Source organism: Ruegeria sp. CDSA033, from assembly GCF_059612305.1.
Genome location: NZ_JBXWQI010000002.1, coordinates 57,273 through 168,334, shown reverse-complemented (window position 1 = coordinate 168,334; position 111,062 = coordinate 57,273). Strand labels below are relative to the sequence as shown.

Sequence of the window (111,062 nt, the reverse complement as noted above, 5' to 3'; positions counted from 1 at the left end):
GCGATACAGACACGCTGTTTCTGACCACCTGACAGTTCCGCCGGATAGCGGTCCATGTACTTTTCGCCCAGTTCGATCTCATCCAACAGCTCGACGATCCGCTTGCGTTTTTCGGCACCGCGCATGTTGAAGTAGAACTCCAGCGGGCGTCCGATGATCGTACCAACCGTCTGGCGTGGGTTCATTGCCACGTCGGCCATCTGGTAGATCATCTGCAGCTCGCGCAGGTCTTCACGGCTGCGGCCTTTCAGATCGCCACTAAGCTTGCGGCCAGCAAAGGTGATCTCACCATCGCGCGGCGGCAGCAAGCCTGTGATCACCCGTGCCAGTGTCGACTTGCCCGAGCCGGATTCGCCGACAACCGCCAGTGTCTGCCCCGGGTGAAGATCGACATTGACGTTGTGTAGCACGTCGAAATTCAAACCCTTGTAGCGCGCGGTGATACCTTCGACGCTCAAAACCGCATCCGGTGTAGGCTTTTTCTCTTCGTGCTCGATCGAGCGGACCGAGACCAGCGCCTTGGTATACTCTTCCTGCGGGTTGTTGATGATCTGGTCGGTATTGCCATACTCGACCGTGTTGCCCATCCGCAGAACCATGATGTCATCACTGACCTGAGCGACAACGGCGAGGTCATGCGTGATATAGAGCGCAGCAACGCCAGTATCGCGAATGGCCTCTTTGATCGCCATCAGAACGTCGATCTGAGTGGTCACATCCAGTGCTGTGGTCGGTTCATCAAACACCACAAGATCAGGCTCGGGGCACAGCGCCAGCGCCGTCATGCAACGCTGTAGCTGACCACCCGAGACCTGGTGCGGGTAACGATCACCGATATTGTCCGGATCGGGCAGCCCTAGCTTGGCGAAAAGTTCCCGCGCACGGCCTTCGGCCTCTTTACGCGAAAACTTCTTATGTTCGACCGCAGCTTCGACCACCTGATCCATGATCTTCTTCGCCGGGTTAAACGACGCGGCCGCGGATTGCGAGACATAGGCAACTTCGCCCCCACGCAGATTGCGGATATCGCTATGCGGGGTTTTTAGAATGTCGCGCCCGTTGACCCAGACTTCGCCACCGGTTAGTTCGACACCACCGCGGCCATAAGCCATGGACGCCAAACCGATGGTCGATTTACCGGCGCCCGATTCACCGATCAGCCCCAACACTTTACCGCGTTCGAGGTCAAAGCTGACCCCGTGTACGATTTCGATGTCATGGGGCTTTTCGCCGGGCGGATAGACGGTCGCGCCGATCTTGAGGTTGCGGACCTTGAGAAGGGTATCACTCATCCCCGGCCTCCTTTCAGCGATGTGGTGCGGTTCAGAACCCAGTCAGCCACAAGGTTGACCGAGATGGCGAGCGTCGCGATGGCCACAGCGGGGTACAATGCCGCGCCGATGCCATAGACGATCCCGTCCTTGTTTTCCTTCACGATGCCGCCCCAGTCCGCCAGCGGCGGCTGGACGCCCAGACCCAGGAACGAAAGGGTCGAGATGAACAGGACCATAAAGATGAACCGCAGCCCGAATTCAGCCACCAGAGGCGACAGAGCGTTTGGCAGGATTTCCCGGAAGATGATCCAGCGACGACCTTCACCGCGCAGCTTTGCGGCTTCGACATAGTCCATCACGTTGATGTCCACGGCGACCGATCGAGACAGTCGGTAAGGACGTGTGGCGTCCAACAGCCCCATCACAAGGATCAGGATCGGAACGGTCACCGGAACAATCGCCAGGATAACCAGTGCCAGGATCAGCGTCGGGATCGACATTATCAGGTCAACCGTCCGGCTAAGCGCCTGGTCAGCCCAACCACCCAGAACCGCAGCCAAAAGGCCCAGCGAGGTGCCAGTGATGAAGCTGAGGATTGTAGCCATCGCAGCGATAAAGATGGTCGTGCGACCACCATAGATCATACGTGTCAGCAGATCGCGCCCGATATTGTCCGTGCCCAGCAGATGCTCGGCGCTTGACGGTTCCCACACATCACCGACCACTTCGGCCATTCCGTAGGGGGCGATCAGTGGGGCAGCTAGGGCCATGAAAAAGTACAGTCCGGTGAAAAACAGACCGATGGCGGCCGAAATAGGAATGTTCTTCATCATTTCGGATGCCTCAGTCTTGGGTTGGCAAGGATAGACACAATATCGGCAACCATGTTGAGCCCGATATAGACCGCGGCAAAGACGACGCCGCAGGCCAGAACGACTGGCACGTCACGCTTGGTCACCGAATCCACCAGATATTGCCCCATGCCGGGATATACGAACACCACTTCAACAACGACGACGCCCACAACCAGATAGGCCAGGTTCAGCATCACAACGTTGACAATGGGGGAAATCGCGTTGGGAAACGCGTGGCGCGCAATGACCTGAAAATTCGAGAGGCCTTTCAGCTCGGCCGTTTCGATGTAGGCCGATTGCATCAGGTTCAGGATCGCAGCGCGGGTCATTCGCATCATCTGCGCCAGAACAACCAGTGTCAGAACGAAGGCAGGCAAGGCGATGGCATTGAGCTTTTGCCCGAAGGACATTGTGTCGTTGATCATTGCGAGTGAGGAGAACCAGCCCAGTTTCACTGAGACGAAGTAGATCACCACGTAACCGATCAGGAATTCCGGGATCGAAACCGTTGTCAGGGTGATGGCAGAAATCAGTTTGTCAGGCCAGCGGTTGCGGTACCGAACGGCCAGAAGGCCCAGAAAGATAGCTAGCGGCACGGAAACCACGGCTGCAGCACATGCAAGGAACAGGGTGTTCCCTAAGCGCTTTCCGATGCTTTCTGCGATGTCGAGTTTGTTGGTCAAAGACTGACCCAGATCGCCCTGCAGGATGCCGCCCAACCATTCGAAATATCGGGTTAGAGCGGGACGGTTGAGGCCCATTTCCTCGCGCAGGTTTGCCAGCGCCTCGGGGGTTGCGGATTGGCCAAGGACCGCTTGCGCAGCGTCCCCAGGCAGGGCTTCGGTGAGGCCGAAAATCAGAGCCGATGCACCGAAGAGAAGCAGGAGTCCCAGAGCAAGGCGCTGGGAAACCAGTTTGATGATAGGATGCATTATCCGTGGGCCCTATCAGGCGAACCACATCTTGCGTGACATGTTGCCATTCATCATCTCTTGGGTTGGGTCGCTTTCCCAACCTTCGAGCTGATTGGTGACGCCTTCGACAAAATCGTTGAACATCGGGCAGATCAGACCGCCCTGGTCGCGGACCATCATGCCCATTTTGCTGTAGATGTCCTTGCGTTTGTCGTTGTCCAGTTCGGCCCGTGCTGCAAACAGCATTTCGTCGAACTCCGGCACCTTGAAGCGGGTGTCGTTCCAGTCGGCGGTTGACAGATACGCTGTCGCGTACATCTGATCCTGCACCGGACGGCCACCCCAATAGGATGCGCAGAACGGCTGAACGTTCCAGACCTCGGACCAGTAGCCATCGTTGGGCTCGCGCTTGATTTCCAGCGGGATACCGGCCTGAGCCGCGCTTTGCTGGAACAGGGCCGCTGCGTCAACGGCACCCGGGAAGGCGCCATCTGCGACACGCAGGATGATCGGCGAACCGTCATGGCCCGACTTCGCATAGTGTTCTGCCGCCTTTTCAAGGCTGAAGTCGCGTTGCGGGATTGAGCCGTCAAACAGCGGGTATGCCGCATTGATCGGCATGTCGTTGCCAATTGTGCCGTAGCCGCGCAGAACCTTGTCGACCAAGTCCTGGCGGTTGATTGCGTGTTTCAGCGCCAGCCGCAGTTCGTTGTTGTCGAACGGCGCGGTGTCGCAATGCATGATGAACACATAATGTCCACGGCCGGCGGTCGAGTGCACTGTCAAGTTTGGGGCGCGGCCCAGCAGATCGGCAACCTTAGGTTCTACGCGGTTTATCGCGTGAACCTGACCAGACTGCAGAGCAGCCGTACGGGCAGTCGCATCGTTGATGACAATTACTTCGACGCTGTCGAAATTGCCGAAATCGGGGTTCCAGTGGTTGGCAAATTTCTTGAACACGTGGCGTACGCCCGGCTCGTCGACTTCCAACTGGTATGGTCCGGTGCCAATGCCCGCACCTGGGTTTTCCATTCCGCCATCAGGCTGAATGATCAGGTGATAGTCGGCCATCAGATAGGGCAAGTCGGCATTTGGCTCGGTCAGTGTGACCTGGAAATTGTCGCCATCGGCCTTCATTGACTCGATGCCCTTCATGATACCCAGGGCACCGGACTTGGAGTCTTCGTTCGAGTGGCGCTCCATGGTTTTCAGCACGTCTTCGCTGGTCATGGTCTTGCCGTTGTGGAATTCGACACCCTGACGCAGTTTGAATGTCCAAACTTTGGCGTCCGCGCTGCCTTCGACGGCTTCAGCCAGGCGCGGCTCGATCGACCCGTCGGGCGCAACTTCCACAAGCTGGTCACCGAATTGTTTGCCGTTCTGGAACGGCACCGAGCTGGCATAGGTCGCCGGATCCAGCGAGTTGGTGGATTCGCCGCCTTGCAAGCCAAATTTCAGGTCGCCGCCCTTCTTCGGTCCTGCCGCGCGCGCAGCGTCAGCGAACATGGTGCTGGCCATCGCCGCTGACACACCCAGAGCCGCCGCTTTCCCCATGAATTCGCGACGGGTCAGTTTGCCCGCAGTGACCTGACCGGCCATGTGAGTGAGTTGTTCGTTCATTTAGTGATCTCCCAGTTGATTGGATTTCAGCCCTTCTCGGGCATTTTTATTGACGCATGAGTCAAGTTAGGCGCATTTCGGTCTACCGAGCAAGGACAAATGTCTGACCTTTGGTCACCAAAATATCACATCTGGTTTCGTGGAACGGCGTCCTCCGTTTGTTTAGAGAATACCAAAGTTTCGTTTTCAAAAGCACTTATCTGTGCCTTAAGAAAAAAGCTCTCTCGATCCGACCACATTTCGCAGGATGTTTCCGTGCGCAGGTCTATCCCGTCCCGACTGATCTCCTGTGTCCAGCGGCACTGCCCGTGGGCAGATAGCGGGTCGTCGGGGTGGATGGTCCAGCGTTCATATGCAGTGCCACCATGCGTAAGCCCGTGGTGATTGTCCGTTACGCGACCGAAATCGTCTTCGATGATCAGGCTGGTTTCACCTGAATTCATGTCTGTTTCCACCCGGCGAGAATTGCTGCTGTCCCGCAGGGTCGTCACATCAATCGGGGTTTCAGAATCGGGCGGCTGAAACACATGCTCATCATCACCCGCTGTCGGCCGGTTCGGGATCGTGATCGTACCACCTGTCAGGTGCAGTTCGACGGGTTCGGGTGAGGGCCAGATCAGCGGCCAATACGCGCTGGACACAGCCACCCGCACGCGATGCCCTTTGGGAACGCGATAGGCGATGTGATCTAGGTCCAGTGAGATTTCGTAGGGCGCTCCGGGCATCAACGGAGTTGGTTGCGCGTGGCAATCTCGGTGCGACAGGTTCAGAACGCCATAGGTGATCCGGGTTGAGGCCCCGTCCGGATGGACATGATTTAACCGCACCGCAATCTGTGCCTGCGGACGGTCGGCCCTGACATTCAGGCAAATGCGCGGAGCGCCGACAATATCCAGATCTTCCGACAAAGGCGGGCCATCGAAACAGGCGGACAACGCATCATCGGCGCGCTGATCTCCCGGCATGTCCGGGCCCAGCCAAATTGCGCAATACTCGCCGCCATCCATGCCGCAGGTTTGGGGCGACTGGATCCGCGTGTCCAGCGGCTCATCTTGCCCGAGCCCATCGTTCGACAGGTTCAAAGTTAGGTTGGACAAATGCGAGGTCGCGCCGGCTTGCTCGCTGATCCAGCGCCCGGGTCTGTTGTTGTACCACCGCTTTGGGCGGACGCCGTCCATCAGATACGCTCGATAGTCTGGGTCGGTTTCAACGCCGCTTTCCAGACCCTTCAGCCAATGATCCCACCAACGCAGCGCCTCTTGCAGAAAACCGATCCTCGGTTCGGGCACTGCGAAATGCGGGTATTTGTGCACCCATGGCCCCACGATTCCCTTGACCGGAGCGCTAAGCTGTTCGACCAGCAGCGGCACGGTGTTCTTGTACGCGTCACCCCAGCCGCCTATGGCCAAAGTCGCCGCGCGGATCGCGCTGAAGTCTTCGCAGACAGAGCCATGCTGCCAATAGGCGTCGCGCGTCTGGTGGCGCAGCCAGGTCAAGGGCAGGAACGTTTGGTTTTCCAAACGCTTAAGCCACAACTCGCGCCAGTTGGGGCGCAACGCTGGGTCGGGTGCGCGGGATGAGTAGGACCACATAGTCGCGCCCCATCCCAGGTTTTCATTCAGCAGGCATCCGCCCTTGTAATGGATGTCGTCTGCGTAACGATCTGCGGTTGAACACAGGGTGATAATTGCCTTCAGCGGCGCGGGTTGAAGGGCGGCAGCCTGCAGCGCGTTGAACCCGCCCCAGCTGATTCCCATCATCCCAACGGTGCCTGAACACCATGGCTGATCCGCCAGCCATTGGATTGTGGAAACGGCATCATCCAGTTCTTGCTGGGTGTACTCGTCTTCCATCAACCCTTCGCTGTCCCCATTGCCGCGCATGTCCACACGAATGCAGGCATAGCCGCGTTTGGCAAACCAGGGATGGGTCAGGGCATCCCGCGTCGCCGTGCCGTCGCGTTTGCGATAGGGCAGGAATTCCAAAATGGCCGGAACGGGACTGCTGTCTGCATCCACCGGGCGCCAGACACGCGCTGAAAGACGACATCCATCCGGCATCACTATGCCGACATCCGGTAGATCTTCGATATCGCATAGCGAATTGGGCGAGCGAGTCATTTTGGAAGTCTTTCGGTCTTTGTCTTTTCGCAATGTACTAAAATCGTCAAATCACTGTTTGATTGCGACAACAAGGTCCATCACGTTCGTTCCGGTTGGGCCTGTCACCAGCAAAGCCCCGGACTTGTCCAGAAAACTGCCACTGTCTGCCTGCTGCAAGGCGGTATCGGCCCCGTTGCCCCAAGTTTTGCCGTCGACTACGGCTCCGGCCGCATTGGTTGGGCCATCGGTGCCATCGGTACCACCGACAACAACAGTCAAGCCTGATGTTCCAGCTATTTCCCGGGCGAGTGCCAGCGCCAGAGCCTGATTGCGCCCGCCATGGCCCGGCTTGTCCGGTAAAACCACCGTTGGTTCGCCGCCGAATACCATGACGCCGGTCGGCATATCCCTCAGGCGTTTCCCCAGATTGGATGCGATTTGCAAGAAATCGTCATGCAGGCATTCTTCGTCAGCCAGCACTTGCAAACCGTCTCGGCGCGCCATTTCTGCGGCCGCCGAGCGTGCATGGGCGTTCGAAGCAACGATCGTGGTCGAGGCGTCAAATTTGTAAGTGTCAGGCAATGCGCCAATTCCCGATCCGATGACGTTCAGGTCGTCCCCGGGCACATCCGAGATTGCCAGAACGGTCGCTTTGGCCCCGTTGAAATGGGACAACAGCCCGCCGCCCTTGATCCGCGACAGCTTTCGACGCTCGGCATTCATTGCGGTGATATCCAAACCTTCGGCCAGCAGCCTTGAGTTCAGTTGCGCCAGATCTGCCAATGAGTTCCCCGGCAGCAAATCCTCTGCCAAGGATGATGCCCCGCCCGAAACAAGCAATAGCACATGGGAATCTGGTGCCATCGTCTCGATCGCTTCGCGCAGGGCGCGGCCACCGTCCAGGCTGCGTGCGTCCGGAACCGGATGAGAGGCTTCGATCAACTGAACATGTTCTGGCAAGTCGCGCCCGTGATCGTCCTTGGTGACAACCAGCGTCGGACGCGGACCGAAATGGTCCAATGCCGCGCTGGCCATCGCTGCGGCTGCCTTGCCGACGGCCAGAATCCGGTCGGGCGTTTGGACCTCATCCAGAGCAGCTTTGGTGGCTCGTTTTCCGTCAACCGCATCAACACCGGCCTGCCAAATACGAATTGCCTGTTGCCTTTGGTCCATCAGCTTTCCATCCAAATTGTGACCGGTCCATCATTGACCAGCTCTACCGCCATGTCGGCCCCGAACTGCCCGGTTTCGACGGGCACGCCATGGGCCTGCAACCGCCGCGCAAACTCTTCATAGAGGCGCTGCCCCACATCAGGGGGGGCGGCCTCGGAAAACCCCGGTCGGTTCCCGCGCGAGGTATCGGCGGCCAGTGTGAACTGGCTGATCACCAGCGCCGAGCCACCCACATCTACGACAGAGCGGTTCATCTTACCGGTGTCATCCTTGAAGATACGCAGCTTTGAGACCTTGGCTGCCAGTTGTTCGGCCTTTTGTTCATCGTCACCTTTCATCGCACAAACCAGGATCATCAGCCCCGGACCGGACTGTCCAACCGTTTGTCCGTCAACCGAGACTTTTGCCCGGGAAACCCTTTGTAGAAGTGCGCGCAAATCTGTTCTCCGTTTGGTGTCGTGGTTATCCGACCCAACGAGCGATCTCGTCCAGATCGGCCCGGTCGGTTCGAAACCCGTTCGCAGGGTGGTCTGCATCCGAGTATCCGAATGAGATTGCGCACAAGATCAACCGATCATCGGGAATGTCGAAGTACCGGTGCAGAAACTTGCCATAGCTGGCCACAGCAGCCTGAGGGATTGTGGCAACCCCCAATGCTTGGGCGGCGAGGGTGAAGGCCATGACAAAACCTCCGCAGTCCATTGCCCCGTAAGCGCCAAGGTCCGCAGGGCTTGAGATTATCGCACAATGCGGCGCACCGAAAAGGGCAAAGTTTTCCATCATTTGCTTGGTCGAACCGGCGCGATCCCCGCGCTGCACGCCCACGGCTTCGTATAATGCCCAACCGCATTCGCGACGTCGTTCCTGATAGATACCGGTATACGCCGTCGGGAACGGCTGGTCGGGTTCCGGTGCGCCGGTTGTGACTTCGTTTTGCAGCGCTTTTCGAAAAGCGTCAGTCTCGGCTCCACTGGTGATCACGATGTTCCAGGGCTGCGCGTTGCACCAGCTGGGGGCACGTGATGCACAGGTCAGAATCTGTTCGATCTGGTCCTTGGGAACGGGTTCAGGTCGGAACGCTCGGCAAGAATGCCGCTCAGCCAGTAATCGATCCAGATCGGATAGCGTCACACTGCTCCCCCTTCGTGTAGCCGAGGCGCAGGATGGCGGCAGGATCAGCGATGTTCAAGCGGTTAAACCGCCAAAATAGCACGCGAACGCGACGCGGTTCTATTGCTGACCGGTTGCCATCATGTATCCGACACCCGCCGCAACCAGCAGACCCAACACGACAGCGATCGTGATTTTGATGGCTGACCAAGGGCGTTCGCCCTGAACACGCCCCGTTCTGCCGTTGACAACGAAACGAAAAGTCTGGCCCCGATATTTGTATGCGGCCAGCCAGACAGGCAGCAGAATATGTTTGAAGGTTACATTTTGCACATTCGTGTCGATTGCGTGAATGCGCTGCCGGTCACCGCCGATATCGAACCGAACATCCCGTTCGATCACCCGGGCCATATGCCCGCGCGCCTCGGTATACCCGTCCTGCAATTCGACTGTATAAGCCTCGGCCCGGAATCCCGCCAGATACTCGGGCTGGTAAGGTTCAAGCGCCGGCAGGTCCCAGGGTTCCAACGCGTCAGTATAGCGTTTCGGCAATGACTGGGACGCCAAAACAAGAACATCGTCAAAGAACCGGGCAACCCGGCCGGATTTTGGGGACCACCGCACCTTTGCCACCTGCTGTTGCACGCGCTTGCCGTCACGCATGACGGTCCGGGTCTCGTAATACACCGTGCCCCGCTCGCCGCGATAAGCTGACTTGGTATCCGCGTCGAAGGTCCAGTAGGGGACGTAAATCCCCTGCATCTTGCGACCTTTGCGGGCATAATCCTTCAACCCGTTGGGCGCGAACCACAACTTGCCAAGCCAGCTCGACATCGCCTTATGAGCCGAGCGTTCATCCAGAGCAAAGGGCAACACGCCTTTTGGCTTGATATGCCGGTTAACTCCCGTCTCTGTGACTACCGGAGTGGCACAGAACGGGCATTCGGCCGCATGGGTGTTCGGGTCAAACTCGACCTCAGCTGCGCAGTTCGGGCAGGACAGAACCCGCGTTTCCTCGATCTCTGCTTCTGGCAGCTTGTTCGCCAGCGCCGCGTTGAAATCCAGTTCTTTCAGGCTGGTACCTCCCCACGGTCCGGCACCTATGGATTCCGAATGCCCGCAATGATCGCAGGTCAGGGTCCCGTCGCCCGGATTGAACCGATAGTCCGAGCCGCATTGCTCGCAGGGAAAGCGGTGTTCGTCTGTCATGGGTGAACCTTGCTCAATCCATTCACACTTGTCGCGGGGTTACGCGCCCGGCGGTGGTGGCGGCAATATCGTGAACAGCTGCGCCAGTTCCTGCACGTCACCGGCCTTTTTCCATCCGTCCTGACCGGCGGTCCAAACATGGGTGTCACGGGTGATCTCACCGTCGGTCGCCATGCGGCCCATCTTGGCCTTGGAAAACGGCCCGCTGGTCTGCCCGTCCACCGCGATATGCCAGACATGCTCGACCGGCGGAGGAGGGGGCGGTGCCGCATGCGCCGCTGGTTGCGGCGCAGCGGGGGCGGAACCGCCCCAAGGCCCGCCCGGTTGACCCGCTGCCATGTTCGACATCTGCTGTGCCATCGCCATGCCCATTCCCATGCCAAGACCGGCACCCATGCCGCCGCCCTGACCGGGGTTGGTCGCTGCTGCGGTCATTGCTTCGGCGGCCGAATACTGGGTGAACTTGCCCAGATCGCCCGCCAGCCCCATCGAGGTCCGCTTGTCCAGGGCCGCTTCAACTGCGGGCGGTAGCGAGATGTTTTCGATGTAGAACTCCGGCATTTCCAGGCCATAACCTTCCAGCACGGGCGAGACCTCGGCCGCGATCAGCTTGCCCAGATCGGCGGTGTTGGCGGCCATGTCCAGAACCGGAATGCCGGACCCGGCGATCACGCGGCTGAATTCCTGCACGATGATGTTGCGGATCTGAAAGCTGATCTCGTCCATTGTGAATTCACCATCGGTGCCGACGATCTCAATCAGGAACTTCGCAGGATCTTTTACCCGGATCGTGTAGGTGCCAAAGGCGCGAATGCGTGTCGGGCCAAATTCCGGATCGCGCAGCATGATCGGGTTTTTGGTGCCCCATTTCAGGTCATTGAACCGGGTCGTGTTGACGAAATAAATCTCGGATTTGAAGGGCGATTGAAACCCGTGATCCCAATGCTGCAGCGTCGTCAGGATCGGCATGTTGTTGGTCTCAAGCATGTAGAGGCCGGGCGTGAATACATCCGCCAATTGCCCTTCGTGCACGAATACCGCCGCCTGTCCTTCGCGCACCGTCAGTTTGGCGCCGTACTTGATGGCATGTCCTTCACGCTCAAACCGCCAAACCATGGTGTCACGGGTGTCGTCGACCCAGTGAATGACGTCGATAAATTCTCCGGTCAGAAAATCGAAAATACCCATTGGGGTCTCCTTTTCTTGGGCTCAGAGCTGCTGGCCCATCAATTCGCGTGCAATGATCCGTACCACGGGGCGGGCGTCCTCGGCTGTCACACCGGGTTCAAGGCGCGGGTCATAAAGCATTGTCAGAAGTTTCTCGTCATGGCTGGTCAACAGCGCAAACTCGTCATTGTCGTTGAATATCGACGGTCGTGCCGCCGGGCTGTCATTGGATAATCCAAGCCCCTGCGCAATTTCTTCGTGGATGCAGCTGCGCCGGGTCAGGTCCGGCAGTTCAGCGCGGATGAGCGTGACAGCCCGCACAAATTTATACGGTGAGGTATTGGTAGGAGACGCAAAAACAAGACAGTCAATATTGGCGCGCGGGTTTGCAACCAAATCCAGTGAAGGCGTGCTGATGCCCGGAATCAGCTGTTTCAGGCGTTTCACCACATAGGCGCTGTCATCCTTGCCTGCAAAGAAGACATGGAAATTGGCCTTGCGATTGACGACCGAGATTGGATGATCCGTCAATTTGCTCAGCCGATCCGCAAACGCTTCGACGTCGGCGGAGTCTTTTGCGCGTATCTCGGGTGCCACGGACGGGGCGAATTCGGTCTGAATCCGCACAGGTCCTGCCCACCGGCTAAGCTGCCCGTCCGTTCGCCGAATGCGCGTGGTTACAGCGTGATCGGGGTATTCGCTGTAAAAGGCTATAGCCTCAAAATTACGGGCAAGATCATCGGCATCATAGGGTGTATCGGGACCGCCTCCGTCCACGCGCAACATATCGCGGGTCAGCAGGTCACGTTCGACCCGCTGATAGAACCGGGCCAGATCCTGACTTGCCGCAGACGGGGGAACATAAGCATTGGGTGCCGGTGCAGGTGCCACCGGGCGCGGTTGCGGCACGACAGACGACGTCAATGCTTCATCGCAATTGGCCAGCGCCAACAGCGCCACCATACCCAACAGGGGTTTCAGATATCCCGGCACTCGCACGTCCAGCCTGCCTTTAGCTCGAAACCGCAGTTCCAGCGTTGTCGCCGACGCCGTCTTTGCGCGCCTTGGCAGAGGCAAGGGTGTCGCGCAGCTCGGTCTCCATTTTCTGCAGTTCCTGCTCGGCTGCGGCGCGCTTGGCCTTGCCTTCGTCAGCAATTGCAAGACTTTCGTTGATCGTGCCGATCAGGTCAGCATTGGCTTGCTTGACCGCCTCGATATCAAACACGCCGCGTTCCATTTCCTCGCGGATCATCTTGTTCGACTCACGCAGGTTCGCCGCGTTCGAGGTCAGCAGCTCATTCGTCAGGTCATTCGCATCGCGCACGGCCGCGGCTGCCTCGGCGCTACGCTGGATGGTGACGGCCTGAGCCAGTTGCGTTTCCCACAGCGGAACGGTGTTGACGAGGGTCGAGTTGATCTTGGTCACCAGCGACTTGTCATTTTCCTGCACCAACCGGATCGAGGGCAGCGATTGCATCGTCACCTGTCGCGTCAGCTTCAGGTCGTGAACACGCCGTTCCAGATCATCCCGCGCTGCGCGCAGGTCACGCAGCTCTTGCGCCTTCATGACTTGTTGGTCTTCTGGCGCGGCCTGAACTTCGGCTTCTTTTTCGGGGATGTTCTGGCTGTCCAGCTCGGTCAGTTTTTCTTCGCCAGCTGCGATATACAGCGCAAGCTCGTCATAAAAACCCAGCGTCTTTTCATACAACAGGTCCAGCGACTTGATGTCTTTCAGCAGCGTATGTTCGTGGCCCAGCAAGTCGTCGGTGATCCTGTCGATCTGCCCCTGAACATCTTCAAACTTGGCGGTAAACTGGGCGAAAGGTGCAGCCTTGCCCAACAGCTTTTCCCACCAGCTGCGTTCGCGCCGGACGTCCAGCTCACTGACTGAAAACCCGCGGATCGTCGTGACGATATTGCGCAGGCTATCCCCGGCGGGCCCGACATCTTTGTTGCGGACATCCGCCAGCATGGCCTGGCTGATTTCCTGCAATTCCGCCTGGGCAGACGACCCGAACGCGACGATGGAATTGGTGTTATCCATGTCGATCTCATTCATCCGCTTGCGGATTTCGGCGCTGACAGGTTCGTCGGCCTCCTCAAGCAAGACGATTTCGGCGGTCGGGTCGGGCAGGGTGACAGCGGTCACTTCCTGCACCAGCGTTTCAGCCTCGACCGCCTTATTCTTGATGTCATCGGACATGGGGATAATCCTCTCTCAAATTGTGGCCGGTCAGTCCAACCGGACGCCTTCGCGTTGCAGTCTTTCGCGCAACACATCAATTTCAACCGTCAGATCACTGCGGTCGTCCAAAAGCAACTTGCGGGTACGCGCCGCGAAATTTTGTTCAAGATCATCCAGGAGGGACGAATAATCCTCCAGCGCCTGCGCATCGCGGGTGCGGGCATAAACGTCAGCAAATTTGACCGTCGCGTCACGCGCGCCCTTTAAGTAAACGGTCAGGTATTTTCGCGCACCGGCCAGATCGCGGGGGTCTTCCTCGACCGTGCGGAACAGGTCGCGGGCGGTATCCTGAAAACGTTCAACCCGGGCTTCGATCCTGCGGTCGCCAGCACGTTTGATGGCGTCGGTCATCTCGGAAAGATGTGTTTCAGCACCTTCCACGACGCGGGCAACGCGGTCTTGCTGGAAAGTGTCGATGCCTTCCATGCCTTTGTCAGTCATCGGATCAATTCCGAAAGAGACAGAGTGCAGGACGCTGGCCATCAAGCCGAACAGAATCGGGGCGATCAGGCTGGCCTCAGACGCTGCGGCTGCATCGAGATATTCGGTGCGATAAGCGGCCAATCCGACGCCAAGTCCGGTCAACAGGCTGGAGAATATCTTTCTGGGAAACGCCGGGCGACGGGCTGTGCGGCGAGCGTTGTAGGCGGATTCGGCCCGCAGCCCTTCGCGCAGCAGAAATGCTGCAGCTGTCAAAAGACCCGCTGCGATCAGACCGATCGTCAATCCGACGGCCCCGTCGTTCAGCGATAGAAAAACCAAGGGAACAGCCGGAAGAAACAACAGGTTAGCGCGGGCTCCGGCCGGTTCGACCCGAGCGACGTCAAACTGTCCGCGCGGAGGTTGATTCGGAGACGAGGAGTTGTCTTGTGGGCTGAATTTCCCGCCATACCGTTTGGCCATGTGCTTACAAGCCTCCCAATACGCCGGTGCAGACGCCGAACATCAGCATCAACAACACGACATAGGCCAGTTTTTGCACTCCGGTCCCGGACATGGCGCCCCCCAAAAATGTCCCTTGGGGAAATCTAGGCTATGAGAGGCCGTGGCGCTAGGGGGAAGGTTGCCTAACCTGCGTCACTTGCGAGGTTTCTTGCCGATTGGGGGGCGATTTCGCTGTGGACGCGCGGGTCGTTTGGCCGGTGCTTCGGGCTCGGCTTCCAGACCCAGTTGATCGCGCATGACCCGTCGGCGGATCTCTTCGACTTCACCGGGTTTCAGGCTTCCCAACTGGAAGGGGCCGTAGGACACACGCAGCAGCCGGTTCACCGCAAAACCGATATCTTCGATCGCACGACGAATTTCGCGGTTCTTGCCTTCGCGAAGACCGATAGTCAGCCAGGCATTTGCGCCTTGTTGACGGTCCAGCGTGACGTCCATCGGCAAAAAGCGTTCCCCGTCGATCACAAGCCCCTTACGAAGCGGTGCAAAATCTTCGTCCTTGGGGCGGCCATTCACCCGCACGCGGTATTTGCGTAGCCATCCGGTCGAGGGCAGTTCCAGCTTGCGCTTGATGCCGCCATCATTGGTTAACAGCAGCAACCCTTCCGAGTTCAGGTCCAACCGACCGACACTCATGACCCGGGGCATATCCTCGGGCAGTTTGTCAAAAATGGTCGCGCGTCCTTTTTCGTCACGTGTCGTTGTCACCAGACCCGAAGGCTTGTGATACAGCCACAGGCGCGAAGGTTCCGGTTCCGACACCGGTTTGCCGTCGACGTTGATCTTGTCTTTGGCTGTGACGTTCAGCGCAGGGCTGTCGATTGTCTTGCCGTTTACACTCACACGACCTGCTTCGATCATGCGTTCGGCTTCACGGCGCGAGGCAACGCCTGCGCGGGCAAGGACTTTGGCGATCCGGTCGCCGGGAGGAGGGGTTTTGGTCATCCGCAGCCCATAGCGCATCCCGGCCGCTTGCGAAAGACAGGTTTCTGTTGCAGTCAGAGGCATGGTGTTCAGATCGCACATGGATAAGGCGCTAGTTGAAGCGCGCGCTGCGGCAGATCGCGGCGAAGTACCTGTAGGTGCTGTTATTGCTGGCCCCGATGGCGTGATCGTGGCCTCTGCGGGTAACCGAACACGAGAACTGAACGATCCCACCGCCCATGCCGAGATACTGGCCCTGCGTGCTGCATGCGCCGCAGCCGGATCCGAACGTTTGCCCGATCACGACCTCTATGTGACGTTAGAGCCTTGCGCGATGTGTGCGGCGGCTCTGGCAGCGGCGCGTATCCGGCGCATCTATTACGGGGCCGCCGATCCGAAATCCGGCGGCGTGGCTCATGGCGCGCGGGTTTTCACCCATACACAAGCACACCACGTGCCAGAGGTTTACGACGGCATCCGAGGGCAGGAGGCCGCCGACCTTTTGAAAGAGTTCTTCGCCGCGCGGCGTTAACCTCAAAGGGTAATGGCCTTCATCACCTCGGGTTCGATGACATCGACCCCCGGCAACCTGTCGACCAGCGCCTGAGCTGATTGTTCGAGGATCGGGAAGGTCTTGTAATGGCAGGGAATCACGGTCTTGAAGTTGAAGTACCGCTTGGATGCATATGCGGCGCCCTTCATGTCCATCGTGAAATGACCGCCTGCCGACAGGATCCCGATATCGGGTTTGTAGTAATCCCCCATCCAATCCATATCGGCCATGATGTCGGTATCGCCCGAGACATACAGCATGTGCCCGTCCGAGGCGATCATGAACCCGACCTCGCTGCCGCCGGTACGCAGCCCGTCAGGTGTAGAAAAGGTCGAGCTGTGCGAGGCTGGCACCATCGACACTTTGACTCCGTTCAGGTTCACGGTGCCACCCTTGTTGTAGCCAATAGTTTCCAGCCCCTCGGACTCGCTCCAATACCCCATCAGGTCGTATTGTCCGACCACGGGGACGTTCAGGTGCTTGGCCAGCGATACGACATCGGCGACGTGATCGAAGTGTGTATGAGTCAGAAGGATATGAGTCGCACCGTTTAGAGCGTCATCATGTTGTTCCTCGGACAAGACCGGGTTGCCGGTCAGCCAAGGGTCGATTAGCAGAACCTGCCCGCCGGTTTCGATGCGGAAACTGCCGTGTCCTAGCCAAATGATGTTCATGAATTCATCCTCCCAAAACAAACTGTTGGCATTAACTTAGCATCGGCTATGTAAAAGTTCATGGACTGGTTTCAGGAAATTGATGGCTATTGCGAGCGCTTGTCGCCCGCCTATTGGGCCGAACCGATAAACGCGGTGACAAACGCGGCGTTTCTGATTGCAGCATTTGTCATGTGGCGGCGCGTGCGCGGGCAGGGGATGCCGCTGGCGATGCTGTTGGTGGCCATTCTGACTGCCATTGGGCTTGGCAGCTACCTGTTCCATACCCACGCGCAGGTCTGGGCCGCCATGGCGGATGTTCTGCCGATTCTGCTGTACATCCTGGTCTACATTTTCGCGATCAACCGGGACGTCTGGCACATGCGGCCGCTTGTGGCTGGGATCGCGACGGCGCTGTTCATTCCCTATGCCGCAGCGACGGTGCCGTTGTTCCAGCTTGTGCCGGGATTGGGTGGATCAGCGGCCTATGCTCCGGTGCCGCTGCTGATACTGATCTATGCGTTTCTTTTGCGCCACCGGGTGCCGGACACCGCCCGTGGTCTGGCCATCGGGGCGATGATCCTGATCGCCTCGATCACCTTTCGTGCGCTGGACGAACCCATATGTGGGCAGATCCCGTTTGGCACGCATTTCATGTGGCACATCCTGAATGCCCTCATGCTGGGCTGGATGATCGAGGTGTATCGTAGGCACCTGACCCGCGCGGCTCAGGCCTGAAACGCTGCGGCCAGTTCTGAGGGCAGGTCAAATTCGGACAGCACGCGTGCACGGCCTTGATCCGACATCTTGCGCGCGGTTTTCTCGACAATGCTTTGGATTTTCTCGGCTGAGTGCTTTTCGGCGAACGGCGCGAAATACCATTTGAGGAAAACGAAACAGATCACATCCTCCAGCGCCTGCACCTCGTCATCACGCTTGATGCCCTGTTTGCGCAGCATCCGACTGGCGGATTCGATATCCTCGGCAGAGTAGCCGTTCTGCTCCATAAGCCCCATCACGACCTCGGCGTGGTGGACGCCCTGCGCCTTGCGCCAGGCCAGATATCCAGCGCGACCTTCGGGGTATTCGCCGCGCGCCAGTTTCCACCGCTCTACATGCTGACCACGCGCTGCAATCTGCAACGGGTCAGAGGCGTCGGGGATCAACCTGTCCAACTCGGCGCTCATGCGCTCACCATAGAGCAGTTCAGCGGGCTGGCCGTCTTCGAGGTTGGGGTCGTATGAATTGGCCGCATCAATTGCGTTCAGAACAGCTTGCTTGCGCGCGTTCATCTTCCGCTCCGTTGGCTTGCCGGATCTGCAGGGCAGGCCGGCGGGTTACTTGTGGACCACCGTAGCGATACGCCGCGCGGAACGCAGCAGGCAATTGCCGGGCCGGGGCATTTGGACCCGACCCGCTTTTTTTGGGGGGGCTAAATTACTTGCCCGGTTTGTTCTGATCCTGAGTGACAGGTTCCGAGACCTGATCGGGGAAAATCAGGCTGCGGGTCAGGGTGTCCATGCTTGGGCCAAAAGCGCCCGCCTGAGCTTGCGCAGCAAGAACCGTAGTGGCCAGTATAAAGGCAGTCATGAACGTTTTCATCGTTTTTCTCCATATAAGGCTGTGCCGTGCCATATGAAATGAACAGTTCAGTTCATTATTTCAAGATGCGAAGTGAACTAATCGGTTCATTTTTTTGCATGGGGGTAATTAGAAATGAATGATCGGACAGGATTTATGGACCTTTGCCATGCGCTCAAGGGTGGATCAGCGCCTTGGCGGTCTTGCGACCCGGCGACCAGACAGGTAAATGCCCCCTAACGCATATGAGGATATCCGATGTCGATTGACCAAAGCAACGCCGCCAAGGTGGCCAAACTGGCCCGGATCAAGGTCGAGGATGACGCGCTGCCTGCGCTGGCATCCGAATTCAACACGATCCTTGGCTTCATCGAGCAACTCAACGAGGTTGATGTCGAAGGTGTCGAGCCGATGGTCTCGGTCGAGCCAATGCGCCTGAAACGTCGCGAGGATGTGGTCACTGACGGCAACCAGCAAGACAAGGTTCTGGCCAATGCCCCCGATGCGCGCGAAGGGTTCTTCGCTGTTCCCAAAGTTGTGGAGTAAGACATGAGCGATCTGAACAAACTGGGCCTAGCCGAAGCGCGCGACGCTCTGCGCGCGGGCGACGTAACCTCTGTCGAGCTGACCGAATCCTGCCTGAAGGCAATCGATGACGCCGACGCGCTGAACGCTTTTGTCCACAAGACGCCCGAGATCGCGCTGGAGCGCGCCAAGGCGGCGGATGAGCGGATCAAAGCAGGCGACGCGCCGTCGATGTGCGGCCTGCCGATCGGCATCAAGGATTTGTTCTGCACCAAAGGCGTGCCCTCGCAGGCGGCTTCCAAAATTCTCGAAGGTTTCAAGCCCGAATACGAATCTACTGTGTCTCAGCAACTGGCAGACGCAGGTGCGGTTATGCTGGGCAAGCTGAACATGGACGAATTTGCCATGGGCTCGTCCAACGAAACATCCGTGTATGGCAATGCGGTCAGCCCATGGCGCCGCGGCAATGACGATGCGCAACTGACACCCGGTGGCTCGTCCGGTGGGTCGGCCTCAGCCGTCGCGGCTGACCTTTGTCTTGCCGCCACCGGCACCGATACCGGTGGTTCGATCCGCCAGCCCGCAGCATTTGTTGGTATCACCGGCATCAAGCCGACCTATGGTCGGTGCTCGCGCTGGGGCATCGTTGCGTTTGCTTCGTCGTTGGATCAGGCCGGGCCGATGACCAAGAACGTGCGTGACGCTGCGATTATGCTCGAGACCATGTGTGGTCATGACCCCAAGGATTCGACCAGCACCGAACTGGCCGTGCCGAATTTTGAGGCGATGCTGACCGGCGATATCAAAGGCAAGAAGATTGGTATCCCCAAGGAATACCGCATGGACGGTATGCCCGCCGAGATCGAAAAGCTGTGGGCCGATGGCGCTGAGATGCTGAAAGCAGCAGGCGCCGAGATCGTCGACATTTCGCTGCCGCACACCAAATACGCGCTACCTGCGTATTACGTAATTGCACCGGCCGAGGCGTCCTCGAACCTCGCGCGTTATGACGGTGTCCGTTATGGCCGCCGCGCCCAGCTGGCGCAGGGTGATGGCATCACCGAGATGTACGAAAAAACCCGCGCTGAAGGCTTTGGTCACGAAGTGCAGCGCCGCGTTATGATCGGCACCTATGTGCTGTCGGCAGGGTTCTACGACGCTTATTACAACCGCGCCCGTAAGGTGCGTACCCTGATCAAGAAAGACTTCGAAGATGTTTTTGCCGCAGGGATCGACGCGATCCTGACCCCGGCAACCCCTTCGGCGTCCTTCGGTCTGGGCGAGATGACCGAGGCGGATCCGGTGCAGATGTACCTCAACGACGTCTTTACCGTGACAGTGAACCTTGCCGGTTTGCCCGGTATCTCGGTTCCCGCAGGTCTGGACCAGCAGGGCTTGCCGCTGGGTCTTCAACTGATCGGCCGCCCATGGGAAGAAGGCGATTTGCTGAACACAGCCTATGCGTTGGAAAGCTCCGCCGGGTTTGTGGCCAAGCCAGGCAAATGGTGGTAATCCTCGGATCAGGCAAGACCAGCTAAAACGGAGCAGCTGAATGCGCTTTACGCTTCTGATCCCCGCAATCGGACTTGTGGCCGCCTGCAACACTGTGGCCCCGGTCCAGGGTACTGGATTTAACACGCCTCAATATCAGGCACAGCGCGAGGCTGAGCTGGCCGGGCCGGGCTATACCGGAAATCCTTTGGTCGGCCCTGCTGACGTGTCAGAACAACAACTCGGCGCGCCCGGCAGCACACCGACCGGGGACAACGCTGATATCGCGTCTGCAACGGCAGCTGCCCTGGCAAATACATCGGGACAAAGCACGTTGACGCAAGTCCCTCTGTCCGCCGCTAGTAGCAACGCGATCTCCGACGAACAGGATTTCGCGGCTGTATCAGGCCGTCGCACGATCGAAAACGACGCGGCCCTGATTCAACAAAACCGCCAGACCTACGAAGTTGTCACCCCGACTGCTGTTCCGCAGCGTGGATCGGACGGCCAGCCCAATATCGTACAATACGCTCTAAGCACCTCGAATCCCGTCGGCACGCAGCTATACAGTCGCGCAGGCTTTAACCTCGAGGCTAAAGCCCAGCGGAATTGCGCCAAGTTCCCGTCGCCGGATCAGGCTCAGATTGAGTTCCTGGCCAATGGTGGCCCACAGCGTGATCGCAACGGGCTGGACCCGGATGGCGACGGATACGCTTGTGGCTGGGATCCCAGTGCCTTCCGTAGCGCCGTCAATAACTGACGCATTGGAGCCGATCTGGCGCCCATCGCCCAATTTCGGGCCGCGTAGGGACGGGCTGAAGCCGTCCCTGATCGTTTTGCACTATACGGCTATGAACAACGCGCAAGAGGCGCTGGACAGGTTATGCGACCACATCCACGAAGTGTCCGCGCATTACCTGATCGGTGGTGATGGAACGCTCTGGCAGTTGGTGCGGGAAGAGGACCGAGCCTGGCACGCAGGCGCCGGAGAGTGGCATGGTCAGAGCGACATCAACTCTCGTTCGATCGGTGTCGAACTGGACAACACCGGGAAACACCCGTTCTCAGAACCGCAAATGCTACGGTTGGAGAATTTGTTGCACAAGATCATGCACCGTTGGACCATCCAGCCAAACGGCGTTATCGGCCATTCCGACATGGCACCCGGGCGAAAATTTGATCCCGGCCCGCGATTTGACTGGTTGCGACTGGAGCGCAACGCGCTGGCCGCACCACGCGAACAAGGCGATGGTCGACAAGATACCCCACAGGACCGATTTCGAATCCTGGCTCAAGCGGCCGGTTTCAGTTCTGAAGTAGACGACGAAACCCTGCTGAGTGCCGTTCGTCTGCGATATCGCCCCTGGGGCAAAGGTCCATTGCAGCCAGCCGATTTCGCGCCCCTGACCCCACAGTCCTGATCCGCTCTTCATCTGGCCAAAAATATCCCGGGGTTGAATTGGCCGTAGGCCAAGAAGGGGCTGGCCCCCTCATGCGTTCTCCACTCTTGACGCTGCCCGGCACAAGGCATACCCACCGCTTGCGCGGAGGGCCGGATGGCCGCTGGGGCCGCAAGGCCCGAGAGGAAAGTCCGGACTCCACAAGACAACGGTGCCGGGTAACGCCCGGGCGGGGAAACCCGACGGAAAGCGCCACAGAAATCAAACCGCCCCGGACTTAGGTCCGAGGTAAGGGTGAAACGGTGGGGTAAGAGCCCACCGCGCCGCTGGCAACAGGGGCGGCACGGCAAGCCCCACCGGGAGCAATGCCAAATAGGGTCCCCGCGCGGGCAGGTCGGCGTCAGCCGAAACCGCCGCTAGGCACGTCCTGGCCAAGAGGGACCGGGTTGGCAGCTTGAGCCGCGCAGCAATGCACGGCCTAGAGGAATGGTCATCGAAGGGGGCAACCCCGGAACAAGATCCGGCTTACAGGCCCTCCGCGCATACCTCTGTTCATTTTCCGGGCGGCGTATAAGCCCCGGTCAGCTTGGCGGCCTTTTTGGCAATGGCGGAAAAGTCCTTTGCTGTCCAGGCGCGCACAGTTTCAACCTTTGTGGCCGCACCCGAGGCCGCGACAGCCATGCCAATAGCAACCGCATCGGTGCCGTCCGGTACCTCGGTGATGGCGACAACGTCATTCTCGCCGGTCGTCATGTAAAACGCCAGCAGCTTGCCCCCCACCTGTTTCAGCAGCTTCTTCACGGCCGTTGAGCGGTCCGTCGGCTTCTTCAGCATTCCTTTGACGCCATCCTGCGAGTAAGTCGCATAAGTAATGAAAATCGGCATATGTCTTCTCCTTGTTTCAATGGTTGGAACGCTGAAATTGGCCGGTTCCGCGGCCTGGAATCGGGATCTAAAAAATGCTCACAACGGCGTCCAGAACGACCCAGAAACCCACTGCAATCAAGGCCAAGCCAGTCAAAGTGGGCAACCAGCGTGCGCCCGGCAGCAACTTTTCTAAAGCCACGTAAATGGCGATTCCGGCAATCCAGTACAGATTCATGATCCCGCCAACGAACAGCAGGGCCATCAAGGCCCAGCAACAACCCAGACAGTACAGCCCATGCAAAGCACCAATTCGGAGCGCACCATACGCGCCGGGTTTGTGATGATCGGCGAGGAACCGGGCAGGGCTTTGACAATGCCGCAGACAGGCGGACTTGAGGTCCGACAACTGATACGCACCTGCCGCAATCAGGACGCAGCCAGCAAATGTTTTGGACCGGATTGTCATCATCGGCCCATCGGACAGCCCGATGCTTTCCAGACCCCATTGCAACCCCGTCGCGGCAAGGCTGAATAAAGCCCAGGCGATCAGGTATCCTGCGAGAAAGCAAAAGCTGAACTGTGCGGCCTTGTCACGTTCGGGTCCCGCACGCTTTATCGCCGAATACAGTAAGACCGCAGGTGCGGCGCTGGGGGTCATCATCGCGATCATCATGACCCACCACATCAGAAAGATCAGGATTACGTATTGCACGCCCCAACCGGGCGCTTCACCCATGTGCATGGGTTCTCCGATCGGACCCGCCATATTGGTCATTTCGCTGGCCGTCATGTTCATGCCGATCCCGGCGATGGTGTACCAGGTTGCAGCCAGAACAATCAGCGATACGCCGGACAATACGATGACCCGTTCACGCCGCATAAGCCGCTCGACCGCCCCGGTGCGGGGCGGTGTGGGGTGGGATGTCATGATGACCCCCGGATCAGGCGCCCAGGACACCGTGGCCCGAAATGTTCAGGTGGGCCAAATGAGCGTGTGTCGCGTCAAAGGTCAGGCTAATTTTGCCGCCATGTGTCTTGGCCGAGCCCGAGGCAGCTTCGGCGTGTCGGTATTCAAACCCGTTTGGCAGCTGAATTGACGCCCGGTGCGCCGCACCCGAAACGATATGCGGAATCGGGCTGACCTCGACCTCGAAAACGCCGTTCACCTTTGCAAACCCGGTGCGCTCGTTGCGGTCCCAGTTCAGCTCGATCGGAACGAAAAGCGTTTCATGTTTGGTCGGGGCCATCGCGCTGTAGACATACCAGAAGGTTGCCATTTCATCAGTATCTTCCCCGGTCATGATGGCTTGCAGGGCAGCGCGCTGATCGGCGCCGGCGCTGGCATCTATGATCAGTTGCATCTGACCGTTGCCCTCATGGATTGGGCCGGGCCAATAGTACACCCCAGCCGCCCTTACGCCCGCCAGATCTGTGTCTCCATAGTGACCGCTTTCGATGTCGAATACGACGACGGCCTCGCAATTGCCACGTGTCGGAAGTACGCTGAACTGGCAAGGACAACCGAAGTTGCAGTTACAATTAGCCAGCTCTTCGCCCTTAATAGTCCATTCAGTCATGATGCCCCCTAAACAAAATCAATCGTGCAAACCCTGCTTGCACGGTTGCTTGCCTGTTCATGGTGCCTCGAAGATCGAGCCGGAAATTGGCTTCTTTGGATTGTTGATGGCGCGGTAACTATCACACATTCGAATTTCTGACAAATTAGACATGCACTTGTGCGGGAATACGCCTGTTACATGTTCACTTGGTGAAGCGAAACCACCATTGGCGAGCTTTGCGCTAGCGTTAGAGCATCTGCCTAATCTGTGGATTTTTGAGTCGCAGATATCTGCTATATTGCAAAAACGCATTTTGAATATTGGGAGGATTGTTATGAGTTTCATGAAGGCACTGGCTTCGGTCGCAGTTGGATTTGCCGCCGCAAAAGGCATGGAAAAATACAAGCAGATGGGCGGAATGGCCGGCCTGCAAGACATGATGCAAGGCGCCGGGGGCGGCTTTGGCATGGATCAACTGGGCAAGATGGCAGAACAGTTCGGGTTGCCGGGGGGTGCCGGTGGGCTGCAAGAGATGATTGGAAAGCTTGGCATGGCCAATCCGGCAGGGGCCGCTGGTCTTGGTGGGTTGATGAATGCCATGCAGGGCGCCGCAAAGACAGGCAATCAGCAGACCGTCGACATGATGGATACGGTGTTCAAAGGCACACCCGGGGGCGCGGCGATGGAGGCGCAAGCCAAGCTGATGCTGCGCGCGATGATCCAGGCAGCCAAGGCGGACGGAGAGCTAGATGAGCAAGAGAAGGAAACCATTCTGGGCGAATTGGGTGATGACATCAGCGACGAAGAACGCGCCTTTGTCCAGGATCAGTTGAATGGCCCGATTGATGTGATCGGCCTGGCTGCTGATTCCGGTGCACCATTGAAAGCACAGGTCTATGCCACGTCTCTGGCGGCGATTCGTCTGGATAACCAGCGCGAGGCCTCTTACCTTGTTCAACTAGCAACTGCGCTGGGTTTATCTGATGCCGAACGCGACCAGATTCACACGTATATGGGCGCGCCGACCCTTTCGACCTAGGCCTGATCCCTGATCAGCCGATCATGTGCCCAATTGCCCTTGACACGAGCCGTGCAAGGCGTAAAAGCGCACGCTCATAGGAATTCAACCGAAAGGCCCCTGCCTTTTCGGACGCAGGAGATAACCATGGCGAAGCCGACGACAATCAAGATCCGTCTGAACTCGACCGCGGGCACGGGCCACTTCTACGTGACCAAAAAGAACGCTCGCACCATGACCGAGAAAATGACCGTTCGTAAATACGATCCGGTTGTTCGGAAACATGTCGAGTACAAGGAAGGCAAGATTAAGTAATCTGCCGTCCAACTTGGACAGAATGGAAAAGGGTTTCGCTGATGCGGAACCCTTTTTCTTTGTGCATGCGGCTGGGTGAAATGCCCGGGATCGGGAATTGGCCGTTGCAGTGACGCATCAGCGTAACGGCCATTCGGTTGGGCGCCGGGTTGCTTTTTGGAACCTCTTGGCAATACGCTTCAGCAAATCGTTCCAAAATGTTGGTCGCCATGAAAAAAATCTTGTTATCCACAATTGCCGTATTTGCCCTTGCGGCTTGTGAAGACCCTTATAACCGCTCGGGTGTTGGCTTCACGGGCATCGATGGTGAGCCGCGGACCCTCTCGGATGTTCCGGGTGCGGTCTCGTTCCTTCCCGACGCCACGAATATTCCGGCGGAATTGGCTTTGTTGCCATCCATCCCGGTCGTAACGGATCAGACCGAAGCGGAAAAAGTAGCCCGCGTCGCGATCGACAATGGCGGACGCAGCGACACAAACTCAGTCGTTCTGACCGGTTCGGACATGAACCTGTTCTTAAGCACAGTCAGCGTGAACGGCACTTTGTTCGGAGTTCTTCGAACCGCAAACAACAGCACCCGCGTGGACAACGACATCGGCGCAGCCTTTGGCCAAAATGCCGAACAGTTTACCGGATGCCTGCCTGCGGGTGACGTGTTCCGCAAGGGATCGTCGACGCGCAGCTCTGGATTTGCGGTTGCTCTGAACTGCAGCTGATCGAACCATTCGGTTGCGAAATAAAAAGCCTCCACTGTCTCGGTGGAGGCTTTTTTTGTTTTTAGCGTTACTAGTCTGCGCCGCCTGTTTGCTGGCCCGGACAGGACGCCTTTCAGCGGTGCAAACAAAAAAGGCGGGCCTATCTGGCCCGCCTTTGAAATCGAATTTCGGCCGTCTTATTCGCGATTGCCGAACAGCTGCAGCAGGAACATGAACATGTTGATAAAGTCCAGGTACAGGCTGAGCGCGCCCATGATTGCGGCTTTACCCAACCATTCCTGATCGCCCGAATGGGCCATCTGCAGGTATGTAGTTTTGATCTTCTGGGTGTCATAGGCGGTCAAACCAGCAAAGATCAGAACGCCGATCACCGAGATCGCGTACATGATCGCGGGTGACTGCAGGAAGATGTTTACCACCATAGCCACGATCAGGCCGATCAGACCCATCATCAGGAAGGTACCCATTCCGGACAGGTCTTTTTTGGTCACGTAGCCATAAAGGGACAGGCCAGCGAAAGCGATCGAAGTGATCAGGAACACCTGAATGATCGACATCCCGGTAAAGGCAATGAAAATCCAGCTGATCGACAGGCCCATCACCGCCGCGAAAGCATAAAACACCAATTGTGCTGCCGACGCGGACAGGCGGTTGATCCCGGCACTAAAGCCAAAGATGAACGCCAGCGGTGCAAACATGATCACCCAGCGCAGGGGCGAGGTATAGATCGCGGCACCCAGCGACGTCAGATAGGTGCCCGAGTTGATTTGCCCGACCGCAGCCGACGGGTCGGTTGTGGTTGCAAGGCCGGAAATGGCCCAGGCCGCCATGAATGTAATCAGCATGCCCACAGACATCGTGCCGTAGACTTTGTTCATATGGGCGCGCAGGCCCTCGTCAATCTGGGCAGCGCGCGCACCGGTCGCCGTCCGGATCGTGTCAAATTGTGCCATTAAGGGTCTCCCTTTGCATATTTCTTGTCGGACCAATGAAATTGGCACCGTTCCCCGCAAATATCGGCAAGTGCGGGCTGTGTTTCAAGGGTTTAACGCCCGAAACTGGCTAAAACACGCAACAAAAATGGCAGCCCGACGGTTCGCGCTGCCATTCACCGAGAAAAGGTGCAGTGTCGAATCACTTTTGCCAGAACTCCGGCGCATCCCAAATGGATCGTGACGCCTCGACTTCGGCCTGTTGGCGGGTGATGCCGATGTCTTCCAGAGCGCGATCATCAAGTCTGGCAAGCGTTTGGCGCTGGCGCAGAAGAGACAGCGAGTCCAGAAGCGAGGACAACAAAGAGCGACGCTGCGGTTTGCAGTGCTGTTTGATTGCTATTTGGGTCATATTTATTGTCCTTTCTCTGTTTCATGATGGTTTGCCGTCTTTCCATCAACTTCCTTGATTTATATGGCGCAACATGTCACATTTTGAAAATGAATATTTATGAAGAGATACATAAGGATTTGTGAACATGCGAAATCTGGATATCACCACGCTTCGTTCCTTCGTTGCCGTTGCAGACCAGGGTGGCGTCACACGGGCCGCCGGATTTCTGCATCTGACGCAATCCGCTGTGTCGATGCAGTTGAAGCGGTTGGAAGAGCTGCTGGGCCTTGAATTGTTGGACCGTAGTGGGCGCACAATTGCGTTGACTGCATCCGGTGAACAGCTGCTGGCCTATGCCCGGCGCATGATCGCGCTGAATGATGAAGTGATCTCAAAGCTCACGGATCAGGCCTATGAAGGCGAGGTTGTTCTGGGCGTTCCACATGACATCGTTTACCCGGCTATCCCGCGGGTCTTGCAGCGTTTCAATGCTGACTTCCCGCGGGTTCGGGTGCAGCTGATTTCGTCATATTCCCTTCAGCTGAAAGAAATGTTCAAACGCGGCGAGTGCGATTTGATCCTGACAACCGAAGCATCAGCCAGTGATGGATCGGAGACCGTCGCTGAGTTGCCCTTGCGGTGGATTGGGGCGCCGGGCGGGTCAGCATGGCGTAAGAATCCGATTCCATTGGCCGTTGGGCGGCGGTGCGCGTTCCGGCCCCAGATGATCTCGGCCCTCGATGCGGAAGGTATCCCGTGGGAACTGTCAGTCGAAACAGAAAACGACCGCACGATCGAGGCGACTGTCAGCGCGGATCTGGCTGTTCACGCGATGCTGGACGGGACTGAACCCGCACATCTTGAACAGATCGATACCGGAGGGGCATTGCCGGAACTGCCGGCCCACATGATCAATCTGTATGGGGGCGAGACCGGGCGCGGCGCCGTCGTCGAAGCGCTGGCCGCGCTGGTGCGTCAGAATTTTCGTATTCTGGGCAGTGTACCGCTCAAGGCTGTCGTGGGGTAAGCGCCCGTCAGGGAGTAATAACCACTTTGCCGGTGGCCACGCGGTCGCGCAGCAACTGCATGCCTTTGTCGGCCTCGGCCAGCGGAAGAACGTGGCTGATATGCGGCTTGATCCGCCCCTCGGCGAGCCAGCCGAACAACGTGTCAAAGCTGTCCTGAACGACCTGAGGTCGGAATCTCAGGTAGCCGCCGATGTAAAACCCAATAACGGTCAGGTTTTTCACCAACAGATGGTTGGCCGGAATTTGGGGGACGTCGCCGCCCGCAAACCCGATGGGCAACAGACGGCCTTCGGGGTTGGTTGCCCGGAACGCGGCCTTGAAGACATCCCCTCCGACAGCGTCATAGACGACATCCGCGCCGCCCAGTTCCTTGACGCGTGCGCGCAAGTCTTCTGAGGCGTCGATTAGGTGATCCGCACCAGCCGCGCGGGCCACATCCAGTTTTTCCTGCCCGCGCGCATGGGCAATTACCGTCGCGCCCATCAGCTTGCCGATTTCGACGGCGGTAAGTCCAACCCCACCTGCGGCACCGGTCACCAAAAGGGTCTCGCCCGGTCGCAGATGCGCCCGGTGATCCAGGGCGATGTGGCTGGTGCCATAAGCGATCTGAATGGCCGCGGCATTTTCAAAGCTAATTGCGTCGGGCAGGGGTATCGCACGGACCGCATCAAAAACGCCATATTCCGCCAGCCCGCCCTGACCGGAATATACGGCTACACGGTCCCCGACATTCAAGCGCGTAACGTCGCCACCTAACTTGTCGACAACGCCCGCGACTTCCATACCCAGTGTGAACGGTGCCTCGGGCGTGTCCTGATACGTACCCTTCTGCATTAGCAGGTCCGCAAAATTCAATCCGCAGGCCTTGATCGCGATGCGCACTTGCCCTGTGCCGGGCTCGGGAAGGTCAATATCAGCCAATTGGGCCGCGCTTCCCTGGGATTGAATCGTGAATGCCTGCATGATCGCGCTCCGTAATTTTGGGGCATAGATTCTTTTCAACTAGGGTTTGTCAATCTTTTCCCCAGCCAATTCAGCTGGTTTCAGATGTATGGTGGTGGGTGTGGGGACTTTCCCAGCATTAAAAACACACAACCCTAAATCTTTGTGACCCGAAACAGATTCAACCTTCTTGAAAAATTACCCAAATGCGGCAATATTGCGCTATGGTACTGTTTTGGGGGTATGTTCCAAATTAGGGAGTGGTTAAGTGCGACTCGCTAGTGTTGCGATAAAAAGCAACGCGCGCCCCAGGTAGTTGTGTGTAAAAGAGGAGAATACCAATGACCCATCACGTCGATGTCCATGTGGGCAAGCGCGTCCGGCATCGCCGCTGGCTGATTGGCATGACCCAGCAGCAGCTGGCGGAGCAAGTTGGTATTAAGTTTCAACAAATTCAAAAGTATGAAACTGGGGCCAACCGGATCAGCGCGTCTCGCCTGTGGGACATTGCCGAGGCATTGGACGTTCCCGTCAGCTTTTTCTTTGAAGGTCTGGAAGAGGCCGAAAAAGAGACCTCTGGCAAAAAGTCGGTTCCTGCCGATCTGATGGGGGACAAGGAAGCGCTGGACCTCGTCCGGTCCTATTACGCGATTCCCGAAAACCAGCGCCGCCGCCTGTTCGAGCTTGCTCGGGTTCTCAGCGACGTCGCATAATTTAGCGGGTTGACTCCAAACCGTGCGCGCCTCACGGGTTACGCATGCAAAAGACCTCTCTAAGCGATCTGGAAGTTGCCGAAGAAATGGCCGACGCGGCGCGTGCGGCCATTCTTCCGTATTTTCGGCAAACCAATCTGGACACCACGAACAAACTGGAAGATGGGTTTGACCCCGTCACTATCGCCGACCGCAACGCCGAAACGGCGATGCGCGCGGTTCTGGCGCGCTATCGGCCCGAAGATGGCATTTTCGGCGAAGAGTTTGGTCGCGAAGAAGGCTCCAGCGGACGGACCTGGGTTCTGGACCCCATCGACGGTACCCGCGGGTTTATCAGTGGTACTCCGACTTGGGGGGTTCTGATTGCGCTCAGCACATCTGACGGCCCGATCATGGGGGTGATTGACCAGCCCTATATCGGCGAACGGTTTGTGGGTTCGGCGGATATTGCGGAGGTCACCGGCCCATCCGGAACGGCGACGCTGAAAACGCGCGCGACATCCGTTTTGGATCAGGCGGTTGTTTTCACGACCTTCCCAGAGGTTGGGACGCCCGAGGACCGCGCAGGGTTCGAAGCGGTGGCCCGGCAAGCAAAGCTGACCCGTTATGGCATGGATTGCTATGCCTATGCGCTGGTGGCGGCCGGGCAGGTTGATCTGGTGATCGAATCCAGCCTGAACGCCTATGACATTCAGGCCCCTATCGCAGTAATCGAGGCTGCGGGGGGGGTTGTGACCGACTGGCAGGGCGGTCCGGCCCATAATGGCGGGCGGGCTCTGGCGGCGGCGAATCCCGAACTGCACGCGGTCGCACTGGAAATCCTGCGCAACTATTGAAACTGGTTGCCGCAATTTGGCCGGTCGGGTAGGTTCTACGCGGCTGGTTCTTATGCCCGTTTTCCGCCAGCCTTTGCACTTCTTGCATGAGACGGGCTGTTGCAGGAGGGCGAATTGACCGAAATCCTTATCAAAAATGCAGATACCATTCTGACGATGGATGACGCGCGGCAAGAGTTGTCGGGCGCAGACATTCTGATCGTGGGGGGGCAGATCGCGCAGATCGGCCACAACTTGCAAACCGACGGTGAGATCCACGATGCTGCGGGTTGTGTTGTGACGCCCGGGCTGGTGAATACCCATCACCATCTGTACCAAACCCTGACGCGGGCTGTGCCGGGCGGGCAGGATGCACTGCTGTTCGGATGGTTGCAGACACTCTATCCGATCTGGTCCCGGTTCGGCCCTGAAGAGATGTTTGTGTCGGCTCAGATTGGTCTGGCGGAATTGGCTTTGTCGGGCTGCACGCTCAGCTCTGACCACCTTTACCTGTATCCCAACGGCGCGCGCCTGGACGACACGATCGCTGCCGCCGCCGAAATTGGTCTGCGATTCCATCCGACCCGCGGCGCGATGAGTATCGGTGAGAGCGACGGAGGATTGCCCCCAGATGCGTTGGTCGAGGTCGAATCCGAAATCCTCGACGACATGATCCGCGTGGTTGACGCGTTTCATGATCCATCCGACGGGGCGATGTGCCGGGTAGGGTTGGCGCCATGTTCCCCGTTTTCCGTCAGCAGGCACCTGATGCGCGACACGGCAATCCTTGCGCGCGACAAAAGTGTGATGCTGCACACTCATCTGGCGGAAAATGATGAGGACATTGCGTATTCGCAGGCGCAGTTCGGGTGTCGCCCCGGTCAATATGCCGAAGATCTGGGTTGGACCGGATCAGACGTCTGGCACGCACATTGCGTGAAACTGGACGGGGCAGAGATTGATCTGTTTGCCAGAACCCAAACGGGGGTGGCTCATTGCCCGTGTTCCAATTGCCGCTTGGGATCGGGAATTGCTCCGGTGCGGACCATGCGTGACCAGGGTGTTCCCGTCGGGCTGGGTGTCGATGGTTCGGCCAGCAATGATTCCGGGAACCTAATCCTCGAAGCGCGTCAGGCTATGTTGTTGCAGCGCGTTGCCAGAGGTGCGGATGCCATGTCCTCGCGTGAAGCGCTGGAAATCGCGACGCGCGGCGGGGCGGACGTGCTGAACCGCCCTGATTGTGGTCGGCTAGAGCCCGGCAAGCGCGCTGATATCGCCATATGGGACACGCGCGGTATCGAAAGTGCAGGCAGCTGGGACCCGGCCGCATTGCTGTTGGCCGGACCGATGAAGGTGAAACACCTGTTTGTCGAAGGCCGCCAGATCGTGCGCGACGGGCATGTCACGACGTTGGACCTGCCGCGCGTGATCGAACGGCAGACCCAATTGGCCCGTACTTTGCAGGCTTAGGAAGACACGCGGCGACCGGCGATCCAAACCTCGGCAATCGCCCGGTCGTCGCCCATCATGATCGTAGGAAAGATCGCCTCCCACAGATCAAGGGCGCAGGCTTCACGCTGGGCAATTGCGGGGGTTGAGGCGAGGTCAAGAACGACCAGATCAGCCTCCATCCCCGGTGCGACATTGCCAATGCAATCATCCATCCGCAGCGTACGGGCCGAGCCAACCGTGCCCAGCCACAGCAGTTGTGCCGCGTGCAGCGGCGAGCCGCGCAGCTGCCCGATTTCATAGGCCGAGGCCATCGTGTGCAGCATTGAAAAGCTCGACCCGCCACCAGTATCTGTTGCCAGACCAACCCGGTGCCCTTCGCCCATCAGCCCGTCCATGTCGAACAAGCCGGATCCGATAAAGGTGTTCGAGGTCGGGCAATGGATCAACGAGGCGTCAACCTCGCGCAGCCGGTCACGTTCGCGCGATTCCAGGTGGATGACATGGCCGTAAACGCCATGTGAGCCCAGCAGTCCGAACTTTTCATAAGTATCCAAATAGTCTCGCGCATCAGGGAAAAGCTCATGAACCCATGAGATTTCGTCTGTCTGCTCGCTCAGGTGTGTTTGCATCAGGCAATGCGGGTGTTCGGCCCACAGTGCGCCCATCGCCTCAAGCTGTTCGGGCGTGGATGTGGGCGAGAACCGTGGTGTGATGGCGTAGGATATCCGGTCGACACCGTGCCATTTCTCAAGCAGCGCCTGCGATTGATCATAGGCCGTCTGCGGGGTATCCCGCAGCCCTTCGGGCGCGTTGCGATCCATGCAGGTTTTGCCTGCCACCACACGCTGCCGGCGTTGCTGGGCGGCTGTGAAGAATGCGTCGACGCTTTCGGGGTGGATGGTGCAGAAACTGCACATTGTCGTGGTACCGTGCGACGCCGTCAGATCCAAATAACGGTTGGCAATCTCGGCTGCATAGTCGGGATTCCCGAACTTCATTTCCTCGGGGAAGGTATATGTGTTCAGCCAGTCGATCAGGCGCTTGCCCCAGCTGGCGATCATGGCGGTCTGTGGGTAATGGACATGCGCATCCACAAAGCCAGCCATGATCACGTGTTGACCGTGGTTTACAACTTCGGCATTGGGATTCGCAGAGATCAGATTGTCAGCATCACCGACTGCAGATATGCGGCCGTCTTCGATCAAGACCGCTTCGCTGATTGTCACAGCCTCTGTCGGCTCACCTTCGAATGGTGATCCGTTGAAGCTCAGGACACGCCCTTTCAGCAGCGTTTTTTGCGCCATTTCCGTTCATCTCCGCCTGTATGGGACTGCGAAACAGCATAGTGGGGCGAAACTTGTCGGTAAATCGGCGCATTGTCATTGTTTTCCGGTAGCTGCTTCTTCTAATTAGGGGTCAATGCGCGAACCAACCGGGGGCAGACATGACGACAGGCTATGATGAACCCGTAATCGATTCCGCAGGCGACGATGACGCCTATGCGCTGGATCGTCGGATGGTTGCCGCGATCCTGTATGCGGTTGATGTGGAAGATCGCGACAAGCTGATCGAGCTGATGGAGCCGCTGCACCCGGCGGACATTGCTGACCTTCTTGAACAGATTAATCCCTATGACCGTGGCCGTTTGATCCGTCTTTACGACAAGGAATTCGATGGCGATATCTTATCCGAACTGGATGAGTCCGTCCGCGAAGAGGTTATCAGTGTCCTGCGCCCCGACGTTCTGGCCGACGCCGTGCGGGACATGGAAAGCGATGACGTTGTCGACCTGCTGGAAGACCTTGAAGAGCCCCAGCAAGAAGCAATCCTGGGCGCATTGGAAGATTCCGAGCGGATCGCCGCGGAACAGGCGCTGTCCTATCCGGAAAACTCAGCCGGTCGCCTCATGCAGCGCGAGGTGGTCATGTCGCCCGAGCATTGGACCGTGGGGCAGACCATCGATTTCATGCGCGCCAATGATGACTTGCCGGAACAGTTCTATCACGTTGTTCTGGTTGATCCGCGGCTCAAACCGGTGGCACAGGTCACGCTGGGCAAGCTGATGGCAACCCGGCGCGAAGTGCCGTTGCACGACATCGCCGAAGAGGAATTTCACACCATCCCCGTCGATCAGGACGAAGAGGATGTGGCCTACGCCTTTAACCAGTACCACCTGATTTCCGCCCCGGTGGTCGATGCCGATGGGCGTTTGGTCGGCGTGATTACCATTGATGACGCCATGGTTGTTCTGGACGAAGAATACGAAGAGGACATGTTACGCCTTGCCGGTGTCAGCGACGAAAGCTCGCTGTCCGACAGTGTCGCCGCAACCAGTAGGCGGCGCTTACCGTGGCTGGCTGTCAACCTGTGTACCGCAATATGCGCGTCACTGGTCATCTCGCAGTTCGAGGCGGCGATTAATCAGTTGGTGGCACTGGCAATCCTGATGCCGATCGTTGCCTCGATGGGGGGGAATGCCGGGACGCAGTCACTGACGGTTGCGGTGCGGGCGCTTGCAACGCGCGACCTGACCGGATCAAACGTGGCGCGCGTTATCCGGCGAGAATTGCTTGTGGGTGTGCTCAATGGTCTTTGTTTCGCGACCATTTTGGGGACTGTCGGTATGATGTGGTTCGATTCACCCTTGCTGGGTGTCGTGATCGGTTCGGCCTTGGTCGTGAATATGGCGATCGCAGGCTTTGCAGGTACGGTAGTACCGGTTGTGCTGGATCGTCTGGGCGTTGACCCGGCGTTGGCATCGGGAACCTTTGTAACGACCACAACAGACGTCATGGGGTTCTTCATCTTTCTTGGACTTGCCAGCGTGGTGCTTCTGTGACCGATCTGACTGAAATCAAAGCCGCCGCGCGCAAGACAGCTTTTGCACGCCGCAAGGTCGCGTTTGATGCGCGTCTGCCAGGGGCGGCCGGGCGGTTGTCCGAAGTGCTTGCGGGGCATCGCGGCGTCCCGATGTCGGGGTACATGCCGATCCGCACCGAAATTGATCCTTTGCCCGCCATGGCCGAGGCTGCGGCTTATGGTCCGGTCGGTGTGCCGGTCATTCAGGCCGCCGGGCAGGCGTTGCGGTTTTCGCGCTGGACGCCCGAGGTCGTGTTGAAAGACGGCCCGTTCGGCGCCAAGGTTCCCGAGATTGACGATTATTTTGACCCCGAAATTCTCGTTGTGCCGCTGGTTGCTTTTGACGCGCAAGGCGGAAGACTGGGATATGGTGGCGGCTTTTATGACCGCACGCTGGAGGGATTGCGTGCCAAGCGCCCCACATTGGCCATTGGCTTTGCCTTTGATGCGCAAGAGGCCGAAGGGCTGCCGCTGGAACCCACGGATCAGCCGTTGGATATGGTCATCACTGAAAGCCGGGTACTGACGTTTCTGGCCTGACCGCCTCAGGTTGGGCTGTTTTCGCGAAAGTACTCCCACGCGTCCACTTCTGTGCCATCGGGCAGGATACAGATGCCGATCTGGCCGCCTTCGCCATCTCGGATCTCGTAACGATTGCCGCTTTCAACGCAAAAGGTTGCTGCCGGGTTCGCCAGCTGGGTGGACGAGTCGTTTGAAGCAGGCTGGTCGCAAGCTGAAAGCGCGGTCAAACTGGCGGCGGTCAGAAGTGCAAGGCGCATGGGAAATCTCCTGCATTATGTTCTTTGGCGGTTTATTCTGCCAGCTTAACCACTTGTGCTTGAGAGATACCACACTTAGGACAGTTCGAATGAGGATACTTTTTCTGGGTGACGTGATGGGCCGCGCCGGACGCGCGGCCATTCAGCAACATTTGCCGCGTCTGCGCGACGAATGGCGGTTGGATTTTGTCGTGGTCAATGGCGAGAACGCATCAAACGGGATGGGTCTGACCGGGGATCACGCCAAGCTGCTGCTGGATGCCGGGGCCGATTGCCTGACACTGGGCGATCACGCGTTCGACCAGAAGGACATGTTGCAATTCATCGAAAGCGAACCCCGTATCGTGCGCCCGGTAAACTTTGCCAAAGGAGCGCCGGGCCGGGGGCACCGGTTGTACACTGCGCCCGGTGGGCGCAAGGTTCTGGTGGTTCAGGTGTTGGGGCAGGTCTTCATGAAACGCCCCTTCGACGATCCGTTTTCGGCGATTGAACCGATCCTGAAATCGCACCCGCGTGGCGGACAGGCGCAGGCTGTGATCGTTGATATGCATTGCGAGGCCACATCCGAAAAGATGGCCATGGGCCACTATTGCGACAAACGCGCCAGCCTTGTTGTGGGCACGCATACGCATGTGCCGACTGCTGACGCGCAAATCCTGCCGGGTGGCACGGCCTATCTGACGGATGCGGGCATGTGTGGCGATTATGACTCGGTCATCGGCATGGACAAGCTGGAACCGATGCGCCGGTTTATCACCGGTATGCCCAAAGCCCGGTTCACTCCGGCTAATGGCGAGGCCACGCTAAGCGGAGTGTTCGTTGAAACCGATGACCGTGACGGTCAGGCGAAATCTGTTCAAATGGTGCGCATTGGTGGGCGGCTACAGCAAGCTGGCCCACAGTAAGGGCACGTCAGGCTTGCTCTGTCGCGCGCAATGCGTGAAACTGCCTGACGGGCGCGTAAGCCAGGCCAGGGTTCGGACAGAATACCAAGAATGCAATTCCTTCAACTGACAGAAATGGGAAGCGCGATACTGGCGCTGTTGGTCGTTGCAGGCATGTTCATCATGTTCCTGCGCGAATCCTATCCGACTGAAGTGGTCGCAATTGGTGGCGTGGCCGTGATGCTGGTGACGGGCATTCTGCCCTACCAAAGCGCACTCGCCGTTCTGTCAAATCCGGCCCCTTGGACGATTGCCGCGATGTTCATCATCATGGGAGCATTGGTGCGTACCGGAGCACTGGACGCATTCACATCGACCGCACAGAAACAGGCACAGGTAAGTCCCAAGGTCGCAATCGCGACGCTGATGGCCTTTGTTGTCTTTGCCTCGGCGGTGGTTTCAAACACACCTGTCGTGGTCGTCATGATCCCCGTATTCGTTCAGATCGCGCGGACGCTGAACGTGTCGGCCTCGAAACTGCTGATCCCGCTTAGCTATGCGGCCATTCTGGGTGGTACGCTGACCCTGATCGGGACCTCGACCAACCTGTTGGTTGATGGCGTTGCGCGGTCCCAGGGGATGGCCCCGTTTACGATCTTCGAGGTCACGCCGCTGGGCATCGCGCTGGTCATTTACGGCATGTTCTACCTGCGGTTTGTCGCGCCGCGCCTGCTGCCGGAACGGGACAGCATGGCGACAATGCTTAGCGATCGGTCGAAGATGAAGTTCTTTACCGAGGCTGTCATTCCCCCCGACAGCAACCTGATCGGACGTGAGGTGACGGGCGTGCAGCTGTTCAAACGTCCTGGCGTGCGCCTGATCGACGTCGTGCGCGGCGACGAGTCGTTGCGGCGCAACCTCAAGGGCGTCGCTTTGAAAGTTGGCGACCGTGTCGTTCTTCGGACTGAGATGACGGAACTGCTGAGCCTGCAAACCAATAGGGAGCTTAAGCGTGTCGATCAGGTCTCGGCGGTTGAGACGAAAACGGTCGAGGTGCTGATCACTCCGGGTTGCCGCATGGTGGGGCGGACGTTGGGCGCGATGCGTTTACGCCGCCGTTATGGCGTCTATGTGCTGGCGGTGCATCGGAGAAACCAGAATATCGGGCGGCAATTGGATGATCTGGTCGTGCGGGTCGGTGACACGCTGCTACTGGAGGGTTCACCTGCAGATATCCGGAAACTGGCGGCCGATATGGATATGGTCGATGTGACCCAACCTTCGGCCCGCGCATTCCGCCGCAGCCACGCGCCGGTTGCCATCGGGGCGCTGGCCGGGATCGTTGTGCTGGCGGCGCTGGGTGTTGCACCGATCCTGCTACTGTCGATCCTTGCTGTTGCGATAGTTTTGATTACGCGCTGCATCGACGCGGATGAGGCGTTTTCCTTTGTCGAAGGACGATTGCTCGCCCTCATCTTCTCAATGCTGGCCATAGGCGCGGCCTTGGATAAATCCGGTGCAGTTTCTTTAATTGTCGAAGCCGTGGCACCGGGTCTTGGTGCCCTGCCACCATTCCTGATCATCTGGGCGGTATACTTGCTGACCTCTGTGCTGACAGAGCTGGTGTCGAATAACGCAGTGGCGGTTGTGGTGACGCCGATTGCCATTGGTTTGGCGCAGGCAGTGGGCGTTGATCCGCGCCCTCTGGTGGTGGCGGTCATGGTTGCAGCCTCGGCCTCATTCGCGACGCCGATCGGATATCAGACCAACATGATGGTTTACGGCCCCGGTGGGTACAGGTTCACAGATTTTCTGAAAGTTGGCGTGCCGCTGAATCTGACCGTGGGTTTGCTGGCTTCGCTGCTGATCCCTCTGATCTGGCCGCTTTGAGTTCGGCACGGAACCGCTGGTTTTCCGGCGAAGTCCTTGTAAAATCAAAACCTCATACAATGTTTTGAATAAGTGATTTTGCGAAAAGGAGCACGCCAATGCTCAAGACCGGATATACTGCGCTTACGGTTGCGGCCACATCAGCCATGCTGAGCAGCGCGGCCATCGGCGGAACGATCGAAGGCACTGCAGCATATCGCGAGCGTATCGCCGTACCACCGGATGCGACGCTTTACGTGCAATTGCAGGACGTCTCGCGCGCGGACGCACCGTCGGTGACCCTGTCGGCAAAACGATATGCGCTGACCGGAGTACCAGCACAATTCGAGCTGAGCTATGACGACGCCCTTATTCAAGAGGGGATGCGCTATGTGGTGCGTGGTTCGATCTTTCAGGGCGACAAGCTTTTGTTCACAACCGATACTGCCTATCCTGTTTTGACCAATGGGGCCGGGAACACGACCGAACTGATGCTGGTGAAAGTACAGCCGCCCGGGGCAGCCGTGCTGGAGAACACCAACTGGACCGCAACCGGCCTGAATGGCGCAGCACTTGAGACCGAAAGGCGCCCCGCGCTTTCATTCGCCAAGGATGGCGCGTTCTCAGGCAGCGGTGGATGTAACCGGTTTTCCGGCCAAGCCGAGATTGCGGGCAACAATATTGAATTCCCCGACAACATGGCTGCCACCCTGATGGCCTGTCCGCCCCCACTGGATGAAGTTGAGCGGCAATTTTTCAAAGCCCTACAAGGGGCGACAGCATATGCGTTCAAAGGCGATACGCTGGTGTTGCTGGACAGTGCCGGGCAATCCGTCGTTCAGTTTGCCCGGGAACAGTAAGGCTTAACGGGCCGTCACGCGACGGCCCTTGACCGTCCTGCATTGCGGCCGGAGAAAATGCAGCCGCCCAGGAATGAACCTTCGAGCGCGTTATAGCCGTGATAGCCACCGCCACCGAAACCCGCGACCTCTCCGGCTGCGAACAGGCCGGGAACGACCTGACCGTCTGCGCCCACCATCTGACTGTCCAGATTGGTCTGAAGCCCACCCAGCGTCTTGCGCGTCAGCACGTGCAGTTTCACAGCGATCAACGGGCCATTGGCCGGATCAAGGAACTTGTGCGGCTTGGCCGTCCGGATCAGCTTGTCACCACGGTAGTTGCGCGCGGCCAGAATGGCGGCCATCTGCGCATCCTTGGTGAACGGGTTGTCGATCTGGGAATCGCGCGCCTCGATCTGGGCGCGTAGATGCGCCTCATCGATCAGCCCTCCGCCCAGATGGTTCATGCCGTTAACAAGCTCGGTCAAGGTATTGGCGACGATGAAGTCTTCGCCGTGTTCCTTGAATGCTTCGACCGGAGCGGTGGCCTTGGACCCGGTCAGAATGCGTTGGAACAGAACTTCTTTCCAACCACCGTCCGTCATGTCGGGGTTCTGTTCAGACCCGGACAGGGCGAACTCTTTTTTGATTACCTTCTGGGTCAGAACGAACCAGCTGTATTCATGACCGGTTTTCAGGATTTCCTTTAACGTCCCCAACGTATCAAAACCCGGCAGGCATGGCGGTTTCAACCGGTTTCCCTCGGCGTCGAACCACATTGAGCTTGGGCCGGGCAGAATGCGAATACCGTGCGATGGCCAGATCGGATTCCAGTTACGCACGCCTTCGGTGTAATGCCACATCCGGTCGCCGTTGATCACATGACCGCCAGCCTTTTCGCTGATGCCAATCATGCGTCCATCGACGTGGAATGGCACGCCTGCGACCATGTCCTTTGGCGGCTCGCCCAGACGGTCGCGCGGCCAGCTTTTGCGCACCATTTCAAAGTTGCCTCCGATGCCACCTGACGTGACGATGACGGCTGGGGCGTAAAATTCGAACTCGCCGACCTCATCACGGTTGGTCTTGGCGCCGTGGGGTGCGGTGTCGTCTGCCAGAACTTCGCCCGAGACGCCTTTGGCAGCGCCGTTCTGCATGATGATGTGGCTGACTTGATGGCGGAATTTAAGCTCGATCAACCCGTTGCTGACATGGTCACGCACTCGGCGTTTGAAATGTTCCAGAACACCGGGGCCGGTGCCCCAGGTGATATGAAAGCGGGGCACAGAATTGCCGTGACCATCCGCATATGATCCACCGCGTTCGGCCCAGCCGACAATCGGAAACCAGCGCAGGCCCATGTCATGCAGCCAAGGGCGCATCTCGCCGGCGGCAAATTCAACATAGGCCTCGGCCCATTTCCTGGGCCATGCGTCCTCGTCACGATCGAACTGCGCGCTGCCCATCCAGTCGCGCAGTGCCAGATCATAGCTGTCTTTGATCCCCATGCGCCGCTGTTCCGGCGTGTCGACCATGAATAGGCCGCCGAGACTCCAAAACGCCTGGCCACCGAGGAAATGCGCGGGCTCCTGATCGACCACGATCACCTTCTTGCCCCGGTCGCCCAGTTCGGCAGCTGCGGCCAACCCGGCAAGCCCAGCCCCCACGACGATGGCATCGGCAGTATTATTGGTCATGTCATGTCCTTTCAGCGGCGGCGGAACCAAAGGATGAAGGGCAGTGCTACGGCATACATCGTGATCCCGTATACCGCCGACGGCAGGGCCAGCGGGCTGAACCCGCTTTCCGTCGCCGTGATCAATGCAGCCAGTGTAATCCCAAGTGTCGAGTTTTGTATGCCGGTTTCGATGGAAACAGTCTTGCTTTCGTTCCACGACAGCTTTGCCGCACGCGCCAGCCCTAGCCCGATCAGCAAAAGCGCGATGTTCAATGTAATCAACCCAGCGCCCATGACGCCGAGGTTGTCGACAAACAGTTGCCAGTTTCCAGCCAGAGCAGCCACAACGATCAGCACGAACAGAACGGTCGCAAGCTTGGACAGCGCGGGCTCGATCCGCTTTGCAAAATCTGTTGCAAAGCTGCGAAGTGTGACGCCAAGCGCCACGGGTAGCGTGGTGATCAGGAACATGGCGATGGCAAGCCCTGAGATGGACACCTCGGGTGCCGCATCGCCCATGAAATAGTTCACTGACCAGGCGGCAAGAAAGGGCACGGTAACCATCGAAAGCAGGCTGATGACGGCTGTCAAACTGACCGAAAGGGCGACATCACCTTTGGCCAGTTTCGACAGGATGTTGCTGGTCACACCGCCGGGGCAAAAACTGAGGATCATGAAGCCGACAGCGATCTCGGGCGGCAAAGCAAACAATGTAACCGTGACAAAGGCTGCGACTGGCAGCAGCACAACCTGGCACAACGCACCGATGGCGAAAGGATAGCGCCGGCTAAGGACACGGCGGAAATCGGCGACTTCCAGCCCAACGCCCAGAGACAGCATGATAATGGCCAGCGAAAGTGGCAGGCCGACATTTATTAGAAGATCCAAGAACAACTCCTCCCAAAGCCGTTCGGGTCACCCTAAGCGAGCGGTCGTGGATCAGGCAATAACGCCGTTGGGTCACCCATAGCGTTCGGCAAATCTGCGGAGGATTTCGGCCGGTTGCGTGACCTCCGCTGCGTGACAAATGTCGATCAGGCGCTGGGCGTCTTCGGGCGGAAAATAGCCGTGGTTCTTGTAGATATTGATGCGCTGTTCAAAATCGCGCGCGTCCGCCTCGGGGTGGAATTGCGTGGCATAAACATTCTGCCCCCAGCGGATCATCTGAAACGGGCAGGGGTCCGAGGCCAGCAGGTGGATGCACCCGTTCGGCAGCGCCTGCACGGCCTCTTTGTGGCCCACGAAGGCGTCGAATGTTCCGGCCAGCCCTGCCGTTAGCGGGTCTTGCGCTCCGTCTGCAGTCAGGTGGCAGGTCGAAGGTCCGACAGGTTCACCGTATTTCTCTTTGCTGACGTCACCGCCAAGATGGGCAGCCAGAATGCCCAGCCCATAACAACAGCCCATGAAGGGATGATCCTGCGCGATGATCTGCGGCATCAATCCCATGATGCCGCCTTCAATGCGCGCGTCGGCTTCGGATTTGGTTGCGGGGTCGTCACTGACGCATCCCGGTCCACCACCAACAATCACCCCAGCATAATCCGTGACATCCAGATCGTCGGGCAAAGCCTCACAATCCAAACGGATTCGATGGGTCTGATCGGGAGTCAGCCCCGTTTTGTTCAGAATCGAGGTATATTCGGCATCCGAAGCATCGGTTTCCGGGCGCAGTTGCAGGATCAGAAAGCGTTTCATGAAAGGCCTTTATCCGTCACAGTGGCCAGAACACAAGGATGGCTGGAACGGAAACCGCAATGATCAGGATTTCCAGCGGCAGCCCCATGCGCCAATAGTCGCCAAATTGATACCCTCCGGGTCCTAGAACCAGCGTATTGTTCTTGTGCCCAATCGGTGTCAGGAACGCGGCCGAGGCTGCGACGGCGACGGTCATCAGAAAAGGGTCGGGTGAAACCTCAAGCGTGCGGGCCATCTGGATACCGACCGGAGCCGCAACAATGGCCGTGGCCGTGTTGTTCAGCACGTCTGACAGGGTCATGGTGACCACCATCAAAACGGTCAGAATGGCCCACGCCGGCAGCCCGTCGGTTAATTGAATCAACGCATTCGCAATCAGTTCTGTACCGCCGGACGTCTCCAACGCGCTGCCTAGCGGGATCATCGAGCCCAGCAGAACGACAACGGGCCACTCGATATGATTGTAGATATCGGCAATCGGCATGATCTTGGTCAGAACATAGGCGACAACGACCAACCCCAAAGCGATGGGCAGGTAGATCAGCCCGACGCTGGCCGCCAGAACAGCTGCACCAAACAAGCCAATGGCAAGCCACGCTTTTTCGTTGGCGGTGACGTTCAGACCGCGTTCAGCCAGCGGCAAACAACCCAGCCATTCGGTTACATCGGCACTGCGGTCACGCGGGCAAAGCAGCAACAGAATGTCGCCCGCCTCAATCTGAGTTTTGCGGACCTGTTCGGTGATGCGGCGGCCCTGACGTGAAATCCCCATCAAAACGGTGCTTTGACGCCAGGCCAGACCCAACCCTTGCGCGGTGCGACCAGTGACGCGCGCGTTCAACGGCACAACAACCTCAATCACTTCAAGACCGTCCCCCTCAGCGGTCAGCAATTCCTGACGGCGGGTATCCGAGAAATCGAGGTTCAGCGCAGTGCGAAATTCGTCCAGCGCCTCGGGGCGGGCCTCTAGCACCAATGCGTCGCCCGGTTTGATGGTCGCATGGGCCGACCGGCCATAGCGCCGTTTGCCATCCCGGATAAGGCCGATGATGGCCACGTCGGATTTCTCGGCGGCCTCATAAAGTTCGCTGACTCGTTTTCCGATTTGCGGCGACTCTGGCGGGACTGTCAGTTCCGCGATGTATTCGGCAAGGGTTTCCGAGGCTTCTTCCTGTGTTCCGCGATTGGGAATCAACCGCCATCCGACCAGCGCGACAAATGCCAGCCCGGCAATCGCTGCCAATCCACCGACGGGGGCGAAATCGAACATTCGGAACGGTTCACCCAATGTCTCAGCCCGGATTGAGGCGATGATGATGTTAGGGGGTGTTCCAATCAACGTGGCCATGCCGCCCAGAATAGTGGCAAAGCTCAGCGGCATCAGGGTCAGACCGACCGGCCGCCCGGCCTTGCGCGCAGTTTGGATATCGACCGGCATCAGCAGCGCCAGAGCGGCCACGTTGTTCATAAAGGCTGACAGAACAGCGCCAATCCCGCCCATCAGCGCGATGTGCGCGCCAAGCCCGCGCGAGGCATCGACCAGCGTCCGGGTGATCAGGAAAACAGCGCCCGAACGCACCAACCCGGCCGAGACAACCAGGACCAAAGCGACGATGATCGTGGCGGGGTGTCCGAACCCGGCAAAGGCGTCATCGACCGGCACAACACCCAGCGTAACTCCGATCAATAGCGCGGTGAAGGCCACAAGGTCGTATCGAAACTTCCCCCAAAGCAGCATTCCAAACACAGCGGCGAAAAGGGAAAATAGAATAATCTGGTCTGTCGTCATGCGGCCACCATACCTGTCGCGGCGACTGTCGCAAGCCGCTCTCTTGATCCTTTGCCCCGCAAACGTCTATATGAGCGCCGAATACGCAATCACGATGACGAGGACGCAATATGGCAGGCCATTCCAAATGGGCCAACATCCAGCACCGCAAGGGGCGTCAGGACGCCGCGCGGTCCAAACTGTTTTCCAAACTGTCGAAAGAGATCACCGTCGCTGCCAAGATGGGCGACCCGGATCCTGAAAAAAACCCACGGCTGCGTTTGGCCGTGAAAGAGGCCAAGTCACAGTCGGTTCCAAAAGATGTCATCGACCGCGCGATCAAGAAATCGACGGCGGGCGAAGGCGATGAATACGAAGAAATCCGGTATGAGGGCTATGGCCCGAACGGTGTGGCGGTGATCGTCGAGACGATGACCGACAACCGCAATCGCACAGCTTCGACCGTGCGTTCGACTTTTTCCAAGAACGGCGGCAACCTGGGCGAAACCGGTTCAGTTGGCTTCATGTTCGAACGCAAGGGCGAAGTGGTTTATCCGGGTTCCGTCGGCGACGCGGACACCGTGTTCGAAGCAGCAATCGAAGCTGGTGCCGAAGATGTCGAAAGTTCGGAAGAAGGGCATATCATCTGGTGTGCCGATACGGACCTGAACGAAGTGTCGAGCGCCCTTGAAGCTGCGCTGGGGGAAACGGATTCCACCAAGCTGATCTGGAAGCCCACGACGACAACCGAGCTGGGTTTGGAAGACATGCAAAAACTGATGAAATTGGTCGATGCGCTGGAAGACGACGATGACGTTCAACGCGTGACGACGAATTTCGAAGCCACGGACGAAGTCATGGCTCAGCTCTGATCCGCATTGCAAGAAAAGCACGAAAAACCCGGTCTTTGGCCGGGTTTTCATTTTTGACACAGGGGGTTCTTGGCCGGTTGCGTGGAACTGAGTACCATGGATTGATCAAACCCAAGTGGCGCGCCCTTTTGCGAGCCGAGGAACCCAAGCGCGCATATGACTGACAAGTCACTGGACACATCGAAAAGAAACGTTCCGGTCCTGGCTGGGCAAAGCATTCTGTCTCAGGTGGCGTGGACCCTAGGCAGCCCATCCGTGGTCTTGCCATTTCTGGCCGTGTCGCTTGAGCTTCCGATGTACATAGCCGGCGCGCTGGTGTCGGTGCGGATGGTTGGCAGCATGATCTCGGATGTTTTCCTCGCGTATCCCATCGCAGCGCGTGACCGCAAGAAACGTGCAATCGCGATGACTGAGGTCGCAATCGGTGCCTGCCTGATTTTGGCTTTGTTGGTGGCCTCAACAGGTGTTGTTCCGGTCATAGGTGTGGCTTTTGTCGCGGCATTTTTCATGATCGGTTTGATCGAAGAAATTCAGTCGCTGATGTATACCGATCTGCTGGGCGATCAGGTGCGCTCCAAATCGCGGATGATCATGCATTATCTGCAGCTGGGGGTGGGTGGATTGGGCGCAATCGGATTGGCGTTGCTGGTTCACGAGATCACCAAAGAAAACCCACCGTTTTCGCGCCATTCCGCAGTCATCGCCGTTTCGGTAACATTCTTTGTCCTATCCGGCCTGTCGATTCTAATGATGTCCGAAACCGCCGGTCCCACCCAGGAACAGGGCGCGCAACGGGTCAAGAAGCGAAAGTTCCTGGATAACTTCACCGATATCGCTGCAATGTTCGATCAGCACTGGTTCCGCCGTTACATGATCATGCGCATGCCGCTTGTTGTCGTATCCCTGTCCGTACCGTTCTTTGCGCTGATCGCAGCCGAAGCGCACCACGATTCGGCCAGAGGGCTGACGGCGATGATCGTGTCGTCGGCGTCGGGGTATCTTGTATCTGCCCCACTGTGGCAATTGGTGAACATGAAATCGCATCGCGCCGTGATGGTCACCGGGAACCTGATGGTGGCACTGACGGGCGGTGCGCTTTTGTCCGTGCACTTTCTGGGCATGGACCATGACGTTCACTTACACGCCATTGCCTTGTTCGTTGTCACTGTTGCGGTGACAGGGATCAGCAGTGCCCGCAAGCTGTACTTCCTGGACGTTGCCCCAAAAGATCAGAGGGTCAAAGGTGCCGCAGCGATCAAGAGCATTTGCCGGATCTCTGGCGTATTGCTCTCGGCCGCGTTGGCAGGCGTTGCGCATTTGCACGAGGTCGCCTGGGCAATCGCCTTCATCGTCGCCACAAGCGTTTTCGCGGCGGTCGCCTGTTACCGTGTTGTTATTCCCAGCGAGAAAAAAGCGGTTCAGTCCTAATCTGCCGTGTCAGCAGGAAGCAGGGCACCATTGGCGGCGCGTTTGACTGCGTCAGTCAGCGGGGCCAACGCCGTGGATAGCACACGACCCACCTGCCAGGTCAGCCCTACGTCAAGATGCGCGCCCGGTACCAAAGGGCATAACCGGCCGTCTTCCAGCGCTGAGAGCGCAAGGTTTTCCGGATTCATTCCCCAACCAATCCCCGCAATGGCCGCTTCTACAAATCCCTGAGAGGACGGCAGGAAATGCGAAGGGGGTGATAGCCGTTGACCTGTCTGCCGGGTAATCCAGGCTTTTTGCAGCCCATCCTTGCGGTTGAATGTCAAACAGGTGGCGCGGGACAACGTCTCGACATTTACACCGTCCGCGAACCATTTGCGCATGAAATCGGGGCTGGCCGTGGGGATGTACCGCAGGGCGCCAAGGGCGACGGCGTCGCTGCCTGGGACTGTATCACCTCCGACCGTTATGGCGGCGCTGACCTCTCCGCGCCTCAGCCATTCCGCCGAATGATCCTGATCGTCAACGACCAGATCGAACAGCAGGCCGTCAACCTGAGACATGACATTGATGAACCACGTCGCCAGGACGTCGGCTGGCACGGCGACGCGCACACGCGCGGGGCCGTTGGTTTGATCAAGCGTCAGTTCGCGGGCCAGATGCGTCTCAAGTAACCCGATGTCCTCGGCGTGTTGAGCGATGCGCAAACCCATCGGAGTACCCGTGCAGGGCGTTCCCCGATTGATCAGGGTTGCGCCGACAAGGTCTTCCAGCGCTTTGATCCGCTGTGAAACCGCGGAAGGCGTAACCGCAAGTTCTGAGGCGGCCGCGTCAAAACTGCCATGACGCAGGATGGCAGACAGCGCAGTCAGGTGGTTTGGATCCAGTAGCATTAGACAGACTTAATTCAGGTCAGTATCTTTAATTTGATAGATGTTCGGTAAGCAAGTAGTCAACGCCTCAGACTATCGGAGGTTTCATGTCCACATCCTTGATCGCAGGCTTTGTGCTTGGTTTCAGCCTGATCCTCGCCATTGGCGCGCAAAACGCCTTTGTTCTGCGTCAGGGATTGCGGCGCGAGCACGTATTCCCACTGTGCCTGACTTGCGCGGTTTCTGATGCCATTCTCATAGCCGCGGGCGTTGCGGGTTTCGGAACATTGGCGCACGCGTTGCCCTGGTTCGAGACCGTCATGCGATATGGCGGGGCGATCTTCCTGATATGGTACGGTTTGCGCAGCCTGAGTTCGGCCTGGCGCGGCGGAGCGGTGATGGAGATCGGCGAGGGTAAGCGGGTCAGCCTGAAATCTGTTCTGCTGACCGTTCTTGCGTTCACATGGCTGAATCCGCATGTCTATCTGGATACAGTTGTGCTGATTGGGTCAATCTCGGCGCAGTATGAGGATCGGCTGGCCTTTGCGCTTGGGGCAATGACGTCCAGCTTTGTGTTCTTCTTTTCGCTGGGCTACGGGGCAGGGATGCTGTCCCCGATTTTCACAAGACCACGGGCGTGGCAGGTGCTGGATTTAATAATCGGCGTGGTCATGCTGGCAATTGCTGCAAAGCTCGTATTGATGTGACGGGTTGCCTCTACCAAGTATTCGGTGTTCAACCGTTAACATGTCAACTTTAACCGCCCAACACCGCCCCGTGGCTGGCATGCTCTGGATGTTTTCGGCAGGCTTGTCGTTTGTGGTCATGACCGCGTTGGTAAAGTCGCTGGGCTCCACGATGGACCCTACGCAGGCTGCGTTCCTACGCTTTGCCTTCGGCTTGATCTTTCTGTTGCCAGCGTTGCGCCTGGTGTTGAAAACCCACCTTACACGCAGCCACATCGTATTGCTGGGGACACGCGGTGTCGTCCACGCATTTGCAGTGATGCTGTGGTTCTTCTCAATGACCCAGATCCCATTGGCTGAGGTTACGGCGATGAACTACATGACGCCGGTCTATGTCACGTTGGGGGCCGCGTTGTTTCTGGGCGAGAAGCTGGCCATCCGTCGGATCGCCGCGATTGGCGTGGCACTGGTTGGCGTTCTGATCATCCTAAGGCCGGGTTTTCGTGAGATTTCCCTGGGTCATATCACCATGCTAGGCACGGCCCTGACCTTGGGCGGATCTTATCTGATCGCCAAAGTGCTTGTGCGTGATCTGCCGCCGTCGGTCGTTGTGGCGCATATGTCGATCTGGGTGACCATAGCCTTGATCCCCTTTGCGATTGCAGTTTGGACCACGCCCAGCTTGCGCGACCTTGGAGTGCTGTTTCTGGTGGCCAGTTTTGCCACGGCGGGCCACTATTTCATGACGATCGCACTTAAGGCGGCCCCGGTTGCGGTCACACAGCCGGTTACGTTCCTGCAGCTGATCTGGGCCACCCTGTTGGGCGCGCTGGTCTTCAACGAAAGCATCGACATTTGGGTTGTCGCGGGTGGTACGGTGATTCTGTTGGCGGTCAGTTTCATTGCCTGGCGCGAAGCGGTTTTGAACCGCAGCAGCTTGACGACCCCCAGTATCGCACCCAAACTCTGACCGTTGGCGGTCGCATGAAACGTTATTGATTGGCGAGTCAATAAAAACCCCTTAGCGTTTTCTCAAATACGCAATGAGGGGATAGCGATGCCGAAACTCGGAATGGAGCCAATCCGCCGTGACGCGATCGTCAAGGCAACAATTGCCGAGCTCGGGTCGAAGAAATCCCTTGATGTAACGGTCAGCCAGATTGCCAAACGGGCAGGCATGTCCAGCGCGCTGGCGCATCATTATTTCGGTGGCAAAGATCAGATATTTCTGGCCGCCATGCGCCGCATCCTGTCGGACTTTGCCGACGAGGCTAGGCAGGAGCTGAAGAATGCTGTCCCGCGGGAGCGTGCGCAGGCCATTATTCGGGCCTGTTTTGCACCATCGTGTTTCACACCGGATGTCATCGCTGCGTGGATGACGTTTTACGTGTTGGCCCAAACGAATGATGACGCCTTGCGCCTGTGGCAAATCTATCAGGCGCGCATCCGGTCGAACCTAACCCATGCTCTGCGCCCGCTGCTTAGCGATCCGGCTGAAGCGGCCGAAAACATGATCGCCCTGATCGATGGGCTGTATATCCGCGCCGCACTTAGCGCGCCGGAAGAACCGCAGTTGGCGGTCAATCACGCGATGCGTGTCCTCAACACTCTGCTCGAGGCTGAAAAATGACAAAACCGAACATTCTGATCCTGATGGTGGATCAGCTTAACGGGACCCTCTTTCCAGACGGTCCCGCTGACTGGCTTCACGCTCCGAACCTGAAGAAGCTGGCTGAGCGATCGAGCCGGTTTGCCAATGCTTATACGGCTTCGCCGCTTTGCGCGCCAGGGCGGGCCAGCTTCATGTCCGGTCAGCTGCCTTCGCGCACGGGTGTTTATGACAACGCCGCAGAATTCCGCAGCGACATCCCAACCTATGCGCACCATCTGCGCCGTGCGGGCTACTACACCTGCCTGTCCGGCAAAATGCACTTTGTCGGCCCAGATCAGATGCACGGGTTTGAGGACCGCCTGACAACCGATATCTACCCGGCTGATTTTGGCTGGACGCCGGATTACCGCAAGCCCGGTGAACGGATTGACTGGTGGTACCACAATATGGGCTCGGTGACGGGCGCAGGCGTGGCCGAGATTTCCAACCAGATGGAGTATGACGACGAGGTCGCCTACAACGCCAAGGCCAAGCTTTATGATCTGGCGCGCGGCAAGGATGACCGCCCGTGGTGCGTGACCGTCAGCTTTACCCACCCGCACGACCCTTACGTGGCGCGCCGCAAGTATTGGGATCTGTACGAAGACTGCGAGCACCTGCAGCCCGAGATTGCGGACATTGGTTATGACAATCAGGACCCGCACTCAAAGCGCATCTTTGATGCCAATGATTGGCGCAGCTTCGACATCACAGAAGAAGACATCCGCAAGTCGCGCCGCGCGTATTTTTCCAATATCTCATATCTGGACGACAAGATCGGTGAAATCCTAGAGGTGCTGGAAACAACCCGGCAAGAGGCGATCATCATGTTTGTCTCTGATCACGGCGACATGCTGGGAGAACGGGGCCTGTGGTTCAAAATGAACTTCTACGAGGGGTCGGCACGTGTGCCGTTGATGATTGCCGCGCCGGATATGCCGGCAGGCCGTATCGACACACCGGTTTCGACAATCGACGTCACGCCAACCCTTGGCGCACTGGCGGGTGTAGACATGGCCGAGATCGCGCCGTGGACCGATGGCGAAGACCTTGTGCCACTGGCCAATGGCACCGAACGGACTGCTCCGGTGAAGATGGAATACGCGGCCGAAGGCTCGTATGCGCCGCTGGTTTCGCTGCGCTACGGTAAGTGGAAATACAATCGCTGCGCATTGGACCCAGATCAGCTGTACGATCTTGAGGCTGACCCGCATGAGTTGGAAAACCTCGCGGAAAACCCCGAACAAGCAGGCACGCTTGAAACTCTGCGCGCGAAATCTCAGGCGCGTTGGGACTTGGATCAATTCGACGCGGATGTCCGTGCCAGCCAGGCGCGCCGATGGGTTGTTTACGAGGCGCTGCGGCAGGGCGGGTATTACCCATGGGATTACCAGCCACTGCAGAAGGCATCCGAGCGCTACATGCGCAATCACATGGATCTGAATGTCGTCGAGGAAAACGCCCGCTACCCACGCGGCGAGTAACCTCTTCACCTTTTTGAAAATACTCCTGCCGAACGGTTCAAAACGCAGTTCGGCAGGATATGGAGACCTGAAAATGGAAGCAGATTTCGTCATCGTCGGCGCAGGATCCGCAGGTTGCGCGATGGCATATCGCCTGAGCGAGGCGGGGGCCTCGGTTCTGGTGATCGAGCATGGTGGCACCGATGCCGGACCGTTCATCCAGATGCCAGCGGCGCTGAGCTATCCGATGAACATGCCGATGTATGACTGGGGTTACAAGTCCGAGCCCGAGCCGCACCTGAATAACCGCGAACTGGCCTGCCCGCGCGGCAAGGTGATCGGTGGATCGTCATCGATCAACGGCATGGTTTACGTACGTGGCCACGCGCGCGATTTTGACACCTGGGCCGAGATGGGTGCCGATGGCTGGTCCTATGCGGATGTGCTGCCCTATTATAAGCGCATGGAAACCTGGCATGACGGTGGACATGGTGGTGATCCGACATGGCGCGGCACCGATGGTCCGCTGCATGTCTCGCGCGGACCGCGCGAGAACCCTCTGTTTCAGGCTTTCGTCGATGCGGGTCAGCAGGCGGGATACGAAGTTACCGGCGACTATAACGGTGAAAAGCAGGAAGGCTTCGGCCCGATGGAGCAAACCGTCTGGAAAGGACGGCGTTGGTCGGCGGCAAATGCGTATCTGAAACCTGCGCTCAAGCGCGATAACTGCGATATCGTGCGCGGACTGGCCTCAAAAGTGGTCATTGAAAACGGCCGCGCAACCGGGGTCGAATTGATCCGAGGTGGCAAGACTGAGGTCATCCGCGCCCGGCGCGAGGTGGTTCTTGCCGCGTCCTCCATCAACTCTCCCAAGCTGCTGATGTTGTCAGGCATCGGTCCGGCAGCGCATCTGGCCGAGCATGGGATCGACACCGTGGCGGATCGCCCGGGTGTGGGTGCGAACCTTCAGGACCATCTGGAGCTTTACATCCAGCAGGCATCCCTACAGCCGATCACGCTGTACAAACACTGGAATCTGATCAGCAAAGGTCTGATCGGGGCGCAGTGGCTGTTCACAAAAACCGGTCTGGGTGCATCCAACCAATTCGAAAGTGCGGCTTTCATTCGGTCCAAACCGGGCGTGGAATACCCGGATATTCAATATCACTTCCTGCCAATTGCCGTTCGCTATGATGGCCAGGCGGCGGCCGAAGGTCATGGGTTCCAGGCGCATGTCGGACCGATGCGCTCGCCGTCGCGCGGGGCGGTGACGCTGCGGTCAGCCAATGTCGAAGACAGGCCAGTGATCCGATTCAACTACATGAGCCATGAAGAGGATTGGGCAGATTTTCGCACCTGTATTCGCCTGACGCGTGAGATTTTCGGACAGGATGCGTTCAAACCTTATTCCGGTAAAGAAATCCAACCGGGTGCAGATGTGCAGTCTGACGAAGCGCTTAATGCCTTTATCGCCGAACATGCTGAAAGTGCTTATCACCCCTGTGGAACCTGCCGTATGGGCCGGGCGGATGATAGAAATGCTGTGGTCGATCCGCAGGGACGCGTGATTGGTGTGGATGGCTTGCGTGTTGCCGACAGCTCGATCTTTCCGCAGATCACCAATGGCAATCTGAACGCGCCGTCGATCATGGTGGGTGAGAAGATGTCCGACCATCTGTTGGGCAAGGAAGCTTTGCCTTCTGCCAATGACCGCCCTTGGATTCACCCGCAATGGGCTGTTGCCCAACGGTGAAAGACGGCATGATTTGATCCGCGTCAAAGCTTGACGGGGCCGGGACGAATAGACTTGAATCGTAACGACATATTTTCAGGAGCGAACAGGAATGTCCCACACCCCGCACGAACTGGCCGAAGAGTTTCCGGACAAGGTTGAGCTGATGAGCCAGCTTAAGCAAACGGACGCTCATTTTTCACGGCTGGCGGACGAGTATCATGAGATCAACCGCGAGGTTCATCGTGCCGAAACCAATGTCGAACCGATGGATGATATCGCTGAGACAGATCTGCGTAAAAGACGTGCGGTTCTGAAAGACGAGATCTGGGCAATCTTGTCCAAGTCCTGAGAAATGGCGGGGGCTCTGCCCCCGTCGCGGCACGCCTCGGCTCCCCCGGATTATTTTAGGTCAGGTGAAGATCAGGTGACTTCATAGGGCAAGGTGCCGCGGGTATGGGCGTCGATTGTCAGACGTCTTTCCAAAGGCGGGACCGATCGCTGATGACAATTCGGCCGCTCGCAGATGCGGCAGGATATGCCAATTGGTTCGTAGGCGCTGGCGTTGTTGAAATCCAGATTGTCGGCATAAACCAGCGCCTCGGCGTGGCGCACCTCGCACCCTAGGGCAATGGCATAGCGACGGACAGGTGCGCCGTATGAGCCGCCTGATTTCGACACGTCCCGAGCCAAAGAGATATACTGAACACCATCGGGTGTTTCTGCCAGCTGCCGCAGGAAGTGGCCGGGCGTTTCGAAAGCGCGGTGGACGTTCCATAGGGGGCAGGCGCCGCCGAACCGGGCAAATTGCAGGCGTGTGGCCGAGTGTCTTTTGGTGATCGTTCCGGCCTGATCAACGCGAACGAAAAAAAAAGGAATGCCTTTTGCGCCAGGGCGTTGCAGGGTCGACAACCTGTGCGCCACCTGTTCGATCGATGCGCCAAACCGGTTGCTAAGCAGTTCAAGGTCGTGACGATATTCCTGTGCTGTGGCCAGAAATTTGGCATAAGGCATCAGTGATGCGCCGGCGAAGTAATTTGCCAGCCCGATCTTGGCAATGGCACGGGCCTCATCGCTGTGAAATTTGGCAAAATCTAGCGTTGCTTCAAGAAGTTTGTCCTGACTGATCAGTGCAACCTGCAACAACAACTGAAACACCTGAGTTTGTGGTGCGGTTCTGGACGAAAGCTGCAGTGTTTTGTTTTCTGGGTCGTACTTTCGGGTTTCATCGATGTCCGGGAATTGGACCCGGATGCCGCGCTCCGCGAGGCTGTCCAAGGCTGCAGCGCGTATGCCACCGGCATCCTCGGCGCGCCCGGCAAATCGTTCAGCTGCGCGGTCCATCGCGTCGATATAGTTGTCGCAATAGTGGAAGAAGTCTCGCACTTCCTCCCATGGGCTGGCCTGGATTTGCGCGTCTTCGCGCCCCAATGCTTCGTCAAGGGAGGCCAGGCGTTCATGCGTCTGACGATAGGTGCGGTGCAGGGCAATGAAGGCTCGTGCCAGAGCGGGTGCGTTTGAAGCCGTCAGGCGGAGATCGGCGAGTGGCGGAACAGCGTCGTCAAAGACCGGATCGGCCAATGCCTCGCGCATGTCCGAGACCAGGCGTTCACTGTCGCCGGTGCTCAACTCGGTGACATCCATTCCGAATTCTTGCGCCAGCGCCAGAACGACCGTAGTCGAAATCGGACGGTTGTTGTTCTCCATCTGGTTCAGATAGGGCAGGGAAACACCCAGTTTGGCGGCAAATTCCTTTTGGGTCAGTGACAAACGCGTACGCATTTCGCGTAGCTTTGCACCTGCATAGAGTTTCTGAGTCGCCATGTTGGGCCTTTGCAACTTTCCTAATTCGGCAAGCTAACTTTGCAAACCGTCATAGGCAAGCCATTCAAAGGCCCAATTTCCGTTCGCGTCGAATGACGGACAAAATTGCACAGACCGCAAGGACCGAAGTTGCCAGCATTAGCCAGAGCAGGGGCATTGCACCGGTTTCGTGGGTTAGCAAGGCTCCTGCAAGCGCGCTGAGGCCCGCACCGCCGCCCAACATGATGGCGCCACTCAGCCCGGATGCAGTGGCGGCCAGATGCGGTCGCACCGAAAGCGCGCCGGAAGTTGCGTTGGGAATCGTCATGCCGTTTCCAATGCCGACAAAAGTCATGAAGCCGAAAAAGCTGAGCGCCGTTCCGAAACCGGTCAGAAACAAGATGGCGGACATTGCAACGCCTGCTGCGTTCAGCCAGCAGCCCCAAAGTACCATTCGATTGACGCCGAAGTGAACGGAATAGCGACCGCTGAAGAAGTTACCAAAAAAGTACCCAACGGCTGGGGCGCCAAAGTAGATGCCGACCTCGGCGGCGCTGAGGCCGAATAGTTCGGTGCCGATAAAGGGAGCGCCGCCCAGATAGGCAAAGAAGGCACCAGACGACAGTGCTGATGACAGCGAATAGCCCCAGAATCGCGGGGAACCCAGCAGTTCGGGGTATTCCCGGAATTGTTGAACCAGTGTTTTGCCGCTCTTGGCTGAGGTTTCGCCAAAATCTGAATAAGTTAATATCAGTGTCATGACGCCAAGAGCAAAGGGCAGCCAGAAGTTGGCTTTCCAGCCAAAGCTCTCCTCTAGCAGGCCGCCGATCGCGGGTCCGATCATAGGAACGATGGCCATGCCCATCGTGACGTAACCGATCATCGATGCGGCCTGGTCCTGATCATAAAGGTCGCGAACCGCCGCACGGCTGAGAACCATCCCGACCACGATGATGGCCTGACACATCCGGAAGACAAGAAAGACCTGAATGTTGGGGGCATAGATGCACCCAAGCGTAGCAACTAAAAAAAGAGCCAACCCCCAAAGTAGAACGGGGCGGCGCCCTGCCTTGTCGGCAATTGGTCCAATCAGGATCTGAAGCACTGCATTGACCAGCAAATACAGTGCGATCGACAGTTGCATGACCTTGTAGTCGGCCTGAAAGTGCAGGGCCATATTGGGCAAGCTTGGCAAAAACAGATTGAGGCTGAGCGCGGACAATCCGGACAGCAAAACCAGCGTGGTAATTTTTGGAGGCGAGCGATGCGCCGACGAAGAACTAAACTGCATGGTTCACGTGTATAATCACCACGGATAGGAATGCCATCCATCATGCGTTTTGAGAGTCAAAATTAGCAAATTTACAATATTCACCAAGATGATTGGATAAGATTTGCAAATTTGCCGAAAGATACTTTGGTCTCGCGGCATCTGCGTATAGTGTCCGGCCAGATTTTACAGGGGATCATCGTTATGAAAGACATCCTTTCCGAACTTGAAGACCGTCGCGACAACGCGCGGCTGGGTGGTGGACAAAAGCGCATCGACGCACAGCACTCGCGCGGCAAACTGACTGCGCGCGAACGGGTTGAACTGTTGCTGGATGAAGGCAGCTTTGAAGAATTTGACATGTTTGTCAGCCATCGGTGCACCGATTTCGGGATGGAGAAGCAAAGGCCAGCGGGTGACGGTGTCGTTACTGGCTGGGGTACGATCAATGGTCGCATGGTTTATGTGTTCAGCCAGGACTTTACAGTCTTTGGCGGCTCGCTTTCGGAAACCCATGCTCAGAAGATCTGCAAGATCATGGATATGGCCGTTCAGAACGGTGCACCGGTGATTGGCATTAACGACTCGGGCGGGGCGCGAATTCAGGAAGGCGTGGCGTCGCTGGCTGGTTATGCCGAGGTGTTCCAGCGCAACATCATGGCGTCAGGCGTGGTTCCGCAGATTAGCGTGATCATGGGGCCCTGTGCTGGTGGCGCAGTCTACAGCCCGGCGATGACAGACTTTATCTTCATGGTCAAAGACACCTCGTACATGTTTGTGACCGGCCCCGACGTGGTCAAGACGGTCACAAACGAAGTGGTTACCGCCGAGGAACTGGGTGGGGCGTCGACCCATACCAAGAAATCCTCGGTTGCTGACGGAGCGTTTGAGAACGACGTTGAAGCACTGGCCGAGGTGCGGCGTTTGGTTGATTTCCTGCCGCTCAACAACCGCGAAAAGCCGCCTGTGCGCCCGTTCTTTGACGAACCCGACCGTCTGGAAACCTCGCTGGATACATTGATCCCCGACAACCCTAATACGCCGTACGACATGAAGGAACTCATCACCAAAGTGGCGGATGAGGGTGATTTCTACGAAATTCAGGAGGATTTTGCCAAAAACATCATCACTGGGTTCATCCGGCTTGAAGGGCAGACAGTGGGCGTTGTAGCCAATCAGCCGATGATTTTGGCCGGTTGTCTGGACATCGACAGCTCGCGCAAGGCCGCGCGGTTTGTGCGGTTCTGCGATTGCTTCGAAATTCCGATCCTGACGCTGGTGGATGTACCTGGATTCCTGCCGGGGACGTCACAGGAATATGGCGGAGTGATCAAGCACGGCGCCAAGCTGTTGTTTGCCTACGGTGAAGCCACGGTGCCAAAAGTTACCGTCATCACCCGTAAGGCTTATGGTGGTGCCTATGATGTTATGGCGTCCAAGCACCTGCGCGGTGACTTCAACTATGCCTGGCCTACAGCCGAAATCGCGGTGATGGGCGCAAAGGGCGCGACCGAGATCATTCACCGTGCCGATCTGGGCGATGCCGAGAAAATTGTGCAGCACACGCAGGATTATGAGGACAGGTTTGCGAACCCGTTTGTCGCGGCTGAGCGTGGCTTTATCGATGAGGTGATCATGCCTCAATCGACCCGCCGTCGCGTTTCGCGGGCCTTTGCCAGCTTGCGGAACAAGCACGTGAAAAACCCGTGGAAAAAGCACGACAACATCCCTCTTTGAGGGGATATGCCAGGAAATCTGCCCGGCCAAAACGGTTTGGACAGCGTCTCGGACAAACGGTCAGGGCAGATTACTTGGGTGCAAAATTGACTTTGAGGCCACAACTGCTAATGAGTTGCCCAATAAGACATAGAACAGCGCGGGCCGAAAGCCAGGCGCGCGCGATCCCGGAGAGAGGAGCTCGCCTGTGGCGGGTCCGGGATCGCGCCTTAGCTGTTGTACTGTCGGTTTTTGCGGTCCCAGTTCTGGCTGATTCCGAAAACCTGTTGCCGGTCCCGTCCGGACAGCCAGTGCACCTGAGCGACGTTCTGCTGGACAATAACCCCGGTGAGCTTTGGGTGCGGTTTCGCTTTATTGCGCCCAAGATCGGTTCGGACATTGGCCGGATCGGGTACGATATCGCCTCGGTCGACATGGAACATCTGTGCCAGACGCTTGCGGTTACTTATGTGGCTAAATACGAACTGGACGCTGCCCGGGTGGTCATTTCCCTGTCTGACCGGCCCATCGAATTCGGCCGTACATCCCCTGATGCCACGCAGTTCTTTGAAGCCTACCGGCTGGAACAGTCCCGGTGTATCTGGGAGGGGCTTTGACCATGAATCGCGCTATTCATCCCGTCAGGGCATTTCTGAACAGCTACGCGGCTTTGGAGGTGCGCACCATGACATCATCCTGTGACGGATGTGAATATCTGATCCCCATGACCCCTTGTGCAACTGAGGTGGAACCATGCTGAAACATCGCGGATTTCCCGGGCGCCTGCCGGGAACTGACTTTCAGTTCATTATTCGTCGGGCCAATCCCAAAGGCGTGACGCCCCTGACCCGCCGCGAGCGGTTTCGAGATCGTAAACCCGCGGATAAGCGCGCGGATGCGGCTTTTATGGAAGCCCTGTGGGCGCATTTTGGCGACCAACCGTTTGAGAGGGGCAATTTGGATGCTGGCCGTCTTTGCTGGCTGTTCGAACGCGAAGTCATTCCGGCCGAAGATCCGTTTGATCCGGCTAGTTACGACGCGCTTTTGGTCATTGATCCGAATGTGGGCCGGATTTCCTTCCCCGAAATTTTTGACGGGGTGCGCTGATCGTGCAATCCGCTGTCGCACATAGCACCTTGGGGCATTCCCGGCCCAAAACCCTGCCCGTGTCGGGGCAGGGTTGGTGTTTGTGGTCAGAAGTTCAGCTGCGCCGCCAACTGAATGCGGTTGCTGTCAAAGGTGCGTCCGGTCGGTGCATCGTTCCGCTCACCATAGAAGTATTCGGCGCTAAGCGTCAGATTGTCGGTCGCTTTGTAAAAGGCGTTCACGTGGATCGTTTCAACCTCGGTAAAGGACAGGGTCCCGGTCGAGGTCGGCAGGTCGTAATTCTCTTGCCCATAAGCGATGCCGACGTTCCATTTGGGGCTCAGTTCCTGGCGGAATTCCACGGTAAATCCATCCACGTCATTGGCCTGTCCGTTGACGATGGCGTCACCGGCAGCGATCAGGTAGGGGCCCAAAGCCTCGCCGTCGACATAGTTGACCTGAAACAGACCGCCTTGCCAGGGCCGGATGCCAGCCGAGAGGGTATAGCCGGTCTGATCCACTTCGACCGCGCTGGATTGGGCCTTACCATACAAAGCCGAGGCTCGGGCCAGGTAGGTACCGTTGTTGTATTCGATGGAGCCGGTCAGGACGGGGTCATTCGAATCCGAGCCGCCAACGTTTTCCTCGATCGCCACCGCAAAGGTTGTGTTCGAGCCCAGCGTGTTCGTATAGCGCACCTGAGGGACGCGAGCGAAAGGAATGCCAACGGGGCCGTTGAATTCAACGGTCGTGGGATAGGTGTCCAACGGCTGGAAGTTGGTCCAGAATTGACCGATCAACCAGTTGTCACCAATACGGATATTGGCGTGGCGCAGGCGCAGTTCAGCAGGCCCATCCGTCCCGCCGGAGAACAGGTCCAGTTCCAGCTGGCCCGCAATATCGCCGATGGCAGACGGCGTATTGGTCCGAAGCCCGATGCGCGATTGGCGCACGGTGGCCCCAAAGGTGCCGCTGGTGGCGTTTGCTGGCTCGCCAATTCGGGTCGCATCGGCAAGATCGCCCAGTTCAAAGTCGGTGTCGTAGAAGAAATCAGCCTTAACGTACCCATAAACATCAAGAGTGGTGTTTCCGATTCGAAGATCGCCAGTGCCAGCGCCGGGATTTGCGGCCTCGAGGGCTTCGACACGGGCACGCAGGGCATCAAGTTCCGTTTGCGTCTGGGCGTCTTGGGCGAAAGCAGCCGCGCCGGACATGCCAAGCGCGGACACGGCAAGCAGCAACGCCGTTTTTCTCTTTGCAATCATGTGGATATTTCCTTGTGTGCGAGTGTGCACGGGTACCGTTCCACGCAAGAGAACTTGAGGGAAATCACGAGAACGGGATGGGAATTTCCTGGTTTCTCAAGGAAACGTGCAAAATTATCGGGCCGTTTTCACCTTAAGGTGAACAGATCGGTTAACCCTTTGCGTTTGAAAAGACAAATTCAGGCGCCCTTTTTCGCAACCCGTGATGTTGCAGGCGCAGAAACAGACCAATTGCTGAGGAAAAGTAACAGCAACGTGACGGCATTGGCCTCGCGTTTCACCCCCAAAACTGCATCCGATCTCGGCGCGAATCTGCGCGCGCATTCGCCCAATGGGCGATTTCCAGCCGGAATCCTGACCGGAAACAATACTTTGTTTACGCATTTGATTGTGCCAAGCAACCTGACTAAGCCGTGCGGCTCTACTTTGCCTGCGTCGCACAAGCACCTACTATTCCGTACCCCTTCCTTCCGCGGGCAGGCTTGTGATGTTCACAAAGTCCTGCCCGCGTTTTTCTTTGCGCAACATCCAAGCGTAAAGCGGCACAAATCTGCGCAAATCTCTGTTCAGGACGGCCTGTTATTGAATAACAAGGTCGAAACCGGACATCTGCCCCGGAACGCATCAAGAATCCAAAAGGGGCAGATATCATGCGAATCTCGAAACTCGTTCTTGCAATGGCGACCTGTGCAGGTCTTGCCGCCTGTGGCGACACGACGGGCGAACAAGCGCTGCTTGGCGGCGGCGCAGGTGCGGTCGGAGCAGCTGTCGTCAGCGCGGACCCGTTGTTCGGTGCCGTTGTCGGCGCGGCAGGCAATGTCTTGTACTGCAAGACACAAAACAACTGTAGGTAATACCGGGTTTTCCGGGGCGCGCGTCGCCCCGACCGTCATCGCGCATCACGCCGTCGTGGGGAACGTTCCCTGCGGCGGCGTTTTGCGTTCTCAGAACATCAAGACAAAGGACGTTCCATGTTTAACAAGATCCTGATCGCCAACCGGGGCGAGATCGCCTGCCGGGTCATCAAGACAGCCCGCAAGATGGGTATCGGCACCGTTGCCATTTATTCGGACGCAGACAAGAACGCCTTGCATGTTTCGATGGCGGATAAATCGGTGCATATCGGCCCTCCGCCTGCGAACCAGTCCTATATCGTGATCGACAAGGTCATGGATGCCATTCGCCAGAGTGGGGCCCAGGCGGTGCATCCTGGTTATGGATTCCTGTCGGAAAACTCGAAATTCGCCGAGGCGCTTGAGGCCGAAGGCGTTGCATTTGTTGGTCCACCGGTTCGGGCAATCGAAAGCATGGGCGACAAGATCACCTCGAAGAAGATCGCACAAGAAGCCGGTGTTTCCACCGTTCCCGGTTACATGGGGCTGATCGAAGACGCAGAAGAAGCCGTCAAGATTTCCAACGAAGTCGGCTACCCGGTCATGATCAAGGCCAGTGCCGGCGGAGGCGGAAAGGGCATGCGGATCGCGTGGAATGATGAAGAGGCGCGCGAGGGCTTCCAGTCGTCCAAAAACGAGGCCGCGAATTCGTTTGGTGATGACCGGATCTTTATCGAAAAATTCGTGACCCAGCCGCGTCACATCGAGATTCAGGTTCTATGCGACAGCCACGGTAACGGCATCTATCTGGGCGAGCGTGAATGCTCGATCCAGCGTCGGAACCAGAAAGTGGTCGAAGAAGCACCGTCACCTTTCCTGGACGAAGCGACCCGTAAGGCGATGGGCGAGCAGGCCGTGGCACTGGCCAAGGCCGTGGACTATGCCAGCGCCGGTACGGTTGAATTCATCGTCGATGGTGAAAAGAACTTCTACTTCCTGGAAATGAACACGCGTCTTCAGGTGGAACACCCGGTCACCGAACTGATCACCGGCGTCGATCTGGTTGAGCAGATGATCCGAGTGGCGGCGGGTGAAAAGCTGTCAATCACACAGGACGACGTGACCCTGACCGGCTGGGCCATCGAAAACCGCCTGTATGCCGAAGATCCGTATCGTGGCTTCCTGCCGTCGATTGGTCGTCTGACCCGCTATCGTCCTCCGCAAGAGATTGCCTCTGGTCCGCTGTTGGTGAACGATAAATGGCAAGGTGAAGCGCCCGAAGGTGAAGCCGCCGTGCGCAACGACACCGGCGTCTACGAAGGCGGCGAGATCAGCATGTACTATGACCCGATGATCGCCAAACTGTGCACCTGGGCCCCGACCCGCGAGGCGGCGATCGAGGCGATGCGCGTAGCGCTGGACAGCTTTGAGGTCGAAGGCATTGGCCACAACCTGCCGTTCCTGTCGGCTGTGATGGACCATCCGAAATTCGTCAGCGGTGACATGACCACGGCCTTTATCGCTGAGGAATATCCCGACGGGTTCGAAGGCGTTGAACTGCCCGAGGCCGACTTGCGCCGCATAGCCGCCTCCTGTGCTGCGATGCACCGCGTGGCCGAGATTCGCCGCACCCGCGTTTCTGGTCGGATGGACAATCACGAACGCAAGGTCGGCTCTGATTGGGTCGTCACTCTGCAAGGGCAGGAATATGCAGTTGAGATTGATGCGGATCGCGATGGGTCAACCGTGACGTTCTCGGACGGTACCACCATGCGGGTCACTTCGGACTGGACGCCGGGCGATCACTTGGCGGTGCTGGACGTCGATGGCAGCCCGCTGGTTCTGAAAGTCGGAAAAATCTCGGGCGGATTCCGTATTCGCAACCGGGGTGCAGACCTCAAGGTCCATGTCCGGACGACACGTCAGGCCGAGCTGGCGCGTATGATGCCCGAAAAGCTGCCGCCGGATACTTCGAAAATGCTGCTCTGCCCGATGCCCGGCCTGATCGTGAAGATCGATGTCGAAGTGGGCCAGGAAGTGCAGGAAGGTCAGGCGCTGTGCACTGTTGAGGCGATGAAGATGGAAAACATCCTACGCGCCGAGAAGAAGGGTGTCGTGTCCAAAGTCAACGCAGGCCCCGGCGACAACCTCGCCGTGGACGACGTGATCATCGAGTTCGAGTGATCATGATCGCGTTTTCACCATATCTCCATGGTTTCCCGGCGGTTCGCGCCGGGAGCTTTGGGCGTGGCGAAAGCGCTCAGCCGCCCTCGCGTCGTTCGCGGATTTCACGTTCGCGCAGGGGCGTTTTGTCGATGGAACGGCCGATTTCACGTGTGCTCCACGGCGAAGGTTTGCGCAGTTTGACCACGCCGTCCTTGTCGACGAACACCATCTGGAAGCCGCGCGGGCGCAATTGTGACCGGATCGGAGAACGGGCGGACGGATCGGTATCGGTCAGCACGACCACATCCCGGTCGCGCATGGCCTCTTCGCCTTCCAGAAGCATGTCGATTTGCTGCCGGAAACGCGGATCGGCCGGGGTATCGGCAAAGACGACGATGGGCCGACTGACCCATAAGTATTCGCTCAGCTCGCTGTCACCAGCGGGGCGGACAAAATCTTCATCGGCAGGCGCAGACCCATCTGCCGCCATCGCGACCAGCGGGAATAGTGCCGAGAAAACAAGGGCAAGCGTTCGTGTCATAGGGCCTCCTGTTCGTTTGAATATAGCCTCTGCGCTGGTGAATGCGACCGGCGAATTGCACGCAGGCTTCAAAATATCGCGTTTACACCTGCCGCGACGCGCGGCACCGAACGTTAAAACGCGCAGGCAATGCCTGTTCGCGACCCGAATTGAGAAAAGGAATACGCAATGACCGATACGAAAGACTGGCAAGCGCTGGCCGAGAAAGAGCTGCGCGGACGCCCGTTGGACGACCTGACCAAAGAGACTTTGGAAGGTATCGACGTCAAACCTCTTTACACGCAGGAAGACACCGCTGAACTGCCGCATATGGGGTCGATGCCGGGGTTCGGGCCGTTCACGCGGGGCGTGAAGGCGACGATGTATGCGGGCCGACCGTGGACGATCCGCCAATATGCAGGCTTCTCGACCGCCGAAGAATCGAACGCGTTCTATCGCCGCAATCTGGCGGCTGGTCAGCAAGGTGTGTCGGTCGCTTTCGATCTGGCGACTCACCGCGGTTATGACAGCGACCATCCGCGCGTGGTCGGTGACGTGGGCAAGGCCGGTGTGGCCATCGACAGCGTCGAAGACATGAAAATCCTGTTCGATGGCATTCCGTTGGACAAGGTCTCGGTTTCGATGACCATGAACGGGGCGGTGGTTCCAATTCTGGCCAGTTTCATTGTTGCAGGCGAAGAGCAGGGGCATGACAAATCCGTCCTGTCCGGCACCATTCAGAATGACATTCTGAAAGAGTTCATGGTGCGCAACACCTATATCTACCCGCCCGAGCCTTCGATGAAGATCATCTCGGACATCATTGAGTTCACGTCGAATGAAATGCCCAAGTTCAACTCGATCTCGATCTCGGGCTACCACATGCAAGAGGCTGGGGCGAACCTTGTGCAAGAGCTAGCCTATACGCTGGCTGACGGGCGCGAGTATGTACGCGCCGCGACGCAGGCTGGGATGGACGTGGATAAGTTTGCAGGGCGTCTGTCGTTCTTCTTTGCTATCGGCATGAATTTCTTCATGGAAATCGCCAAGCTGCGCGCCGCGCGTACGCTGTGGCACCGGGTGATGACCGATTTTGGCGCAAAGTCCGAGCGGTCAAAGATGCTGCGCACCCACTGCCAGACCTCGGGCGTGTCGCTGCAGGAGCAGGACCCCTATAACAACGTGATCCGCACCGCTTATGAAGCGATGAGCGCGGTTCTGGGCGGTACCCAGTCCCTGCACACAAACGCGCTGGATGAGGCGATTGCGCTGCCTACAGATTTCTCGGCCCGCATCGCGCGGAATACGCAGTTGGTTCTGCAAGAGGAAACCGGTGTGACCGATGTGGTCGATCCGCTGGCCGGTTCGTATTACATCGAAAGCCTGACCAACGAGTTGATCGAAAAAGCCTGGGCCTTGATGGAAGAGGTTGAGGAAATGGGCGGCATGACCAAGGCCGTTGCCAGCGGTATGCCCAAGCTGCGGATCGAGGAAAGCGCCGCCCGCCGTCAGGCCATGATTGACCGGGGTGATGAGGTCATCGTCGGTGTCAACAAGTACCGCAAGGAACAAGAAGACCCGATCGACATTCTGGACGTCGACAACGTCGCCGTGCGCGAAGCTCAGGTCGCGCGGTTGGATCGTATCCGTGCCACCCGTGACGAGGCCGCCTGTCAGGCGGCGCTGGACGCGCTGACCAAGACCGCCAGTGAAGGTGGAAATCTGCTGGCCGCCGCCGTCGAGGCCGCCCGCGCCCGTGCATCCGTAGGAGAGATCAGCATGGCAATGGAAAAGGAATTCGGTCGCCACCGCGCCGAAGTGAAAACGCTGGCCGGTGTCTATGGCGCGGCATACGAAGGCGACGAAGGTTTTGCCGCGATCCAGAAGTCCATCGAGGAATTCGCTGAGGCTGAAGGCCGCCGCCCGCGCCTGCTGGTGGTCAAGATGGGGCAGGATGGGCATGACCGCGGTGCCAAGGTGATCGCAACCGCCTTTGCGGATATCGGGTTTGACGTGGATGTAGGCCCGCTGTTCCAAACCCCGGCAGAGGCCGCGCAGGACGCCGTGGACAACGACGTGCACGTCATCGGTATTTCGTCGCAGGCAGCGGGGCACAAAACATTGGCGCCGCAGCTGGTGGAAGAGCTGAAGAAAGCCGGTGCCGAGGACATTCTTGTTATCTGCGGCGGGGTGATCCCGCAGCAGGATTATCAATTCCTCTATGATCACGGCGTTAAAGCGATCTTTGGCCCGGGCACCAATATCCCAGAAGCCGCTCAGGACATCCTGCGCCTGATCGGTGAAGCGAAAGGCTGAGGCTTTCAAAGATTTTCGTCGAAAAATCTTGTGATCCACCGCCTTTAAGGAAAACATGCGACCAGATCCGATAGGATCTGGTCGTTTTTCATGGGAGGCGCTGCGTGTTACTGGATCATCTGGCGGTTGCGGGCGAAACGCTCGAAGAAGCGTCTGCCCATGTCGAACAGGCATTGGGAGTTCCGCTGCAGGACGGCGGCAAGCATGAAAGGTTTGGCACATATAACCGCCTGTTAGGATTGCGAGACGGCCTGTATCTTGAGGCCATCGCGATTGACCCACAGGCACCGAATCCGCAAAGAACCAGATGGTTTGATCTGGACCGGTTCAAGGGTGCGCCGCGCCTTACCAACTGGATATGCCGGGTGCCGGACATTTCAGCCTCGTTGACCGTGTTTCCGGATGGGGTGGGCCACCCGATCGACCTGGCCCGCGGGGCGTTACGCTGGCAAATGGCGGTTCCGCCAAACGGGCGTCTGCCCTTCGACAATCTGTTCCCGGCGCTTATTCAGTGGCACGGAGATTTGCATCCGGCAAATATGCTGCAGGATAGCGGCTGCCGTTTGCGTCGGTTGGTGGTTTTTCACCCGGACGCGCTGGAGCTAGCCAAGCTGCTAGGCGAAATGGGCGCTGTGGTTTTCGACACAGGTCCGGCCGCATTGCGGGCAGAGTTCGAAACTCCGCACGGAAAGCGCGTGTTGGAATGAAAATCAGGCAGGCCAAAGCTGCGGACGCCAAAGAGATAGCTGCGATCACCAACGCAATCATCCGCGACACGCTGGTAACATTCACAACCGACGAACGCAGTGTAGACAGCATTGCGCGTGACATCGAAGCGCGCGGTCCGGCCTATCTTGTGGCTGAACAGGACGACCAGATTCTTGGGTTTGCCACCTATGGTCCGTTTCGATCCGGTCCGGGATACGCGCAGTGCCGAGAGCTAACGATCCAACTGGCCACTGATGCGCGTGAACAAGGTACGGGGCGCGTTTTGATGCGGGCGCTTGAGGCCGCCGCCCGGGCAGAGGGAACTTATGCACTGGTGGCGGGGATTTCTTCGGCAAATCCGGGGGCAGTTTCTTTTCACGCGGCCTTGGGCTTTGTCGAAGTCGGACGCATGCCCGAGGTTGGGTTCAAGTGGGGGAAACGTCTTGACCTTGTGCTGATGCAGAAAATTCTTGCCACAGACGGTTTGGTTGCACCTGACAGTCCCGATTTGGGACGTTAGGGTGCGCTCATGTCGATCTGGATCCGTATATCCGATGCGCTAAGCGCACTTGCCCAGGGTGAAAGCCTTACTGCAGTCTTTGAAAAGCTGCGCTCGCCACCTGAACGGTCGGTGGCCTTCACCATCGCCGTGATCGCACTGGGCGCGAAAATGGCCAAGGCTGACGGGCAGGTGACTCGTGATGAGGTCACGGCGTTTCGCGACGTGTTCCAGATTGCCCGCGATGATGAGGAAGGCGCGGCGCGCGTGTTCAATATGGCCCGCACGGATGTTGCGGGCTATCAGGACTATGCCCACAAGATCGCGCGCATGTTTTCTGAGGACAGCACCACGCTGTGCGACCTGATGGAGGGGTTGTTCCACATCGCCATGGCGGACGGATTCTATCACCCCAACGAAAACGAGTTTCTGGAAGAGGTCAGCCATATTTTCGGCCAGACCGATGCGCAGTTCATGGCCTTGCGTGCCCGTTTTGTGCCTGATGCGCCCAATGATCCTTACACGGTTCTTGGGGTGCCACGGGACATGCCGTTACCCGATATTCGCAAGGTTTGGCGACAGCTTGTGCGCGAAACGCACCCAGATGCGATGTTGGCGCGTGGAGTTCCCGAAGAGGCCGTACGTTTGGCAGAAAAGAAGATGATCGACATCAACCGCGCCTGGGACGAAATCAACGGCGCGCAGGCCTGAAGCATGCGCCTGGCGACCTACAATATTGAATGGTTCGCCAATCTGTTTGACCGCCATGACGAACTGATCGCCGATGACAGTTGGTCTGGTCGCCATGATGTCACCAAAGCGCAGCAGATTGAGGCTATCGCCAAGGTTTTGACGGCGATCGATGCGGACGCAGTGCTGGTTGTCGAAGCACCAAACACAGGGAAATCTCAGAACACGGTCCGCGCGCTGCAGAACTTTGCCGAGGCTTTCGATCTGCGCACCAGCGAAGCCGTTATGGGATTTGCCAACGATACGCACCAAGAACTGGCCTTGTTGTACGACCCGCGCGTTCTGGCGGTGCGACATGATCCAAAAGATGGAGGCCAACAGGCCCCGCGTTTCGATCAGGTGTTTCACATCGACCTCGATATTGACGCAACCGAGGATCAGGTGCAGTTTTCCAAGCCGCCTATGGAATTGGCGGTTGAAACCAAGGCAGGCGAACGGTTCCGTCTTATTGGCGCGCATCTGAAGTCAAAGGCGCCTCATGGGGCGGAAACCCGCGATGCGGCGATCCGCATCTCGATCGCCAATCGCCGAAAACAGCTGGCTCAGGCGATCTGGCTGGGCAGGCGGATCAAGGCGCATCTGGCGGCTGATGAACAGGTGATCTTAATGGGCGATCTGAACGATGGTCCGGGGCTGGACGAGTTCGAAAACCTGTTCGGTCGCTCTTCGGTTGAAATCCTGCTGCAATCGGGGGTGTTTGACCCCCACGCGGATACGGCCTTCGGGTCAGAACCGGGTGAGCGCCCGTCGACCGCGCGCTTTTATCGACCCCAAGATCGCGGGTATCTTGAGGCGTTGTTGGACTATATTATGATCAGCGATGGGTTAAAGGATCGTCGCCCGAATTGGCGCATATGGCATCCGTTTCGCGATCCGGCTTGCCGTGATGCCCAGGATCTACATGAAGCATTGCTTACCGCGTCCGACCATTTCCCTGTCACTCTGGATATCGAGCTGTGATCTTTCAACCGCGTTTCAGTTGCCCTATATTTTCGATATGAAACGTTTCATTCCAATCTGCGCGCTGACCGTTGTTATGGCCCTTCCGGCCTCTGCCGAGGAAGAGGGGGAAAAATCCTTGATGGAGCAGGGGGCAGAACTGTTCTTTGAAGGCCTGCGCCAGGAGATGGAGCCTGCATTGGATGAACTGCTGGGACTCGCTGAACAGTTTGGCCCTGCAATGCAGTCATTTATTGCGGAAATGGGGCCCGCTTTGGCCGAGCTGGCAGATGAGATTGAGGATTGGAGCGCCTATGAAGCACCCGAGATCCTGCCTAACGGCGATATAATTATCCGCAAAAAGCCGCCGCAGGACCCAGAGATACAGCCAGAGATCCCTGAAGGCCCGCCTGAGGGCGAAACCGAGATTTGATATCTAGTCCCGGATGATGACGCGGGTTTCGGATTTCAAAGCGTTGCCGAGTGACTTTAGCCGTGCCTCGGCCACTTCGTTGAACAGGGGGCGTGCGGCAGTTGGCAGGAACAGGTCCAGTTGTTGCTTCTTGGGGTAAAACTTCAAAGTCGCCATCGGCGCATCGTTTTGCATCCACAGCATGGCACCAAACCGCATGGCTTTTCCCAAAATCTCGGCCTGTTTCTGGTCTTTCTCGTCTAGGAGTTCGTACAGTGCGGTGAACCGGTTGCCCTCACGTTTGTTACGATACCGGTGCTGCAGGGCCAGTCCGATATAGACTCGTTCCGAATGCTTCAAGCCGCCCAGATTGGCTCGTGTAACGTAGTCGAAACAGACCTCGGCGCGATAGTCAGGATGCGCGCGCCAGCTGACGTCGTGCAACAGACAGGCCGCCTTTATCAGGCGGATGCGCGCGGGCGGGGCTGATTTGAACAGCGGCATCACGAAATCGAGCAGATGTTTTCCGAAACCGGGCAGGCGGGCGTCCTTGGCTTCGGAGAAACGGCTCGCCTCAATCAACGGATCACGGTCCCGCAGGTTTTGCGGCATCTGTTCGTAAAGCAGACCTTCGCGGATACCATAGCTGGAAATGGCGATATCCTTGGGTTTGAACGTGCGGATCAAGCGTGCCAGCACATCCATCGCATAGGGGATCAACGCCATCCGTGATCCCGACACACCGGCTTTGCTGCGCAGCTTTTCCGGGTCACCTTTTTCGATGAATTTAATGGTCTCGCGCACCTGCTTGGTGGTCATGCGATATTCATGCAGCACGTTCAGGGGATAACCCCGACGCAGCATGTCCAGACGTGCAAAGGCCCGCCAGCTTCCGCCCACTAGGAACAACCGGTCCCGTTGCGGCCCCATCTGATCGCGCAAATCCTCCATCGTGGCCTTGATGTGCGCCTTGCGCGCGCGCCGACCACCCTTGATATCGCGCAGTTTCAGCGGTCCCAGCGCCGAGGTCAGGCGCCGGCCGACACCGCCGTCTCCGATCTCGGCCAATTCCATTGAGGACCCGCCAATATCGCAAATCAGCCCATACGCACCTGGCCATCCCAGCAGGACACCCTGCGCGGACAGGCGTGCCTCTTCATCGCCGTTAATGACCGATACGGTTAGGCCGGTTTCGGCTTTGACCTCGGCACAAAACTCGGGGCCATCCTCGGCCTCGCGCACGGCTGCGGTGGCGACGACATGCAGGCCAGGCAGACCAAGGTCATCGGAGAGTTGGGCAAACCGGCCCAAAGCGGCCAGAGCGCGTTTGCGACCCGTCGGATTAAGCCGCCCCGTGTCCGAAAGGCCCGCGCCAAGCTCGCACATCACTTTTTCATTGTAGAAATAAGCCGGTGAGCGCGCGGCACCGTCAAAGATCACCATCCGGACTGAGTTTGATCCGACGTCAACCACGCCCACGCGTGACAGAGCTCGGGCTTGGGGGTCATCAAAGAGGGGCTTTCCGAACGGACCCCAGTCAGGGATTTCGGTAACGACAGTCTGATCCATGTCTCTTCCAGATATTCCGCGTGCAGAATGCGAGATGACCCGGCGTGGGTCAATTCCCAGATTGGATATCATCCAAATCTGCGCTCAAAACACGCACCGCCAAGGCGCGGGTAATGTCGCGCTTTTCCGATAGCGCAAGCTGGTCCAGTTGCGCCACCACACTGGCGGCAGTTTCAAAGCGCCGGTCCATATGTTTGACCAGATAGGCGATAACCTCGGGGCTGGGGTTCAACTGCCGATCCACGAACAGCTTGGCCAGAACCGCACCCAGCAATGCGTCATCCGGCGGGTCAAGCGCTACGTGATGCGCGCCCTCGATCCGGCTTTGGAGATCGGGCAGCGGAAGTTGCCAGAAATTAGGGGCCAGCCGTCCAGTCATGAGAAGGGCGTTGCCTTCGGCCAACACTAGATTGTGGAGGTGAAACAGTGTTTTCTGTTGTTCTAAGTTGTCCGCGATCATCGGGACGTCTTCGACCGCGACAGGCGCGCGTGCCAGATCCGGCACGTCTTCGTGACGCACATCCGCGGCCTGAATGATCCGACCACCGGTTTCCGCCGCCCAGACATGTGCCAGATGGGTTTTGCCGGCACCCGCAGGGCCGCTCAGGACCAGTTTGTTGCCCGGCCAGGACGTGGCCGAGATCATTGCAACTGCAAGTGCATTCGCGGGAGAGACGAAAAAATCCTCACGCCCCAGCGCGGTTTTGGCCGGAAGATCAAAGCTTAGCTGAAGGGCCATCTTACAGGTCTTCCTGATCCACGCTTTCGAGGCCGGTATACAGGCGACTGCCCAGATAGACTGATGTCGCGTACCGCGCCAGCACGCCCAGTGCGGCAGCAACGGGTACGGCAATCAGCATACCAACAAAGCCGAACAGGGCACCGAACACAGACAACGCCAACAGCAGCCATACAGGGTGCAGGCCTACCGAGTTACCCACCAGTTTCGGCGTCAGGAAGTTGCCCTCGGCCACCTGACCCAGCGCAAAAATCCCGGCAACCAGACCGATCTGCGCCCAGTCTCCCCAGAATTGGAACAGCGCCAGACCGATGGCCAGCGTGCCGCCGATCAGGGCGCCGAGATAGGGGATGAACGTTACTAGACCGGCAATAAAGCCCACGATCAGCCCGAACTGCAGACCGACGGCCATCAATGCCACGGCGTAATAGGTTCCAAGGATCAGGCAGACGGTCCCCATACCCCGCACGAAAGACGCCAGAACGCTGTCGATATCGGCGGCCAGACGTTTGATCGTTGGGGCGTGGTCGCGCGGCAACAGGTCTCCGATACGTGCAATCATACGGTCCCAGTCCAGCAACATGTAAACGGTTACGACCGGGACGATGACCAAAAGAACGACAACGTTGATCGCCGAACCCAATGAGGCAGCCACGGTCTGCAGCACATCGCCGGTCTTGGATTTTAGGGTTTCGCCCATTGAGACAAGGAACTGGTGCGTGCTTGATTCCGTGTCCAGCAATGACGGGAACTGTTGTTCAACAAACCCGCGCAGTTGTTTGAACAAGCTGGGCATAACTTCGACCAATTCGATCAACTGTGTGATCAGCGCAGGCGCGACCATCAGGATCATCAGGGCAAAGCTGAGGATGCCAACGACGGTAATAATCCCGGTCGCAGCCATGCGCGACAGGCCCAGGTTTTCCAGTCGATCTGCGACAGGATCAAGGAAATAGGCGATCGCGCCGCCAATTACAAAAGGGAGTAGAACGTCGCCAAGTGCCCATAGTAAAAGCACAAAAATAACAGCGGCAATGCCCCAGTATCTGAGTTGATCCTTTACCGGCAAGGCCATGCTCGTCCCCTTGTTCTTGGCTCTTACTGGTGTTCTTGGCGTAAGCGGCCACGTGATGCAAGCGGTTCATGCCATGGAGATTTCCAAGGGTTATGTGCTGAGAGTCCCAAGCTCGGGCGTATCGACAGTAGCATTTTCATCGGGCCAGTTGGTGCGCCAGATTTCGGCGGACCAATGTCCGCAATGAACAGACGGTCGATCAAAGCCGGGCAGGGGCGGCAGTAGCGGTTCAACGACCACGTCATGACGCGGAACTGCGAAATAAGGGAAGGAATAGCGTTCTTTGCCAGATTTATTGACCACCCGATGCGGAGTGGATTTAAGCCGACCGCCGGACCAAAGCTCAAGCATGTCGCCGATATTCACGATAAAGCCGCCGGGAGGGCAATCCGGGGTGATCCATCCGCCATCCCGGGTCTGCACCTCAAGCCCGCGGACGGGGTCGGGGGCGATGATGGTCAGGGCATCCGTGTCCTTGTGCGGATGAATGCCAAAGCCTTCCTCATCCGAGGCCTGCGGCGGATAGTGCAACAGCGTCATGTTTGTCATCGGGGTGGCAAAGGCCGCTTTCAGCACGTTGGGCTTCAGACCCAAGCCGATTTCAAGCGCGCCCAGCAGCAGTTCGGCTACGTGGTCCAGTTGCGACCAATACTCCAATATCACTTCCCGCGCGCCCGGTACCTCCGCTGGCCAGAGGTTCGGGCCATAAAGGGCGCAGTCATCGCGAACCGGGTGGTCCTCGGAAACCTCGAAATGCAGCTTGTAACCTTCGTATTTATCCGCTTTGCCCGAGCCATCATTGGGCGTGAAGAAACCCATGGGGATATATCCGCGATAGTTGTTGCGGGTGATGGCCTGATCCCACTTGCTCTGTTCATCGATGTCAAAGATCTCGCGCGTCTTGGCGCGGACCTGATTAACGTTGTCAGGCGAAACCCCAGTGCCTGTGATGGAGAGAAAGCCGATGTCGGTGCAGGCGTCCAATATCCGCTGAACGGTTGCGTCATGGTCCGGATGGGCCGTGTCCTTCAGTGGAGAGATGTCGATCGTCGGGATTGATTGCATCAGTGAATCCTCACTCCTTGCCGATCCAGCTCGGTGTGAACAGGGGCGAGGTTCATCTCGTGCAGGTCCTGATTGCTTTTCAGCGACATGGCTGCGGCAATTCCTGCACCCTGACCCATGACCGCGCAGCAAGCCATATTGCGCGTCGCGGCATGGGCAACCTTGTCGGCACCGTGCGAACGGCCCGCTACCAGCAGCCCTTTGACACCTTTGGGCAGCATCGAGCGATAAGGGACCTGCATGTACCGTCCCGTAGTCGGCAGGATCAGGATGCCATAGCCGTCGATGAATTCGGGGTAGATGCCGATCGTATCTTCGAACCGGCCCTGATGGCGGGCATCATCTTCGGTCATGTTATAGGCTGCGTCGATCTTGCGCGTGTCACGGATGCCGATGGTCATACCGAAATTTCGCAACCGAGCATTCTCACAACCTGGCATGAACCGGCGCAGCGCTTCGATGGCCAGCATCGACTGACGACGGCCTTCGATCTCGCCACGTGTCAAACTGTCGGGGTCCGTGCCGTCGATCTCGGCAAGGTGGATGAGATTCATATAGGTCAGCTCACCCGTGTCATGCATTGCCCCCCAGGTGCCGGCGATAGTGTTCAGATGCGGGGGGATAAGCCCTTGATCGATTGCCTGTTGGAATGGTTTGTGGACGAAGGGCGAAAACATGTCGTCTTCTTTGCCGCTCGTCTCGATATTCCACTCACCGCCGCCGCCCCAGTCTTTGTAGGTTTGGGGGTCGGCCTTGACGCCCTCCATGAAGGCGCGCTTGTCGACACCAGCCAGATGGAACATGACCGAGGCGGCCATCATGTCTTCGCGGGCAGTTTTGTGGGTTGGCGCGCCTGCGCGGTGGGCTACATCGGCGTCGCCGGTGGCGTCGATCACCACCTTGGCCAGGATTGCTTCACGCCCAGCTTTGGATTCGGTGATGATGCCTGTGATCCGGTCTCCCTCCATGATCGGAGCGACGAATTGCCGGTGCAGCATCGGATGAACGCCTGCCTCTTCAACCAGCTTGTCGGCCACTAGCTTAAAACCTTCGCTGTCCAACTCATAGCTCAGCGACTGGCTTTCGGGCACCGCGGCGCCCATGTCCTTAGCGCGCGTCTCGAACTCCATGCCGATTCCGCCAGCTTCGACCGTCTGTTCATGGCGATACCAGGCGAAACCCTCAACGCCCACGGCGGTGATGTTGCCACCCATGCAGCCGAAGCGGTCGACAAGCGACACCTCGACCCCGGCCCGGGCCGCGGCCAACGCGGCGGCCAGTCCTGCCGGTCCTGACCCGACCACAAGAACGTCTGTTTGATGAACAACCGGTATTTGACGCGCGGGTTCCTGAATGGTTTGCATGGGTGCCCCCTGGAATTGGTATTTCAGTCACAATTGAAAACCCTGACTGGCGGGTCAATCAAAAAACCGACCGGCCCGAGGTCGCAAAATAACCAATGCATGATTGCCCCCGGCGGGGCTTTGGCATAAGCAACTTTGAAGTCCAAATTCACCTTTAAAGGTTCACCAATGCGCCTCAGCCGTTACTTTCTGCCCGTTCTCAAGGAAAACCCCTCCGAGGCTCAGATCGTCAGCCACCGGCTGATGTTGCGCGCCGGGATGATCAAGCAAGCTGCTGCCGGAATTTATTCATGGTTGCCGCTGGGTTTCAAAGTGCTGCGCAAGCTGGAAAACATCATCCACGAAGAGCAGGCGCGCGCTGGCCACATCGCGATCCAGATGCCCATCATCCAGTCGGCGGACCTGTGGCGCGAATCCGGACGGTATGATGACTACGGTCAGGAAATGCTGCGCATGAAGGACCGGCATGACCGGGATATGCTGTTCACGCCGACTGCCGAAGAGCTGGTCACCGACATCTTCCGCGGTCATGTGAGCAGCTACAAAGATTTGCCGCTGACGCTGTACCAAATCCAGTGGAAGTTCCGAGACGAAATCCGCCCCCGCTTTGGCGTGATGCGGGGCCGCGAGTTCTATATGAAGGACGGTTATAATTTTGACCTGACCAAAGAGGACTCGCTGCACGCCTACAACCGCCATCTGGTCACCTATCTGCGCACCTATGAGCGCATGGGCCTGCAAGCCATCCCGATGCGCGCCGATTCTGGCCCCATCGGTGGCGACAACACGCACGAGTTTCTCGTTCTGGCCGATACCGGTGAATCTGAGGTGTTCTATGACAGTGCAGTCACCGATCTGACCTTCGGTGATCGTCAAATCGACTACGACAGCCGCGAGCAGTGTCAGGCGATTCTCGAAGAGTTCACCTCGAAGTACGCGCGCACGGATGAAACCCATGACGAGGCGCTGTTCAACCAAGTCCCCGAAGAGCGCCGCCGCATGGCGCGCGGGATCGAGGTTGGCCAGATCTTCTACTTCGGCACCAAGTACTCCGAAGCCATGGGCGCAACTGTTCAAGGCCCCGATGGCAAACCCGCTCCCGTTCATATGGGCAGCCACGGTATCGGCGTCAGCCGCCTGATCGGCGCGATCATCGAGGCCAGCCATGACGACAAGGGCATCATCTGGCCCGAAGGCGTGACGCCGTTCCATTGCGGTATCGTCAACCTGAAACAGGGTGATGACGAGGCCGACGCCGCCTGTAACAAGATCTACGGCGCGTTGACTGCGCTGGGCCTCGACCCGTTGTATGATGACCGTAAGGAACGGGCAGGGGGCAAGTTCGCCACCATGGACCTGATCGGTCTGCCCTGGCGCATCACCGTTGGCCCGCGCGGTCTGAAAAACGGAGTGGTTGAACTGACCTGCCGCCGCACAGGCGAAAGCGAGGAGTTGAGCCCCGAAGCGGCCGTCACGAAAGTTGCCGAAATCTATGAGCAAATCGTCTGAACAGGATCATCGGCCGCTGATCTCAGTTGTCACCGTTACACGCAACCTGATCGAAGCGGGGCGCGAGGAGCAAGTCCTCGCCGCCCTGGACAGTGTGCAGTCCCAAAAGTTTCGCAACGTCGAGCACGTCATCTGGGACGGTCAATCCGATGACGGCACACAAGACCTGTTGAAAGATGCGACTAAAACGGTCTCGGCCTCGGGCGATCCCATTCCGGTGCGGTATTTTTGCGAGGGGGACAAAAGCCTGTATGACGCGATGAATCAAGCGGTCGAGCGCTGTACTGGCGAGTATGTCCTGTTTCTCAACTCGGACGACCTGATTGCAGACGCCGAGAGTCTGCTTCGGGTGCAAAATGCCATTGGGTCGGACAAGCCCGACTTTGTGTATGGCGAAACCGTCTTTTTCGATGATGAGGGCAACCGCCGTCACGCCCGTCGACTAACTCTGAAATCCATCCTGCAGCGCCTGCCATTCGGTCACAATGCAATGGTTCTGAAACGGGCGTTGTTTCAGGAACTGGGTGGACATGACTTGCAGTTCCGTTCTGCCGCGGATTACGACATGGTTCTGCGGATGATCCTGTCTGGCCATTCCGGCCGGAGGCTGCAGACCCCGATTTCACTGTTTCGGATTGGCGGGGTGTCAGCAGACACTGACGCCGCTGGCGCCGAGATGGCCGCATGTTGGTTGAAGAATTATAGTCAGTTCTGCGATCTGTCCAGATACACGGACGCGCAGCGAATTGGATGGTACAAACAAGGCCATCTGCCGGTTCGGGTTGCAGGTGCAATCTTGCTGAAATCGCTGTCGCAGCCCGCAATCGCACGTGCCGCGCTGTACAGCCTGACAAAGACGCTGCGCCGCAAGGCTCAGTTCTGGCGAAACTTTTAGTTTCTCTGCGGTTCCGGCCGTTCCGTCAGAATATCGCCATCCGCGCTGTTGCCGCGTGCCACGACAATCGGACGGCCCAGACGTTTAACCAGTTCCTTGAATTCGAACCCCAAAAAGCGTATCCCGCAAACCCTTTCATCGGTTGCGCGATCCGTAATGCACAACCGCCCCTGACGGAACGCCAAGAGGTACCCTTTGTCTTTCAGGATGTCGGTCAAATTTGACCAGCTTGCCGCGGCGTCGAAAACAGGGCGAATGGTTGCACGCAACAGCGCTGCTGTCTCACAATCCAGTTCTGAAGATGCGTTTCGGACCAAAATAGGGTCCAACAATTCCGTACTACTCTTTACAAACATGAGCGACCCCCGCTCTAAAAAATGTATTCCCCCATATTCAGGGTGACAAAGTTTCCAAAAATAAGCAAAACGCGAAATAAAGTTGCGTTTCAAATGTTGCATTTTGAGTTCAGTTTGCCTCGCCATGCTCACATTAACTTCATAGCTGAAACAATACCGGGCTGTCTGTGAAGAGCGTCACAACCGGTGGTATATTTTAGTGACGGGTGATCTCCTTAAATTCGAGTGGCCGATTAACCGGTGCCCCCGCTGATTCGCATTTTCGAGGCTTTGAGAGTGAATTTGACCGCGCCGAAATTGCTGATAAACCGAGCAAAACGATGAACGGGTCCGCGCTGCGCTGAGTTTCGCGACCGTCGTGTATTCAAGGGACTTCCCCCTGCTTGAACTTCAGGCGCTGTTCGGATCGCGCAGGCGGCCGTCCGAGTTCATGTTGCTGAATGCGTTTTGCCTGGAATCGCCTGATGGCTATGCACCGTGGTTCGAGGACCACGCGCAATGCAATATCGGGCTCTGGCCGACCTATTCGCCCGAGGAAATGGCGTCGCAGTTGGCGATGCTGGATGATCCTGCTGCATTGACGTTGGGTCTGCATAACCGCGCCTTGTCGCTGTTGCTCGACGATCTGCGGGATCGTGTGTTTTCCGAGTTGGAAACCAGGGGTATTTGTACCCGACCGCGCGCCGAAGAGGTGCTAAACCGCGCGGCAACGCTGACCGGCTGACAACCGGCTTGACCATCCGGTGAAATGCCGAAAGGGTCGCGACAACAAAATAACCGGAGCAGGCATGGCCAGAACACCCCCGCCCTTTGCCCCATTTGAGTGGAAAATCGCGTGGCGTTACCTGCGCGCGCGCCGTGCCGAAGGTGGCGTGAGCGTCATGACGTGGATTTCCCTGATCGGGATCACGCTGGCCGTCTTTGCCCTGATTGCCACTCTGGCAGTCCGTTCTGGATTTCGGTCCGAATTCGTCGGCACGATTCTGGGCGCAAACGCTCATGTGACTGTGTACTCCGCCGGAGAGTTTGATGCGCAGGGGCGCGTTGATCGAACAATCGCGGAATATGAAGAGATGACCAGCCGGATCGCGCAGGTTCCGGGTGTGGAACGCGCGGCCCCGCTGGTTAAAGGGCAGGTCCTGATTACCAATCGCGACCGCAGCAGCGGAGTCGAGGTATTTGGTATCCGCCCCGACGACTTGCGCGATCTGCCCGGCGTCGCGCAAAGCGAACAAGCCGTTGGTGATCTGGCACAGTTTCAGGACGGTGAGGATGTGATTGCCATCGGGTCAGGTGTGGCGCGCAGCATTGGGGCGACGGTCGGGGACACCGTCAAGCTGACCTCACCCAATGGGGTGAAAACCGCCTTTGGGACATCGCCTCGGGTGAATGCTTATCAGGTGGTCTATGTGTTCTCGGCCGGGCGGTATGACATCGACCGCACCCGCGTCTACATGCCGTTCACGCAAGCTCAGAGTTTTTTCGACCGCGACGGTGTGGCCGACGAGATCGAAGTGATGGTCGAACGGCCTGAAGCGATGAACCCGGTTCTGATCCCCATCCTCGAGGCCGCAGGCGGGCGCAGCCAGATCTGGACGTGGCGGGATGCTTCGGGCGGATTTCTGCGTGCGCTTGAGGTTGAGGACAACGTGATGTTCATCATCCTGTCGATCCTCGTCCTGATCGCGGCAATGAACATCGTGTCGGGCTTAATCATGCTGGTGAAAAACAAGGGGCGCGATATTGGCATCCTACGCACCATTGGCCTGAGCGAAGGGTCGATCCTGCGGGTCTTTTTCATCTGCGGTGCGTTCACAGGTATCATCGGCACCGCTATGGGAGTGATCCTCGGCTGCCTGTTTGCCATTTATATCGACCCGATATTCTCATTCGTGAACTACGTCATGGGCGGCGGCGTCTGGGATCCGTCCATTCGCGGCATCTATTCCTTACCCGCCGAGTTGCACCTTTCGGATGTTCTCAAGGCAGTTGGGCTGTCGTTGGGGCTGTCATTCATCGTCACCTATTTCCCGGCCCGCCGCGCGGCGCGGCTGAACCCGGTTGAGGCGCTGCGCTATGAATGATCTGACGATGCGGCTGAACGGTCTGACCAAAACCTATCTGAAAGGCACTCCGGGTGAGGTGCAGGTGTTGCGCGGTGTCGATCTGGAATTGCGTGCTGGCGAAGCCGTGGCGATGGTCGCGCCATCCGGGGCAGGCAAATCGACACTGTTGCACATTGCTGGACTGCTGGACAAACCGGATGAGGGGACGGTCGAAATCGCGGGCCAGAATGTAGCGGGCAGGGGGGATCGAACCCGTACTGCGCTTAGGCGGCAGGACGTTGGGTTCGTATACCAGTTCCATCATTTGTTGCCCGAGTTTACCGCGCTGGAAAACATCACCCTGCCGCAACTGGCTAACGGTGTACCTGACAAAGCAGCGCAGGACAGGTCGATGACCCTGCTGGACCGCGTTGGCGTTGCAGCACGGGCCGATCACCGCCCCGCCGCCTTATCGGGGGGCGAGCAGCAACGTGTTGCGTTTTGCCGGGCCTTGGCGAACAAGCCACGCGTTTTGCTGGCGGATGAACCGACCGGTAACCTGGATCCCGAAACCTCGGATCAGGTATTTGGTGCGTTGATGTCGCTGGTTCGGGATGAAGGGCTTTCAGCGTTGATTGCCACGCATAACATGGATCTGGCCGCGCGGATGGACCGAAAACTGCGGCTGGAGGCGGGCGTTCTTAAGCCAGTTGAGTGATGGCGACACCGGCCGCCATCACGGCGATGCCCCCGGCCCGTATCCATGTCAGCGGCGTGACCTGAGCACCAAACAGGCCAAAATGGTCGATGGCCGCCGTGCTGATCAGCTGTCCCAGCAGAACAAAGAACACTGCGTTGCCGACCCCGAAATGGGGGGCGACATGCGTGATCGACAGAACATAAAACGCAATCAAAACACCGGCCAGCAACAAGTGTTTCGGGGCTTGGGCCACTTTGGATAGCGCTTCCATTCCTGGAAACAGCAGCATGACCAGGGCTGACGCCACGAACGCGATGGCAAACAGGACTACGCCGGCGGTTGTCGGGGACCCGATCAGCTTGCCCAGTGCGGCATTCAAAGCCGCCAGAATCGGAACGCCGATCCCGGCCGCCAGCATAATGGCTGCGTATTGTGTCATTGCCCGTATCCTCCCGCTTCGTTGATCTGGATCATTGCGCCAAGCCGCCCGGCGGGCAAGCCTGCAAATGTCAGTCGTGACAGGAGGATGCGATGATCAGACCGATGTTCGGGGCAGTTTGTTTGGGTGTGGCTACACTTTCGTCTCATGCCATGGCACAGAACGTTGAAACCGGCGCTGAGCTCTATCAGCACTATTGCGCAACATGTCATGGGATTGATGCGACGGGGCATGGGCCAATGGCTGGTGTGTTGGTGATACAGCCGACTGATCTGACGCAGCTGGCATTCGGGGACGGAGTATTCCCAACAGCCCGTGTTGTGGCGCGTATCGACGGGCGTGATCCCTTGGTCAGTCATGGCAGCCCGATGCCGGTTTATGGCCCGTATTTCGAGGGGCAGGATACCACGATGAAAACCCCAGACGGTCAGCCGATCCTGACCAGTCAGCCGATTGTGGATCTGGTGGTTTATCTGGAGGCGCTGCAATAAGGCTTAGCCTTCGCGGCAAATCCCTTCGACCTTCGCTCCGCTCCACGGAATGACAACGGCACGCTCGCGTTGTGCGCCGGGCAGCGGGGACAAGTCGAAATGCGTCCCCAACATGTCATGCAAGCGCTGGGTCCGCGGTGCGGTAGGGTCCAATGCCCGGCAGCAGACGTATTCCTCGACGATCGCCCCCTGTTGTTCGAATCCATAGGATAGAAAATCAGGCGATGTCTGCAGGTCGAACAAGTACGGGTCCTTGCTTCCGCCATGTTCGGCGGCAGCTCGCAAGGGATGGTAACCAGTGGACTGGCGGTTCTGCCATTGCCAGACGTGTGTCAGTTCGTGTGCAAGCAACATCCCGGCAATCAGGTCCATCTGTTCCGGGAAATCGGACATATAGTCCTCAAGGTACCAGTCCTTGTTAAAATAGACCTTGTTGAACAACGCAACAGCGGCGGGTTTCGCCGTGACGACCCCTTCTTCGGTTGGTGGCAGGATACGTTCCCGACAGGCCAGGCGCGGCCGGTCCTTGCGGTAAAACGTGATCGGCGTTACCGGCGCACCTTCGACAAGTCGCACGCGATCCAAATCCAGCGTGTCGCCTTGAACGGCACTTGCAAATGCGCGTTCCTGATCCGTCAAAGGGCGACCACAGGCAGCAAGCAAAATTAATAGCGTCATCAAAATACGAAAGGCCATAATCAAAGCCTAATGCGAAGTGCCCGCGCTGCAACCCGTTTTCACAGGCTCATCGCCAAAACCCTGCTGATTTCGGTTAGCGACCGGCCTGATTGATCCATCCATGTATTAAAGGCCTCTTGCACCGCAGCCATCGCCTTTTTCGAAGCCGCGGGTTTATCAACCACCCCTTCGGCAATCAGCCGGGCGGTCACATCCTGCGAGAGGATAAAACTGTCACGCCCTGCAAATCGCATGGCGTATTGGGCCGAAGCCCCGCCCAGACGCGACCCGCGCTTGGCCAGCATCGCCAACAGACCGACGTAGTCTTCGGATGGCCATCCTCCAAGCACCTGACCCGCGCCGCCTTCATTACGCAGTTCCAGCAGAAATGCGGCATTGTCACGAACGGTCGCGATCTTGGTCCCGTTGCGCACAATGCTGGTACCCTGCAGCAAGGCGTCGAATTTCTCATCATCCATGAAGGCGCAGCGTCCGACATCGAAACCGTCAAATGCGATTTCAAACCCGCCCCATTTGTTTTCGATGACCTTCCAGTTGAACCCCGCCTGAAAAATAGTCTTGGTAATGATCGACAGCCAGCGATCTTCCGGCATCTCAGCAAGCTCAGCCAGGCTTTTGGGTTTGCTCAATTTTTCATTCAACGCATCCGGGCCACCATGGCGATTGGCAGCCATTACAAAAATTTCATCGAAATGATGCATCAATCATGTCCTCCACCGTTAAAGTTGCCTGTTGAACGCTTCGTTACAAGGTCTCAAAGAGAGTGAGGTTTTGGACATTTGGTGCGTCTGAGATCAAAAAAATGCAGAAAAATCGAACATCGAGCAAAGAAATGCTCGACAAAACAGGGGATTCGGGTTTGTGATTGACTCGTCAATCAAAGACCTGCGCCAGATATTTGTGTTAAGCAAAAACGCGCGCGATCAGTACAACGCAGCGAGTGGGGACTTGCAGCTTAGTACAAGGCGAAAAATTCCGCCTTTGTTCAAAGTGTTCACTTCCCTTTTGCGGCCAATATTGTGCATGTTGCGACAAGGTATTGTCGTCTGTCCAACCTTCCGGCGCGCACTTTTGCGCTGAGGTGGACGAAAAACAAAAAAGACAGGGAGAATGTCGATGAAAAAACTTAGTGTCAGCCTGTTGGCTATGATGGTAGCCGGTTCCGCTTACGCCGCCGATATGGGTGCCGTGGACGAGCCGATCAAACTGGCGATCAACGAATGGACCGGTCAGCACGTAACGACCCAAGTTGCGGGCGAGATGCTGAAAGCCGCGGGTTACAACGTCGAATACGTGACCGCTGGTATGATGAACCAGTTCCAGGCGATCGCGGATGGCGACATCACTGCGACGCTGGAAATCTGGTCATCCAACGTCTCGGACGAATACGCCAAGAAAATCGACGAAGGCACCGTCGTCGAAATCGGCGATCTGGGTCTGGATGCCAAGGAAGGCATCGCTTATCCGGCGCACGTGGCCGATCTGTGCCCCGGTCTGCCTGCATGGGAAGCGCTGAAGGATTGCGCGCAGGTCTTCGCGACCGCTGAAACTCTGCCCGGTGGTCGTCTGGTCGACTATCCTGCTGATTGGGGTACGCCCGGCGCCGACCGTATGACCGGTCTTGAGCTGCCGTTCAAAGCTGTGCCTGCCGGTTCCGAAGGTGCTCTGATCGCCGAATTGCGCGCTTCGACCGAGCGCAAGTCGCCGCTGCTGATCACTTTCTGGCAGCCGCATTGGGCGATGTCGGCTTATGACGTGCAATTCGTTGAATTGCCTGCCGGTGAAGAAGCCTGCTTTAACGATCCGGCCTGGGGTCCAAACCCGAACGCCGTAAACGATTGCGATTTCTCGCCCTCGCGCATCTTCAAAGCCAGCTGGAACGGGATGGAAGAAAAATGGCCTGCGGCCTATGAAATCCTGTCCAACTATCAATTGGCAGTCGAGGACCAGCAGCCGATGATGGGCGCGATCGATGTTGACGGCGGTAAAGTCGAAGAAGTTGTCGCCGAATGGATGGCTGCGAACGAAGACAAATGGCGTCCGGTTGTTGACGCGGCAACGCAGTGAGTTCGCATAAGTGACTGACGCGAATACGCCAGCCATTACCTGCCAGAATCTCTGGCAGGTTTTTGGTCAAGGCGCAGACAAAGCCCTGACCGACGCGCTGTCTCGGTCAGGGAATGATGCAGACCAAGCCGCCGCCGATCTGCGCGAACACGGGTTCATCCCGGCTGTTCAGGACGCAAATTTTGAAGTCAAAGAGGGCGAGCTCTTCGTCATCATGGGCCTGTCGGGGTCGGGCAAGTCCACACTGATCCGCTGTATCTCGCAATTGTTGCCGGGCACGGGCGGCGAAATTCGTGTCGACGGCGAAAACGTCATTGGTGCGTCGAAGAAAGCGCTGACCGAATTGCGTCGCAAGAAACTGGGCATGGTGTTCCAGCATTTTGGACTGTTTCCACACATGACCGTCGCAGATAACGTGGCTTATCCGCTGCGCGTATCGGGCGTCGGCAAAAAGGAACGAATGGCCCGCGCGCAAGAGGTCATCACTCTGGTCGGATTGGAGGGTCGCGAGGACAGCTATCCTCGCCAGCTTTCCGGTGGTCAGCGTCAGCGCGTGGGAATTGCACGGTCTTTGGCGGTGAACCCGGACATCTGGTTTCTGGACGAGCCGTTCTCGGCCCTTGATCCACTGATCCGCCGACAGCTGCAGGACGAATTCCTGCGCATTCAGGCGACGTTAAAGAAATCCATCGTGTTTATTACTCACGATATCCAAGAAGCACTGAAACTGGCCGACCGCATCGCCATCATGCGCGATGGCAAGATCGTCCAGATCGGAACGCCGACGGATATCGTATTGCGCCCCGTAGATGACTACGTGCGCGAATTTTCGAAAGACGTGGCCAAGGGTCAGCACGCCAAAGTCGCCTCGGTCATGCGGGACGAGTCTGAACGTGGCCCGGATGATCCTGGCTTGACAACCTCGATGACCCTGGACGCCGCGTTGGCGCATTGCATGGAGCTTTATGAACCCGTTCCTGTGCGCGATGAGGCAGGCAATATTGTTGGCACTGTCCACCCTTCTGATCTTGCCGCCGCGCTCCAGGTGGATGAGACATGACCGCCGTTTCAGACATCCCCAGTAACAGCGCGACCCGACTAACGGTTGGCGCGAAGGCGGCATTGATCACAGTCGTCGTCGGCGCAATTTGCCTTGCGTTGGATGGCGTTGCGCCTTGGTTGGTCAAGTGGCCCACCGCCTGGGAATTGCCCGCGACTGAGTGGGTTGGCGCGTTTTTGGACTGGTTTCTGAACGGTATCAAACCAGCGATGCGGCTGTTTTCCGACCTGATGGCCTATCCCATGAACGCGGCCAATTTCCTGTTGGGCAGCACTCCTTGGCCCATCCTCATCGGTCTGGTGACAGCGCTAGGCTGGTTTCTGGGCGGATTGCCCATGGCGGCGTTGGGGTTTTTTGGTCTGTGTTTCGTGTTCGCCTCCGGCTATTGGGCCGAGAGTATGAATACCTTGGCATTGGTCGCCGTCTCGGTTCCTGTTGCGCTGATCGTCGGCGGTGCCATCGGCATCCTTGCCAACGAAGTGCCGCGTGTTAGGTCCTTTGTTCAGGCAGTTTTGGACGTGATGCAGACGGTCCCGACATTTGCCTACCTGACCCCGCTATTGCTGCTGTTTGGCTTTGGCCCGGTTGTGGGATTGATCGCGTCGGCCATTTATGCGGCCCCGCCCATGGCGCGCAACGTGATGCTGGGTTTGGAACGGGTCGAGCCTGAGATAAAAGAGGCCGCCATCATGTCCGGTGGCACGCGGTTTCAGCAGTTGTTTCAGGTCGAAATCCCGGCAGCGGCGACGCAGATCATGGTGGGCGTGAACCAATGCCTGATGGCCGCCCTTTCAATGGTCATCATCGCCGCCGTTATCGGCGGGTTCAACGACATCGGCTGGGAAGTTCTGCTGACCATGCGCAAGGCTCAATTTGGCGAGTCGCTGATGGCCGGTCTGGTCATCGTGGTCTTTGCTGTGGTGATCGACCGGATGAGCGGCACGCTGGCGACTGAGCGTAAGCGCTATGATCCACGCGTTGTCTGGGCGGTGTTGGGCTTTACGGCCCTGTTCACCGTCGCTTTCTGGGCATGGCTGCCGAACCCGTCCGAACTGACCTTGCTGGACCCGATGGCCGAGGCTGTCGATAGCGGCCTGACCGCGTTCACGCAGGCCAATGGTCCTTGGCTGGATGCGCTCAAGAACAACTCATTGTTCTATGTGCTGTTGCCACTGCGGATCGGTCTGGATCAGGCCGTTCTACCGTTCACCTGGGGTTTCCAGTGGACGGCTGGCATGAGCTTTGGCCTTTTCGCCGCCGGCGCGGTCATCGCAGCATTGATGGCATGGCGCGGTCACATGACCGGAGGATTGGTTGTGCTGATCCTGATCGGAATGTTGGAAACCGGCATCGCAAACCTGCCTTGGCCCTTCGTCCTAACCGGCGCTGCGGCGCTCAGCTATGTCGCGGGCGGCTGGCGTCTGGCGGCGCTTTCGGTGGGGCTGCTGTGCACCATCCTCGTATCCGGCCTGTGGGAACGCGCCTTGCTGTCGCTATACCTCAGCGGTGCTGCGGTGTTTTCCTGTGCCGTCGCAGGCGGTTTGATCGGGCTGGCCAGCGCCGTGTGGTCGCCGGTCTGGAAAGTGGTTCGTCCGATCTGCGACATGCTGCAGACAATCCCTCTGTTCGTTTTCCTGATCCCGGTGCTAATGGTGTTCCAGATCGGTGAATTCTCGGCCTTTCTGGCGATCTGTGCTTACGCCATCGTCCCGATGATCCGCTACACGCGGCACGGGTTGGTCAACACGCCGGAAGAGATGATGGAGGCCGCAATCTCAAGTGGCGCGACTGAGTGGCAGATCATGCGCGACGTGCGCGCGCCATATGCTGCGCCGACGATCCTGCTGGGGCTGAACCAGACCATCCTTTATGCCTTTGCAATGCTGGTGATCGCGGCGCTGATCGGGACCACCGGTCTGGGACAGTCGATCTATCTGGCACTGGGGCAGGCGGATGTGGGGCTGGGCATCTCGGCCGGTGCCGCTATGGCGATTCTGGCGCTTGTTGCCGACCGTATCGTGCAGGGTTTTGCCGAAGAACGGCGTAAAGCGCTGGGACTGTGAATTGGGGCAGGGGCGGCGCGTCCGCCCCTTTTGCCCTGCACTTGATCTTAGACAAAGACCGGACAGCGTTCGGGACGTAGACCGCGCGTAACACGTTCGGAGAATACTATGACCGGTTGGGCCTTCTTCCTCGCAGCACTGATCACCTTTCTTCTCAGCCACGCCATCCCGGTGAGGCCGGGTGTTCGCGGGCGGCTGATCGAAACATTGGGGCGCAAGGGATATTTTGCGGCATATTCCGTATTGTCGCTGTTGGTTCTCGCGTGGCTAATCGTCGCCGCAGCCCAAGCACCATATGTTGAGGTCATACCGCCGCTTGCCATCTTTCGCTGGGCGCCACTCTTGGTGATGCCAATCGTGTGCTGGCTGGCTGTCGCCGGCATATCGATCCAAAACCCGTTCTCTTTTGGCGGGATGGGGCATCGCGCTTTTGACCCTGAAAAACCGGGCATCCTGCGGACCACGCGCCACCCTGTTCTTGCGGCTTTGATGCTGTGGGCGGGGGCGCACCTGCTGGCCAATGGCAGCCTGTCACACGTGATCCTGTTCGGGCTTTTTGCAGGTTTTTCGGCTTTCGGAATGGTTTTGATCGATCGCCGCAAACAATGCGATATGGGTATGGAATGGATCCGGCTGTCTCGTAATACAGCCCGCCTGTCGCTGCGCAGTCCACAGCCGTGGCCGCGTCTTTGGGTTTGGCTGGTCGCAATTGCCATCTTCATGGCATTGCTACATCTGCACACGCCTGTGATCGGATTATCGCCATTACCGTGACCCAAGAGAGTGGTCGCGCAGGTACTTGCGTGCTATCTGGAACGTTACAAATCTATACTAAGGGGTCCTTGGATGCATCTGGCCTATGTTACGACCACCGACCGCGGCGCAACCGACCGCCTGTTAAGTGCGGTTGCCGAACACCTGCTCGCCAAAGGCGCGAGCCTTGCGGGGGTGGTGCAAACCAACACTGAATGCGCGGATAGCAGCAAGTGTGACATGGATGTTCGGGTTCTGCCCGAGGGAGAGACCATTCGCATCTCTCAATCCCTTGGTGAACAGTCACGTGGTTGCCGTCTGGACCCTGCCGCGCTGGAGCAGGCCGTTGGATATGTGACCTCTTCGCTGGCCGCCGCACCGCAATTGCTGATCATCAACAAATTCGGCAAGCATGAGGCTGACGGGCGCGGATTCCGCCCCGTGATTGCCGAAGCTCTGGCGCTGGATGTTCCCGTCCTTGTTGGTGTGAACGGTCTGAACAAAGAAAAATTCGACGCGTTCACTGGTGGTGCTGCCGAACAGATCGCACCTGATCCAGAAAGCATCATTGCATGGTTCGACCGCGTCACTGCGCAACGTGAGGCCGCGGCCTGACAAAGCTCCCGTCGGGTAAGCTTCTGTTTTCCTAACTTGTTTCGTGTCGCCTGTGCTGCAATCCTCTTTCTTGGAGGAGACAGTGCATGTGGACCAATTGGGCCGGAAACCAGCGAACGGATACGCCAATAGCGCGCCCGACGTCGATTGCTGAACTGCAAAAAGAAATTACGCAGCCCCAAAGCCTGCGGATCATAGGTGCAGGGCATTCATTTACGCCGATCGTGGCCGGTGGTGACCGGATTGTGGACTTGTCGGATTTGGACCTGCCAACGCTTGGCGATGCCCGGCAGGATCGGGAATGGGTTAACGCCAATGCGCGTTTGCGGGATCTGTCGCCGGCACTGGCGGACAAGGGGCTGGCGTTCCGCAACCTTGGGGATATCAACGCGCAATCTCTGGCTGGTGCGGTGTCGACCGCGACCCATGGGACCGGGCGCGAACTTCCCTGCCTTGCGGCAGAAGTCACCGCTGCCCGAATGGTCGGGGCAAGCGGTGATGTTCTGACCACGGATGATATCCCGCTTGAGATGGTACAGGTCAGTTTGGGTATGCTGGGCGTTCTGACCGAAGCGCAGATCAAGGTCGTGCCAAAGTATAACTTACGTCGGCAGGTCCAGCTTGCCTCGGTCGAGGATAGCCTGGTCACGATGCACCAGAAATGGGCGGAGAACCGGAATTTCGAGTTCTTCTACATCCCCTTTACCGGAAAAACTGTCGAACTTCGTCATGCCATCACTGATGCCGCCGAAAGCAAGGCACCGCGCGATTTGGATATGATCGCTGTAAAGGTACTGAAACTTGCGCGCAGCGCGGGGCGGATCAGCGAAGGGTTGCGCCGTGCAATGCTCAAAGTGCTGACGATGGCACAGTCGGACGAGGATTACGTCGGCGAAAGCTGGCGGGTTTTGTGTAGCGACCGGCATATTCGTTTCAAGGAAATGGAATATCATCTGCCGCCAGATGTGGCTGGGGATGTTCTGCAAGAGGTTCTGACGCGCCTACATCGCGACCACAAGGACATCTATTTTCCGATCGAAGTGCGCCAGACTGCTGGTGACACGGCCTGTCTGTCTCCGTTCCAGGGTGGGCCGCGCATTTCCATTGCCATCCACACCGACGCAGCCGAGGATCATAAACGGTATTTCGAAGCTATTGAGCCGCTATTTGTCGAAGCAGGTGGTCGCCCTCATTGGGGCAAGTTGCACAATCTGACTTACAAAGACCTGTCCGTAATGTATCCGGGTTTTGACCAGTTTTGCGCGTTGCGCGAACAGCTCGATCCACAGGGTAAATTTCTGACGCCATCGCTTGCTCGGTTGTTTCGACCATGAACGCAGCAGCCCTGAAAGCTCTGTCAAATGCTCTGCGATCACACGGGGTCGACAAGCCCGTCGTCGTAGTGGACTTAGACTTGTTGGATGCCAATTGTGTTGTCGCGAACAGAGTTGCTGACGCTGGGCTGGCCCGCAGGCTGGTCGCCAAGTCTCTGCCCTGCCTTCCTTTGTTGGATTTCATTCGCGAGCGCATCTCGACCTCTGGCCTGATGACGTTTTCCGAACCGATGTTGCAGGCGCTTTTGACGGCCGAGCCCGATACAGACCATCTGATCGGGAAGCCCTTGCCTGTCAGTACGGCTGCAAGGTTACTGACCACCAATCACGACGCGGCAAGGCGCGTTCAATGGTTGATCGACACCCCAGCTCGGCTTGGGGAATATCTGGCGTTGGCTTCGGATCGCCAGACGTCACTGCGTTTGTCTTTGGAACTGGATATCGGCCTGCACCGTGGCGGGCTAATTTCTCAGAATGTCCCAGAACTTGCCCAACAAATAATGGCGCACCCATACGGGCAGCTTGCCGGGGTCATGGGGTACGAGGCGCATTTGGCGAAACTGCCCGGCATTCTGCGCAACCGCGCGGCGCGGGCCAGTGCAGGTGCGTTCAACACAGCCGTCGCCGCATTGCCGCATGTCGAGGATGAGCTGTGTCTGAACACAGGCGGCAGCCTGACCTTTCAATCCTACCTTGCCAATGGGTCCGCGAATGAGGTCGCATTCGGCTCGGTTCTGGTAAAACCCACCGATTTTGACCACGCCACGACGCAGGCGTTTGAACCAGCCGCGTTCATTGCGACACCAGTTCTTAAAGCAATGCCGGGTAACGCATTGCCGGGGCTTGAGTTCTTGCCGCGGCAAAAAACAGATATTGCGATCTTTGGCGGCCACTTCCTTGCCCAGCCAGTATTTCCAGCAGGGTTTGGCTACTCAGCGGTCTTCGGCCGTTCTAGCAATCAGGAAGTGTGGACAGGCCCGCGTTCGGCAGACGTATCGCCGGGCGACATCGCCCTGCTGCGCCCTGATCAAAGCGAGGCTGTGCTGAATCAGTTCGGCACCATGCTTGCCGTCCGAGGCGGGCAGGTGGTTAGCGAATGGCCATGCCTGCCCAGCTAGGCTGCGTTGCCGTAAACAGGGTTTCAACGGCGTGCCTCAGATTCATAGCGACCAGCTTATGTCAAGAAAATGCAACAGAGGTACGCAATCGAAGGCCGTTGCGAGCAAAAGTGCTTTGATTGAGTGATCTGCATGTGATTGGAAAGTGGTGGGCGACCCTGGAATCGAACCAGGCGTGCGTCTCCGCGAGGGAGTTACAGTCCCCTGCCACACCTTGCGGCCTGTCGCCCACTGTCAGGCGTTGCACCTGACGTGGAGGCGTGATTACTAGCGCCTTGAAGAAGCGTCAACAGGAAAATTTGGCTTTGACGCAGGAAACCGAATTCCCGGCCCGGAGGCCCAAGAAATGAAGAAACCCAAGTGGGTCGTTGAAAAGGAACAGGCGCGCAAAGCTGCGGCGTCTGAAACCGTTTGGCTGTTCGGTTTGCATGCCGTTCGGGATGCTTTGATGAACCCGAACCGGCAGAAACTGAAACTGATTGTGACGCGGAACGCACGGGATAAACTGGCAGAAGTGATTGAATTTGCAGGGATCGAGGTCGAAATGGTCGATCCGCGAAAATTCACCGCGCCCATTGATCCCGGTTCAGTCCATCAGGGGGCTGCACTTGAGGTCAAGCCGCTGGATTGGGGCGGGCTGGCTGAAAATTGCATTGGGCGTGAGCATCCCAGGGTCATTTTATTGGACCGTGTTACCGACCCGCACAATGTTGGGGCGATTCTTCGCTCGGCCGAAGTGCTTGGAGCCAGTGCCGTGATCGGTACGCGACACCATTCGGCGCCGGAGACGGGCGCGCTGGCCAAAACCGCCAGCGGAGCACTGGAGCGTCAGCCCTATCTGCGCGTGCGCAATCTGGCGGATACTATTGTCGAGCTGCAGAACATGGGCTTTCTGGTGTTGGGTCTGGACGGTGAGGCCGAACAAACCATCGAGACGGCGTTGGGCGGCAAGCTGGATCAACCTGTTGCACTCGTGCTGGGGGCCGAAGGGCCCGGCCTGCGGCAGAAGACCAAGGAAACTGTCAATCAACTGGTGAAAATCGACGCATCCGGTGGGTTTGGTTCTCTTAACGTCTCAAATGCTGCCGCAATTGCCTTATATGCTTCAAGGCATCAATAGACAGGAGAGAGCCATTACCAGCCCGACCAAAATCGCCACTTGCTGTTATTGTGGAACGCGCGCTGCGTTGGTTCTGAAAGGGAAGCATCGCCACGAACTCAGCTGTTCCAGCTGCGGTGCCCCTTTGCATGACCTCAAGATGGTTCCCAAGCGCAAGCTGAGCAATGACAAGCCCAAGCGCGATAGCTACAAGACGGCCACCGCATACCAGTCCAAAAAGAAAAAGAAGAAAAAGGGGATTTTTGCGCGCGTCATTGATGAAGCATGGGATGTGGTCGAGGATATCTTTGACTGACGCGGGATAAAGCGACACGGGTGTTCACAACCGCGTTAATAGGGGTGTTTCGCGCGACAAAAGATTGCATTTTGATACCCTGAATTTGTAATCCTGAGCATGTGATGCCAATCAAACGTTTCATACTTGGCGCGATAGCCGCCGTTGCCCTTCTTCCTGCCGCTCATGCACAGGACATGCCCGTCTTCTATGAGGCGGACGGTGCCGTCATGGCCGGCTACGACCCTGTCTCATATTTTCTTGAGGAAACGCCGGTCCGCGGATTGCCAGAATATTCTGTGATCTGGAAAGGGGCCGAGTGGCATTTCGCCTCGGCCGAGAATCGCGATCTGTTTGAAAGCAATCCTCGCGCCTTTTCCCCTCAGTTCGGGGGCTACTGCGCCTATGCCATGGCGCAAGGTATCTTAAAAAGCACCGATCCGATGCTTTGGGACATGGTGGAAGGCCGGCTGTACCTGACCCACTCGCCTGAGATTGAGCAGCTCTGGCGCGGAGATCGTGCAGAATACATTCACATGGCCGAGGAAAATTGGCCTGTGGTGCTGTATCAAGACTAGGCGAATTCCTGCTTTCTTCGATCTGTCATCACAAAAATGCGATGTCCCTCTTTTTTTCCCTGAACTTATGCCTAAATGTCACAGTGACCGCGGAACGGAACTGCCGCGGGTCATTTCACTGTCCCTCGTTCCAACAACTGGCGCTCAGGTTTGACCTGAGCGCTTTTTTCTTTGCTACGCCAAGTCTAGTGTGGCCGCATGGCGAACTACACAGACCCATTCCTGAAAGACATCCTGCGTCGCACCAAGGTGATTGCCGTGGTGGGCGTTTCGATGAACCCGGTGCGGCCCAGCTATTATGTCGCGCGGTATCTTTCACTTAAGGGATACACGGTGATCCCGGTGAACCCAGGTCATGCGGGGAAGTTACTTTTTGGCCAAACCGTCCGCGCGTCATTGTCTGAGATTACTCAGCCGGTCGATATGGTTGACATCTTTCGCCGGTCCGAAGCTGTTCCGCCAATAGTCGACGAAGCACTGTCTTCTTTTCCCGACCTGCGCACGATCTGGATGCAGATCGGCGTTGAACACCCCGAAGCCGCAGCCAAAGCACAGGCGCGCGGCGTGGATGTGGTGATGAATCGTTGCCCTAAAATCGAATATCAGCGCCTGTTTGGCGAGCTGCGCATGGGTGGATTCGCGACCGGAGTGATTTCTTCCAGACTGTGAAGGTTAGCCGCCGACATACGGCAGCAATTCCCCGTATTGTTCCTGGCGGCGCTTTTCCAGCACAACGCTTCGGGGCACCCATTCATACTTGGTGTCTTCCTCCAGGGGCGACCAGAACAGAACACCGCCGTACCGCCATGGGTCCAGCACCACGCCGTCATACATCGTCTCACCCTTGCGGCTGATGATGGCCGTGCTGTGGTCGATTCTGAACTGGTTGTCCGCATTTGCTATCGCGCGGTGCAAATCCAGCGTCTGGAAGTTCTCTTGCTTCAGCCGGCGTTCGATATCCTCGGCCCAATGCCAACACAGCCCGCGGGGGCGAAGACCCTTGTTGACCTTGGCATTGTGGATCAGCGGAGGGTCAGAAATTTCGTATTCCTGAACCAGCTGCGCGGTATAGGAATAGGCGATGCGGGCCGCGCGGTCGGCTTCTTTTGGGTCGATGTCGGGACCAAGGCTGCGGATTTCCGTTGCCAGTCTTTGGACTTCATCACCGGTCGTGCGCGGCGGCGCCGAACACGCGGCAATCATCACAAGCGAAAGCAAAGCCATTACACTGGCCAGAGCCCTAGTCATTCCCGCGTTCCTCGGTCGGTCCCACATTGATCCCTGACTATACAGGGCAGGACGGCAGGACGGAACCCGCGCTTAGGTCTTTGGGCGCGATGCCTTTTCGGTGATGCCACTTGTGCCCTGGCGTCGGGCCAACTCGGCCAAAACGTCATCCAGCGCCACGTCGCGCGCGGCCAGCATGACCAGCAGGTGATAGAGGACATCCGCAGCCTCTGCGGTCAGCTTTTCCCTATCGCCCTTGACGGCTTCGATGATGGCCTCAACAGCCTCTTCCCCAAACTTCTCGGCACATTTCTCAGGCCCCTTGGCCAACAGTTTTGCAGTCCAGCTAGAGTCGGGCGCGGCGCCCTTGCGGGCCACAATCGTCGCGGACAGATCGTGCAGGATGTTCATGTCAGCCTCATGGGGATGCCCGCCGCAGCCATGTGTTCCTTGGCCTCGCGGATAGTGTATTCGCCGAAATGGAAGATCGAGGCCGCTAGCACGGCACTGGCCCCGCCTTCTGTCACACCTTCGACCAGATGATCCAGGTTGCCTACGCCGCCAGAGGCGATCACCGGCACGTCCACCGCGTCTGAGATCGCGCGGGTCAGCGGCAGATTGAAACCGGCCTTGGTGCCGTCGCGGTCCATTGAGGTCAGCAGAATCTCTCCGGCCCCTTTGGCTACAACGGTCTTGGCGAACTCAACCGCGTCGATGCCGGTTGGTTTGCGGCCCCCATGGGTGAAAATCTCCCATTTGCCCGGGCTGACGGTTTTGGCGTCGATAGCGCAGACAATGCATTGGCTGCCGAACTGATCCGCGGCTTCTGCGATGACATCCGGATTGGCGACAGCGGCCGAGTTGAAGCTGACCTTGTCGGCGCCTGCCAACAGCAGGGCGCGCACGTCGTCTTTGGTGCGGACGCCTCCACCGACGGTCAGCGGAACAAAGCACTGTTCAGCTGTGCGTCGAACCACATCAAACATGGTGCCGCGGTTTTCGTGGGTGGCGTGAATGTCCAGAAAACAGATCTCATCTGCGCCTGCTGCGTCATAGGCTTTGGCCGACTCTACAGGATCGCCCGCGTCACGCAGGCCAACGAAATTGACACCTTTGACAACACGGCCATCGGCGACATCCAGACAGGGAATGATACGGGTTTTCAGCATACCGGCGTCCTTTGTTGGCGCACCTGTATCGGCAAAACCCCGCCTTTTCCAGTGCCGTAAAGGCACCTTGCGGAAAACGGCGGGGTCAATTGAAGCGGTGAAGAGGAAATACTGCCGGTTGGAAGAAAACGTAAGCTAGGTGTTTGCGGCTAGTCTTTAATCAACATGATAGCGGACAGTAGATTAGTCTTGTCGTCCATCCACGGCTCATTCTCATTTGAGACCACGGGTTACCATTTTCCGCAGTGGACAAAGCCATCGACCCTGGACTGATCGGGGCTGAGAAACACCTCGTGGGGTTTGAGCGCGCCAATATTTCGCAGCGTAAGTAGGCTGCTAATCGCGATCATTCTACCAATGATGACAAACCAGATGGACCACAGGTTGCTGGTCGCAGTGGCATGCAGAAGGAGGCTTCCAGCAAAGGAAATATCAGAAGAGCAAGCAATGATCCCACGTTAACAGCGCTGTTAAGGAATTAGCGAGCGTCTTCCAAAGGACCACGAATGCCACGGGTGAAGCATCGGCGCATTCCCATGAGGAAGGGGAGTCTTTAGCCCAATACTCTGAGGCAGTACCTTAAGGGGCCGCGGCACAGTGGAGTTTCCTGCTCGAGTTTGTTGTTGAACCAATACAGTCAAATTTAAGACAAGCTTGGGTCGAACAGGATAAATTACTTGTCAAAAGGAGCTATTGTTTTCGAGTTTGGGATGGTCCGCAGCGTGTGCGGCACCGTAAAAATTAGGTGAGTGGCAAGGCTTCGCCGATGCCGGAGATGTGATTGCAAGTTCGCGAAAAGCTGAGACAATTTGGATGAAATTTACAGAAGGAAACCCGATATGCGAAATCTGATATTGGCAACAATTTTGACTTTTGGAGGGGCGATGTCTGCCATGGCTGACGACATCATCAAGGTAAACACGAACAAATCGGTGCAAGAGGCGTTGGACGCGCTAGAAGCTGCCGTTGGCAATGCGGGCGCGACCGTCTTTGCACGCGTCGATCATGCAGCTGGTGCGGAAAAGGTCGGTCTGACCATCCCCGCCAATCAGGTTCTGATCTTTGGCAACCCGGCACTGGGTACACCCGCGATGCAGATTGATCCACGTGCCGGGCTTTTCCTGCCGCTCAAAGTGCAGGCATACGAAGACGAGACCGGGCAAGTCTGGCTGGCCTATGAGGACCCGAAAGAGACGATGGATGAGCTCGACGAAGTCGAGAAATCACCTGTCATCGAAAAGATGCGCGGTGCGCTTGCCAAGCTGACTTCGGTTGCGGCCGAGTGATCAGCCTAAGGCGCGAATGGCCTCGGAAAGGTCAATCGCGCCATCATAAAGCGCCCGGCCCGAGATTGCGCCGTCCAATGCCACGCCACAATCACGCAGGGCAATCAGATCATCCAGCGAACTGACCCCACCCGAGGCGATGACGGGGATTGACACCGCGCGGGCCAAATCTGCCGTTGCCTGGATGTTCGGCCCCTGCATCGCCCCGTCGCGATTAATGTCGGTATAGATGATGGCCGCAACGCCTGCGTCCTCGAAACTGCGGGCCAGATCGGTGACCTTCACGTTGGTCTCTTCGGCCCAGCCCTTGGTGGCCACCATGCCGTCGCGCGCATCGATGCCAACGGCAACTTTGCCCGGAAATTCCTTGGCAGCTTCACGCACCAGATCGGGGTTTTCGACCGCCACGGTGCCCAGAACCACGCGCGCCAGACCTTTGTCGATCCATGTCTCGATCGTGGACATGTCGCGAATGCCACCGCCCAACTGCGCGGGCACGTTGCATTCTCTCAGGATCGCTTCAACCGGGGCGGCGTTGACCGGCTCACCCGCAAAAGCGCCGTTCAGATCGACGAGGTGCAGCCATTCACAGCCTGCCTCGACAAAAGCCCGTGCCTGCGCTGCAGGGTCGTCGTTGAACACGGTTGCCTTATCCATTTCACCACGCAGCAGGCGCACGGCCTGTCCGTCTTTGAGGTCGATGGCGGGGTAGAGGATCATGTCAGGCGGCCCTATATCTGATTTGTTCGCGCGGGATATCGCACATGCGGGGCGGGGGATGCAACGCGACGCCAAGTCAATCTTGCCGGAATTGCCCGACCGGGCCAGACTGAGCAGAAATAAGGGAGGAAATCATGAAGACATTCACACTTGCAGCCGGATTTGCGGTATTGGCAAGCGCTGCTTTTGCAGCCGATCCGGTTGACGGACTTTGGAAAACCCAACCTGGTGATACTGGCGGCTATCTTCACGTCTCGATTTCGGAATGTGGCAGCGCGATTTGTGGCACCATCGACACCGCCTTTGACAAAGACGGAAATGAGCAGCTGGAGTATGAAAACCTCGGCAAGCAGATCATCTGGGATATGGTGCCCGATGGCGGCGGCAGCTATAGCGGCGGCAAGATCTGGGCCCCGGACCGGGACAAGACCTACAGCTCGAAAATGACACTGGACAGCCAGAACAAGCTGACCGTCAAAGGCTGTGCTGTGGGCGGTCTGGTGTGTCGCGGGCAGGACTGGACGCGGGTTCAGTAACGGCTCAGGGCGTCCAGGTCAGGAAGTTCCCGATCATCCGCAGGCCCACATCCTGACTTTTCTCAGGGTGAAACTGCATCCCAACCATTGTGTCGCGGCCGATCACGGCCGTGACCTCCTGCCCATAATCCACAAAGGCCAAACGCTGCGCCGGGTCGCTGACCCGGAAATGGTAGGAGTGCACGAAATAGGCGTGATCGCCTGATTGCACCCCTGCAAAGACCGGGTGGTCGTTTTCCAGAACCAGATCGTTCCAGCCCATATGGGGCACTTTCAGCGCGCTGTCCGATGGTTCGATCCGCACCACATCACCTGCAATCCAGCCAAGACCGTCGGTCTCGCGATATTCGTGACCCTTGGAGGCCATCAATTGCATGCCGACGCAGATGCCCAGAAATGGGCGGCCTTTCTTTTCGACGGCCTCGACCATCGCCTCATAGATGCCTTTGTGCCCGCGCAGCTCATTCGCGCAGGCGGGAAAAGCGCCGTCACCGGGTAGAACCAGCCGGTCCGCACGGGCAACCACCTCCGCGTCCGAGGTTACGACAACTTCACCCGCGTCCATCTCGCGCGCCATGCGCTGAAACGCCTTTTCGGCCGAGTGCAGATTGCCACTTTCGTAGTCGATAATGGCCGTCAGCATCTACAACGCGCCCTTCGTGGACGGAATCGCGTCAGCCTTGCGCGGATCGGTTTCGACCGCCAAACGCAACGCACGCGCGACGGCCTTAAATGCGGCCTCGGCGATGTGGTGGCTGTTGAAGCCGTGTAACTGGTCGATGTGCAGCGTGATGCCGCCGTGGGTGCTGAGCGCCTGAAAGAACTCGCGCACCAATTCGGTGTCAAAGTTGCCGATCTTGGATGTCGGCAGGTCCACGTTCCAGATCAGAAATGGACGCGCGGACAAGTCCAGAGCGCAGCGTACTTGCGCGTCATCCATGGGCAGGTGGCACTCGCCATAGCGTCGGATACCCTTCTTGTCGCCCAAGGCCTGTGTCAGCGCCTGACCCAGTGCAATACCGGTATCTTCGACAGTGTGGTGGTCGTCGATGTGGTAATCACCCTTGGCGCGGATCGTCATGTCGATCAGCGAATGGCGCGCAAGTTGGTCCAGCATGTGATCGAAGAACCCAACACCGGTTTGGTTGTCATAGGTGCCGGTTCCGTCAAGATTGACCTCGACCGAAATCTCGGTCTCGGCGGTTTGACGGCTGATCTTTGCGCTGCGCATGGGCGAATTCCTTTTGCTACAGGCGCGCTTATAGACGGGGATTGGTCGGCTTATCCAGACCAAGCGTTGCTTTCACTACAATCTGTTGCAGGGGATTGCGCCCGGTGACGTGCCATGCCAGCCTGCCGGAAACTCAATCAACAGGTCCAAAACATGTCCACCTGCGTTTTCATTCAGATCCGCTGCACACCCGGCACCACCTATAAGGTCGCCGAAGAGATCGCGCTGCGCGAGATTCACTCCGAGCTTTACTCGACCAGCGGCGAATATGACCTGCTACTCAAGCTCTACATCCCTGAAACCGACGATGTCGGTCATTTCATCAATGAAAACCTGCTTGTGATCCCGAATATTGAGCGGTCTTTGACCACCATGACCTTCAAGGCATTCTGAGTCAGGCTGAAGCGTCGGACACGGAACCTTGTGGCGCGGCACATGCCAAAATCGCGCCATTGCGCGCCTGCTGATCAGTTGTTCCTGCCCGGAGCAACTGATGCACACCGAACAATACCATCAGCGGAATGCCAAGCGAGACCAGATAATTGTCTTCGGCAAATCGCGACCAAACGACACCGATTGTGCAAACAAAAAGCAAAACGGCCGAGTGCGTGTTTCTCTGTTTTGTCCCGTTGGTCTGATAGTTCAGGAACCCGTTCGTTCTGAACAAGGTCAAAACGACACCCGTTAAGAATACACTCATAAGAACGAGGGTCGCGATGTTCCCGGTCAAAATCGTCGCCGTGTCGCGATAGCCAAGCAAGATCAGGCATTCGATCAGTGGCGTGATCGCCACCATGAAGAGATTGATACCAAGTAAAATGGGCTGTGGACGCAGCGTTTTCCTGACATAGGTAACGCAAACCAAGGCGGCCAGAACCGTGCCGATCCACCCGGCCAATCGCATATCATCCGTGGCCCGAAACAAAAGCATGAAAACCACGCCCGGCAGATTCTCAAACATCTCGAGCAGCAACCGCTTTTGGGTATCGCTGGGCATTCTGTAGATTTCCTTTTTGTAAATGCGCTTTTGGAATGTCGATTGTGGGATGAAATTACCCCAGTTCAAATGTCGTGATGCCGTAAATCCGATCCAGATCAATGTCCGGTGCGTGGCTGGAATACATGCGACCTGTTTCGAAGACTTTGGTCAAACTCAACTGTTGCGCCATTGCCATAGCATGCGCGTTGGGGTTGGGCATGTCGATGAAGACCTCCGCATCCATCTGATCGGAGGGAAGTGTGGCCAGCAGTGACACTAAAAGGGCCTCTGCGATCTCGGGATTGTTCGCAAATAGGGGGCCGACCTTGTACCCGCTCAAACATCGCCGCAGGGTTGCATAGCCCTTGATCTGACCATCTTCCTCAAACACTCGAGAGATATGACTAGGCGCGTTCAGCCAGCCATGCAGAAACGTATCGCGCGGGGCAGGGAACAGGCCCCGATCATACGACCTCAGCTCATCCGACAGGGCGCCGAGGGGCGTGATTTGATCGTGAAGGGACCGGCCCAACTGGTCTAGAACTTCACCAACCGTGCCCGAAAAACGATAATTGTCATAGGCCAGCTCGAACCCGAATTTCCGATAATTGTCCTGCTGTTCGACGACACCGTCCATGCCCATGTTCCGGTGCTGGCAATGCGCCTTGACCGCCTCGGCAACCTGCAGCCCATATCCCGATCCGCGATACTCGGGTTGCACGATATAAAAGCCTAAAAACGAGTAGTTATCGTCATAATTCACAGCAGAGGCCGATGCGATCATCTGCCCATCCAGGAACCCGCCCTTAAACCCTTCGGGGTCGGAACCGCGAAAGCAGACCGCGTCGTGTAACCCCGGGTTCCAGCCTTCCCGGCCGGCCCAATCGACGGCCGTTTGTACTTCGTCTTCAGTCAAAGCGCGAATAACGTATTCTGGCATCAGCGCACCTCTGTTGTGATTGCGTGCCATTCGAGAATGCCGCAACACCAGACAAAGAACCAGCATGTTCAGAGAGGTTTGTATCTGGAGCGGGCGAGGCGATTCGAACGCCCGACCCTAACCTTGGCAAGGTTATGCTCTACCCCTGAGCTACGCCCGCATCAGATACATATTTTCGACCTTTCGGTCTCTCAATGGAGCGGGCGAGGCGATTCGAACGCCCGACCCTAACCTTGGCAAGGTTATGCTCTACCCCTGAGCTACGCCCGCGCCGTTGAGTGAGGAGGGGTGTATTAATTCCCACGCAGGGCTTCAAGCGGAAAAAACAAAAAAGAGGAAAATTCTTTGCGACGGAAACGCGCCTCTTAACCGTTCAAGAACCAGAGCATCCAAGAATAAGAACGGTGGAGGTGACGAAAATGACGTATACTAAGGATCTGAAGATGGCGGCCCTGGCGGCGATGATTTTGCTGGCTACGGCGGTGTCTGGCAAAGGCGAGAATCGAATGGGCGAAGTCGAATCAATTTTTACGGAATCCCCTCGAATCGAAACGCGGATTTTGGCGGGGTAATCCCCGCCATCTGGTTCACAGCGCCATCAAAAGGCTGGCTATGGCTGCTACCACAATCACGGCGAAGGTCAGCAACATGCCGATCTGGCGCAGAATCACGATCTGCGGTTTGCGGCCGAACCCATAGGCATGCAGTACGCGCCCGGCCAGAATGCCAAGCCCCAACAGATTGACCAGCCAGCCACCGGCGCCTTGCAACTCGACCATGGCGATCAGCAACAGGGCAAACGGTGCATATTCGGCAAAGTTGGAATGCGTGCGCATCACTTTGAGCATGTCGTTGTTGCCGCCATCGCCGTAGGAAATCTTGTCGCCGCGGCGCTGCATGATGACCCGCACACTGAGCGCGACATAGAGAAGTGCCAGCAATGCGGCATAGACTGGGGTGATGGACAGCATGGTCTGCTCCTTTCAGGATCAAAAAAGGGCCGCCCGGTTCCCCGAACGGCCCTTGTTCCCGAAAAGGTTAGGTCGTTTATTCCAATTCGACCAGTAGGTCCTTTGCGTCAATCTGGCTGCCCGGTTGAACGTGCACGGCCTTGACCGTCGCATCGCGCTCGGCGTGGATGCCGGTTTCCATCTTCATCGCTTCGATGGTCAGCAGCATGTCGCCTTCCTTGATCTCCTGACCCGCAGTCACGGCGACGGTGGCCACCACACCTGGCATTGGCGCGCCGATGTGGTTGGGGTTGCCTGCCTCGGCTTTAGGACGGGACTGCGTGGTTGAGGTCACCAGTCGGTTTGGAACCCGGATCACGCGCGGTTGGCCGTTGAGTTCAAAGAACACTTTGACCTCGCCCTTTTCATCGGTCTCACCGATGGCCTGACAGCGGATTTCCAGCGTTTTGCCGGGATCGATCTCGGCCGTGATCTCTTCGCCGGGTTCCATGCCATAGAAGAAAGTGCGCGTGGGAAGTGTGCGTACAGGTCCGTAAGCCCGGTGACGCCCCATGTAGTCAAGGAACACCTTGGGATACATCAGATAGCCGTTCAGATCCTCATCATCGACCTCTTTGCCCTCAAGCTGTTTGGACAGGTCCGCCCGGGTCGCCTCTAAGTCGACTGCAGGGACGTCTTTGCCGGGGCGGTCGGTGTTGGGAGCTTCATCCTTGAGCACCTTCTTGACGATGGTGTCGGGAAAACCGCCGGGAGGTTGACCCAGATTGCCGCGCATCATGTCGACCACCGAGTCGGGGAAGGCCACATCCGTATTCGGGTCTTCGACCTGTTCACGGGTCATGTTCTGGCTGACCATCATCAGCGCCATGTCACCGACCACCTTGGATGACGGTGTCACCTTCACGATGTCACCGAACATCCGGTTCACGTCGGCATACATCTGAGCGACCTCGTGCCAACGTTCTTCCAGCCCCAGCGAACGTGCCTGCGCCTTGAGGTTGGTGAACTGACCGCCGGGCATCTCGTGCAAGTAAACCTCAGAAGCCGGAGCCTGCAGGCTGGATTCAAAGGCCGCATATTGCTCCCGGACCGCTTCGAAGTAATCGCTGATCTCACGGATCGCCTTGATGTCCAACCCGGTGTCGCGCTCGGTATGGCGCAGTGCTTCCACCACGGTGCCCAGCGTCGCCTGCGAAGTGTTGCCCGAGAAGCTGTCCATCGCGCAATCCACCGCGTCCACGCCCGCCTCAGAGGCGGCGAGAATGGTAGCGCTGGCGATACCGGCAGTATCGTGTGTGTGGAAGTGGATCGGCAGGCCGACCTCTTCCTTCAGCGCCCGTATCAGGATTCTGGCCGACGCCGGTTTCAATAGACCGGCCATATCCTTGAGGCCAAGAATATGAGCCCCAGCGTCGCGTAACTCTTTCGCCATGCCGACATAGTATTTCAGGTCATACTTAGCGCGGTCTGGGTCCAGAATATCACCGGTGTAACAGACGGTGCCCTCACAGATTTTGCCGTTCTCGACCACGGCGTCCATGGCCACGCGCATATTCTCAACCCAGTTCAACGAATCGAACACACGGAACACGTCGATGTTCTGCGATGCCTGACGCACGAACTCTTGCACAACATTGTCAGGGTAATTGGTGTAGCCGACCCCGTTCGCGCCGCGCAGCAGCATTTGGGTCATCAGGTTCGGCATCGCCTCGCGCAGGTCGCGCAGGCGCTGCCACGGGCATTCCTGCAGGAAGCGATAGGCCACATCAAAGGTCGCACCGCCCCAGCATTCAACCGAGAACAGCTGGGGCAGGTTGGCCGCATAGGTCGGTGCCACTTTGATCATGTCGATCGAACGCATCCGGGTCGCCAGCAGCGACTGGTGGCCGTCACGCATGGTGGTGTCGGTGATCAGAAGCTGGCGCTGTGCCTTCATCCAATCAGCAACGGCTTGCGGGCCTTTTTGTTCCAGCAGGTTGCGAGCGCCCATCTGCGGCTCGGAGTTCGGTGCCGGAGGCTTTGCGTCTTTCAGATCAGCGCGCGGTTCGGGGCGGTCCTTGGTCTCTGGGTGACCATTCACCGTGATGTCGGCGATATAGGTCAGAACCTTGGTGCCCCGGTCGCGGCGGCGCTTAAAGGAGAACAGGTCCGGCGTCGTGTCGATGAATTTGGTTGTATATTCATTCGACAAGAAAGTCGGGTGTTTGAGCAGGTTGATGACAAAGTCGATATTGGTGCTGACGCCGCGAATTCGGAATTCACGCAAGGCGCGGTCCATCCGGGCAATTGCAGCCTGAGGCGTCGGTGCCTTGGCGGTCACTTTGGTCAGCAGGGAGTCGTAATAGCGCGTGATCACACCCCCCGCATAAGCGGTGCCGCCATCCAGACGGATGCCCATGCCGGTGGCCGAGCGATAGGCGGTGATACGACCGTAGTCGGGGATGAAGTTGTTCTGCGGGTCCTCGGTCGTGATCCGCGTTTGCAACGCGTGACCGGTCAGATGCACATCCGACTGGCTTTTTGCGCCGGTGGCCTCGGCCAGAGTTTTGCCTTCGGCGATCAGGATTTGCGCCTGAACGATGTCGATACCGGTGACTTCTTCGGTGACGGTGTGTTCAACCTGCACACGCGGGTTCACTTCGATGAAGTAGAACTTGCCGGTTTCCATATCCATCAGGAATTCAACAGTGCCGGCGCATTCATAATTCACATGGGCGCAGATTTTGCGGCCCAGTTCGCAGATCTCGGTACGCTGCTCTTCGGACAGATACGGGGCAGGGGCGCGCTCGACCACCTTCTGGTTCCGTCTCTGGACCGAGCAGTCGCGTTCATACAGGTGATAGATCTCACCATGCTTGTCGCCCAGGATCTGCACCTCGACATGGCGGGCGCGGATGATCATCTTTTCCAGATAGCCCTCGCCATTGCCGAACGCGGCCTCGGCCTCGCGACGGCCTTCCAGAACCATCTCTTCCAGTTCATCCTCGGACAGGATCGGGCGCATACCGCGCCCGCCACCGCCCCAGGACGCCTTGAGCATCAGGGGATAACCGATTTCTTTCGCTTCAGTCCGGATCGCGTCCATGTCGTCGCCCAGAACCTCGGTCGCCGGGATCACAGGCACACCCGCCGCGACGGCCACGCGGCGCGCGCTGGCCTTGTCACCCAAGGCGCGCATGGTTTCCGCCTTCGGGCCAATAAAGGTGATGCCGTTCTGCACGCAGGCATCGACAAAGTCCGGGTTCTCGGACAGCAGGCCATAGCCGGGATGGATCGCATCTGCCCCACATTCTTTAGCGACGCGGATGATCTCATCGATGCTCAGGTAGGCGGCAACAGGCCCCATCCCTTCGCCAATGCGATAGGCTTCGTCCGCTTTGAACCGATGCAAGCCCAGCTTGTCCTCTTCGGCAAAGACGGCAACGGTGCGTTTGCCCATCTCATTGGCGGCGCGCATCACGCGAATGGCAATCTCGCCTCGGTTGGCGATCAGGATCTTGGTGAATTCAGTCATGTCGAGTCCCGGTCCTACTTGTTTGGCCGTGTTGATAGGCGGACAATACGCGCACGTATATCAGTCGTTCTGGGTAGAACCGGCATGTTAACGCTCGCAAACGCCCCCTGTTAGCGCTATCTTTTTAATAACGCTGCATTGCGGCATGAACAAGTGGCGTGATGGGTGGTAGGTGATTCAGCGACTCGGCCCCCATTTGGCCCATATTTGCGTGCATATCCTGCCGCAAAATGTCGATGACATGGGCAGGGCCTTTGGCACCCAGGGCGGCCAGCCCATACATGAAGCCACGGCCCAGCATCACGAAATCGGCCCCTAAGGCCTTGGCACGCAAGATGTCCAGACCACCTTCGATCCCGCTGTCGAAGATCAGGGGCAGGTCGGTGGCCGCGCGGATTGCCGGCAAGGCATCGATACCGGCGGGGGCGCCGTCGAATTGTCGTCCGCCGTGATTCGATATCCAGATGGCGTCGACACCAGCCCGCTGCAATGGCTCGGCATCTTCGGGGCGCTGCACGCCTTTCACAATCAGCGGGCCATCCCAGGCATCGCGTAGCCAGTGAACATAGTCCATGTCCGGTGACGTGCGGAGCAGATACCCAACATGGGCCGTTGGCGGCAAGTTGCTGGAGTTGTCAGTATACTTGTCCAGTGTCCGCATCCGCGGCGGTCCGCTGCGCGCTATGCCAAGCGCCCATTCAGGCCGCATCGCGATCTGCGCCAAAAGGCGTGGAGTCAACCGCGGTGGATTGGTCAGCCCGGAACGTGTCTGCCGTTCGCGCCGGGATGCAACCGGGACATCTGCCGTCATCACAAGCGTAGTAAAACCAGCGTTCCGAACCCGATCCAGCAGGTCCTTCCGGATGTCCGGGTCCTTGGGCGGGTAAAGCTGAAACCACGCGTTGTCACCCAGATGCGGCGCGACGTCCTCGGGGCTTTGGCAGGCAACGTTAGATAGGGTAAATGGCAGACCGGCGCTTGCGGCAGCGCGGGCAAGATGAGCTTCGGCGTCAGGCCAAATCAGGCCTGCCATACCGATCGGGGCAACGCCGAACGGTAATGGGTAGGTCTGACCCAGGAACTCGGTCGAAGTGTCAAATTCCAATGGTCCGTGCAGGATAGACGGCAGGAAACCGACGCGGTCCAATCCATCGCGATTGCGGCGCAGCGTGGCTTCAACCCCGGTTCCGCTGTCCAGATACTCCCATACAAAATGAGGTATCCTGCGCTGGGCGCGGTGCTTCAGATCGGCAACGCCGGGAAAACGACTATGAAGGTCCATGGGGATTGATCCGACCTAAGGCGCGATTCGGCAAGGATTTTAAGCCGTTGATTTCCCACCAACGGCTTTTACCGGCTTTTTGAGCTGGGAAATCTGCTGTGCGTCAACTCCGCTGCCGGCGACCTGCACTTGATTGCGACCTTTGTCCTTTGCCGCATACAGCGCATCATCGGCGGCGCGCATCAGATCCTGCGGCATCGTGCCATGCGCCGGATAATGCGAAACCCCAACCGAGATCGTGATGCGGGGCAGGGATTTCTCACCGTAGCGAACCGAAACAGCCTCGACCGCTTGCCGCAATTGCTCAGCCCGCGTGATCGCGTCGTCCGACGTATTGTCGGGCAGGATCAGCATGAATTCTTCGCCACCAATGCGGCAGGCAACTTCATCCCGGTCGCAGCCCTGTTCCAAAGCGGCACCAACTGCACGCAACACCATGTCACCGGCATCATGCCCATGAGTGTCGTTGAACTTCTTAAAATGATCCACATCCACGGCAATCAGGCTGAGCGGTGCGCCGGTTTGCTGACTGCGGTTGATTGATTTACGCAGGGTTTCAAGCATATGCCGCCGGTTGAACAGCCCGGTCAAAGGGTCCCGGACGGACTGGTCATGCAACTGATCGCGCATCCGTACATTGGCAATCGCCATACTGATCTGTTCGGCGCTGAGCTGTGCCAGCTTTTTACTCGTATGAAACGCCTCATCTGTCCCCTCAAGGGCGCGGAGGTGCAGAAGGCCGACCGTCTCCCCATGCGCCAGAATCGGAAAGCAGAAATAGGGCCGTCCGTCATGTGGTTCGGCGTGTTCACAGACAAAGTCGATCTCGGACGCGCCGTATTCATAGGTTCGGCCACGCCGAAGCCCCCAACACCCTTCGGGATGGATGTGCGCCTTATGGGTCCCGCCATTCCAACTGGCACAGCCATCCAGGACGTCGCGCGAGTTGGAATATACGTAAACGCTGCCCTCAGCCTCGGGTAGGATATGGGTCATGAAGCGCGAGACCATATCGAACAGCTCGTCCAAGGACCGGCTGGACTGCAGCCACTCGTTCAATTCGCCCAGCAATCGGACTTCGCGGGCCAGGCGCAGTTGATCTTCCATCAGATCACGCTCTTTTGCAGATTGTTTTTGCAGGGCCCGCAGTTGCAAGCGGTTCGCCCGGTAGCTGGCAAAGGACACGGCAACAAGCGCAAGCAGGGCTATGCCACTTAGAACGGTCAAAGAAATCCTAAGCCGCGTGATGAACGTGGTGCGCAAATCGGAGATATCAGTAAAGAATTCGATGGCGCCGATGAAACGCCCATTCTTGGCCACCGGCATAAAGACTTCGGCAACATGGTGCTGCGTTGCGTTCAGGATATTGTCGGTATGCAGATCAAGCCCGTCGATCTCGGACAGTGGAACAACTTCCTGAATATAGTGAACCATTCCTCTGGCAACGTCGCTGCGAAAGAAATCACGGTTTTCAACACTGCCTACCTCTGTCGGACGAGTCGACCAGGTGACACGCCCATTCGAGTCGAGCAATTTGAAGCGGTAAACATCAGAAGCTTCGGGCATCGCGGCCAGAAATTCGGCGTCATGCGCATCAATCACGCCGGTCTTAAGCGCGGTCTCGGGGTCCTCCAGATGCAAGACGACGCGGCGCTTCCACAGCTCGGCTTGCTTGAGAATGTCGACCTTTAGCATCCTGTCGACCAGCGGCGCAGGCAATTTGTAAATTCCCCAGCCGCATCCAATTGCCAGAGAAATCAGCAATATGCTGATACCGATCCATTTCAGCCGGTGATTTACGGCCCCCCGATTATCCTGAGTCATACCTTCGCGCTCCCACAGCAATTTACTGATCATCGCGGCGGGTGTTTTACAGATGGTTAACGAAGCCGTTCTCAGTCCAAGTCGCTTGATTAGAATTGATCGTAAAGGTGTAACAAAATCTGTGCGAACAAGGCGTGAACAAACCCTTTCCCTCGGCCAACATCCAGCGTAGTTTGGAAAGATGAGCAGTTTCGACGAAATGGACGCCTTTGAGGGCGCATCCCTGTCCGCGCGTGCCATGGCCGCGCGCCCTATGCCTTATCTGGACGAGCTGAACCCGGCGCAACGTGACGCGGTCGAGAGGTTGGACGGTCCTGTCCTGATGCTGGCCGGTGCGGGCACGGGGAAGACCAAGGCGCTGACTGCGCGAATCGCGCATCTGCTTAGTACCGGGCGGGCGCGCCCGAACGAGATCTTGTCGGTGACTTTCACCAACAAGGCCGCGCGCGAGATGAAGAACCGCGTGGGCCGTTTGTTGGGGCAACCAGCCGAGGGGATGCCTTGGCTGGGCACATTCCACTCGATCTGCGTCAAGTTGCTGCGGCGTCACGCGGAACTGGTCGATCTGAAATCGAATTTCACCATTCTGGATACGGATGATCAGTTGCGGCTGCTCAAACAGCTGATTCAAGCGGCTAATATTGATGACAAACGCTGGCCTGCGCGCATGTTGGCCGGCATCATTGATGACTGGAAGAACCGCGCCCTGACGCCCGACAAGGTGCCGGCAGCCGATGCGGGGGCTTATAACCACAAAGGTCTCGAGATCTACGCTCAGTACCAAATCCGTCTGCGTGAGCTGAACGCGGTAGATTTTGGCGACCTACTGTTGCACATGGTCACGATCTTCCAGACTCATCCGGATGTGTTGGAGCAATACCAACGCTGGTTCCGCTACATTCTCGTGGACGAATACCAGGATACCAACGTCGCCCAATACCTGTGGCTGCGGCTGCTGGCCGGGGCGCACAAGAACATTTGTTGCGTGGGAGATGATGATCAGTCAATTTATGGTTGGCGAGGGGCCGAGGTGGGCAACATCCTGCGGTTTGAAAAGGATTTTCCAGGGGCTTATGTCGTTCGGTTAGAGCAGAACTATCGCTCGACCCCTCATATTCTGGCCGCTGCGTCCAATGTCATCCGTGGCAATGAAAATCGGCTGGGCAAGGAATTGTGGACCGATGCGCAAGACGGCGAAAAGGTCCGCCTGATCGGTCATTGGGATGGCGAGGAAGAGGCGCGCTGGATCGGTGAAGAGATCGATGCGATGCAAGGGGGGACGCGCGGTGCGCGGCCCTTTATTCTGGATGAAATTGCGATTCTCGTGCGGGCCAGCCATCAAATGCGGGCGTTTGAGGACCGTTTTCTGACCATCGGTCTGCCCTACAAGGTTATTGGCGGCCCGCGATTCTATGAGCGGATGGAGATCCGCGACGCGATGGCTTATTTCCGACTGGTGGTCAGCCCCGGTGACGATCTGGCATTCGAGCGGATCGTGAATACTCCGAAACGCGGGCTTGGTGACAAGGCGCAGCAGACGATTCAGATGACGGCGCGGGAAAATGGCGTGTCGCTGGTCGATGGCGCGCGGATTGCTGTCGACAATGGG

Annotated in this window: 114 protein-coding genes, 3 tRNA genes and 1 other RNA gene (2 of these 118 cut by a window edge); 60 read left to right on the top strand and 58 right to left on the bottom strand. The window is 57.8% G+C overall.

Features of this window, described 5'->3' with window-relative positions:
- The 14 genes from AC2FLA_RS04120 to AC2FLA_RS04055 all read right to left on the bottom strand — a co-directional run.
- On the bottom strand, positions 1-1,292 hold the 5' portion of the coding sequence (locus tag AC2FLA_RS04120; RefSeq protein ID WP_496720719.1) for an ABC transporter ATP-binding protein. Its footprint begins 346 nt before the window's first position; the window shows 1,292 of its 1,638 coding nt (coding positions 1-1,292); the start codon lies at positions 1,290-1,292; the stop codon falls past the left edge of the window.
- The gene (locus tag AC2FLA_RS04115) at positions 1,289-2,104 is read right to left on the bottom strand and encodes an ABC transporter permease (protein ID WP_496720964.1); all 816 of its coding nucleotides are present in this window, start codon (positions 2,102-2,104) and stop codon (positions 1,289-1,291) included. The genes AC2FLA_RS04120 and AC2FLA_RS04115 overlap by 4 nt, the downstream gene beginning before the upstream one ends.
- A complete protein-coding gene (locus AC2FLA_RS04110) occupies positions 2,104-3,060 on the bottom strand; it encodes an ABC transporter permease (RefSeq protein WP_058276793.1) in 957 nt (318 codons plus the stop codon). The genes AC2FLA_RS04115 and AC2FLA_RS04110 overlap by 1 nt, the downstream gene beginning before the upstream one ends.
- Positions 3,061-3,075: 15 nt before the next feature.
- Positions 3,076-4,662, bottom strand: coding sequence for an ABC transporter substrate-binding protein (locus tag AC2FLA_RS04105; RefSeq protein WP_108859350.1), 1,587 nt, complete (start codon positions 4,660-4,662; stop codon positions 3,076-3,078).
- 125 nt (positions 4,663-4,787) lie between these two features.
- Complete coding sequence (locus AC2FLA_RS04100) at positions 4,788-6,782, bottom strand: CocE/NonD family hydrolase (protein ID WP_496720717.1); 1,995 nt, start codon at positions 6,780-6,782, stop codon at positions 4,788-4,790.
- Between the two features lie 51 nt (positions 6,783-6,833).
- Positions 6,834-7,937 carry a glycerate kinase type-2 family protein gene (locus tag AC2FLA_RS04095; RefSeq protein ID WP_496720715.1) on the bottom strand — a complete coding sequence of 368 codons (1,104 nt, stop codon included), beginning with the start codon at positions 7,935-7,937 and terminating at the stop codon, positions 6,834-6,836.
- Entirely contained in the window at positions 7,937-8,374 is a 438-nt protein-coding gene (gene dtd / locus AC2FLA_RS04090) for a D-aminoacyl-tRNA deacylase (RefSeq protein WP_496720713.1), read from the bottom strand. Before dtd ends, AC2FLA_RS04095 begins: the two co-directional genes overlap by 1 nt.
- Positions 8,375-8,399: 25 nt before the next feature.
- Positions 8,400-9,068 (bottom strand): nitroreductase, encoded by a 669-nt coding sequence (locus AC2FLA_RS04085; protein ID WP_496720711.1) that lies wholly within the window; start codon positions 9,066-9,068, stop codon positions 8,400-8,402.
- A 99-nt stretch (positions 9,069-9,167) separates the two neighbouring features.
- Positions 9,168-10,256, bottom strand: coding sequence for a TFIIB-type zinc finger domain-containing protein (locus AC2FLA_RS04080; RefSeq protein ID WP_496720709.1), 1,089 nt, complete (start codon positions 10,254-10,256; stop codon positions 9,168-9,170).
- Positions 10,257-10,295: 39 nt separating this feature from the next.
- Positions 10,296-11,444: an SPFH domain-containing protein gene (locus tag AC2FLA_RS04075; RefSeq protein WP_496720707.1), complete on the bottom strand. Its 1,149-nt coding sequence runs from the start codon at positions 11,442-11,444 to the stop codon at positions 10,296-10,298.
- Positions 11,445-11,465: 21 nt separating this feature from the next.
- Positions 11,466-12,386: a DUF2927 domain-containing protein gene (locus tag AC2FLA_RS04070; protein ID WP_496720962.1), complete on the bottom strand. Its 921-nt coding sequence runs from the start codon at positions 12,384-12,386 to the stop codon at positions 11,466-11,468.
- A 49-nt stretch (positions 12,387-12,435) separates the two neighbouring features.
- Positions 12,436-13,626 (bottom strand): toxic anion resistance protein, encoded by a 1,191-nt coding sequence (locus tag AC2FLA_RS04065; protein WP_472723191.1) that lies wholly within the window; start codon positions 13,624-13,626, stop codon positions 12,436-12,438.
- Positions 13,627-13,656: 30 nt separating this feature from the next.
- Positions 13,657-14,571: a 5-bromo-4-chloroindolyl phosphate hydrolysis family protein gene (locus AC2FLA_RS04060; protein ID WP_496720705.1), complete on the bottom strand. Its 915-nt coding sequence runs from the start codon at positions 14,569-14,571 to the stop codon at positions 13,657-13,659.
- Positions 14,572-14,745: 174 nt separating this feature from the next.
- Positions 14,746-15,636, bottom strand: coding sequence for a pseudouridine synthase (locus AC2FLA_RS04055; RefSeq protein WP_496720703.1), 891 nt, complete (start codon positions 15,634-15,636; stop codon positions 14,746-14,748).
- On the opposite strand from AC2FLA_RS04055, the gene AC2FLA_RS04050 reads away from it, so the two are divergent.
- On the top strand, positions 15,617-16,066 hold the full coding sequence (locus AC2FLA_RS04050; protein ID WP_109313193.1) for a nucleoside deaminase: 450 nt from the start codon (positions 15,617-15,619) through the stop codon (positions 16,064-16,066). The two genes, AC2FLA_RS04055 and AC2FLA_RS04050, sit on opposite strands and share 20 nt — an antisense overlap.
- Before the next feature lie 2 nt (positions 16,067-16,068).
- On the opposite strand, the gene AC2FLA_RS04045 is transcribed toward AC2FLA_RS04050, so the two are convergent.
- On the bottom strand, positions 16,069-16,761 hold the full coding sequence (locus AC2FLA_RS04045; protein WP_496720701.1) for a metal-dependent hydrolase: 693 nt from the start codon (positions 16,759-16,761) through the stop codon (positions 16,069-16,071).
- Between the two features lie 60 nt (positions 16,762-16,821).
- Here AC2FLA_RS04045 and AC2FLA_RS04040 point away from each other — a divergent pair, with 60 nt between their 5' ends.
- On the top strand, positions 16,822-17,478 hold the full coding sequence (locus AC2FLA_RS04040; protein WP_496720699.1) for a ceramidase domain-containing protein: 657 nt from the start codon (positions 16,822-16,824) through the stop codon (positions 17,476-17,478).
- Here the strand turns inward: AC2FLA_RS04040 and AC2FLA_RS04035 are convergent.
- A complete protein-coding gene (locus AC2FLA_RS04035) occupies positions 17,469-18,032 on the bottom strand; it encodes a DUF4202 domain-containing protein (protein ID WP_496720697.1) in 564 nt (187 codons plus the stop codon). The genes AC2FLA_RS04040 and AC2FLA_RS04035 overlap by 10 nt on opposite strands.
- 145 nt (positions 18,033-18,177) lie before the next feature.
- The gene (locus AC2FLA_RS04030) at positions 18,178-18,342 is read right to left on the bottom strand and encodes a hypothetical protein (RefSeq protein WP_282151695.1); all 165 of its coding nucleotides are present in this window, start codon (positions 18,340-18,342) and stop codon (positions 18,178-18,180) included.
- A 237-nt stretch (positions 18,343-18,579) separates the two neighbouring features.
- Here AC2FLA_RS04030 and gatC point away from each other — a divergent pair, with 237 nt between their 5' ends.
- The 5 genes from gatC (at position 18,580) to rnpB (ending at position 22,281) form a co-directional block, all read left to right on the top strand.
- Entirely contained in the window at positions 18,580-18,867 is a 288-nt protein-coding gene (gatC, locus tag AC2FLA_RS04025; RefSeq protein WP_058275619.1) for an Asp-tRNA(Asn)/Glu-tRNA(Gln) amidotransferase subunit GatC, read from the top strand.
- A 3-nt stretch (positions 18,868-18,870) separates the two neighbouring features.
- The gene (gene gatA / locus AC2FLA_RS04020) at positions 18,871-20,358 is read left to right on the top strand and encodes an Asp-tRNA(Asn)/Glu-tRNA(Gln) amidotransferase subunit GatA (protein WP_496720694.1); all 1,488 of its coding nucleotides are present in this window, start codon (positions 18,871-18,873) and stop codon (positions 20,356-20,358) included.
- A 40-nt stretch (positions 20,359-20,398) separates the two neighbouring features.
- On the top strand, positions 20,399-21,097 hold the full coding sequence (locus tag AC2FLA_RS04015; RefSeq protein ID WP_496720692.1) for a hypothetical protein: 699 nt from the start codon (positions 20,399-20,401) through the stop codon (positions 21,095-21,097).
- Positions 21,054-21,758 carry an N-acetylmuramoyl-L-alanine amidase gene (locus tag AC2FLA_RS04010; protein WP_496720690.1) on the top strand — a complete coding sequence of 235 codons (705 nt, stop codon included), beginning with the start codon at positions 21,054-21,056 and terminating at the stop codon, positions 21,756-21,758. The genes AC2FLA_RS04015 and AC2FLA_RS04010 overlap by 44 nt, the downstream gene beginning before the upstream one ends.
- Positions 21,759-21,881: 123 nt before the next feature.
- An RNA gene (gene rnpB / locus AC2FLA_RS04005) (RNase P RNA component class A) lies at positions 21,882-22,281 on the top strand.
- An 8-nt stretch (positions 22,282-22,289) separates the two neighbouring features.
- Here the strand turns inward: rnpB and AC2FLA_RS04000 are convergent.
- The 3 genes from AC2FLA_RS04000 to AC2FLA_RS03990 form a co-directional block, all read right to left on the bottom strand.
- On the bottom strand, positions 22,290-22,622 hold the full coding sequence (locus tag AC2FLA_RS04000; RefSeq protein WP_113789937.1) for a GYD domain-containing protein: 333 nt from the start codon (positions 22,620-22,622) through the stop codon (positions 22,290-22,292).
- 67 nt (positions 22,623-22,689) lie between these two features.
- A complete protein-coding gene (locus AC2FLA_RS03995; RefSeq protein ID WP_496720688.1) occupies positions 22,690-23,532 on the bottom strand; it encodes a DUF2182 domain-containing protein in 843 nt (280 codons plus the stop codon).
- A 13-nt stretch (positions 23,533-23,545) separates the two neighbouring features.
- Positions 23,546-24,181, bottom strand: a complete 636-nt coding sequence (locus AC2FLA_RS03990) for a DUF1326 domain-containing protein (RefSeq protein ID WP_496720686.1) — start codon at positions 24,179-24,181, stop codon at positions 23,546-23,548.
- Between the two features lie 316 nt (positions 24,182-24,497).
- On the opposite strand from AC2FLA_RS03990, the gene AC2FLA_RS03985 reads away from it, so the two are divergent.
- The 3 genes from AC2FLA_RS03985 (at position 24,498) to AC2FLA_RS03975 (ending at position 26,212) form a co-directional block, all read left to right on the top strand.
- A complete protein-coding gene (locus tag AC2FLA_RS03985) occupies positions 24,498-25,202 on the top strand; it encodes a DUF533 domain-containing protein (RefSeq protein WP_496720684.1) in 705 nt (234 codons plus the stop codon).
- A gap of 126 nt (positions 25,203-25,328) precedes the next feature.
- Positions 25,329-25,496 (top strand): 50S ribosomal protein L33, encoded by a 168-nt coding sequence (gene rpmG / locus AC2FLA_RS03980; RefSeq protein WP_007799108.1) that lies wholly within the window; start codon positions 25,329-25,331, stop codon positions 25,494-25,496.
- A gap of 209 nt (positions 25,497-25,705) precedes the next feature.
- Entirely contained in the window at positions 25,706-26,212 is a 507-nt protein-coding gene (locus AC2FLA_RS03975; RefSeq protein WP_282151689.1) for a hypothetical protein, read from the top strand.
- A 176-nt stretch (positions 26,213-26,388) separates the two neighbouring features.
- Here the strand turns inward: AC2FLA_RS03975 and AC2FLA_RS03970 are convergent, their stop codons facing one another.
- Positions 26,389-27,165, bottom strand: coding sequence for a Bax inhibitor-1/YccA family protein (locus tag AC2FLA_RS03970; protein WP_113789941.1), 777 nt, complete (start codon positions 27,163-27,165; stop codon positions 26,389-26,391).
- A 181-nt stretch (positions 27,166-27,346) separates the two neighbouring features.
- Positions 27,347-27,556: a DUF1127 domain-containing protein gene (locus tag AC2FLA_RS03965; RefSeq protein ID WP_496720682.1), complete on the bottom strand. Its 210-nt coding sequence runs from the start codon at positions 27,554-27,556 to the stop codon at positions 27,347-27,349.
- A gap of 127 nt (positions 27,557-27,683) precedes the next feature.
- Here AC2FLA_RS03965 and AC2FLA_RS03960 point away from each other — a divergent pair, with 127 nt between their 5' ends.
- On the top strand, positions 27,684-28,565 hold the full coding sequence (locus tag AC2FLA_RS03960) for a LysR family transcriptional regulator (RefSeq protein ID WP_109313181.1): 882 nt from the start codon (positions 27,684-27,686) through the stop codon (positions 28,563-28,565).
- 7 nt (positions 28,566-28,572) lie between these two features.
- Here the strand turns inward: AC2FLA_RS03960 and AC2FLA_RS03955 are convergent, their stop codons facing one another.
- A complete protein-coding gene (locus AC2FLA_RS03955; RefSeq protein ID WP_496720680.1) occupies positions 28,573-29,529 on the bottom strand; it encodes an NADPH:quinone oxidoreductase family protein in 957 nt (318 codons plus the stop codon).
- Positions 29,530-29,849: 320 nt separating this feature from the next.
- Here AC2FLA_RS03955 and AC2FLA_RS03950 point away from each other — a divergent pair, with 320 nt between their 5' ends.
- The 3 genes from AC2FLA_RS03950 (at position 29,850) to AC2FLA_RS03940 (ending at position 32,506) form a co-directional block, all read left to right on the top strand.
- Entirely contained in the window at positions 29,850-30,221 is a 372-nt protein-coding gene (locus AC2FLA_RS03950; RefSeq protein ID WP_109313179.1) for a helix-turn-helix domain-containing protein, read from the top strand.
- A 44-nt stretch (positions 30,222-30,265) separates the two neighbouring features.
- Entirely contained in the window at positions 30,266-31,057 is a 792-nt protein-coding gene (gene hisN, locus AC2FLA_RS03945; protein ID WP_496720678.1) for a histidinol-phosphatase, read from the top strand.
- A 114-nt stretch (positions 31,058-31,171) separates the two neighbouring features.
- Positions 31,172-32,506, top strand: coding sequence for an 8-oxoguanine deaminase (locus tag AC2FLA_RS03940; RefSeq protein ID WP_496720676.1), 1,335 nt, complete (start codon positions 31,172-31,174; stop codon positions 32,504-32,506).
- Here AC2FLA_RS03940 and guaD read toward each other — a convergent pair.
- A complete protein-coding gene (guaD, locus tag AC2FLA_RS03935) occupies positions 32,503-33,792 on the bottom strand; it encodes a guanine deaminase (protein ID WP_496720674.1) in 1,290 nt (429 codons plus the stop codon). The two genes, AC2FLA_RS03940 and guaD, sit on opposite strands and share 4 nt — an antisense overlap.
- 140 nt (positions 33,793-33,932) lie before the next feature.
- Between guaD and mgtE the strand changes: the two genes are divergently transcribed.
- Together mgtE and AC2FLA_RS03925 are read left to right on the top strand one after the other, a co-directional pair.
- Positions 33,933-35,327, top strand: a complete 1,395-nt coding sequence (mgtE, locus tag AC2FLA_RS03930; RefSeq protein ID WP_496720672.1) for a magnesium transporter — start codon at positions 33,933-33,935, stop codon at positions 35,325-35,327.
- The gene (locus AC2FLA_RS03925; protein ID WP_496720670.1) at positions 35,324-35,887 is read left to right on the top strand and encodes a 5-formyltetrahydrofolate cyclo-ligase; all 564 of its coding nucleotides are present in this window, start codon (positions 35,324-35,326) and stop codon (positions 35,885-35,887) included. The genes mgtE and AC2FLA_RS03925 overlap by 4 nt, the downstream gene beginning before the upstream one ends.
- 5 nt (positions 35,888-35,892) lie before the next feature.
- Here the strand turns inward: AC2FLA_RS03925 and AC2FLA_RS03920 are convergent, their stop codons facing one another.
- Complete coding sequence (locus tag AC2FLA_RS03920) at positions 35,893-36,126, bottom strand: putative hemolysin (protein ID WP_058275635.1); 234 nt, start codon at positions 36,124-36,126, stop codon at positions 35,893-35,895.
- Between the two features lie 89 nt (positions 36,127-36,215).
- Here AC2FLA_RS03920 and AC2FLA_RS03915 point away from each other — a divergent pair, with 89 nt between their 5' ends.
- From AC2FLA_RS03915 to AC2FLA_RS03905, 3 genes are all read left to right on the top strand, one after another.
- Positions 36,216-37,031 carry a TIGR00282 family metallophosphoesterase gene (locus tag AC2FLA_RS03915; protein WP_496720668.1) on the top strand — a complete coding sequence of 272 codons (816 nt, stop codon included), beginning with the start codon at positions 36,216-36,218 and terminating at the stop codon, positions 37,029-37,031.
- Between the two features lie 90 nt (positions 37,032-37,121).
- On the top strand, positions 37,122-38,900 hold the full coding sequence (locus AC2FLA_RS03910) for an SLC13 family permease (RefSeq protein WP_496720666.1): 1,779 nt from the start codon (positions 37,122-37,124) through the stop codon (positions 38,898-38,900).
- Between the two features lie 98 nt (positions 38,901-38,998).
- Entirely contained in the window at positions 38,999-39,739 is a 741-nt protein-coding gene (locus AC2FLA_RS03905; protein ID WP_496720664.1) for a YbaY family lipoprotein, read from the top strand.
- A 14-nt stretch (positions 39,740-39,753) separates the two neighbouring features.
- Here AC2FLA_RS03905 and AC2FLA_RS03900 read toward each other — a convergent pair whose 3' ends face one another.
- From AC2FLA_RS03900 to AC2FLA_RS03885, 4 genes are all read right to left on the bottom strand, one after another.
- A complete protein-coding gene (locus AC2FLA_RS03900) occupies positions 39,754-41,415 on the bottom strand; it encodes an FAD-binding dehydrogenase (protein ID WP_496720662.1) in 1,662 nt (553 codons plus the stop codon).
- 11 nt (positions 41,416-41,426) lie between these two features.
- Positions 41,427-42,284, bottom strand: a complete 858-nt coding sequence (locus AC2FLA_RS03895) for a bile acid:sodium symporter family protein (RefSeq protein ID WP_496720660.1) — start codon at positions 42,282-42,284, stop codon at positions 41,427-41,429.
- Positions 42,285-42,356: 72 nt separating this feature from the next.
- Positions 42,357-43,091, bottom strand: coding sequence for a glutamine amidotransferase (locus AC2FLA_RS03890; RefSeq protein ID WP_496720658.1), 735 nt, complete (start codon positions 43,089-43,091; stop codon positions 42,357-42,359).
- A gap of 16 nt (positions 43,092-43,107) precedes the next feature.
- A complete protein-coding gene (locus tag AC2FLA_RS03885; protein WP_496720656.1) occupies positions 43,108-44,880 on the bottom strand; it encodes an SLC13 family permease in 1,773 nt (590 codons plus the stop codon).
- Positions 44,881-44,990: 110 nt separating this feature from the next.
- Between AC2FLA_RS03885 and AC2FLA_RS03880 the strand changes: the two genes are divergently transcribed.
- Positions 44,991-45,731, top strand: a complete 741-nt coding sequence (locus AC2FLA_RS03880; protein WP_058275643.1) for a YebC/PmpR family DNA-binding transcriptional regulator — start codon at positions 44,991-44,993, stop codon at positions 45,729-45,731.
- 156 nt (positions 45,732-45,887) lie between these two features.
- Entirely contained in the window at positions 45,888-47,159 is a 1,272-nt protein-coding gene (locus AC2FLA_RS03875) for an MFS transporter (RefSeq protein WP_282119075.1), read from the top strand.
- Here the strand turns inward: AC2FLA_RS03875 and AC2FLA_RS03870 are convergent.
- On the bottom strand, positions 47,156-48,052 hold the full coding sequence (locus tag AC2FLA_RS03870; RefSeq protein WP_496720654.1) for a LysR family transcriptional regulator ArgP: 897 nt from the start codon (positions 48,050-48,052) through the stop codon (positions 47,156-47,158). The two genes, AC2FLA_RS03875 and AC2FLA_RS03870, sit on opposite strands and share 4 nt — an antisense overlap.
- An 86-nt stretch (positions 48,053-48,138) precedes the next feature.
- Between AC2FLA_RS03870 and AC2FLA_RS03865 the strand changes: the two genes are divergently transcribed.
- The 6 genes from AC2FLA_RS03865 (at position 48,139) to AC2FLA_RS03840 (ending at position 53,915) form a co-directional block, all read left to right on the top strand.
- Complete coding sequence (locus tag AC2FLA_RS03865) at positions 48,139-48,738, top strand: LysE/ArgO family amino acid transporter (protein ID WP_496720652.1); 600 nt, start codon at positions 48,139-48,141, stop codon at positions 48,736-48,738.
- A gap of 40 nt (positions 48,739-48,778) precedes the next feature.
- A complete protein-coding gene (locus tag AC2FLA_RS03860; protein WP_282151670.1) occupies positions 48,779-49,687 on the top strand; it encodes a DMT family transporter in 909 nt (302 codons plus the stop codon).
- An 87-nt stretch (positions 49,688-49,774) separates the two neighbouring features.
- Positions 49,775-50,347: a choline-binding transcriptional repressor BetI gene (betI, locus tag AC2FLA_RS03855; RefSeq protein ID WP_496720650.1), complete on the top strand. Its 573-nt coding sequence runs from the start codon at positions 49,775-49,777 to the stop codon at positions 50,345-50,347.
- The gene (gene betC / locus AC2FLA_RS03850) at positions 50,344-51,852 is read left to right on the top strand and encodes a choline-sulfatase (protein ID WP_496720648.1); all 1,509 of its coding nucleotides are present in this window, start codon (positions 50,344-50,346) and stop codon (positions 51,850-51,852) included. The genes betI and betC overlap by 4 nt, the downstream gene beginning before the upstream one ends.
- Before the next feature lie 73 nt (positions 51,853-51,925).
- The gene (gene betA / locus AC2FLA_RS03845; protein ID WP_496720646.1) at positions 51,926-53,584 is read left to right on the top strand and encodes a choline dehydrogenase; all 1,659 of its coding nucleotides are present in this window, start codon (positions 51,926-51,928) and stop codon (positions 53,582-53,584) included.
- Positions 53,585-53,675: 91 nt separating this feature from the next.
- Positions 53,676-53,915 carry an HP1242/YdcH family protein gene (locus tag AC2FLA_RS03840; protein WP_109313161.1) on the top strand — a complete coding sequence of 80 codons (240 nt, stop codon included), beginning with the start codon at positions 53,676-53,678 and terminating at the stop codon, positions 53,913-53,915.
- Positions 53,916-53,986: 71 nt separating this feature from the next.
- Here AC2FLA_RS03840 and AC2FLA_RS03835 read toward each other — a convergent pair whose 3' ends face one another.
- Positions 53,987-55,387, bottom strand: coding sequence for a helix-turn-helix domain-containing protein (locus AC2FLA_RS03835; protein ID WP_108859394.1), 1,401 nt, complete (start codon positions 55,385-55,387; stop codon positions 53,987-53,989).
- A 64-nt stretch (positions 55,388-55,451) separates the two neighbouring features.
- Positions 55,452-56,657: a multidrug effflux MFS transporter gene (locus AC2FLA_RS03830; protein WP_496720643.1), complete on the bottom strand. Its 1,206-nt coding sequence runs from the start codon at positions 56,655-56,657 to the stop codon at positions 55,452-55,454.
- Positions 56,658-56,840: 183 nt separating this feature from the next.
- Between AC2FLA_RS03830 and AC2FLA_RS03825 the strand changes: the two genes are divergently transcribed.
- From AC2FLA_RS03825 to AC2FLA_RS03815, 3 genes are all read left to right on the top strand, one after another.
- Positions 56,841-58,373, top strand: a complete 1,533-nt coding sequence (locus AC2FLA_RS03825; protein WP_109313344.1) for an acyl-CoA carboxylase subunit beta — start codon at positions 56,841-56,843, stop codon at positions 58,371-58,373.
- 110 nt (positions 58,374-58,483) lie between these two features.
- Positions 58,484-58,969 (top strand): DUF6497 family protein, encoded by a 486-nt coding sequence (locus AC2FLA_RS03820; protein ID WP_282168867.1) that lies wholly within the window; start codon positions 58,484-58,486, stop codon positions 58,967-58,969.
- A gap of 136 nt (positions 58,970-59,105) precedes the next feature.
- Positions 59,106-59,459: a hypothetical protein gene (locus AC2FLA_RS03815; protein WP_058276835.1), complete on the top strand. Its 354-nt coding sequence runs from the start codon at positions 59,106-59,108 to the stop codon at positions 59,457-59,459.
- An 86-nt stretch (positions 59,460-59,545) separates the two neighbouring features.
- Here the strand turns inward: AC2FLA_RS03815 and AC2FLA_RS03810 are convergent, their stop codons facing one another.
- Positions 59,546-60,703: a DcaP family trimeric outer membrane transporter gene (locus AC2FLA_RS03810; protein ID WP_496720640.1), complete on the bottom strand. Its 1,158-nt coding sequence runs from the start codon at positions 60,701-60,703 to the stop codon at positions 59,546-59,548.
- 650 nt (positions 60,704-61,353) lie between these two features.
- On the opposite strand from AC2FLA_RS03810, the gene AC2FLA_RS03805 reads away from it, so the two are divergent.
- Together AC2FLA_RS03805 and AC2FLA_RS03800 are read left to right on the top strand one after the other, a co-directional pair.
- Positions 61,354-61,557 carry a hypothetical protein gene (locus tag AC2FLA_RS03805; protein ID WP_058275656.1) on the top strand — a complete coding sequence of 68 codons (204 nt, stop codon included), beginning with the start codon at positions 61,354-61,356 and terminating at the stop codon, positions 61,555-61,557.
- 117 nt (positions 61,558-61,674) lie between these two features.
- Entirely contained in the window at positions 61,675-63,720 is a 2,046-nt protein-coding gene (locus AC2FLA_RS03800) for an ATP-binding protein (protein WP_496720638.1), read from the top strand.
- A gap of 76 nt (positions 63,721-63,796) precedes the next feature.
- On the opposite strand, the gene AC2FLA_RS03795 is transcribed toward AC2FLA_RS03800, so the two are convergent.
- Positions 63,797-64,243 (bottom strand): DUF4174 domain-containing protein, encoded by a 447-nt coding sequence (locus tag AC2FLA_RS03795; protein ID WP_282151663.1) that lies wholly within the window; start codon positions 64,241-64,243, stop codon positions 63,797-63,799.
- Positions 64,244-64,411: 168 nt separating this feature from the next.
- Here AC2FLA_RS03795 and scpA point away from each other — a divergent pair, with 168 nt between their 5' ends.
- The 6 genes from scpA (at position 64,412) to AC2FLA_RS03765 (ending at position 69,867) form a co-directional block, all read left to right on the top strand.
- Entirely contained in the window at positions 64,412-66,538 is a 2,127-nt protein-coding gene (scpA, locus tag AC2FLA_RS03790) for a methylmalonyl-CoA mutase (protein WP_496720636.1), read from the top strand.
- Positions 66,539-66,642: 104 nt separating this feature from the next.
- Positions 66,643-67,245, top strand: coding sequence for a VOC family protein (locus tag AC2FLA_RS03785; RefSeq protein WP_496720634.1), 603 nt, complete (start codon positions 66,643-66,645; stop codon positions 67,243-67,245).
- On the top strand, positions 67,242-67,766 hold the full coding sequence (locus AC2FLA_RS03780; protein WP_496720632.1) for a GNAT family N-acetyltransferase: 525 nt from the start codon (positions 67,242-67,244) through the stop codon (positions 67,764-67,766). The genes AC2FLA_RS03785 and AC2FLA_RS03780 overlap by 4 nt, the downstream gene beginning before the upstream one ends.
- A 9-nt stretch (positions 67,767-67,775) precedes the next feature.
- A complete protein-coding gene (locus tag AC2FLA_RS03775; protein ID WP_109313150.1) occupies positions 67,776-68,456 on the top strand; it encodes a molecular chaperone DjiA in 681 nt (226 codons plus the stop codon).
- A gap of 3 nt (positions 68,457-68,459) precedes the next feature.
- Positions 68,460-69,455 carry an endonuclease/exonuclease/phosphatase family protein gene (locus tag AC2FLA_RS03770; RefSeq protein ID WP_496720630.1) on the top strand — a complete coding sequence of 332 codons (996 nt, stop codon included), beginning with the start codon at positions 68,460-68,462 and terminating at the stop codon, positions 69,453-69,455.
- A gap of 37 nt (positions 69,456-69,492) precedes the next feature.
- Complete coding sequence (locus AC2FLA_RS03765) at positions 69,493-69,867, top strand: FliH/SctL family protein (protein ID WP_496720628.1); 375 nt, start codon at positions 69,493-69,495, stop codon at positions 69,865-69,867.
- A gap of 3 nt (positions 69,868-69,870) precedes the next feature.
- On the opposite strand, the gene AC2FLA_RS03760 is transcribed toward AC2FLA_RS03765, so the two are convergent.
- The 5 genes from AC2FLA_RS03760 to AC2FLA_RS03740 all read right to left on the bottom strand — a co-directional run bounded on the left by AC2FLA_RS03760 (position 69,871) and on the right by AC2FLA_RS03740 (position 75,658).
- Complete coding sequence (locus tag AC2FLA_RS03760) at positions 69,871-71,415, bottom strand: Ppx/GppA family phosphatase (protein WP_282119090.1); 1,545 nt, start codon at positions 71,413-71,415, stop codon at positions 69,871-69,873.
- A 49-nt stretch (positions 71,416-71,464) separates the two neighbouring features.
- Complete coding sequence (locus tag AC2FLA_RS03755; RefSeq protein ID WP_496720626.1) at positions 71,465-72,154, bottom strand: HdaA/DnaA family protein; 690 nt, start codon at positions 72,152-72,154, stop codon at positions 71,465-71,467.
- 1 nt (position 72,155) lies between these two features.
- The gene (locus tag AC2FLA_RS03750) at positions 72,156-73,229 is read right to left on the bottom strand and encodes an AI-2E family transporter (protein ID WP_496720624.1); all 1,074 of its coding nucleotides are present in this window, start codon (positions 73,227-73,229) and stop codon (positions 72,156-72,158) included.
- Positions 73,230-73,319: 90 nt separating this feature from the next.
- Positions 73,320-74,294: an isopenicillin N synthase family dioxygenase gene (locus AC2FLA_RS03745; RefSeq protein ID WP_496720622.1), complete on the bottom strand. Its 975-nt coding sequence runs from the start codon at positions 74,292-74,294 to the stop codon at positions 73,320-73,322.
- Positions 74,294-75,658 (bottom strand): FAD-dependent oxidoreductase, encoded by a 1,365-nt coding sequence (locus AC2FLA_RS03740; protein WP_496720620.1) that lies wholly within the window; start codon positions 75,656-75,658, stop codon positions 74,294-74,296. Before AC2FLA_RS03740 ends, AC2FLA_RS03745 begins: the two co-directional genes overlap by 1 nt.
- A 168-nt stretch (positions 75,659-75,826) precedes the next feature.
- Here AC2FLA_RS03740 and proS point away from each other — a divergent pair, with 168 nt between their 5' ends.
- Positions 75,827-77,167 carry a proline--tRNA ligase gene (proS, locus tag AC2FLA_RS03735; RefSeq protein ID WP_496720618.1) on the top strand — a complete coding sequence of 447 codons (1,341 nt, stop codon included), beginning with the start codon at positions 75,827-75,829 and terminating at the stop codon, positions 77,165-77,167.
- On the top strand, positions 77,151-78,062 hold the full coding sequence (locus AC2FLA_RS03730) for a glycosyltransferase family 2 protein (RefSeq protein ID WP_496720616.1): 912 nt from the start codon (positions 77,151-77,153) through the stop codon (positions 78,060-78,062). The genes proS and AC2FLA_RS03730 overlap by 17 nt, the downstream gene beginning before the upstream one ends.
- Here the strand turns inward: AC2FLA_RS03730 and AC2FLA_RS03725 are convergent.
- Positions 78,059-78,520 carry a hypothetical protein gene (locus AC2FLA_RS03725; RefSeq protein ID WP_496720614.1) on the bottom strand — a complete coding sequence of 154 codons (462 nt, stop codon included), beginning with the start codon at positions 78,518-78,520 and terminating at the stop codon, positions 78,059-78,061. The genes AC2FLA_RS03730 and AC2FLA_RS03725 overlap by 4 nt on opposite strands.
- Positions 78,521-78,776: 256 nt before the next feature.
- On the opposite strand from AC2FLA_RS03725, the gene AC2FLA_RS03720 reads away from it, so the two are divergent.
- The 3 genes from AC2FLA_RS03720 (at position 78,777) to AC2FLA_RS03710 (ending at position 81,181) form a co-directional block, all read left to right on the top strand.
- Positions 78,777-79,142 carry a hypothetical protein gene (locus AC2FLA_RS03720; protein WP_496720612.1) on the top strand — a complete coding sequence of 122 codons (366 nt, stop codon included), beginning with the start codon at positions 78,777-78,779 and terminating at the stop codon, positions 79,140-79,142.
- A gap of 64 nt (positions 79,143-79,206) precedes the next feature.
- Positions 79,207-80,502: a lipoprotein-releasing ABC transporter permease subunit gene (locus AC2FLA_RS03715; protein ID WP_496720610.1), complete on the top strand. Its 1,296-nt coding sequence runs from the start codon at positions 79,207-79,209 to the stop codon at positions 80,500-80,502.
- A complete protein-coding gene (locus tag AC2FLA_RS03710; protein ID WP_496720608.1) occupies positions 80,495-81,181 on the top strand; it encodes an ABC transporter ATP-binding protein in 687 nt (228 codons plus the stop codon). Before AC2FLA_RS03715 ends, AC2FLA_RS03710 begins: the two co-directional genes overlap by 8 nt.
- Here the strand turns inward: AC2FLA_RS03710 and AC2FLA_RS03705 are convergent.
- Positions 81,165-81,602 carry a DMT family transporter gene (locus AC2FLA_RS03705; RefSeq protein WP_058275676.1) on the bottom strand — a complete coding sequence of 146 codons (438 nt, stop codon included), beginning with the start codon at positions 81,600-81,602 and terminating at the stop codon, positions 81,165-81,167. The genes AC2FLA_RS03710 and AC2FLA_RS03705 overlap by 17 nt on opposite strands.
- A gap of 92 nt (positions 81,603-81,694) precedes the next feature.
- Here AC2FLA_RS03705 and AC2FLA_RS03700 point away from each other — a divergent pair, with 92 nt between their 5' ends.
- The gene (locus tag AC2FLA_RS03700) at positions 81,695-82,093 is read left to right on the top strand and encodes a c-type cytochrome (RefSeq protein WP_496720606.1); all 399 of its coding nucleotides are present in this window, start codon (positions 81,695-81,697) and stop codon (positions 82,091-82,093) included.
- Between the two features lie 3 nt (positions 82,094-82,096).
- Here AC2FLA_RS03700 and AC2FLA_RS03695 read toward each other — a convergent pair whose 3' ends face one another.
- Together AC2FLA_RS03695 and AC2FLA_RS03690 are read right to left on the bottom strand one after the other, a co-directional pair.
- Positions 82,097-82,771 (bottom strand): hypothetical protein, encoded by a 675-nt coding sequence (locus AC2FLA_RS03695; protein ID WP_432653395.1) that lies wholly within the window; start codon positions 82,769-82,771, stop codon positions 82,097-82,099.
- A 59-nt stretch (positions 82,772-82,830) separates the two neighbouring features.
- The gene (locus AC2FLA_RS03690) at positions 82,831-83,493 is read right to left on the bottom strand and encodes a DNA-3-methyladenine glycosylase I (protein WP_496720603.1); all 663 of its coding nucleotides are present in this window, start codon (positions 83,491-83,493) and stop codon (positions 82,831-82,833) included.
- Positions 83,494-83,908: 415 nt separating this feature from the next.
- Between AC2FLA_RS03690 and AC2FLA_RS03685 the strand changes: the two genes are divergently transcribed.
- The 7 genes from AC2FLA_RS03685 to AC2FLA_RS03655 all read left to right on the top strand — a co-directional run bounded on the left by AC2FLA_RS03685 (position 83,909) and on the right by AC2FLA_RS03655 (position 91,802).
- Positions 83,909-84,859, top strand: a complete 951-nt coding sequence (locus AC2FLA_RS03685) for an ABC transporter substrate-binding protein (RefSeq protein ID WP_058275748.1) — start codon at positions 83,909-83,911, stop codon at positions 84,857-84,859.
- Between the two features lie 10 nt (positions 84,860-84,869).
- Complete coding sequence (locus tag AC2FLA_RS03680) at positions 84,870-85,919, top strand: quaternary amine ABC transporter ATP-binding protein (RefSeq protein WP_496720601.1); 1,050 nt, start codon at positions 84,870-84,872, stop codon at positions 85,917-85,919.
- On the top strand, positions 85,916-87,982 hold the full coding sequence (locus tag AC2FLA_RS03675; RefSeq protein WP_496720599.1) for an ABC transporter permease: 2,067 nt from the start codon (positions 85,916-85,918) through the stop codon (positions 87,980-87,982). The genes AC2FLA_RS03680 and AC2FLA_RS03675 overlap by 4 nt, the downstream gene beginning before the upstream one ends.
- Positions 87,983-88,090: 108 nt before the next feature.
- Positions 88,091-88,756, top strand: coding sequence for an NnrU family protein (locus AC2FLA_RS03670; protein WP_496720597.1), 666 nt, complete (start codon positions 88,091-88,093; stop codon positions 88,754-88,756).
- A 72-nt stretch (positions 88,757-88,828) separates the two neighbouring features.
- Positions 88,829-89,350, top strand: a complete 522-nt coding sequence (locus tag AC2FLA_RS03665; RefSeq protein ID WP_496720595.1) for a DUF2478 domain-containing protein — start codon at positions 88,829-88,831, stop codon at positions 89,348-89,350.
- Between the two features lie 86 nt (positions 89,351-89,436).
- Positions 89,437-90,684 carry a D-arabinono-1,4-lactone oxidase gene (locus tag AC2FLA_RS03660; RefSeq protein ID WP_496720593.1) on the top strand — a complete coding sequence of 416 codons (1,248 nt, stop codon included), beginning with the start codon at positions 89,437-89,439 and terminating at the stop codon, positions 90,682-90,684.
- A complete protein-coding gene (locus AC2FLA_RS03655) occupies positions 90,681-91,802 on the top strand; it encodes an alanine racemase (protein ID WP_496720591.1) in 1,122 nt (373 codons plus the stop codon). Before AC2FLA_RS03660 ends, AC2FLA_RS03655 begins: the two co-directional genes overlap by 4 nt.
- Positions 91,803-91,948: 146 nt before the next feature.
- Here AC2FLA_RS03655 and AC2FLA_RS03650 read toward each other — a convergent pair.
- Positions 91,949-92,032 (bottom strand) — tRNA-Tyr (locus tag AC2FLA_RS03650).
- A 116-nt stretch (positions 92,033-92,148) separates the two neighbouring features.
- Here AC2FLA_RS03650 and rlmB point away from each other — a divergent pair.
- The 4 genes from rlmB to AC2FLA_RS03630 all read left to right on the top strand — a co-directional run bounded on the left by rlmB (position 92,149) and on the right by AC2FLA_RS03630 (position 94,443).
- Positions 92,149-92,922: a 23S rRNA (guanosine(2251)-2'-O)-methyltransferase RlmB gene (gene rlmB, locus AC2FLA_RS03645; RefSeq protein ID WP_496720589.1), complete on the top strand. Its 774-nt coding sequence runs from the start codon at positions 92,149-92,151 to the stop codon at positions 92,920-92,922.
- Positions 92,903-93,217, top strand: coding sequence for a hypothetical protein (locus AC2FLA_RS03640; RefSeq protein WP_496720960.1), 315 nt, complete (start codon positions 92,903-92,905; stop codon positions 93,215-93,217). Before rlmB ends, AC2FLA_RS03640 begins: the two co-directional genes overlap by 20 nt.
- Before the next feature lie 104 nt (positions 93,218-93,321).
- A complete protein-coding gene (locus AC2FLA_RS03635; RefSeq protein ID WP_199913474.1) occupies positions 93,322-93,774 on the top strand; it encodes a YHS domain-containing (seleno)protein in 453 nt (150 codons plus the stop codon).
- A gap of 198 nt (positions 93,775-93,972) precedes the next feature.
- Complete coding sequence (locus AC2FLA_RS03630; RefSeq protein WP_496720587.1) at positions 93,973-94,443, top strand: CoA-binding protein; 471 nt, start codon at positions 93,973-93,975, stop codon at positions 94,441-94,443.
- 3 nt (positions 94,444-94,446) lie between these two features.
- On the opposite strand, the gene AC2FLA_RS03625 is transcribed toward AC2FLA_RS03630, so the two are convergent.
- The 3 genes from AC2FLA_RS03625 to hisF form a co-directional block, all read right to left on the bottom strand.
- Positions 94,447-95,022, bottom strand: a complete 576-nt coding sequence (locus tag AC2FLA_RS03625) for a hypothetical protein (RefSeq protein ID WP_496720585.1) — start codon at positions 95,020-95,022, stop codon at positions 94,447-94,449.
- Positions 95,023-95,094: 72 nt separating this feature from the next.
- Entirely contained in the window at positions 95,095-95,412 is a 318-nt protein-coding gene (locus AC2FLA_RS03620) for a phosphoribosyl-ATP diphosphatase (RefSeq protein ID WP_496720583.1), read from the bottom strand.
- The gene (hisF, locus tag AC2FLA_RS03615; protein WP_496720581.1) at positions 95,409-96,170 is read right to left on the bottom strand and encodes an imidazole glycerol phosphate synthase subunit HisF; all 762 of its coding nucleotides are present in this window, start codon (positions 96,168-96,170) and stop codon (positions 95,409-95,411) included. The genes AC2FLA_RS03620 and hisF overlap by 4 nt, the downstream gene beginning before the upstream one ends.
- Before the next feature lie 839 nt (positions 96,171-97,009).
- Between hisF and AC2FLA_RS03610 the strand changes: the two genes are divergently transcribed.
- Positions 97,010-97,456 (top strand): DUF302 domain-containing protein, encoded by a 447-nt coding sequence (locus tag AC2FLA_RS03610; protein ID WP_282119114.1) that lies wholly within the window; start codon positions 97,010-97,012, stop codon positions 97,454-97,456.
- Here the strand turns inward: AC2FLA_RS03610 and hisA are convergent, their stop codons facing one another.
- Positions 97,457-98,176 (bottom strand): 1-(5-phosphoribosyl)-5-[(5-phosphoribosylamino)methylideneamino]imidazole-4-carboxamide isomerase, encoded by a 720-nt coding sequence (hisA, locus tag AC2FLA_RS03605; protein WP_496720579.1) that lies wholly within the window; start codon positions 98,174-98,176, stop codon positions 97,457-97,459.
- A 134-nt stretch (positions 98,177-98,310) separates the two neighbouring features.
- On the opposite strand from hisA, the gene AC2FLA_RS03600 reads away from it, so the two are divergent.
- Positions 98,311-98,712, top strand: a complete 402-nt coding sequence (locus tag AC2FLA_RS03600) for a DUF2147 domain-containing protein (RefSeq protein ID WP_496720577.1) — start codon at positions 98,311-98,313, stop codon at positions 98,710-98,712.
- Positions 98,713-98,716: 4 nt separating this feature from the next.
- Here the strand turns inward: AC2FLA_RS03600 and hisH are convergent, their stop codons facing one another.
- On the bottom strand, positions 98,717-99,355 hold the full coding sequence (gene hisH / locus AC2FLA_RS03595) for an imidazole glycerol phosphate synthase subunit HisH (RefSeq protein WP_496720575.1): 639 nt from the start codon (positions 99,353-99,355) through the stop codon (positions 98,717-98,719).
- The gene (gene hisB / locus AC2FLA_RS03590) at positions 99,356-99,943 is read right to left on the bottom strand and encodes an imidazoleglycerol-phosphate dehydratase HisB (RefSeq protein WP_496720573.1); all 588 of its coding nucleotides are present in this window, start codon (positions 99,941-99,943) and stop codon (positions 99,356-99,358) included.
- Positions 99,944-100,096: 153 nt separating this feature from the next.
- Between hisB and AC2FLA_RS03585 the strand changes: the two genes are divergently transcribed.
- On the top strand, positions 100,097-100,336 hold the full coding sequence (locus tag AC2FLA_RS03585; protein WP_058274459.1) for an Lrp/AsnC family transcriptional regulator: 240 nt from the start codon (positions 100,097-100,099) through the stop codon (positions 100,334-100,336).
- Between the two features lies 1 nt (position 100,337).
- Here AC2FLA_RS03585 and AC2FLA_RS03580 read toward each other — a convergent pair whose 3' ends face one another.
- From AC2FLA_RS03580 to AC2FLA_RS03565, 4 genes are all read right to left on the bottom strand, one after another.
- A complete protein-coding gene (locus AC2FLA_RS03580; RefSeq protein ID WP_496720571.1) occupies positions 100,338-100,940 on the bottom strand; it encodes a hypothetical protein in 603 nt (200 codons plus the stop codon).
- A gap of 55 nt (positions 100,941-100,995) precedes the next feature.
- Entirely contained in the window at positions 100,996-101,892 is an 897-nt protein-coding gene (locus AC2FLA_RS03575) for a GNAT family N-acetyltransferase (RefSeq protein ID WP_496720569.1), read from the bottom strand.
- A gap of 55 nt (positions 101,893-101,947) precedes the next feature.
- Positions 101,948-102,022, bottom strand: a tRNA-Gly gene (locus AC2FLA_RS03570).
- A gap of 35 nt (positions 102,023-102,057) precedes the next feature.
- Positions 102,058-102,132: transfer RNA gene (locus AC2FLA_RS03565), tRNA-Gly, on the bottom strand.
- Positions 102,133-102,281: 149 nt separating this feature from the next.
- On the opposite strand from AC2FLA_RS03565, the gene AC2FLA_RS03560 reads away from it, so the two are divergent.
- Positions 102,282-102,434 (top strand): hypothetical protein, encoded by a 153-nt coding sequence (locus tag AC2FLA_RS03560; protein ID WP_496720567.1) that lies wholly within the window; start codon positions 102,282-102,284, stop codon positions 102,432-102,434.
- A 15-nt stretch (positions 102,435-102,449) separates the two neighbouring features.
- Here AC2FLA_RS03560 and AC2FLA_RS03555 read toward each other — a convergent pair whose 3' ends face one another.
- The 4 genes from AC2FLA_RS03555 to AC2FLA_RS03540 all read right to left on the bottom strand — a co-directional run bounded on the left by AC2FLA_RS03555 (position 102,450) and on the right by AC2FLA_RS03540 (position 109,453).
- Complete coding sequence (locus tag AC2FLA_RS03555) at positions 102,450-102,833, bottom strand: MAPEG family protein (protein ID WP_496720565.1); 384 nt, start codon at positions 102,831-102,833, stop codon at positions 102,450-102,452.
- Positions 102,834-102,909: 76 nt separating this feature from the next.
- Positions 102,910-106,347, bottom strand: a complete 3,438-nt coding sequence (locus AC2FLA_RS03550; protein WP_496720563.1) for a pyruvate carboxylase — start codon at positions 106,345-106,347, stop codon at positions 102,910-102,912.
- A 124-nt stretch (positions 106,348-106,471) separates the two neighbouring features.
- Positions 106,472-107,629: an alpha-hydroxy acid oxidase gene (locus AC2FLA_RS03545; protein ID WP_496720561.1), complete on the bottom strand. Its 1,158-nt coding sequence runs from the start codon at positions 107,627-107,629 to the stop codon at positions 106,472-106,474.
- 39 nt (positions 107,630-107,668) lie between these two features.
- Positions 107,669-109,453: a sensor domain-containing diguanylate cyclase gene (locus AC2FLA_RS03540; protein ID WP_496720958.1), complete on the bottom strand. Its 1,785-nt coding sequence runs from the start codon at positions 109,451-109,453 to the stop codon at positions 107,669-107,671.
- 181 nt (positions 109,454-109,634) lie between these two features.
- Between AC2FLA_RS03540 and AC2FLA_RS03535 the strand changes: the two genes are divergently transcribed.
- Positions 109,635-111,062: the 5' portion of an ATP-dependent helicase gene (locus AC2FLA_RS03535; RefSeq protein ID WP_496720559.1), read on the top strand. The gene runs 969 nt beyond the window's last position; 1,428 of the gene's 2,397 nt are visible here — the first part of the coding sequence; the start codon lies at positions 109,635-109,637; its stop codon lies beyond the right edge, outside the window.

Coding starts and splice junctions, on each gene's coding strand:
- AC2FLA_RS04115 (WP_496720964.1), bottom strand. CDS start 2,104: ATGAAGAACATTCCTATTTCGGCCGCCATCGGTCTGTTTTTCACCGGA.
- AC2FLA_RS04110 (WP_058276793.1), bottom strand. CDS start 3,060: ATGCATCCTATCATCAAACTGGTTTCCCAGCGCCTTGCTCTGGGACTC.
- AC2FLA_RS04105 (WP_108859350.1), bottom strand. CDS start 4,662: ATGAACGAACAACTCACTCACATGGCCGGTCAGGTCACTGCGGGCAAA.
- AC2FLA_RS04100 (WP_496720717.1), bottom strand. CDS start 6,782: ATGACTCGCTCGCCCAATTCGCTATGCGATATCGAAGATCTACCGGAT.
- AC2FLA_RS04095 (WP_496720715.1), bottom strand. CDS start 7,937: ATGGACCAAAGGCAACAGGCAATTCGTATTTGGCAGGCCGGTGTTGAT.
- AC2FLA_RS04080 (WP_496720709.1), bottom strand. CDS start 10,256: ATGACAGACGAACACCGCTTTCCCTGCGAGCAATGCGGCTCGGACTAT.
- AC2FLA_RS04075 (WP_496720707.1), bottom strand. CDS start 11,444: ATGGGTATTTTCGATTTTCTGACCGGAGAATTTATCGACGTCATTCAC.
- AC2FLA_RS04070 (WP_496720962.1), bottom strand. CDS start 12,386: ATGGTGGCGCTGTTGGCGCTGGCCAATTGCGATGAAGCATTGACGTCG.
- AC2FLA_RS04065 (WP_472723191.1), bottom strand. CDS start 13,626: ATGTCCGATGACATCAAGAATAAGGCGGTCGAGGCTGAAACGCTGGTG.
- AC2FLA_RS04060 (WP_496720705.1), bottom strand. CDS start 14,571: ATGGCCAAACGGTATGGCGGGAAATTCAGCCCACAAGACAACTCCTCG.
- AC2FLA_RS04050 (WP_109313193.1), top strand. CDS start 15,617: ATGGTGTTCAGATCGCACATGGATAAGGCGCTAGTTGAAGCGCGCGCT.
- AC2FLA_RS04055 (WP_496720703.1), bottom strand. CDS start 15,636: ATGTGCGATCTGAACACCATGCCTCTGACTGCAACAGAAACCTGTCTT.
- AC2FLA_RS04045 (WP_496720701.1), bottom strand. CDS start 16,761: ATGAACATCATTTGGCTAGGACACGGCAGTTTCCGCATCGAAACCGGC.
- AC2FLA_RS04040 (WP_496720699.1), top strand. CDS start 16,822: ATGGACTGGTTTCAGGAAATTGATGGCTATTGCGAGCGCTTGTCGCCC.
- AC2FLA_RS04035 (WP_496720697.1), bottom strand. CDS start 18,032: ATGAACGCGCGCAAGCAAGCTGTTCTGAACGCAATTGATGCGGCCAAT.
- AC2FLA_RS04030 (WP_282151695.1), bottom strand. CDS start 18,342: ATGAAAACGTTCATGACTGCCTTTATACTGGCCACTACGGTTCTTGCT.
- gatC (WP_058275619.1), top strand. CDS start 18,580: ATGTCGATTGACCAAAGCAACGCCGCCAAGGTGGCCAAACTGGCCCGG.
- gatA (WP_496720694.1), top strand. CDS start 18,871: ATGAGCGATCTGAACAAACTGGGCCTAGCCGAAGCGCGCGACGCTCTG.
- AC2FLA_RS04015 (WP_496720692.1), top strand. CDS start 20,399: ATGCGCTTTACGCTTCTGATCCCCGCAATCGGACTTGTGGCCGCCTGC.
- AC2FLA_RS04000 (WP_113789937.1), bottom strand. CDS start 22,622: ATGCCGATTTTCATTACTTATGCGACTTACTCGCAGGATGGCGTCAAA.
- AC2FLA_RS03995 (WP_496720688.1), bottom strand. CDS start 23,532: ATGACATCCCACCCCACACCGCCCCGCACCGGGGCGGTCGAGCGGCTT.
- AC2FLA_RS03990 (WP_496720686.1), bottom strand. CDS start 24,181: ATGACTGAATGGACTATTAAGGGCGAAGAGCTGGCTAATTGTAACTGC.
- AC2FLA_RS03985 (WP_496720684.1), top strand. CDS start 24,498: ATGAGTTTCATGAAGGCACTGGCTTCGGTCGCAGTTGGATTTGCCGCC.
- rpmG (WP_007799108.1), top strand. CDS start 25,329: ATGGCGAAGCCGACGACAATCAAGATCCGTCTGAACTCGACCGCGGGC.
- AC2FLA_RS03975 (WP_282151689.1), top strand. CDS start 25,706: ATGAAAAAAATCTTGTTATCCACAATTGCCGTATTTGCCCTTGCGGCT.
- AC2FLA_RS03970 (WP_113789941.1), bottom strand. CDS start 27,165: ATGGCACAATTTGACACGATCCGGACGGCGACCGGTGCGCGCGCTGCC.
- AC2FLA_RS03965 (WP_496720682.1), bottom strand. CDS start 27,556: ATGACCCAAATAGCAATCAAACAGCACTGCAAACCGCAGCGTCGCTCT.
- AC2FLA_RS03960 (WP_109313181.1), top strand. CDS start 27,684: ATGCGAAATCTGGATATCACCACGCTTCGTTCCTTCGTTGCCGTTGCA.
- AC2FLA_RS03955 (WP_496720680.1), bottom strand. CDS start 29,529: ATGCAGGCATTCACGATTCAATCCCAGGGAAGCGCGGCCCAATTGGCT.
- AC2FLA_RS03950 (WP_109313179.1), top strand. CDS start 29,850: ATGACCCATCACGTCGATGTCCATGTGGGCAAGCGCGTCCGGCATCGC.
- hisN (WP_496720678.1), top strand. CDS start 30,266: ATGCAAAAGACCTCTCTAAGCGATCTGGAAGTTGCCGAAGAAATGGCC.
- guaD (WP_496720674.1), bottom strand. CDS start 33,792: ATGGCGCAAAAAACGCTGCTGAAAGGGCGTGTCCTGAGCTTCAACGGA.
- mgtE (WP_496720672.1), top strand. CDS start 33,933: ATGACGACAGGCTATGATGAACCCGTAATCGATTCCGCAGGCGACGAT.
- AC2FLA_RS03920 (WP_058275635.1), bottom strand. CDS start 36,126: ATGCGCCTTGCACTTCTGACCGCCGCCAGTTTGACCGCGCTTTCAGCT.
- AC2FLA_RS03915 (WP_496720668.1), top strand. CDS start 36,216: ATGAGGATACTTTTTCTGGGTGACGTGATGGGCCGCGCCGGACGCGCG.
- AC2FLA_RS03910 (WP_496720666.1), top strand. CDS start 37,122: ATGCAATTCCTTCAACTGACAGAAATGGGAAGCGCGATACTGGCGCTG.
- AC2FLA_RS03905 (WP_496720664.1), top strand. CDS start 38,999: ATGCTCAAGACCGGATATACTGCGCTTACGGTTGCGGCCACATCAGCC.
- AC2FLA_RS03900 (WP_496720662.1), bottom strand. CDS start 41,415: ATGACCAATAATACTGCCGATGCCATCGTCGTGGGGGCTGGGCTTGCC.
- AC2FLA_RS03890 (WP_496720658.1), bottom strand. CDS start 43,091: ATGAAACGCTTTCTGATCCTGCAACTGCGCCCGGAAACCGATGCTTCG.
- AC2FLA_RS03885 (WP_496720656.1), bottom strand. CDS start 44,880: ATGACGACAGACCAGATTATTCTATTTTCCCTTTTCGCCGCTGTGTTT.
- AC2FLA_RS03880 (WP_058275643.1), top strand. CDS start 44,991: ATGGCAGGCCATTCCAAATGGGCCAACATCCAGCACCGCAAGGGGCGT.
- AC2FLA_RS03875 (WP_282119075.1), top strand. CDS start 45,888: ATGACTGACAAGTCACTGGACACATCGAAAAGAAACGTTCCGGTCCTG.
- AC2FLA_RS03870 (WP_496720654.1), bottom strand. CDS start 48,052: ATGCTACTGGATCCAAACCACCTGACTGCGCTGTCTGCCATCCTGCGT.
- AC2FLA_RS03865 (WP_496720652.1), top strand. CDS start 48,139: ATGTCCACATCCTTGATCGCAGGCTTTGTGCTTGGTTTCAGCCTGATC.
- AC2FLA_RS03860 (WP_282151670.1), top strand. CDS start 48,779: ATGTCAACTTTAACCGCCCAACACCGCCCCGTGGCTGGCATGCTCTGG.
- betI (WP_496720650.1), top strand. CDS start 49,775: ATGCCGAAACTCGGAATGGAGCCAATCCGCCGTGACGCGATCGTCAAG.
- betC (WP_496720648.1), top strand. CDS start 50,344: ATGACAAAACCGAACATTCTGATCCTGATGGTGGATCAGCTTAACGGG.
- betA (WP_496720646.1), top strand. CDS start 51,926: ATGGAAGCAGATTTCGTCATCGTCGGCGCAGGATCCGCAGGTTGCGCG.
- AC2FLA_RS03840 (WP_109313161.1), top strand. CDS start 53,676: ATGTCCCACACCCCGCACGAACTGGCCGAAGAGTTTCCGGACAAGGTT.
- AC2FLA_RS03835 (WP_108859394.1), bottom strand. CDS start 55,387: ATGGCGACTCAGAAACTCTATGCAGGTGCAAAGCTACGCGAAATGCGT.
- AC2FLA_RS03830 (WP_496720643.1), bottom strand. CDS start 56,657: ATGCAGTTTAGTTCTTCGTCGGCGCATCGCTCGCCTCCAAAAATTACC.
- AC2FLA_RS03825 (WP_109313344.1), top strand. CDS start 56,841: ATGAAAGACATCCTTTCCGAACTTGAAGACCGTCGCGACAACGCGCGG.
- AC2FLA_RS03820 (WP_282168867.1), top strand. CDS start 58,484: ATGAGTTGCCCAATAAGACATAGAACAGCGCGGGCCGAAAGCCAGGCG.
- AC2FLA_RS03815 (WP_058276835.1), top strand. CDS start 59,106: ATGCTGAAACATCGCGGATTTCCCGGGCGCCTGCCGGGAACTGACTTT.
- AC2FLA_RS03810 (WP_496720640.1), bottom strand. CDS start 60,703: ATGATTGCAAAGAGAAAAACGGCGTTGCTGCTTGCCGTGTCCGCGCTT.
- AC2FLA_RS03805 (WP_058275656.1), top strand. CDS start 61,354: ATGCGAATCTCGAAACTCGTTCTTGCAATGGCGACCTGTGCAGGTCTT.
- AC2FLA_RS03800 (WP_496720638.1), top strand. CDS start 61,675: ATGTTTAACAAGATCCTGATCGCCAACCGGGGCGAGATCGCCTGCCGG.
- AC2FLA_RS03795 (WP_282151663.1), bottom strand. CDS start 64,243: ATGACACGAACGCTTGCCCTTGTTTTCTCGGCACTATTCCCGCTGGTC.
- scpA (WP_496720636.1), top strand. CDS start 64,412: ATGACCGATACGAAAGACTGGCAAGCGCTGGCCGAGAAAGAGCTGCGC.
- AC2FLA_RS03780 (WP_496720632.1), top strand. CDS start 67,242: ATGAAAATCAGGCAGGCCAAAGCTGCGGACGCCAAAGAGATAGCTGCG.
- AC2FLA_RS03775 (WP_109313150.1), top strand. CDS start 67,776: ATGTCGATCTGGATCCGTATATCCGATGCGCTAAGCGCACTTGCCCAG.
- AC2FLA_RS03770 (WP_496720630.1), top strand. CDS start 68,460: ATGCGCCTGGCGACCTACAATATTGAATGGTTCGCCAATCTGTTTGAC.
- AC2FLA_RS03765 (WP_496720628.1), top strand. CDS start 69,493: ATGAAACGTTTCATTCCAATCTGCGCGCTGACCGTTGTTATGGCCCTT.
- AC2FLA_RS03760 (WP_282119090.1), bottom strand. CDS start 71,415: ATGGATCAGACTGTCGTTACCGAAATCCCTGACTGGGGTCCGTTCGGA.
- AC2FLA_RS03755 (WP_496720626.1), bottom strand. CDS start 72,154: ATGGCCCTTCAGCTAAGCTTTGATCTTCCGGCCAAAACCGCGCTGGGG.
- AC2FLA_RS03750 (WP_496720624.1), bottom strand. CDS start 73,229: ATGGCCTTGCCGGTAAAGGATCAACTCAGATACTGGGGCATTGCCGCT.
- AC2FLA_RS03745 (WP_496720622.1), bottom strand. CDS start 74,294: ATGCAATCAATCCCGACGATCGACATCTCTCCACTGAAGGACACGGCC.
- AC2FLA_RS03740 (WP_496720620.1), bottom strand. CDS start 75,658: ATGCAAACCATTCAGGAACCCGCGCGTCAAATACCGGTTGTTCATCAA.
- proS (WP_496720618.1), top strand. CDS start 75,827: ATGCGCCTCAGCCGTTACTTTCTGCCCGTTCTCAAGGAAAACCCCTCC.
- AC2FLA_RS03730 (WP_496720616.1), top strand. CDS start 77,151: ATGAGCAAATCGTCTGAACAGGATCATCGGCCGCTGATCTCAGTTGTC.
- AC2FLA_RS03725 (WP_496720614.1), bottom strand. CDS start 78,520: ATGCAACATTTGAAACGCAACTTTATTTCGCGTTTTGCTTATTTTTGG.
- AC2FLA_RS03715 (WP_496720610.1), top strand. CDS start 79,207: ATGGCCAGAACACCCCCGCCCTTTGCCCCATTTGAGTGGAAAATCGCG.
- AC2FLA_RS03710 (WP_496720608.1), top strand. CDS start 80,495: ATGAATGATCTGACGATGCGGCTGAACGGTCTGACCAAAACCTATCTG.
- AC2FLA_RS03705 (WP_058275676.1), bottom strand. CDS start 81,602: ATGACACAATACGCAGCCATTATGCTGGCGGCCGGGATCGGCGTTCCG.
- AC2FLA_RS03700 (WP_496720606.1), top strand. CDS start 81,695: ATGATCAGACCGATGTTCGGGGCAGTTTGTTTGGGTGTGGCTACACTT.
- AC2FLA_RS03695 (WP_432653395.1), bottom strand. CDS start 82,771: ATGACGCTATTAATTTTGCTTGCTGCCTGTGGTCGCCCTTTGACGGAT.
- AC2FLA_RS03690 (WP_496720603.1), bottom strand. CDS start 83,493: ATGCATCATTTCGATGAAATTTTTGTAATGGCTGCCAATCGCCATGGT.
- AC2FLA_RS03685 (WP_058275748.1), top strand. CDS start 83,909: ATGAAAAAACTTAGTGTCAGCCTGTTGGCTATGATGGTAGCCGGTTCC.
- AC2FLA_RS03675 (WP_496720599.1), top strand. CDS start 85,916: ATGACCGCCGTTTCAGACATCCCCAGTAACAGCGCGACCCGACTAACG.
- AC2FLA_RS03670 (WP_496720597.1), top strand. CDS start 88,091: ATGACCGGTTGGGCCTTCTTCCTCGCAGCACTGATCACCTTTCTTCTC.
- AC2FLA_RS03665 (WP_496720595.1), top strand. CDS start 88,829: ATGCATCTGGCCTATGTTACGACCACCGACCGCGGCGCAACCGACCGC.
- AC2FLA_RS03660 (WP_496720593.1), top strand. CDS start 89,437: ATGTGGACCAATTGGGCCGGAAACCAGCGAACGGATACGCCAATAGCG.
- AC2FLA_RS03655 (WP_496720591.1), top strand. CDS start 90,681: ATGAACGCAGCAGCCCTGAAAGCTCTGTCAAATGCTCTGCGATCACAC.
- rlmB (WP_496720589.1), top strand. CDS start 92,149: ATGAAGAAACCCAAGTGGGTCGTTGAAAAGGAACAGGCGCGCAAAGCT.
- AC2FLA_RS03640 (WP_496720960.1), top strand. CDS start 92,903: ATGCTTCAAGGCATCAATAGACAGGAGAGAGCCATTACCAGCCCGACC.
- AC2FLA_RS03635 (WP_199913474.1), top strand. CDS start 93,322: ATGCCAATCAAACGTTTCATACTTGGCGCGATAGCCGCCGTTGCCCTT.
- AC2FLA_RS03630 (WP_496720587.1), top strand. CDS start 93,973: ATGGCGAACTACACAGACCCATTCCTGAAAGACATCCTGCGTCGCACC.
- AC2FLA_RS03625 (WP_496720585.1), bottom strand. CDS start 95,022: ATGACTAGGGCTCTGGCCAGTGTAATGGCTTTGCTTTCGCTTGTGATG.
- AC2FLA_RS03620 (WP_496720583.1), bottom strand. CDS start 95,412: ATGAACATCCTGCACGATCTGTCCGCGACGATTGTGGCCCGCAAGGGC.
- hisF (WP_496720581.1), bottom strand. CDS start 96,170: ATGCTGAAAACCCGTATCATTCCCTGTCTGGATGTCGCCGATGGCCGT.
- AC2FLA_RS03610 (WP_282119114.1), top strand. CDS start 97,010: ATGCGAAATCTGATATTGGCAACAATTTTGACTTTTGGAGGGGCGATG.
- hisA (WP_496720579.1), bottom strand. CDS start 98,176: ATGATCCTCTACCCCGCCATCGACCTCAAAGACGGACAGGCCGTGCGC.
- AC2FLA_RS03600 (WP_496720577.1), top strand. CDS start 98,311: ATGAAGACATTCACACTTGCAGCCGGATTTGCGGTATTGGCAAGCGCT.
- hisH (WP_496720575.1), bottom strand. CDS start 99,355: ATGCTGACGGCCATTATCGACTACGAAAGTGGCAATCTGCACTCGGCC.
- hisB (WP_496720573.1), bottom strand. CDS start 99,943: ATGCGCAGCGCAAAGATCAGCCGTCAAACCGCCGAGACCGAGATTTCG.
- AC2FLA_RS03585 (WP_058274459.1), top strand. CDS start 100,097: ATGTCCACCTGCGTTTTCATTCAGATCCGCTGCACACCCGGCACCACC.
- AC2FLA_RS03580 (WP_496720571.1), bottom strand. CDS start 100,940: ATGCCCAGCGATACCCAAAAGCGGTTGCTGCTCGAGATGTTTGAGAAT.
- AC2FLA_RS03575 (WP_496720569.1), bottom strand. CDS start 101,892: ATGGCACGCAATCACAACAGAGGTGCGCTGATGCCAGAATACGTTATT.
- AC2FLA_RS03560 (WP_496720567.1), top strand. CDS start 102,282: ATGACGTATACTAAGGATCTGAAGATGGCGGCCCTGGCGGCGATGATT.
- AC2FLA_RS03555 (WP_496720565.1), bottom strand. CDS start 102,833: ATGCTGTCCATCACCCCAGTCTATGCCGCATTGCTGGCACTTCTCTAT.
- AC2FLA_RS03550 (WP_496720563.1), bottom strand. CDS start 106,347: ATGACTGAATTCACCAAGATCCTGATCGCCAACCGAGGCGAGATTGCC.
- AC2FLA_RS03545 (WP_496720561.1), bottom strand. CDS start 107,629: ATGGACCTTCATAGTCGTTTTCCCGGCGTTGCCGATCTGAAGCACCGC.
- AC2FLA_RS03540 (WP_496720958.1), bottom strand. CDS start 109,453: ATGACTCAGGATAATCGGGGGGCCGTAAATCACCGGCTGAAATGGATC.